Raw genomic sequence first — 115,343 nt, 5'->3', positions numbered from 1 at the left:
TCGGCAAGTAATTCCTTCGTCACCGCGCGGGCGCTGGCGTCTCCCATTGCTTGTAAGCTAATAAAACGCTTGAGTGTACCTTGCCAATCTTGTTGCAATTGCTCGGCAAACTGCGCCAAGACCGTGGCTGGCATCGCGCTGGCCCAATCGGCTTGTTGCATAAAGCACGGACTGGATGCGATGAGGCTCAAGGACTTCACTTTTTGCGGCTGACTCATCGCCCAAGCGGCCGCCACCGCGCCGCCCAAAGACCAGCCGATCACTTGCACCGGCCAAGGAAACGCCGCATCCACTGCAGCCACCATCGCTGGCAAGCTTAATGCCACTTCGGCCGGCGACGCACCATGGCCGGGTAAATCGACTAAATGCACGCAATAATCTTGCGCCAAAGCATCGGCTATCGAATTCCATACCGTGCTATTCATCGCCCATCCATGCAACAAAACCACATCAGGCCCTTGGCCCCGCGTTTCAATCCACATTCAATTATTCCAAGTCAATTAGGACTGACATATCACCCATAATTGGGTATATCTATGTAGTGCTTTAATTTTATAGCCTACAATCATATACCCATCCAACACTTCATTGCTTATGTAAATATTGCGCCAACGCTTGCTGCTGTTGCGGGCTTAAACGCTCACCGGCGAGGCATAGCGTGTGTTGCCCCAAAACTTGGTACAAGGGCCGGTACTGGCTTGGTAAAACCGCCAAGTGCTGCGCCACGGTCGCCGCATCGCCGCGAGCAATCGGCCCAGTCAGTGCTGCAGCAGGCCCAATGGCGACGATATTATTTAAAGTTTGCTGCATCAGCCCCAACACCAAGCGCTGCGCCATCTCTGGCGCTATACCCGCTTGATTAGCCGTTTGCAGTGACACCTCGGCCAAAGTCACCAGATAATTAGCAGCTATCGTTAACGCGGCGTGATACGCCGTTTTACCGCCAGCTTGTAGCGCAAAAGGCACCCCGCCCAAATCACTGACCCACGCTTGCAAGCGCTCAGACGCGAGCGCATCGCCTTCAATCGCGCACAGCGTGCCGGCAAAAGTCGCCACCGCTCGCGCTGGATCGGCAAAAGAAAACGCCGGATGCACGCTCGCCAGCGCCGCGCCTTGCGCGCGAAGTGGCGCCAGCTGCTGCGCGTCTAATGCGCCGCTGGCATGAAAAACGACATTGCCCGCAGCAATCACACCTGCCTGAGCCAGCTCACTGGCCACCGCAGCAATCGCCGAATCAGGTACGGCAATCAGCCATAAATCGGCGGCGGGCAAGGCCGATAGCGTGGCTACCGCCTGCCCTGCGCCGATAAAATCCAGCGCCTTTTGCGCTGCGGGCGTTCGCGCCAACACGCCAGCAATCTGATATTGCCCCGACAATTGCGCCAAGCGCGCCATAGCTTGCCCCAAACGACCAGGGCCGATGAGATTGAGTTTGAGCATAAAAACGCCTTAATCTATTGAACCCGCCGCAGGCGTTAAATCGGCCGCAGGCAACGCCGCCAAAATCAGCAACAACTGCTCACACAATGCAGCGACTTCTTCGTGCGTATGCGCAGCACTGAGCACCACCCGCAAACGCGGCGTGGCCACCGTTGGTGGGCGAATTGCCGCCACCCAAAATCCAGCGGTAAATAAAGCCGCAGACACTTGTACCGCAATTTCACTGCTTGGCAAAATAATCGGCTGAATCGCCGTGCTGGATGGCAATAAAGTACAAGCATTCGCCAGACGTTGGCGGAAATACGCAATATGCTGCTGCAAACGCTCACGCCGCGCCACATCGTGCTCAATCAAATCCAAACTGGCATGCATCGCCGCCGCGATTAAAGGCGGCGCAGCCGTGGTATAGATATACGGCTTGGCGGTATTGACCAGATAATCAATCACCACCTGCTCTGCCGCAATATACGCCCCAGCAACACCAGCAGCCTTACCCAAAGTCGCCATATAAATAATTCGTGGCGACGATAAACCCAACTCGGCTAAAGTACCGCGCCCATTCCCTAATACGCCAAAACCATGCGCGTCATCGACATACAGTAGCGCGTCGTATTGCTCGGCCAATTTAAGCATTTCGGCCAACGGCGCAATATCGCCATCCATACTAAATACCGCATCGACCACAATCATTTTGCGTGCAGCTTTGGATGCAGCTAGTTGCCGCGCTAAAGCGCTCAGATCGCCATGCGCAAAACGTTTTACGTCAGCGCGCGACAACACCATCGCATCATTGAGCGAGGCGTGATTGAGCTTATCGGCAAAAATCGCATCGCCACGCGACATCAAGCCAGTAATCACCGCCAAATTGGCCAGATAACCAGTCGACAAGGTGATCGCCGCCGGTTTATTCGCCCACGCCGCCAAGCGCTCTTCAAGCTGCTGCTCCACGGCAAAATGCCCGGCCACCAAATGCGAAGCGCCACTACCAACACCCCATCGCGTCGCGCCCACTTGGGCGGCAGCGATCAATTGCGGGTGGTTGGCCAAGCCTAAATAATCATTACTGCAAAAATTACACAACACTCGATCCGCCACCGTGACATGTGCGCCTTGTGGCGAAGTCAGCACCCGGCGCGATCGATATAAATGCGCTGATTTTCGCTCGGCGAGTTCGGCAGCAAGTTGTGAAAACCAGTGCAACTGCGACATAGCAGGTCCTTTTTTTGCGAATAGGGCATTCTAAATGATTTAGATTTGAAATTCTCTTTACATCCACCAAGCCAATTACTGACAAACGAAGAAATACCCAAGACAAAAACAATTAAATCTTGAAAGAAAAAAGTGTTACACAATGTCGCCTTTGGCAAAATCTTGCGTATTGTCATCATTGACACAAGCCAAAAACCCCTTTTACACGTTATCATTCGCCATTGAAAAATTTTACTCATCATTGAGCTGGCCTTAAAACCAGCTTAAGAATGGAACGATCTAATGAAGCGTGTTGATGATTTTCGTCTGAAATTTGGTAAAGAAGAGTATGTGCCGATTATGATCGGTGGCATGGGTGTGGATATCTCCACTGCCGATTTAGCACTAGAAGCCTGCCGTCTTGGCGGCATCGGGCATATCTCCGACGCGATGATTAATACCGTCACCGATCGTCGCTACAACACAAAATACGTCAAAGACAAACTCAAGCAATACAAGTTCAATGTAGCCAATAGCGACAAAGCCGTGGTGCAATTCGATTTAGAACAGTTGGCCAACGCCACCCGTTTGCACGTTGAAGCCACCATGGCGCGTAAGCAGGGCAATGGCATGATCTTCATCAACTGTATGGAAAAGTTGACGATGAACGGCCCAAAAGAAACCTTGCGCGTGCGAATGAATGCTGCGCTTGATGCCGGCATCGACGGCATTACCTTAGCCGCCGGTTTGCATTTAGGCTCTTTTGCGCTGATTGAAAACCATCCGCGCTTTCATACTGCCAAGCTGGGGATTATTGTTTCGTCGGTACGGGCACTGCAGCTGTTTATCAAAAAATCAGCACGTACCGGCCGTTTACCCGATTTTGTCGTGGTTGAAGGCCCATTAGCTGGAGGCCATTTAGGCTTTGGTATGGATTGGGCTGATTTTAAGCTTGAAGACATCGTCGCCGAAGTGCTCGCTTGGGTACAAAAAGAAGGCTACGAGAATATGCCGGTGATTCCAGCCGGTGGCATTTTCACCGGTTCCGACGCGGTTAAATTCTTAGAAATGGGTGCTGGCGGCGTACAAGTGGCAACGCGCTTTACCGTGACCAAAGAATGCGGCCTGCCGGACGATGTGAAGCAAGAATACTTTAAAGCCGACGAAGAACTGATCGAAGTGAATCAGATTTCACCAACAGGCTACCCAATGCGGATGTTGAAAAACACCCCCGCCATTGGTTCTGGTATTCGCCCAAATTGTGAAGCCTATGGTTATTTGCTCGATGCCAGCGGCAACTGCTCTTACATTCAAGCGTATAACAAAGTCATCGAAGAAAATCCAAACGCGAAAAAGATTTCTGAAATTCACGTTTATGAAAAAACTTGCTTATGCACGCACATGCGTAACTTTGATTGCTGGACTTGTGGGCACTTTACCTACCGCCTTAAAGACACCACCAATCAATTGGCCGATGGTCGTTATCAATTGCTCACTGCTGAGCACGTGTTTAAAGACTACCAATTTAGCACCGACAACCAAGTCGCCCTGCCCGAGTTGGATGAGTCTGCGGTCTAAGTTAAGCAGCAAGCACAAAAAAACCGCCCTTTTTGCTGGCGGTTTTTTTTATTACTATCGATGAATCGTTCGCGTTTAAGCCGCCGCCCATTGCAAATCCGCCGCCAATAAAGGCGCCAGCGAGGCTAAATCCTCGGCGCACAATGGCAAGCGCAATACATTACTGGCAATGCGCTGCTGATAATGCATTAAAGCTTTAGTCGGAATCGGGCTTGGCGCTACAAATAAGCTCTCCGCCGTCTCGCGCAATACCGCACCAATGGCTTCGCCCGCCAAGCCTTTCGCCACGATATCGGCCACTTGCTGCGGCCAAACATTACTGGCTACCGAGACTAAACCGGCCGCACCCAATAAGGCATGTTCGGCAAACCACACATCGTCACCCGAGTACCAGGCAATTTGCGGAAACGCCGATTTAAGCTCAGCAAAGCGCAGTGGATTGCCACCAGACTCTTTTACCGCCCAAAAATTCGGATGGCCAATTAAGGCCGCAATCGCAGCTTCGGCCAAAGCCACGCCCGAGCGCGATGGAATGTTATACAACATGCATGGTTTGCTCACCGCATCGAGTAAGGCTTTAAACCAGCGCTGCTGACCTTGAGCGCCGGGCTTGGCATAAATTGGCGTGACCAATAAATATGCCGACACCGGCTGCGTTTCGCAAAAAGCCAACCATTCCAATTGACTCGCCAAATCCAAACCACCTACGCCAACCATGAGCGGCACATTCAGTTGCAAACGAGCCGCATGCTCGATAATCGCTTGGCGCTCGGCCAAACTTAAATTCGCGCCTTCGCCGGTTGAGCCGAGCAGCGTAATGCCATTGCCGGCTGCAGCTTGCTCATGCAATAAGCGCGTTAACGCCGCAAAATCAACGCAGCCGTCGGCTTGCATCGGCGTAATCAGTGCGGTCCAAAGTGGGGTCTGGGTAACAGTCATGGTGATCTCCAATAAAAGACGATTGGAGAGAGGAAAAGTGCGGCAATGATGCGCTGGCAACGCGCCAGCTGACAATGAAATCATCACCAAGAGCACTCCAGCAATCGATGCTTTGATCACTGACAGTCCAGAGGATTCAGCCTCTGTAACCAGCAACTGAGGAGTCAAGTCCCCAATCGCTTCGGCCTTGCTCCCCCTAATACCACCGATGGTGCAGCGTGGTTCAATTGGGGTAAGCCAACTGCGCCTAGCGCACACAGAGCTTGATCTCTGCGGTAGTACGACCTGGGCAAGGCGCCTCTCTTGTCGTTCAAGAGCGTCTATTGCAACTCAAGCCTGTCAGATTGTCAACCACCTGACAGGCCCCACACTCGCCTTTTTAAGCTCAATCAGCAATACTCCTGCCTATGAGCTCATTTTCGCCACTACCGCATGCAGTTCGTGCTGATTTATTCAGCCAATTGGCCGTGCTCGAGCGCGCCGGCTTGCCGACGGACCATGCTTTAGCCAGCCTAAATCTAGCGCCGCGCTATCAGCCGCAGTTAGCCGCGATGCGTAAAGCCTTAGCACGTGGCAAAACCATTGCCCAAGCGGGCGTGCAGGCAGGTCTATTTAATCCACTGGACGCGGCACTCATCGCAGCGTCTTGCCATGCCGGCAGCCCTGCCCTGCTCTATAGCCGTCTAGCCGAGCAATCGGCACTCATCGCCCGTTTAACCCAACAAGTTCGCGCCAAATTAGCCATGCCCGCCCTCACCCTGTTGCTGGCGCTACTGATTAATCCACTACCCGCTTTGATAATGGGATCGCTCAGTTTATCCGGCTATGCTCTGGGGGTTATTACGCCGCTGCTGTTGATTTACTTGATGTATAGGCTTGGAAGATTGGTACTGCAATCGTTTGAGCGCAATACCTCAGCAACGCTGGTAAAAGCCCTGCTGCAAACACCGCTATTGGGCGCTTGGTATTTACGCAGCAAGCAACATGATTTTATCGCCAGTTTGGCGCTACTACTGCACGCTGGCGTGTCGATGTTTGCAGCCATACCCATTGCACAATCGACGCTGAACTGCGCGTATTTGCAACAGCAAACTCAGCCATTATTACGGCAATTAAAGCGCGGCCAAACGCTCACCGCGGCTTTAAGCGCCGTGCCATGGTTGGCCGATCCACGGTTGGTCGCGATGGTAGAAACCGGTGAAGCCAGCGGCACACTGCCCGACATGCTGCAACGCGTTGCCAATCAACAGAGTGCCGATCTAGCCCACAGCGCCACGCAATTAGCGGCCTGGCTGCCGCGCCTCATTTATGTGCTGATCGCCGGCTGGATGGCTTGGGGGATTTTGACCAGCGGCGCAATGCTGCCGCAAGTACCGGCGGATTTATAAATACGATGACTGCAATTTTTCAGATTAAGGCTTAATGGCGCACGCATCGAGCTGCGACTTAGCGCTATCCGCAAACGCAAACGCCTACGCCAACGCCAACGCCTACCCGTACGCCAACGCCAACGCCAACGCTAAAGTAATCGCAAGGCGTAATACACCGCCATACCCAGCACAATCCCCAACATGAGTTTTTTGCTGCGCCAGACGACCAAACCGGTGGCAATACATCCGCCCAATTGTGGGCTCAATGCTTGCCAATGCCCTTGAATCACAAAAATTTCTGGGGTAATAATCGCCGTTAATACCGCCACCGGCACATAGCTTGCCGCTTGGCGTAGCACCGGCGGAAAGCGCTCGCCGACGCCGGGTAGAAAAAAAGACACCCGCAATCCATAAGTGACCAAGGCCATGCCCAGCAGCAAACCGATTGTAGTGAGTATATCCATCAAGCCTTTTCCTTAAATCGCATTGCTGCCCATACCCCAAGCAATACTGCCAACAGCAGGCCTAATTTATACGGCAAACCATGCGCCAATAGCGCCGTCGTGCCAGCCACCACCGCGCACAGCACTTGCGCGCGCGACACCAACATCGGCACCACAATGCCGGTAAAAGTCGCCACCATTGCAAATTCAAGTCCCCAATATTGCAACTGCGGAATGTTGTTGCCCAGCACAATACCGATACCGGTAAATACAACCCACGTGCTGAAATTGACCAAACCTGAGCCCAGCATCACCGAATCCAGTGGCCGTATTTTGCGGCTGGCCGCGCTTTGCACTACGGCAAAAGTTTCGTCGGTTAAGAAATAAGCCAGCAGCGCTCGCCGCCAAAATGGCAGATGGGCAAATGGCAGTTGCAAGCTGGCGCTATACAGCGCATGGCGCAAATTGATAATCAGCGTGGTAAAAATAATCACCGGCAGCGCCGCGCCGACAGCCAGTAAGCTCAGCGCCAAAAACTGGCTAGATCCGGCATAAACCAGCACCGACATCGCCATGGTTGCCCATGGCGACAAACCGGCTGGCCCGGCCAAAGTGCCAAAAATGAGCGCAAACGGGGCCACGCCCATTTGTAAAGGCAAGGTATCGAGCACACCGATTTTGAAAGCTGGTTTTGAATTTTGCATCGCAACATATTATGACAATTTAATATTTCTGACAACAGCCATCAGCCCAATCCAAGCACTAAAACCGCCGATTGCGCGCCAGTAATGCACCTCGCCAATCTCGCTTAGAAATAAAAAACGCCCCATCGAAAACAATGGGGCGCAAACCTAATCCAAACCAGCCGAACCAGCCGAACTAGCCAATCAGCCAATCAGCCAATCAGCCAATCAGCAACAACGCTCAGCTAAATGGTTTGGCGTTTAAACTTCGGCGCAAGCTTTTGAGCAAAGTAAAATCCGCATCGTCTTGCGTGATTTCCCAAATCATCACTCCGCCGAGTTTTTTGTCTTTTACAAATTTGACCTTCTCGGCCAATGAAGTTGGATCGTCAAAAGTGATCAGCTCTTTTTTGTCAGCATGGTAGAGATACGGCGTTTGCCCTGATTCAGCATTGCGATGCACTTGCCAGCCTTGACTTGGCAACTGCGCCGCCTGCAATTGGCCCCATGTCATCACCCCGACTTCCGCCTGATCATTCAAACCCGGGCCCGACATACTTTGTGCCAAACCGTCGCCATTGGGGCCTGCGGCAACATTGCCTAAGCCACGGGCATAAAACGGTACGCCGAGCATTAATTGCGATGGCTTAGCGCCTTGCGCCAGATAATATTCAATCGCTTTACTGCTGGAGAAAACCCCACCATCTGGGTCGCTCGGCACGGCATGTAAACTCGCTTGCAAGGTCGCGGTTTTACTCCAGCCGCCTGCGCGATCATAGGCCATTAAAAACACCCAATCGAGCATCGGCAATGCGGCTTTTAAGTCATACCCTTGCATCACCCAACCGCCATTATTGCCGGGGGTGGCAACGCTTAACACGTAAGCTTTTTTATCTTTTTTACCCGCAGCATCTAAGCCTTGGCGCAAATCACGAATTAAACTCACCCAGTTTTGCGCATCCGCTGGTGATGCGTCTTTAGCGTAATCGCCACCGGTGACTGGATGCTCCCAGTCCAAATCCAAACCGCTGCATTGGTAATCGCGCATAATGCCAATCGCCGATTGCACCAGTTTTTCGCGTCCCGCTTCGGTTTGCGCAGTTTTGGCGATATTGCGCGATCCAGTCCAGCCACCAATAGCCCACATACAGTTAAATTTGGGATTGACCTTTTTGGCTTTAACCAACTCAGCACGCCATAAATCCGCCCCAGCTTTAGCCGCTGGCGAAAGAAACGCTTTGCCATCAGCGTCCACTTCGATAAATGACAAAATGCCATAATCGAGCACCGGCAGTTGCTGGCCCGCTTGGCTCACTACCTTGGCATCACGCCAAGTCGGCAAATAAGACACTAATTTTTCTGCGGCAAAACTTGGCGCAGTTAAAGCCAGCGCACTCAAAAATAACACCGGTAATTTCATCATGATGAAGCTCGAAGGGTTAACAAGGGGCATTACGATCAGCGATACAGCAATTTAAACTCTGCTCAGATCATACGGACTTGCTTACATGGATTAAATGTCTCAATCAACCGGCGATTTGTCTTAATCGCACGGCAGGTTCCAATCTACGCCCGATCTACGGTCAATGTACTGCAGTGGACAAATCCAGCGGCGCAATGCCAGCCCAACAGGCTAACTGGGCTTTTATGGCATAATGGCTCGGTTTTGATGAACCCCTTTTGTGCCCTATGCTGCATACCGCTTTTTGGCATACGCCCTTGGCCTTGGCGCCGTGGCCGTTGCGACCTTGGTTGAGCGAACGCGGCTCATTAACCCAACGTTTAATCGCGCATTTTCCGCAATTAACCGTGCGCGTTTTACAACAAGGCTTTCGCCGCCCACACCCAGATGAAACGCAAATTTTAAAGCTACCGCGCGCTAGCCACGTCGCGACACGCGAAGTCTTGCTCTGCAGCCAAGACCGCCCCTTGGTGTTCGCCCACAGCATTACCTGCCGCGACAATTTGCACGCGGGCTTTCATTTATTTGAGCGCTCCGGCAGCCGCCCTTTAGGCGCGCTATTGTTTGCCGACCCGTGCATTCGTCGCTCGACCCTCGCGTGGTGTCAGCTCAGCCCGCGCCATCCTTTATGGCAAAAAGCCCAAGCCGCCGTCGGCGGGCAAGCCGCGACTTTATGGGCGCGACGTTCGGTGTTTTATTCTGGCGCGGCGCAGCTTTTGGTCACCGAAGTTTTTTTAAGCGACTTTCTTTTGTCTTCACCTTGCGAACCCATTTAATGCCAACGCCCTATTTCAAACCGCAGCGCTGGTCGGCGTATATTCGTTTAGCCCGTATGGATAAGCCCATCGGCACTTTATTACTGCTCTGGCCCACACTCTGGGGCTTATGGATCGCCGCGCAAGGTCGGCCCGATTGGTCGTTATTATTGATTTTTTGCCTTGGCACTTGGCTGATGCGCTCAAGTGGCTGCGTGATGAATGATTGGGCTGATCGCGATTTTGATGGCCATGTTGAACGCACCCAAAATCGCCCTTTAGCCACAGGCGAAATCAAGCCCAAAGCCGCACTGTATTTTGCCGCTGGCCTCGCTTTACTGGCTTTATTGGTGGCGCTGCCACTAAATCATTTGGCTTTATTACTCACCATTCCTGCGGTTTTTTTGGCGGGATCTTACCCCTTTACCAAACGGTTTTTAGCCATCCCGCAAGCGTATTTAGGCATTGCGTTTAGTTTTGGCATTCCAATGGCGTTTGCCGCGCAAACGGGCAGCGTGCCCTTGATCGCTTGGGCGCTGGTCGCGGCCAATCTACTTTGGACTGTGGCTTACGATACCGAATACGCCATGGTCGATAAGCCGGATGATCTCAAAATCGGCATCAAAACCTCAGCCATTACCTTTGGCCGCTTTGACGTTGCAGCGGTAATGCTGTGCTTTGGCGCTTTTATTCTGTGTATGTTGGGTATTGGTTATGCCACTGGCCGTGGAGTGATTTATTTTGCCGGTTTAGCCATGGTGATGCTGGCCGTTATTGATCAATATCGGCGGATTCGTGGTCGGCAGCGCGACGCCTGCTTTGCGGCTTTTTTGGCCAATAATCGCATCGGTGCGCTGATTTTTGCCGCCTTAGTGCTCGATTACGCTTGGCCGATTGCACTATGAAAACCCCGCTGACGGCAGCAGAGCAAGGCGGTTTAATGCGGCGGATTTCAGATTTAGAATCGGGCTCAGCGCGGCAATGGTATTGGTTAGAAATCGCGCAAAATTACCCGCACGATGCAGCCAGCAAAAAAGAAAAAATCTTAGGTATTGCCCTGCAGGTTTTTGGCATTAATGCCTGCCAAGCGATACTGCAAAGATTAGGTCTAACAGGCTTGGCGCTCTACCAAGCCGCGAGCGATGCTTTTTGGCGCTTGTTGCAACACAAAACCAATGACGCGATCTTAATTATTGGCGGAGTATTGGCCCTGCTTATCGGCTTTAATCGGCTCCCTGCCAGCCAGCAATTGGCCGCGTGGTGCTTGGCCATCGGCGGCGCAATTTGGCAAATCATTCGTATTTATCGCAGCCCAGCACCAGCGCCAAGCAGCGAAGCACTCGGCGCGGAAGATAGCTTAGGTTTGCAAGGCCTACTCATCACTGCCGGCGTCACGCCGACGGTATCGAGCGCTTTAATCAAAGGGCTGATTCAAGCACCACAACAATTTTTAGCCCCGTTACTGATCAACCTGCCCGATCTCGCTCCAGCAACTGAGCCCAGCCGCGCGCAACAATACGCTTGCAGTGCCTTGCCGTGGCTAGTCATCGGTACGAGCAGTAGCGCCATCATCGGCGCATTGCCGCCGGTGTGGGGCGGCATCTGTGTGTTATTGCTGCTACTGATTGTGGCATGGTGCATGCACCGCGCAGTAAAACCACTGGCTTTATTGGCTTTGAGCTGGCTCAGCTGCGGCCTATTGGCGCAACTCACGCACTGGATTTAAGCATGTCGAACTCACCGATTTTGTATTCATTTCGCCGCTGCCCCTACGCAATGCGCGCCCGATGGGCGATTTGGCATTGCCAACTCAGCGTTGAAATCCGTGAAGTGGTATTGCGCGATAAGCCACAGGAATTGTGGGCGGTATCGCCCAAAGGCACAGTGCCGGCGCTCTGCCTGCCGGATGGCAAAGTCATGACCGAAAGCTTAGAGATTATGCTGTGGGCGCTGGGCCAAGATCATGCTTGGCATCCCAGCGACTTGGCTGCAGAGCAAATGGCTTTAATCTTGCAGCACGACAGCGAATTTAAGCCCTTGCTTGACGCCTACAAATACCCCGAGCGGCATCTGGCATTGAGCCACCAGCAGCATCAAGAAAATGCGATGTATTGGCTGGAAACCAATCTATGTAAAAGGCTAGCGGTACATACCTACTTAATTGACGCAGAGTTTCACCTGAGCGACGCCGCCATTGCGCCGTTTATTCGGCAATTTGCTGCGGTGGATCGAGCGTGGTTTGTAGAGCACGCCAATCCACTGCTACAGCAGTGGTTAGCGCGTGTATTGCAGGATGATTTTTTTGCCGCTGGGATGCAAAAATACCCGCGCTGGCAAGCCGGCGACACTCCAAGCTATTTTCCCGCTCAGCTGTAAGCGCCATTGGACTAAGCGCTGCGCTTATTTCGGCCATGCCAAGTATTGATTTTTATGCATTTCTGGTTTGGCAATATGCGCCGTTGGGTCGGTAGTCGCAGCACCAGCGGCACCGAGCGCGCCCCCCGTCGCCACAGAGCGATTAAGCGCAATCGGCGGCTTACACGAATTGGGGTTGCTGCGCCGAAATAAAGCCGCCGCCAGCAGGCCTTCGTTTAGATCGCCCAAAGGCCGGCTAAAATCATCATTGGCGCTGCATTGCGGCGCAAACCCTTCGGTAAAATCACTAAACCCTTTGGCATTACTGCCAATAAACTCAATCGGGAAATAAGAAATCCCGCAATTGGATTGACCAATAAAGCCGTACGGTTTGCCACAGGTGGTTTTACCAATGATTTGCACATCAACATCAATCCCACGCAAACCATTGATAATTGCTTCACTCGCTGAACAGGTGTTTTCTGTAGCTAAAATAAAAACCTGCTTTAAATTCAAATTGGGCAATAACTGCCCCGCCATTCCCGATTGTGTGGATTGTGCCGTGGCATAAAATGGGATGACATTTGACGCCGTTTGCGCGGGGCGTTGATCACTAAATTGCAAACGATCAAACACCCGATTTTGAATTTGATTTGGCCCGGCAATCATATACGCCAATTCACTGGCAATATATAAATAACCGCCGCTATTATAGCGTAAATCTAAAATTAACGATTGCACATTATTGTTTTTAAATAAATTAATCGCATCAATTAATGGTTTTTCAGCGCTGCTAATATGCGAATTAAACACCAAATACCCCACTGGCCCACTGGCGGTATTAATAATCTGTGCCGGCAAGACCGGCATGGTTTTAGTCGTATCGGCTACAACATTAAAACTCAATACATTCGCGCCGCGCTGAAATACCATCGTGTGTGAGCTCGCCGCTTTAGGGTACAACGCAGCATTCACCGCTGCTTGATTACTGGCCGTACCGTCGGCAGGCAAGCCATCAATGGTTTTTAATTGATCCCCCCGTAACACGCCCACTAGCGCGGCTTGCGAGCCGGGTGACACATACGCCACCGTCATTTGCCACGGCGCGCTGCTGCGACTGTAATGCCATTCAATACCGTAATTTAAAACGGCGCCACTTTCTAAAAAACCCTGCCAATCGCGAGTTAAAGCCGTAAAACTAAATTGATCTTTTTTTGCTCCCGACGCGGTTAAATTGGGCGATTTTAGCGCCTTGAAATAATTATCCAGCGATGCATATGGATTAGCTTCTTGGCTAAATTGCGCCAACGCCGGATTCACATTCGGTATTTCTAGATACCATAAATATTTTTCCTGCATATTGGCTTTTAGCCATGCTTTTTCGTCATTCAAAGTGCCGGTGGTGCTAAAAGCGGTATCGTCAAACCGATAGGGATTATTGGGGGAACATTTTTGCGCCATCGCCGTACCCGGACTTGGCGTTGGGCTCGGTGTTGCCGATGTTGAACCACCACCACCGCCGCCACAAGCAACCAGCAAGAAAGCCAGCCCGCAAGACGAAAACACACTTTTTAATTTCATTTAGCTTTCACCAATGGAAATACATACTCCATGCTAGTGGCCAAGCGACAAAAAACAAGCGACGTCAGTTTAAATCCCCCTAGGATCTGTTGACGTTGGGCTTACGCGGACTTTGGCCTGAGGCAAAGCAGAAAGCGCGCATAAAAAAAACGCCAAGACTTCACAGTCTTGGCGTTTTTTAGTATTGGCTAGCTTAACGAACAGTCCAATATTTATTGTTTTGCATTTCAGGCTTGATCACCAAGCCTTGCGAAGCACCCTGCCCGATTCGGGCCGTACCCGAATAAGCCATGGCTGCCGCGGGTTTACATAAATTTGGATTGGCTTGACGATAAATTGCGGCGGCAAGTAGACCTTCGCTGGTGTCGCCCAATGGTTTAGTAAAATCATCATTGGCGCTGCACTGCGGCGCAAAGCCATCGGTAAAATCACCCGTGCCTTTGTCATTTACGCCTTTAAATTCAATCGGGAAATAAGAAATACCGCAATTGGACTTAGCAATATAGCCATAAGGTTTTCCGCAGGTGGTATTGCCAATAATTTGGACATCAATATCAATACCGCGCAAGCCATTAATAATCGATTCACTCGCCGAGCAAGTATTGCCTGAAGCCAAAATATAAACCCGTTTTAGATTTAAAGTCGGTAAGAATTGGCTTTTACTAGTGGAATTATAAAACGGTATCACACCATTGGCGGTATCGACAGGGCGTTTATCATTGTATTGCAAATGCTCAAATACTTTATTTTGCGTTGCTCTTTCCCCTGCAATCATATAGGCCAATTCGCTGGCAATATATAAATAACCGCCGCCGTTATAGCGTAAATCCAAAATTAACTCGCTGACATTATTGTCTTTGAAATTTTGCACCGCATTAATTAAAGGCTGCTCTGCCGTTGAAATGTGGCTATTAAATATTAAATACCCGGTTTTTTTGCCGGCAACCTCAATGACTTTATTCATCGGCACCGGTGAAATCGTGATGTCAGTTGCAGCCAGCGTCGCCGTCTTAACGTTACCAGCGCGATCAAAAGTAAATTGATGCGCCGCGCTATTGCTTGGATATAACAAGGCATTCAAACCCGCAACGCTAAAATCGCCAGCTATGCCATCAACAGACTTTAAAATATCACCACGAACAATGCCTGCACGATCCGCTGGCGAATTGGGCTCAACATAAGCCACTCGAATCACCAACGGCGCTTTGTCACCGGTGGCATGCCATTGAATACCATATTCAAGCACCTTACCTGAGTCGACATAACCATTCCAAGCAAGCGTACTTGCAATAAAACTAAATTTGTCGACTTTAGCTCCTGAACTCGTCAGCAGCGGTGTTTTAAGAGCTTGAAAATAAGCGGATAAAGAGCCAAACACTTGGGATTCATTACTATATGCAGGTGCGGCAGCATCCACCGTTGGCATGTCTTTATACCAAAGGTAATTTTTGCTCATATTGTCTTTGAGCCAAGCTTTTTCATCATTCAAAGTGCCGCTAGTACTCAAAGGCGTATCGTCAAAACGGTAAGGATTATTCACTGAACATTTTTGCGCCACCACCGCCGTGCTTGGCGCAGGTGTGACTGCTGGCTTATTGCCCAAATCGGCTGATGGACCATCAAAAATCCCTGGGCCATCACCGCCACCACCACAAGCACTTAATAACGCCGTCAAACCCATTGCTGAACAACGCAACGCCCATTTTTGCCCCTGATTCATTCGCATCATATTCACTTTTAAATGTAATTTTGGAAGATGCTAGACATATAATTACAAAACATCAAGCTGACATGCAATGAAACAAATAAATAATAAAACGCTGATATATAAATTAAAACCCTAGTGCGTTAATTCAAAGGCAAATACCCACTTTGCGCGACTAAATGCCGACAACGGTTGGTAATTTCCAATACAGCATCGCTATATTCCGCGTCGTATAAAGACGACACTGCCACTTCCTCCAAGGCAATACAGCACCATAAACTCTGCGCCCAATCAAATGGCAAGCAATGACAGTCTGCGGATATTTTTTGCCATCGACGACCGTGCTAGAATATCGTCCTATCGACTCAATGAAAAATACAGGTGCAGCATGGCAGGTCATAGCAAGTGGGCAAATATTCAACACCGCAAGGGCCGTCAAGACGCCAAGCGCGGCCAAGTTTTCACCAAATTGATCAAAGAAATCACTGTGGCCGCCAAAATGGGCGGCGGCGATGTCTTGATGAATCCTCGTTTGCGTTTGGCGATTGATAAAGCCAAAGCGCAATCAATGCCAAAAGACAATATCGAAAACGCCGTCAAACGCGGCTCAGGTGCGCTCGACGGTGTGGACTATTTAGAGACACGCTACGAAGGCTACGGTTTGAATGGCGCGGCGGTGATGGTCGATTGTCTGACTGACAATAAAGTGCGCACCGTGGCTGACGTTCGTCATGCTTTTGCCAAATACGGCGGCAATATGGGTTCGGACGGCTGCGTATCGTTCCAATTTAAACATTGCGGTTATTTAATTTTCGCACCGGGTACGGATGAAGATGCGTTAATGGAAGCCGCGCTCGAAGCCGGTGCTGACGATGTAACGACCAATGATGACGGCTCAATCGAAGTGATCACCCCTCCTTACGATTTTGTTACCATCAAAGAAACCCTCGAAGCGGCTGGTTTTAAAGCCGAAATGGGCGAATCAACGATGAAGCCACAAGCTGAAACTGAGCTTGAAGGCGATGATGCGATCAAAATGCAAAAATTGATCGACGCACTCGAAAGCTTGGATGATGTGCAAGAGGTATATACAACAGCAGTGTTTGACGAAGAGTGATTTGAGTTTTGATTTTCAACTAAAAATACGCAGCATGTTAAAGCAAAAAAAACCGACCTATTTAGGGTCGGTTTTTTTTGCTTTATTATTTTGGTGCTGAGCTTGCATAAGCCAACTCATGGTCAACATTGGGCTTGGTACCTCTGTACTTGGCCCAAGGTAGCGAGGTTTAATCAATACCAGATACGAATGTAATTCTGTTGCTGATTTGGAAAAACCACAAATTCCTGAATCAATATACGAGCACCAGCAGTATCCGTCATTGAGTAAAACATTAAGCTGCGTTTACCTAAACCATCAGCAGTAAGCACATGACCACCATTTGCAAGCAATTGCATTTGGCTAGCGCTAATCACTTCTGGCGTGCTGCCACTTTGATTGCTATTTAATGTCACATTGCCTGAGGCATCAAATTGCATAACACTCAATGATGCTGAACACTGACTTGCGGTAAAATTTTTGGCTTGCAAAATTTGGTTTTTAAACTGGGCCAAGCTGTCTGAATACATCCTTCGTGCATCCGCATTCAGTAGAAAATATTGCTTACCCGGCGTGCATAGCGCAATAAAATCGCGTACCGCCGTTGCCTGAGTCGCCAAGCCGCCACCGATCAAACTTACCGATTTATCGTCTGGATAATCCACCGTGAATAATTTTTTTCCGTTGATTGCCTGCATCGCGCGCTCGATTTTGCTCGCGTCTTCCTGCCATGGTTGTCCGGCACTAAAGGCCAATTGGCCATCTGGCATTGCTGCGGCTTGGAAATTACGTCGAGTGCCATCAAGGTCAACGGCACCATCTGCAGTTGCAACAGATAACTGTGTGGTTCGACTGCCGGTTTCGGGCTGAGTAAGCATAAATTGGCTTGGACCAGTCCAAGCTTTTAATGGTGGCGCAGGGGTTGGCGTAGGATTAATCACCAAGTCGAGCCCTCCACCGCCACCACAAGCAGACAATAGCGCGACTAAGACCATACTGGCAGTGACACCTTGCCATTTAGAACAAGATAAGTTTTTCATCAATTTCAGCTTTATATTTAAAAAAAGTGATATGACTTACTGGAGATACCACCCAAGCAGGATGTTCAAACACCAGTAAGGCGTATAAAGCAGCCAAAACCGCCCTGAAAAACCAATCTTTTCTAAGGGGATACGGGCTTTAAAAGCCGCGCTAGCTGCCAATTAAACTCAACATCAAAGGCTAAATATGCCAATCAACAAGCCGAATTCTATCAAATGTGTACTTTTACACTTTCATACTTTTCACCAAATTTAATGCAACTATTTACTTCTATTTGTCATAACAATCGATGGCAAGCGCAAACTGTTACCTGAGTTCTAAGCGCCGATAGGTTTATGCGTAAGCGATATTCAGCTCAGGGGTTTGACAAAGAATTGCTCAATTTAAACCAAAAAAAACCACCTAAATTTGGGTGGTTTTTTGTATCAAGCGAAAATCTAGAATGGGTGAAGCGATATCATCCAATATCGGCAATGGGTATCGCTACACAACGCAGTTCAAACTATTTTATGGGTTTACTGTGAAGGCATGATTGACTCAGCATTAAAGCTCGCCAAATACTTTGCAAAATCAGGCCCCATCCAAAACTGTGGATTCGAATGGTCTACGTGCAGACCTCGCTCCCTGTCTTTCACATTTTTAACCGTATCTTGAAAAATCGAATACCAATCCACTGGAGCAGCAAAATCGCGACCATTGAGTAATTCATTACCAAAATAGGTATATTTTTGACCAAAATTACAGCCAAATGAAGAGTGCGTGGCATCTGCCGCTGTCATCACCATCGATTTACTGGTTTTTAAGGTGTCCATAAACACACCAGAATAGCAGGCCGAGATAAAGACGGCTTTCCACGGTGTCGCTGCTTCAAGTAAAGCAAGTTGCATCTGATAAGGAGAAAGCAAAACCAATGGCACGCCACTCTGCTTTAAGGCCACGCCATCTTGGCTACCATGCGATACGATGTAGACCACCAATAAATCTTCCTCGCCATTCATTTTTTGTGAAAATTTATCAATTGCCTTCTGCAATCGAAACGGCGTTACTTGCGATATTTGCTCGGCATCTTGTGTCGAATTACTCAGCAGCAAAGTCCGCGATTGCGCATTAAAAACCTTGCCCAACTGCTTGGCGGCCAACTTCATTTCATTGCTAAACACTGCAGGCTGATCAAACCCAGCGATCACCAATAAAAAGGCTTCTTTCTTACCTTCGACACCCGCTGGAATTTGCGTCAATTGCTGCTCAACCATCGCCTCCATTTGCAGATTCGATTGCGGCGGCACCGTGGTGCAAGCTGTAGCCATAAGGAGCGTGAAAAGTATCAGAAGTGATTTCAAGATGACGGCTCAATAAACAAAAATGCCATTATTTATTAAATTGTAAATATATGGCAAGCGAAACAATGAATTAGCGTTGATTAATATTGATATTTATTAGATATTAATTTACAAAATCTTAATTAAAAATTTCATTTTTACAACAAAAGCATTACAAACTACAGATAAAACTGCACAATATACAACTCTTAAGTCGCATTAGCCCTGTAGGGCAACTTAGTTTTATCAACCCGCGCTGATGATTATTTAATCCATTGAACATCTAGTGGCGGGTTACGCAGGCTAACCTGTCCTACACAACCACCCGATCAGCGAAACAAGAAATAATAAATCACATAAAACCAGCTCAAAAAGCCGTGAATAATCGCCCATAAAATGGAATGATTGGCGCTCCATGACAGCGCAACGGCGATGAGGGTGCCCAGACTAAATCCACCGACGACGTTTTTCATTTTGGCTCACTCCATTGATTGATGATCGTAAGCCATGATAGCCCAATCTAGTTCGCTGTCATACTGCGCCAAAATGCCCGCGATGCGTCAGCGCCCAGGCTACGCGCTGCGGTATACTGGTGCGCAATTTAATCTGTCATTAGGAAAAATCCCCATGCGCCCTTCACAACGCCAGCCCAATGAGCTGCGCACTGTCACTTTAACCCGCAATTACACCTGCCACGCTGAAGGCAGTGTATTGATTGAGTTTGGTAATACCAAAGTGCTGTGTACCGCCAGCGTTGAAGAAAAAGTACCGCCGTTTTTAAAAGGCAAAGGCGAAGGCTGGGTAACGGCGGAATACGGCATGTTGCCGCGCTCGACCGGTAGCCGGATGCGCCGTGAAGCCGCGAGTGGCAAGCAAAGTGGTCGAACTCAAGAAATCCAACGCCTGATCGGCCGTTCATTACGCGCTGTGGTCGACTTAAAAGCTTTGGGCGAGCGCCAAATTACGATTGATTGCGATGTAATTCAAGCCGATGGCGGCACACGCACGGCGAGTATTACCGGTGCATTTGTCGCGCTAACTGATGCGATCAATGGCTTAATAGCCGAGGGTAAACTGGCCTCAAGCCCGATCCGTGAATCGGTAGCAGCAATTTCAGTGGGGATCGTCGGTACGACGCCAGTACTGGATTTGGATTACATCGAAGATTCGGGCTGCGAGACCGACATGAATGTGGTGATGACGGCAGCAGGCCAGTTTATCGAAATCCAAGGCACAGCCGAAGGTGAGGCATTTAGTCGTGCAGAAATGAATGCATTACTGGATTTGGCTGAACTGGGCATCCAGCAATTAATCGAAAAACAAAACGCAGCGCTCGCAGTTTAAGTAGCAGCGCCAGCCTGTTGCAGGCCCTGCAACCGGCTGGCTCAGCATAAAATCATAACATTGAATATTGCGGTATTGTTGGCGCCGCATCGGCCAACACATCATCTTGAAAATTGAGCGCAATCTCGCTGAACTCATGGCTTAATTCAACTAAGGCCGCAACGCAATCGGCATCGAGTTGCCCTGCTTGTACCATCCGATTTAATTCATCACATGCTTTTTCCATTGACCATGCCACTTTATAAGGGCGCGGGCTAATTAAAGCGTCAAAAATATCCGCTACCGTGACAATACGCGCTTCAATTGGAATATCACTTGCAGTTAATTGCTGGGGATAGCCACTACCATCTAAAAATTCATGATGACATTGCACGATATTTAATAGTACTTGCGAATCAGATAGTTTCTGCAGACCAAAATCACCAATAATTTTTTGCACCACGGCAACGCCTTTTTGCACATGGCTTTGCATAATCAGCTTTTCTTCGCTAGTCAATTTTCCAGGCTTAAGTAAAACCTGATCAGGAATACCAATTTTGCCAATATCGTGCAGCGGTGCAAATATAAAAATATGCTCGATGGTTTCATCGCTTAATTGATGTTTTTCGGCAATTTTTTTGGCTATCATTCGCGAGAAACGCGCCATTCTTTCTAAATGTGCACCAGTTTCAAAATCACGTAGATTAGCAAAATCGCGCGCCATACGCGCCGATGCCAGTGTAATACGCACAATAGCCAGCTCATTTGAAATCAACATATTGATCAAATTACAATACAAGATTAAATCGCGCTGTACTGCCGTCGTAAATGCCGATGGCTGTAATGAATCAAAAAAGATAAACCCTAAAAAAACCCCTTCGTCATACATTGGTACGGTAAATGATGAACGATAACCCTGCTTTAATAGCCAATCAGAATGCGCGGTACCGGTACCAATTGTTTCGGATATTTCACTTAATGCCCGATATTCTGAATTTTTAGCGAGTAAATTTAATTCATAGCTGGTGGATAATTTACATTGATAATTATTAATGGCTTTGCCATTGCGGGTACTATTGATAAATGTTTTTAGTAGGTCTTCTTTTTCTTCATAAATAGCGCAGGCAATTCGATCGATATTGGGAATACGAACTAAAATTTGATCATGCAGCTGCACTAATTTTTGATTGAGCTTTTCGCTGTGCTCAAGCACTGGGTTATGATAATGATGATTGACTTGAGGCATGATGGCGCTGTGCTCCCAATGCTTAAGTGGTAAACCAACAAAACCTTCCAAAAAACTGACTCAGCAAGTTAAATAGAACTGTAGTCGAAAAAAAAACCTTTACCAATCAGCAAGCGATATTGCACTGCGCAATGGCGATTAGCGGCGTTTTTTTGCTTGCCTAATTTCGTGCAATTAGTAACTCAAGCACCCAACCTGAATACGCATGACAACAGTATAATCAGCAACACCACAGCCATTATGCGCTGGATGGTCATACCCTTATAAAGCCACCATGAATAGCCAAGACCAACAAATTAAAATACGGCAAGAAGACGGCCGAGTTTTTATCGATATGCCCGATAACAATACCCATGTTTGCGCCAGTTGCGGTGCGTGTTGCAATCATTTTCGGGTTTCGTTTTACGCCGGAGAAGTCGCAGGAAGTTTTACTGACAGTGAATTTGCCGTCCCCAGCGATAAAATCATTATGATCTCGCCAGTGTACGCAGCAATGAAAGGCACCAATCAGCAACAAGTAACGTGCATCAGCTTTAAAGGTGAGGTTGGAAAAAGCAGTCATTGCAGTATTTACAGCCAGCGCTCTAGTACTTGTCGTGAATTTTATGTGTATGACGAAGCCGGTCAACCTAATCCAGCCTGCCAAACCGCCAGAGCAGCGCATCAATTAATGCCATTACCTACGTTGCCAGTCGCACAAAAACAAACTGCCGAGGCTTAACTCGGCAGTTTTTTAGGCTTTTATGGATTGCTGTTTATTTCAGCAATTTACTTTGTAGGGCAGTAATTTCACTCGGTAATTGAATCGCTTCGCCTGCAGAAGCATGATTTTTCAATTGTCCATTCACAATTTGCCCTGCCGCTAGCTTGCGATTGGTGGTGTCAATCAGCAACCAAGTGGCTTGATCTGGCTTATCACTGAGTAAATACAATACTTTGTCTTCTTTGAGCACGGCACCGGCTAACGCCGCTTTAAACGCTGTCGCTTGTTCACCGAGCAAGGTATTTAACTGGGCATCAATCGGACTTACGGCGGTAAATAAGCCGATTTCATTGGGCGTTTTACCGGCTAATGCATTTAATCCGGTCCAATTCACATTCGACGGCATGGCTTGGCTAATTAAGCTACCGGCTTTATCTTTAATCGCGCCACTCACTTGGCTGGCATTGATACCAAATGGCGCCAATGCTTCACTGGCTTCACCCACGGTTTGGTCAATCACTGCATTGGCTTGATTTTTAATTTCTTGACCGACGATAGCGCCTACGGATGAAGCGGCTTGCTGCGCCAATTGCGCGCCTTGATCACAAGCACCTAAACCTAATACCAAAGCGACGGGAAGAACAAATTTGAACATAGCAACTCCAATGATTTCAAATGTCGACACGTCGCCGACACTGATTATTTAATTTCTAAAACTTCAACTTCAAAAATCAAGGTGGCATTGGCTGGAATCACGCCGGGAATGCCACGGCTACCGTAGGCCAATTGTGGCGGACAAACTAATTTAGCTTTGCCACCCATTTTGATTTTTTGTACGCCTTCAGTCCAGCAAGGAACGACACCACTTAAAGGAAACGTCGCTGGTTTGCCGCGTTTATACGAGCTATCAAATTCAGTGCCGTTTTCTAAAGTGCCTCGATAATGCACGCTCACGGTGTCACTGGCTTTAGGTGCTGGCCCAGTACCCACTTTTAAAGTGGTAATTTTAATCCCACTTGGGGTGGTTTCAACACTGGCTGGCGCCGTGGCCGCATTAACGCTTATAGCACTGCCAAGTAAGACCATCGCAGCGAGTAAATGTTTCATACTAAATCCTTTTTAATTGAAATTGAGCACATCAAGCAAAGCCCGATGCGCATCATAGCAGTTGTGTACCTTGGTACTCTTTTTATAGGCATTGCAGTAAATTCTCTTGCTCGATCAAAATCAACAAGCCCTGCGCTTGACGACGATGACCTTAAATCGCATGGTGACGACAAACCGATTATTTTTTCTTGCGTGCATCTTGCTGCTCTTGGCGCAATTGATTGAGCCTTGCTTCAATACCAGAGAGCAGGTAAAAATCATTGCCGGGCTGCTTTAGTGCCAATTCAAACTGTTCAAATGCCGCAGTATATTCTTGTAGCCTAACGTAGTATTCGCCTTGCGACTGATACTGCCGCATTAGATCACCTTGCTTGGCATACATCTTCGCCTGCCTTTGGTACAGCCAAGCATCTGAAGGATAAAATTCCAAAGCATCATTCAAACTCGATTTTGCTTCAGCAAATTGACCGCTGGCAATATAAGCATCAATCAAACCATAGAGTAATGCGCGGTTGGCCGGAAATGCCTGCACCGCATCACTCATGATTTGTACTGCTTGAGCATTTTTGCCTTGGCCCAATTTAATATTGCCGGCCAAAAAGGCCAACATTGGGTGATTTTTAGCTTTAGACAAACTGTCTTTGGCCGTTTGCAGTGACTGCCATGCCAAATCGTATTGCTGTAATAAATAATACGAATACGCCAAACCATAGTGCTGGGCAGTTTCATTGGCGTAACGTTTTTCTTGAATAATGCCTTGGTAATAAGGCACCCCATCACGCCCGCCCATTTGCATTGCCCGTGATTTTTCGCGAATGAATAAAAATTCGAGGCTATCGGGAACCGCTTTAAATTTAATTTCACCTAAGCGTGCTTGGGCATCAGAAATTCGCTTGAATGTAACGGGGTGAGTGCGCAAAAAATCAGGCGCATTGTTTTCATACAGCCGATTATGTTTTTGCAGCCGCTCAAAAAACACCACCATCGCACTCGGATCATAACCCGATTTTTTTAGGGTTTGCATGCCGATTCGATCGGCTTCTTGTTCAAACGAGTAGGTAAAATCAAGCTGTCTTTGCACGGCAACGCCCGTGCCCGCAGCAATTGCTGCCACAGCGGCATCGCCTCGTCCCGCTTGCGACGCCAATAAAGCCACTGCAATCGAGGCCAATGAAATCCACGGACTAGATTTTGTACCATCAATTAAACGCGCAATATGTCGCTGACTCACGTGGGCAATTTCATGCGCCAACACGCTGGCGACTTCAGACTCATGCTGTGCTTGCACCAATAAACCAGTATGTACGCCAACAAAACCACCGGGCATGGCAAACGCATTCACGCTGGCATCGAGTAAGGGGAAAAAAGTAAATTGGGGTTGGCTAATTTCTGCTGCGTCAGTCAAGCGGTAGCCGACTTGATTTAGATAGGCGACGATTTCAGGATCTTCGAGCATTGCACCGCTACGGCGAATTTGCCGCATCGCATTTTCACCGATTTCACGCTCTTGTTGCGTACTCAAACCTTGCTGCGAAATATCGCCAAAATCTGGCATCTCGCCGGCTTGAAGTGGTGTTATGCCGCAAGCAGCGATCAACAAAGCAATTATTTTTTGTTTCACTACGCCCTACTTCTTAATGACTGCCAGAGTCAACGATTTAAACTGAAAACCACTGCAGCATCAATGCATAAATGACTAAATAGCGCAGCACTTTACCCAAAATTAGGTAAAGCATGACTGGACGCCAAGGCCAACGCAACCAACCGGCAACACCACACAACACGTCGCCCATCAAGGGCACCCAAGACAATAACAAGCTGACTGGCCCTAAACGCTGTAAGCGCGGTAACCACTTCGCTTCGGGTGCTTTAGGCAAGCGGCGCCCCAAATACACCGTCAGCAAGCCACCCAGCACATTTCCCAACGAGGCTACTGCAACCGCTAGCCAACCTAAGTCGGGTCTAAAATGCAAAGCGGCCACTAATGCCGCCTCAGAATTACCCGGTAATATCGTTGCCGACAAAAAAGCCGTTGCAAATAATCCGGCCAACCATAAAGACAACTCAATCAAAAATGAAATGCCTCACCCGCATGCGCACTAATTGCAGCAGCAACATCACTGAATAATTCACCTTCACCACGCGTATTGCGCCATTGCCCATCGACTAAACGATAGTGATAGCCACCAGAGCGCGCTGCAAGCCAGATTTCTTGATTGGCCGCATGGCGATTAACGATGACCTTGCTGGCGTTTTCAAATTCAATTTCTAATACATTGCCAGTGCATAGCGTATCAACATCAAAATCCACTGCATCGAGAGCGATTTCAATTTGACGAAAAATGGCATCACTTACCGTTAAAAATTCTGATTCAGTCATTACTTATTCCTTCCACCATTCATGTCGCAGACAACCCTTGATTGCGGTTGAGCGTGCTAAAATAAGCATTCTACCACCGACAACCAAGCTACTATGCGCGCCCTCATTGCCTTTTTATTGACTGCTTTATTCCTCACCGCTTGTGGCTTTAAAGGTCCGCTTTATTTGCCTAAACCAACGGAAGCAACGTCAACCAGCAATAGCCAGACGTTGATTGCCAGCAGTCCAACGGCGTCGGCAGCCAGTGCAACTGCGCTGCAAAAATAATCGCTCCTTATTTAAAACATCGTGCATATTGATGCGGCTCAAACCAGAAAAATCAATGCTTTGATTCAAGCCATGGCGATCTTAATGCTGACTCAATGTATTTCAGGCATAAAAAAAGCGATCAGAAGATCGCCTTTTTTATGCCTGCATCTTGCGTTAAAAACGCTCAGGTAGCTTTTGAATAATAATGATTTTTTTGTTTTCTAAGCGAATATAACCACCAAAAACCAACTCTTTTAAAATCCGTGCAATCATTTCACGTGATGAGCCAACGCGATCAGCAATCGCTTGCTGGGTTAATGGCTGAGAAATCATTTCCTGTCCATCAACGGTTTCTAGCATGGATTCAAATAATGCCCGCACTCGGCCATACACATCAAGCAATGCTAAATTTTTCATCGTCGTCGATAAAATGCGCACCATGCGTGCCAAATTAAGGATCACAACATCTTTGACTTGCGGCTCACGATTGAGTGCATCGCGAAACTCTTGCTTAGAAAACATTAAAAACGTGCAGTTTTCTTCACACTGTACCGACCAGCCGCGTGGCTCATCATCAAGTAAAGAAATTTCACCCATCGCATCACCCGGCTCAGCAATCAAAAAGACAAACTCCTTGCCTTGATTATCGCTACTAAAATAGCGAGTCTGGCCTTCAAGTAACACATACATGCCTTCTGCAGGATCACCTTCGCGGAAAACAAAAGCCCCTTTGGGCATGCTACGTTTCACGCCAACTTGAACCATATATTCAAGTTGTTCCTCAGAAAAACCTTGTAACAACGGTACATTTTGTAAAATAGATAGCATAAAAGCCTTGTAAATGACGCGTATCGCGCCTTATCAAATCAGCATCAGTGTAAAAGAATTTCAGCCAGTTACTTTTTTTACTCAATGGCAAAAAATAATACAGTTAAAACGGGTTAAATCTGTTTAGCTACAAATACTTCAATTTTTATAAATTAAAATTGCTCTGGTAATTTTTTCAAAATCACCAATCGCTTACGTCCGGTCTCTACGTAACCGCCCGCTACCAGTTCTCGCATAATTTTAGCAATCATTTCACGCGAAGCGCCAACACGATCAGCGATATCTTGTTGACTCATCTGCTCATCAATCAACAAACCTTCTGCTGTAGGTTGTGCTAAACGCTCGAACAAAACTCGAATTCGTCCATAAACATCTTTGAGTGCAAAATCTCTCACCATATTGGTTAAAGAAAAGATAACCTTCATTGCACTATTAAGCATCTGATCTTTCAGTTCTGGGGTCATTACCAACAAACTCATAAAGTCTGTTTTATGAATACTCATCACCACGCAATCGGTTTCGGCTTCAGCACAAATTGAACGACGCTCATCACAAAACAAAGCCAACTCACCAAAAGAAATACCGGGCTCAGCAACGTGATAAACAAACTCTCGCCCACTGTCATTACTAGAGTAAAGCTTTAAACGCCCTTCCAATAAAACATACATGCATTCGACCACGTCGTTTTCATAAAATAAAATCGTGCCTTTTGCAATATTACGCAAAATACCTAAGGATTCAACCTGTGCAAGTTCTTCATCAGTTAAAGAACTAAATAATTGTGTTTGTGCCAATATTGAACGCATTCATCATCCATTAATGTTTTGCAGCTTTTTCAGTTGCTGATGCTTCAGCGGCCTGTGAGGCGGATATTGATGGATCAAGGTCGGCAATGGGCGACAATGAGCCAGTTTTTACATCCGGAGGTGGTGCGACCTCGTTAATTTTTTTTGCCTGCATGTATTCATTCATTTCCTTCCAGCCAGCAAAAATATCAGCTTTAGCCACTTTGCTATTACGCCGAAAACAATCCTCTAAAGAACGACCACTATGCCGACATGATGCACCAATCGCTTTACCGTTGGCTTTTTGTTTATTCAACATTTCTAGCATCTGATCACAGCCACTGAGCATCATCATCAATGGCAAAACCAGCGCTAGGGTTTTTACTGACTTCATAAGCAAGGACTCGTAATTTTCAGTCAAGCCAAATTGTATGTGAAAAAGCCCATCATGTCGCAAAGACATAACGGGCTGACCTACATAATTGAGCATTTTACGATAATTTGGGTGCTTACGCCTGCTGAATTCCAGCCAGCATCCACCGTGGATCACCATCAATCGGGCGAACAAAGTGCCAGATTTCACGGAATGCCACTGGTGCTGCATGCAAACTTTCGCTCACTGTGCCAGAGAACTCAACGCTGGCGATCATACGGCCGCCTTCGTTGACTGCTTCAAGTACTTGCAGATTTAATTCTGGGAATTCTGCAACATCTGCATTGCTGCCAATCTCATCTTTCAAGTCAGCAAACAATTCAGGCGTCATATAGCGGCGCATTTCTTCTGCTTGGGACGGTGAGTTCAGCGATTGCATGTGCATAAAACTTGCACGCGCTTGGCGCAAAAATGCTGCCACTTCAGTGCCATCAGGCAAGCGTGTGATTGGTGCTGCGCTTAATGGTGCTGCCCCACCCCATGCTGAGGTTGGTGCTGCAGCGCCTTCGCCAATCCGAAACACACGATCTTGCTCAACAGGCGCAGCGGGTGCGGCTGGCATTGGTGACATGCCGGCATAATTCATCGCGTTCGGACGTACAGCTTGCGCTTGAGCCTGTTGACGACGACGCATCCACATCACACCACCCGCAGTTAAAGCGCCGAGTAATAACAAAGTACCCCACGGAATACCGCCATCACCTTGAGCAGAACCCGATGCATTGCCGCTATTGCCAAACATATAACCCAATAATGAGCCCGCAGCCAATCCACCCAACACACCACCCATCATGCCCATACCGCCTGATTTTTGTTGGGCGGGTGCGGCCTGCTGCTGTCTTGGCGCTTGTTGCTGTTGCATATTATTACGCTGTGGCGCTGGTGCGGCTTGACGCTGCATACCACCAGAGCGGCCGCCGCCAACCCGTTTTGCTTCGGCCATATTGGCAGTAAACAAAGCCGTACTCATCATGACGACCATTAAAGTGTTCGCAAAACGCGCCATTTTAAAATCCTTGGTTAATTAGTAACTTTGATCAGTTAGTTGGGGCAAAGTGTAATAAGTTCAATCAATTTAAAAATATTAACTAAAAAAAACAAAGTCTATTGCCACAAAATCAAAGTGTTATCTTCAATGCTAGTTACTTTCAACTGCTCCACTTAAGCACGCTGCCCACGCTCAATCGTCACCCCAACACGAGCGACTTCTTGCAAAATCCCTAACTTAGTGACCGAAACTTTAATCCAAGGTGCACCAAAATCATTCAGTACAATATTGGCAATATGCTCGGCCAAAGCTTCGAGTAAAAGGAAGTGCTTTTCGGTTAAATCTTGCCGAATCTGCGTGACCACTTTGTCATAATCAATCGTGTCGTTCAAATGATCAGAAACACAGGCGCGCGCCGAAGGTAGGCCGATTTCTAAATCCAATTCGACGACTTGTGACTGTGTGCGTTCCCAGTCGTACCAACCCAATACCGTGCTGGCACGCACTTGCTGCAAATAAATAATATCCATGTAATCTGTTTACCGTCGGTGTACGTAACCGGTTTGAGGATGAAGCCGGTTTAGCTTAGAATCAAACCCCCCCAATTGTAGTGGAAATTTAGATGTCGCTGCCAATGTCATTGCTGATTATCGCCGCCTATTTACTCGGATCGCTGTCTTTTGCCGTGATTGTATCTAAAACCATGGGCTTAGCTGATCCACGCACCTATGGCTCAAACAATCCCGGTGCTACCAATGTTTTACGTTCAGGCAATAAAAAAGCGGCCGCGCTCACCTTACTTGGTGATGCATTAAAAGGTTGGATCGCCGTCTTTGCCGCCCAATGGATTGCCCCGCTCATCGGCCTTGGAGAGGCCGGCTCGCCCAGCTACACCCTCGCCATTGCCGCGGTCATGATTGCAGTAACCATTGGTCATATGTGGCCGATTTTCTTTAAATTTAAAGGGGGCAAAGGTGTTGCCACTGCGGCAGGCATTTTATTGGCACTCAACCTATGGCTTGGCTTGGCCACACTCGCAATTTGGGTCTTTGTGGCTAAAGTGCTCAAGATTTCATCGCTGTCGGCCTTAATCGCCGCTGCCGCAACGCCGTTGCTAACCGCTTTATTACTGCCCAATCAAACCGTTTATCTTGGCGCGGTCACAGTGATTGCGGTGTTACTCATTCAACGGCACAAACAAAACATCATCGGCCTAATGAAAGGCAAAGAAAGCAAAATCGGTGATAACAGTAAATCTTAAGTTTTCAGGGAACAAAAAAACAAAAAAGCCGAATAATAATTCGGCTTTTTTGTCGCTCAAAATCAATCAACCTTGTTTGGTCGCATCACGAACGATTCTGGCTTTTTCACGTACCCATTCACGATCTTTTTCTGCTTGGCGTTTATCATGTTGTTTTTTACCTTTAGCCAAACCAATCTCAACTTTGATAAAACCATTTTTAAGATGCATATTGATCGGCACCACGGTATAACCCGAGCGATCCACTTTCATCGCCAACTTATCGATTTCACGTTGTTTGAGCAATAATTTACGCGTACGAACCACATCGGGAACGACATGCGATGATGCATTAAGCAGCGGTGAAATATGGCAACCAAATAAATAAAAGTCACCATTTTTATGGATCACATAAGCTTCTTTGATTTGCACGCGGCCAGCTCGGATGGATTTAACTTCCCACCCCTCGAGCATAATGCCCGCTTCTAGCTTTTCTTCAATAAAGAAGTCGTGAAACGCTTTACGATTATCGACGATAACCATGATGCGTCTCCTGTACGGAAAAAAGAAAGGATTCTAGCATGCCAGCGCAGTACAAAGCACCTCAACGCATTCTTTGCCTCTATACCGGTGGCACCATAGGCTGCGCACCAAGCCCCTTAGGTTTAGCACCTAAAGCAGGGATTTTAAGCCCAGTGATTACCAATTTACTCGCACAAGAGCATAACCTCGGCATTGCACTTACTTTACGCGAATACCCTGAGGCACTCGATTCATCGAGCATGCAACCCTCAGATTGGCTAAGAATCGCTCAAGATATTGACGCGGCCTATCATCAATTTGATGGATTCATTATTTTACACGGCACAGACACCTTAGCCTGGACCGCGGCCGCACTACACTGGCAACTCAATCAAATCGATAAACCCGTCGTCATCACAGGTTCCCAGCGTCCATGGCTTGAATTGGGTAGCGATGCGCCGGCAAATTTTCAACTAGCACTTGATGCAGTACAAAGTCAACGCCACGCTGTGATGGTGGCATTTAATGGCCTGTTATTGCCGGGTTATGCCGTAAAAAAACTCGACGCTGATGCCGACGCTGCATTTGCAGCCCCAAATTGGCAAGGAGAATGGCCAAGTACTCAGCCAGGGAACTATCAGTTTTACCCACTCAACCCAAGCCTAAACATTCTCAGTATTAAACTTTATCCGGGCAGTGAGACTTGGCTAGCATCCAGTATTAATTCGCAGGTATTTGCTGCAATCGCTATAGAAACCTATGGTAGTGGCAATATACCCGACCATTTTTTATTAAAAAGCGCCCTAAAAAACGCAGTAAACGCTAAAAGTTTAATAATAAATTGTAGCCAGTGCATTCGAGGTCAAGTGCGCCAAGGACATTACGCGGCAGGTAGTTTTTTACAAGAAATCAATGCATTAGCAGCCGGGCGCTTAACTATAGAAGCAGCAACAACGTGGCTCTATACGGCACTCGCTAAAAAAACTGATCAGGATTCATTGCGTAAGGCATGGCAAACTGTGGCGCATATGGTATAGTTGCGCCCTATCGTTATTTTGCATGCCAAAATACTCGACGGCGGGCCTCCCCGCATAGCTAGAAGGTGAACTTGGTCAGGTCCGGAAGGAAGCAGCCACAGCTTTTGATGCTAGTGCCGGGGGTTGGGCTCGCCACCTCACCCATACGCTTATGCCAAATTAACAATCAAAGTCCTCGAGACTTTGATCGACATCAACGCACGTCTTTACGAAAAAAAACATAATGGGTTTCGCAAGCTGATGCTTCGTGTATCTCCAGTGGTATTTTAGCGCCATTCACCAAAATCGGTTGAATGGCGTTTTTTTCACCTTGAATCCCTGCCAACTCCCCTGCATAATCGCGCAAATCCATTTTGGGCGCACAGCATGAAATTTCTTTTTGATCTATTTCCTATCCTGTTGTTTTTCGGCGCTTATAGCTATACCAACGATATTTTCCTCGCTACAGGCGTCACCATTGTGGCCACTTTTGCACAAGTCGCCTACAGCTGGATTCGTCATCGACATGTCGACAAAATGCTGTGGATGAGTTTGGTATTGATTACCGTCATGGGCGGACTCACAATCGTCTTTCACAACAAACAATTTATTATGTGGAAGCCAACCGTTTTATATTGGCTATTTACTCTGGTACTCGTTGGCGCTTGGCATCTGAAGCAAAATAATTTAATTGAAAAACTCATGGGTGCACAAATGAATTTACCGCGCCCGATTTGGACTCGATTAATGTACGCTTGGGCCTTGTTTTTTTTGGCGATGGGCGCACTTAATATCTTCGTATTTCATAGCTTTGACGAAGCCATTTGGGTCAATTTTAAAGTGTTTGGCACCTTGGTACTCACGCTCGTTTTTGTCGTGGCACAAAGTGTTTATTTGTCCAAACATATTCAGCCCGAAGAAAAAGATTAATTAAACCATCGCAAGGGTTGTTTAAATGCCTTTATACGCCATCATCGGTACTGACAAAGCAGATTCACTCGCCGATCGACTTGCAGTTCGACCAGCACATTTAGCGCGCATGGAAGTACTGAAAGCTGAAGGACGTTTAGTCCTTGCCGGTCCATTCCCCGCTATTGACAGTGTGGATCCGGGACCTGCAGGTTTTAGTGGTAGCTTGATTGTTGCCGAATTTGATTCCCTGACAGCTGCAAAAGCATGGGTGTCAGCTGACCCCTATGTAACAAGTGGAATTTTTACCGACGTGTCAGTGAAACCCTTCCGACATGTACTACCCTAAGAGTCTGGTATGATAAGCATTACCGAAGAAATCCGCCTGCGTTTAGCTGTGCTAGAGCCCGAAAACATTGATATTTTCGACGATAGCTCAGCGCACGCAGGACATGCCGGAGCCGCCAATGGCGGCGGTCATTTTGAAGTGACCATCGTTTCACCTGTATTTGCGGGTAAGAAATCGCTACAGAGACACCGTATGGTGTACCAGTATTTAGCTGACTTAATTCCAACACAAATACATGCACTCAGTATTCGAGCGTTAACGCCGGATGAATTTTAAAATAGAATTAGCCGATTCATAGAGGAAACACTGCACATGTTTAAAGCAAACCGTTTGGTTTTGGCAATTGCCGCAGCCACTCTAACCACAAGCGTTTTCGCCGCACCTGCCGGCACTTTAGCCACAGTGAATGGCGTTGCCATTCCAAGTAGCAAAGCGGACCTATTCATCAAAGAATTAACCGCGCGTGGCCAAAAAGATACGCCTGAATTGCGTGCTCAAGTGAAAGATGAACTCATTAAAAATGAAGTAATCTATCAAAATGCATTGAAAAAAGATCTGGCTAAAAACCCAGAAGTTCAAATGCAAATGGATATGATGAAACAACGGATTTTGATCGGCGCTGATATCAACGCATTTGTAAAAGCTAATCCAATTACCGACTCTGAATTACGCAAAGAATACGACAAAATCAAAGTCAACTTTGCCAGCAAAGAATTCAAAGCACGCCACATTTTGGTTCCAACTGAAGCTGAAGCCAACGCCATCATTGCTGACCTGAAAAAAGGCAAAAAATTCGATGAATTGGCTAAAGCCAAATCAATTGATAAAGGCAGCGCAACCAATGGCGGCGATTTAGGCTGGGCGAACCCAAATAACTTCGTTAAAGAATTTGGCACTGCTTTAGCTGCTTTGCCAAAAGGCAAAATGACTGATAAACCAGTTAAAACCCAGTTTGGTTTCCACATCATCAAGCTTGATGATGTACGTGAAGCCAAAGGCCCAAGCTTTGAAGAAGCCAAAGGCGAATTAATGCAACAAATGCAAGCGCAAGAAGTGCAAAACTATGTGAACGAATTGGTTAAAAAAGCCAAAATCGATTAAGCATTGATAGGCAATAAAAAAACCGGATCAATGATCCGGTTTTTTTATTTATTGCGAAGTTATTTTTTAACTGGCGCACTGGCTTTCATTGGCGTACTGGCTTTCATGGATTTATCCATTTTAGCGGGGGCCGCAGGCGCTGCCATTTTGCCACCTACTGAAATCTCACCTTTGATTTTAGTATAAGTACCTTCTTTAATACCCGGTACTTTCATGATGTCTTCCGTAGTTTTGAAGGGACCATTTTTAGTACGGAAATCAATAATGTCTTTGGCTTTACTCGGACCAATACCCGTTAATGCCTCCAATTGCGCTTGGTTTGCCGTATTTAAGTCAACCGCCGCAAAAGCCATACTCATCAAGGCAAAACTGGCAAATACCGCAAGAAAAAGTTTTTTCAGCATAATCTAATCCCAATCAAGTTTGAAAAATAGCATCATTGCGTATCATTGGATACGTGTGGCAACTATAGCAGGCCATCTCAATAATTCCATATTTTGTCAGGCAGCAACAAGGAAAACGTATGAAAGGCATCACATCGCAGCACACAGTTGAGCATTATGAGAATTTCCCTGTGGGTTCTTTTTTGCTGCCAAAGCAATACCGCCCTGCGGTTGCGGTGGTTTATCACGTTGCTCGTTATGCTGATGATCTCGCCGACGAAGGCCATGCCAGTGCCAGTGAGCGCCTTGCTGCGCTTGACGAATGCAGTGCAGAATTACAGAGAATTGAACGTGGCGAGATGCCGCTGACGGCGCGATTTCAAGCGCTCGCGCCAGTCGCGCAACGCTACCAAATTCCACTACAACTGTTTGAAGATTTATTTTCTGCTTTTCGCCAAGATGTGGTTAAAAATCGCTACCAAAATTTTGGAGAAGTCATCGATTACTGCCGCCGCTCTGCCAATCCAGTGGGGCGCATCTTGCTGCATATTTTTGATCAAACTGATGCACGCCAATTGGCCTTATCCGATGGCATTTGTTCGGCACTGCAACTGGTCAATTTTTGGCAAGATGTAGCCATTGATTGGCAAAAAGATCGCGTTTATTTACCACAAGATGACTTACTTCGCTTTGTCGTGACTGAACAAGATTTAGCCAATGGCATTGCAACACCGGCTTTCAAACAATTAATGCACTTTCAATGCGATAGGACTCGCCGTATGCTGCGCGCCGGATCACCCTTGGGCGTACAATTGCCAGGTCGAGTCGGTTTAGAAATTCGCACTATCGTCCTCGCCGCAGATCGCGTTTTAAGTAAAATACACGCAGCACAGTACGATGTTTTTAATGCCAGACCCACCCTCAGTCGAGGCGATTGGCCGGCTATTTTATGGCAGGCGCTGAAAACAGGAGTTACGAAAAAAACCGCCAAATGAAACAAAAAAATCAACGCGCCTTAATCAATTTATTGACTGCTCGCTCATGGCCCGCACGCATTTCAGCCATCATCATTCTGAGCATTGCCGCCTTCACTTGGTGGAGTGAACGCAGCGTCTCGCCTGGGCAGCTCGCAAAAGGCAGCAGCATCGAAGGCCAAGTAGTTGCCGTTGCCGATGGCGATACCATCACACTACTGGATGCCAATAAGCAGCAATATAAATTACGCTTGGCCTATATCGATGCGCCCGAAAAGGCGATGCCTTTTGGCCAAGCCGCTAAAACACACTTATCTGACTTGGTATTTAAGCAAAATGTCAGTGCACACATTGATGATGTTGATCGCTATGGACGAGGTGTTGCCAGAATTAGTAAAAATCAACAAGATATTAATTTGGCACAAGTGAACTCAGGCTTTGCTTGGCACTACACGACCTACGCCAAAAAAGCTCAGCCAGCAGCCGACTTTGCTGACTACGCCAATGCTCAGCACGCAGCAAAATCCGCACGACTCGGTTTATGGCAAGACCCACAAGCAATGCCGCCATGGGACTGGCGTAAAGCCAAGCGTAGTGAATGAGGTATTGCCACCTAGCCAATATTAAATATCGATTTTAGAGCAATACCCATAGTGAAAAACGTGATGATGACAATCACACAATAAATCGCGACATCAGTATCTTGCTGCATCACAGAGAAGGAAAACACCCGAGCAAGCGACAGCTCGCAGCTTTAAAACGTCCATACACAATGACAAAGGCCGCTCAAATTTCGCAGTATTGTGAAATAAAACCTGTAACGTCGTTGTAGCTCAGTTCAGCAAGGCCAAATCACTAAATATTTGGTAGAATTGCGCCAAATTTATCGTTGGTCCTCACCGCTTGGAATCAAAATGTCTGTAGCTCGTATTACTTTCGCCGCTGTTTTTTCTGTAATGACCTGCATGGCCTATGCCGGTGAAGCAGAAGATCTGCAGCAACTCTTACGTGCACGACAATTTGCGCAAGCGGTAGAACGTGCGGATAAGTTTCTCGCCAAAACTCCGAAAGACGCGCAAGTTCGATTTTTACGCGCCATTGCATTAACCGAAATGGGTCGCAACGAAGATGCCATCAAGGCGTTTAATAAACTCTCTGAAGACTATCCGCATCTCCCTGAGCCTTACAATAATCTCGCAGTGCTTTATGCCAATACCAAGCAATTTGACAAAGCCCGTACCGCATTGCAAATGGCGATTCAAACTAATCCAAGTTATGCCATCGCTCATGAAAACATGGGTGATTTGTATGCCCGCCTCGCCTCGCAGGCATATGACAAAGCATTGCAAATCGAGAACAGCAATTCGCAGCTACAAACCAAACTCAAATTAGTTGGCACCCTATTCAATCCAAATCAAGCCCCGGCAACACGAATCGCTGCGGCGCAAACGACAACCATACCATTAGCCGCAAAAGTACTCCCTGCAGCCAACAAAACTCAAGTGAGTGCGTCGGCCAATATTGGCATTATTACGCCACAACCAACGCTACCTGCGATTGTGCCGAGTAAAACTACGGCGCCAAAAGCAACAGCCACGGTACTGGCCAGCATCAGCCCAACAGTAGCGCCAAAGAGCACCCCAACTGCAACGCCAAAGAGCACACCAACGACAACACCCAAGGCAACAAGCACGCCTAACGCAGACAAAGAACAGCAACAGCAAGTCATTGCCAGCGTAGAAGATTGGGCCAATGCGTGGAGCAAGCAAAATGTCGGCGCTTACGTTAATAGCTACGCCAAATCATTCAAAGCCCCTGGCGGACGTGCCGCGTGGGAAAAAGACCGTCAAAGCAAAATTGCCGGCCCTAAATCCATTGACGTCAAAGTCAGTAAATTTAAAGTCAGTATGATTGACGATAACAATGCCAAGGTCACACTACGTCAATCGTACAAATCAGATCGCTTATCCAGCAACACCACCAAAACACTCATCATGCAAAAAAGTGGCAATCGCTGGTTGATACTTGAAGAACGGATCGGCGGCTAAAAATCAGTATGCTACGTTTATCCCCTTGGACCAAGCGTCTACTTTGCTTGGCTGCGTTACTTTGCTTGGCGCCTGCCGCCACGCCGCGCTTTTTTGAATTTAGCGACGCTTCGTTCGAGCTGAGCAGCGAAGCGAAAGGCGTGGCGCATACCGGCAGTCATGAAGAACGAATCATCGCCGCACTAGATGCGATTCGTAGTGGCAATATGGCCGACGCTCGCGCCACGGTCGACGCGCTGATTGCCGAGCAACCCAATTATCGTCTCGCCCAATTATTACGTGCGGACCTTTACGCTATGCGTGTAATGCCGCTATCGACGATCGGCGGCGGCGTCGCCAGCGCACCCAGCAATGTACTCGATGATTTACGCAAAGAAGCCTTAGTGCGAATTGCGCACCGCAACGACAAGATTAATGCCGATCGCTTGCCGGCCAATATTGTGGCTTTTGCACCGCAGCAAAAATTCGCCATTTTGATCGATGCCGCAACATCGCGACTGTATGTCTTTGCCAATGACAACGGACGCCCCAAACGTATAAAAGATCATTACGTCACCGTGGGTTTATTGGGCGTTGATAAAAAAGTGGAGGGCGACCAACGCTCACCGCTTGGCGTTTACTTCGTCACCAGCCACCTTCCTCGCGAACAGCTGGATAAAACCTATGGTTCACTGGCTGATTTATATGGTGTTGGGGCTTGGCCGATTTCTTATCCGAATGAACTCGATCGTAGTCAAAGCCGCACCGGACACGGCATCTGGCTGCATGGCAGCCCTGCGGCCACGTATGCTCGAGCGCCACAAGCATCCAATGGCTGTGTTGTACTCACCAATGAAGAAATGCTGGATGTCGCCCAATACCTACAACCGGGCAACACGCCGGTGATCTCAGTGCCGGCCATCAAATGGGTCAATGCCGAGCAATGGCAACAACAACACAACGCCGGACTAGCCCTACTTGAGCAATGGAAAAGTAGCTGGGAAGCGCTCGATACCCAGCAATACTTGAACTTTTATTCGGCTGATTTTCGCAGTGGTGAGGGACAAAATATCAGCACTTGGCGCGAGCAAAAAGCGAGCGTCAACGCTGGAAAAACTTGGAGTAAAGTTCAGCTAAATGATCTATCCATTTTTGCGGCAGGTCCTCAAGCCAGCCAAATGGTGGCAACCTTTAATCAAAACTACCGCAGTAACAATTTGAATAATCAGATGAAAAAGCGCTTGTATTGGCAGCAAGATAACGCAGGCTGGAAAATCGTTTGGGAAGGCAATGCACTCAATTAATATGAAGTGCTGATTGAAGGTATTGAACCAAAGCGAACATCAACAATAGCTTACAGATATATACCCAATAAAAAACCCGCCATTGATAGCGGGATTTTTATTGGAAAAAGCAATATTTACAAGGTCAAACCACCGGTAACTTCAATTACCGCGCCATTGATATAGCTAGCTTCATCCGATGCTAAAAATGCGTATACATTGGCAATTTCAGCAGGCTGTGCAAGACGGCGCATTGGCACTTTTTCTTCCATCGCTTGAATGACTTTTTCTGGCATGTCATTCAAAATTGGCGTAGCAACAAAACCCGGACAAATCGCATTGGCACGAATGCCTTTTTTACCGAGTTCTTTCGCCCATGTTTTTACAAAACCAATGACGCCAAATTTAGATGCGGCATAATTGGTTTGGCCAAAATTACCGTAAATCCCCACCACTGAGGATGCGTTTAGAATCACGCCTGATTTTTGCTCAATCATGGTATCAACAACCGCTTTAGTGCAGTTGTAAACACCTTTTAAATTAATATCAATCACGCGATCAAACTGGTCTTCAGTCATTTTAAATAACTGCGCATCCATGACGATGCCCGCATTGTTCACTAAGACGTCAATTCGCTGATATTTGTCCTTCACGGCGGCCACCATCGCAGCAATGGTGTCAGTCTTCGTGACATCAACCACATAACCCACCGCATCAGCACCACCGGCTGTTAATGCGGCAACGACCGCAGCAACGCCCGCTGGATTAACATCACATACCACGACTTTTGCACCTTCGGCGGCGAATTTAATCGCCGTGGCTTCGCCGATACCGCTCGCAGAGCCCGTAATGATCGCTACTTTATCTTTCAATCTCATAACATACCCCTACACGCTGTCAGATACCCATACGGGTTACTTATGCAGCATAGAACAAATGCTGCGTCGCAACAACAGGATTTACGTCAATTGATTGTAAACATGTAGCGATCGCACGCATTCGCGTCAGAGATCACTCTCTTGGATCAGGGAACGACAATCGACCACTCGCAAATCATTGTCGCGGGCGAAAGTCATAATAAATTCAAAAACGCGCGGATCGATTTTTTCTAATTGTTTATCAACGGCAACACAACGCACGTTGTTATGCACCATCGGCCGAACAAATGGCGCGTAAGACAACTTTTGGTCGACACCAAAAGTAGACAGGATACCTGAGAGGCGCTCAGCCCAATCGCTAGGGCGAAATTCGCGCCCGTTACTGGTAATGCCTTGAATAATGATTTCGTAGGGATTGCAGATCATGTGGGCGAATGCTTTATTTAATTCGAGAACTGACATCAGTATAACACTCCACTTAGACTCCAGCTCATGAAAATGTAGCGCCATGCTGAATAAGTACACAGCCAACAGATCCCGCAAATGACTTGCCTTTATGGGGAAAAACATTGAATAATGTTCGTTTTTTCAGCCATTTGGTCACATGCTAAGTGCTAATCGACCAGGACAAAATCTGATGCGCCACTACCTCAAGTTCAGCGACTTTACTCTAGAAGAATATCAATACCTCTTTGAACGCACGGCCAAATTAAAAGCTCGTCTCAAATCAGGTGCGCTTTACCAGCCACTACCTGGCAAAGTCTTGGGAATGATTTTTGAGAAATCATCCACTCGAACACGCGTTTCTTTTGAAGCAGGTATGTATCAACTGGGCGGCCATGCGATGTTCTTGCAATCTAAAGACACGCAACTCGGGCGCGGCGAACCGATCGAAGATGTCGCTAAAGTCATGAGCCGAATGGTCGATATCGTCATGGTCCGAACTTTTGAGCAAAGCATTATTGATCGCTTTGCCGAAAACTCATTAGTACCAGTTATCAACGGCTTAACCAATGAATACCATCCTTGCCAAATCATGGCGGATATTTTCACTTATATCGAACATCATGGCTCGATTGAAGGGAAAACCGTTTGCTGGATTGGTGACAGTAATAATATCAGCCGCACTTGGCTACAAGCGGCAAAAATCTTTAACTTCAAACTCAATTTGGCCTGTCCACGCGGCTATGAAATGACCGTCCTTGATGGTGAAAGCTACAGTACTGACAACTTCGAAACCTTTAATGACCCTTATTTAGCTGCCATTGGTGCTGATATTGTGACCACCGACGTGTGTACATCGATGGGCTATGAGCGCGAAACCCTGCAGCGTAAAAAAGATTTTATTAATTACAAAGTTTCCGAAAGCTTAATGCAGCAAGCCAAGCCCAATGCGCTATTTATGCATTGTTTACCTGCGCATCGCGGCGAGGAAGTCGACCCCGAAGTGATTGACGGCCCGCAATCGGTGGTTTGGCAAGAAGCAGAAAATCGCATGCATACCCAAAAAGCCGTGATTGAATTTTTACTACTTGGCCGCGTGAACGACTAAATGTTAGGCATCACCGATCTTTGGGCGTATGTATTGGGAACGGTACTGATTATTTTAGTACCAGGCCCTAATTCATTATTTGCGCTCACCATGGCCAGTACCCGTGGTCGCAAAGCTGGCTTTGCGGCTGCTGCGGGCATTGTGGTGGGCGATTTAATTTTGATGCTGGCGGCGAGTTTAGGGGTGGCTTCTTTAATGAAAGCCAACCCCATTGCCTTTGATATCGTGCGTTATTTAGGCGCTGCCTATCTGACGTATATCGGTATACGCGCTTTATTTGCTAAGTCTCAGAAAGATACCCCTGAGGCTAGCCACCCTGAACACTCGGCAAAAAAAGCCTTTCGCTCTGCGCTGGGTATTTCACTCGTGAATGTAAAAGCCATTTTATTTTTTATGGCGTTTTTTCCGCAGTTTGTGAACCCGAATTACCCACACGTTTGGCATACTTTTGCCGCGCTCGGGCTCATCGTGCAATTGGTCAGCATCAGCTATTTGACCACTTTAATCTTGGTCGGTAGCAGCCTAGCACGCCGACTTTCAGCTAAAATCTGGCTGAAAACCTTGTTAAATAAATTAGTAGGCACTTTGTTTGTCAGCTTTGGCTTGCGCCTCGCACTGAACTGATTGAGCAATTATCTTTCTTGAACTAAAGACTAAGGCAATATGTATGTCCGATATTAATAAAGTAGTTCTCGCTTATTCCGGCGGCCTTGATACTTCTGTGATTTTGAAATGGCTGCAAGACACTTATCAATGTGAAGTCGTTACCTTTACTGCCGATCTCGGCCAAGGTGAAGAGCTAGAACCTGCCCGCCAAAAAGCGCTGCAATTTGGGATTAAGCCAGAAAATATTTTTATCGATGACTTACGCGAAGAATTTGTTCGTGACTTTGTTTTCCCAATGTTCCGTGCCAACACCGTGTACGAAGGTGAATACCTACTTGGCACATCGATTGCCCGTCCATTGATTGCCAAACGCCAAATTGAAATCGCCAATCAAACCAATGCCGATGCGGTATCGCATGGCGCAACAGGCAAAGGCAACGATCAAGTTCGTTTCGAATTGGGTTACTACGGCCTAAAACCCGACGTTAAAGTGATTGCGCCTTGGCGTGAATGGGATTTGTTGTCACGCGAAAAACTGCTGGCCTACGCAGAAAAAAACAATATCCCAGTAGATATGAAACACAAAAATGGCGGCGCGCCGTACTCGATGGACGCTAACTTGCTACACATCAGCTTTGAAGGCCGTCACCTCGAAAATCCATCAGCAGAAGCTGAAGAAACCATGTGGCGTTGGAGCGTGAGCCCAGAAGCCGCACCAGATGCGGCTGAATACCTCGATATTGAATTTGAAAAAGGTGATATCGTGGCACTCAATGGCGTTCGCATGTCACCAGCGACGGTGTTAACCAAACTGAATGAACTGGGCGGCAAACACGGTATTGGCCGTTTGGACTTGGTTGAAAACCGATACGTCGGTATGAAATCACGCGGTTGCTACGAAACACCTGGCGGCACCATCATTCTGAAAGCACATCGCGCGATTGAGTCGATCACGCTCGATCGCGAAGTGGCACATTTGAAAGACGATCTCATGCCGCGTTACGCCAGCATGATTTACAACGGTTTCTGGTGGGCCCCTGAGCGCAAAGTACTGCAAACATTGATCGACGCAACGCAAGCAACCGTTAATGGCTGGGTGCGTGTGAAATTGTATAAAGGCAATGTGATTGTGGTGAGTCGCGACTCAAAAACCAACTCACTATTTGATATGAATATCGCCACTTTTGATGATGACGGCGGCGCTTACAATCAAGTCGATGCCGGTGGCTTTATTAAATTGAACGCCTTACGGATGCGAATTGCCGGCCGTTTAAATCAAAAATAATGGTTGTCGACTACGCCGATCTTTCTTCAAACGGAGTACGGCGTAGATGCAATAAGTAGTACAACAAGGTAACACAATTACTTATCGACTTAACGGCTCGGAAAATTCTGAGCCGTTTGCATTCCCCTAATCGAGATAACAAATGCTAGATGCCTTCTTAGCAATGGATGAAGAACAATTCACCACGCTTTCGGTGACCATTTTATGCAGTGCTTTAATCATCTATATGGGTTTTATCATTTACAATCTTGCCAAAGAATCAAAAGCAGGCAAATACGGCACCATTGTGCTGTTCTTTGTGCTTGGCTTTGGCATGCTCGGTTTTATTGCCAAAGAAATTCTATCGAAAGTATTACTCAAATAAACTGCTTACCAAGGAAGTCACTATGAGCCAATTTGATCAAGTTTCTGTTTTAAAGCAAGGCAATGTCTATTTTGATGGCAAATGTGTCAGCCATACTGTTTTGTTTGCCGATGGCAGCAAAAAAACCATCGGTGTTATTCAACCGTCCGCACTGACTTTTAATACCGGCGCAGCTGAAATCATGGAAATTGTTGCTGGGGTATGCTCAGTTAAACTAGCGAACGAAAGCACTGCAACAACATACTCTGCTGGTCAATCTTTCAGCGTTCCAGCGAACTCAAGCTTTGATATTGAAACCATCGAAACGCTGCATTACGTTTGTCATTTCGCCTAATTCATTGCATGTTTCAAGTGAATCAAGACTTGATTCACTTGAATTTAAAACCTATTTTATTTATTCATCATCCTGCGAGCCTTAATATGCCTTCTTTCGACATTACCTCTGCCACCGATATGGTCGCGCTAAAAAATGCGATTGATGTGGCGGCAAAAACCATTATTAATCGTTACGACTTTAAAGGCACCAGTGCCAAAGTTGAACTGAACGAGAAAGATAAACTCATCACTTTACACGGTGATTCAGATTTTCAACTCGATCAAATTAAAGATATTGTTTTCCCAGCCCTAGAGAAAAAAGAAGCCGATAGCAGCAAACGCCTAGAACAAGGCGATGTGCAAAAAGTATCGGGTAATAAAGTCAAACAAACGCTAACCATCAAAGATGGTATTGACCAAGAATTAGCCAAAAAAATCATTCGCATCATTAAAGATTCAAAACTGAAAGTGCAAGCGGCGATTCAAGGCGATGAAGTCCGCATCACCGGTAAAGATCGCGATGCCCTGCAAGGTGTTATTGCTTTAATGCGCCAATCGATCAGCGATTTTCCTTTGCAATACCAAAATTTCCGTGACTAATTTGCCAAGTAAGTTGTGGTAAAAATTGTGGCTTGTCGAGAAAATCCAATCAAAACAAGCCACATTTGACCCTTATCAACATCAATGACAAGACAATAAGATTAGATAGTGTTCATCACTAGGAGAACACTATGGAAAATACCCCGCTTGCCAATATCCTAACTTCAACCATCGGTATATTGAGCCTTTTTACTATCGGCTTTATCATTGCCATGGCGATTTATCTCTATATTTATGTGCAGCGCCATATCAATGCTGAAATTGCCGAACAAAATTCCAAACAAGATCAAGTTTAAATTGCTCGATTTTTGTCACCCCAATCAATAATGCCGAGTTAAATTAGAACTCGGCATTATTTTATTCTGCAGAATGCAAAGACAAATCAGCGCGAGTAAAGCGAAAAAACCTCGCGATGTTCACCCAAGCGATGTCCGGTCCAAATAAAATCTTTAGCATTCTGTTTGGCTTCATTTTGTAGCAATGTAAATGAACAATGATTCCCCGCCCTCGCATCAAACTGAAGATCAGTAAAATAAACCATCGCCGCGATCGGATCTTTTGATAGCTGAGAAACATCAATGCAAGCCTGTGGATAAGGCTTCATAGCTTTAACCAAACCTGCAGCAACTGGACGATACGACTTACCAGCATCGATCCACGTCTGAAACAAGCCAACCATCAAACCAATTACCAGCGTTAAGCCACAAGTCCAATTGACTAAGGCACGCCGACCAATTGGCCGCTTACGAAACAACATGCGCCCCCATAGCAGGGTGACAACGATAGCAAATACCAAACCCAAGCCTAATGCAGGCATTGGCGCCGAGCTGTATTTTTGCAAGTAGTCGCCCAAGCCCACAGGAAATCCAGTCGCTAAAGCCAGCCAAGCCATCCACACGAAGATTGCCGCCAGACCCAAAGTGAGCAAGCTAAACCAATTTAATGCTGCTGCTGCCCCTCGCCTTAGCTCATCAACACCAGCACTTGCAATCAAAGCCAAGGTCACCAAAAGCGGCAAGATCAATGCTTCACTAGTCTTACCCGACAAAACAATAAATCCAAGCTGGGCAATCAACATGGTTAATAATAATTGCCAGCGCGGCTGCAGCATTTCATGTCGAAATAAGTAAATCGACCATGCCGCAAGTGGCAATGCAGGCCAAGCAAACCACACTAAAACTGCAGGTAAAAAACCAAATTCATGTCCAATTGCAAATGAGCGCGCGCCACCAAAAACACCCCACGCATAATAACGCCACCAAGTTTGAAATAATTCACCGGAGATATTTTGCAGCGAATAGCCCCACAACGCAGCAAAAGGCAATGCAATAATGAGCGCAGTAACCAGCGTTACCAGATAACTCATTTTTCGCCACTGCGAAAACAGCAATAAAAGCGATGAGATGCAGACTGCTAATAATGCATCGGCCCAACTAGCGCCAGTCAACAACACTAAAAACACCAACGCCAAGATCACACCAGCGCGCAATGGGCGCTTCATCGCCAAGGTCAAGGCATAGGCCAGCCAAGCAAATGCAGCCAACACCACGACCGCAGGTGACACATGATGCCCCCACAAAGGTAAGCCCAAGCAACCCAATAAAATAATAACGGCCATACGGCCAAAGCGTCGACCAAACAAGTCACGAGCAGCCAAGCCCGTTCCCCACATACCCAGCCCCATCCATAAGCCAGTACTTAATCGAGCAGCATCGTGGGCGGCAATACCAAACCAAGACAAAGCATTGGCCAATAGCGTGGCCACCCAATAATAAAGTGGCGCTTGGCTAAATTGTGGAATCTCAGCAATCGACGCAATAGTCCAATTGGAATGGCGCATAAAATAGGCCACAATGGCCATACTGGTATTTTCATCAGGCTTCCAAGGGTCATGCCCAACGAGCCCGGGGATAAGCCAGAACAAACAAAGTAACAACAAAAGCCAAGGTTTATCTTGAGTTTGCCCTGCTTGGGGTGCCGATTTTAGATTCGCTTGATAGGTCAGCATGTCATATTCAATCAATTTATTCGAAATAATTTTGGCATAAACCAATAAAAAAAGGCAGCTGAAAAGCTGCCTTTTTTTATTTCTAAATCTAAATTAGCGCGTGAAACGAGCAAATTTAGAATTGAATTTCTCAATACGGCCTGCCGTATCAACGATTTTTTGCTTGCCAGTGTAGAATGGATGGCATTCAGCACAAACCTCAACGTGCAAGTCTTTGCATAAAGTAGACTCAGTTTTAAATGCATTGCCGCAAGAGCAAGTCACGTTGATTTCTTCGTAATTAGGGTGGATACCAGCTTTCATGATTTTTTCCTTAGGTTATCGGGCGCCGGGGTTTTGCCGACGCTGCAAAGCATGGGATTATCGCAAAACAATCCCCAATCTGCAAGAATTAACGACGCATCGAGTCAAAAAAATCTAAATTCGTTTTTGTCGACTTGAGTTTATCCATCAAAAACTCCATCGCTTCCAGATCGTCCATCGGGTAAAGTAATTTACGTAACACCCAAATACGCTGCAACTGCTCTGGCTTGATCAGGAGTTCTTCACGGCGCGTGCTTGATTTATTGATATTAATCGAAGGGAAAATTCGCTTTTCTGCCATTCGGCGATCAAGTTGAATCTCGTTATTACCCGTACCTTTAAATTCTTCGTAGATCACATCGTCCATACGACTACCGGTATCTACCAAAGCCGTCGCGATAATGGTTAAACTACCACCTTCTTCAATATTTCGAGCGGCACCAAAGAAACGTTTTGGTCGCTGTAAAGCATTGGCATCAACCCCGCCGGTTAACACCTTGCCTGATGACGGAACGACCGTATTATACGCACGCGCTAACCGGGTAATCGAATCAAGCAAAATCACCACGTCTTTTTTGTGCTCTACCAAACGTTTCGCTTTTTCAATCACCATCTCAGCGACTTGCACATGGCGTGTCGCTGGCTCATCAAACGTCGACGAAACTACTTCGCCTTTCACTGAGCGCAACATCTCGGTCACTTCTTCAGGACGCTCGTCAATCAGCAATACAATCATCACGACTTCGGGGTGATTGGCAGTAATTGCATGTGCAATATGTTGCAGCATGACTGTTTTACCGGTTTTAGGCGGCGCCACCAGTAAGGCGCGCTGTCCTTTACCAATCGGAGCCATCAAATCGATAACACGACCAGTGATATTTTCTTCCGCTTTAATATCGCGTTCTAATTTCAAACGTTCAGTCGGAAATAAAGGGGTTAGATTTTCAAACAGAATTTTATGCTTAGAGGCTTCTGGTGCATCGCTATTGACGCGATCAACCTTAACCAAAGCAAAATAACGTTCGCCGTCTTTAGGAATTCGAATTTCGCCTTCAATCGAATCACCAGTATGCAAATTAAAGCGACGAATCTGGCTTGGGCTGACATAAATATCATCAGGACCCGCCAAGTAAGACGTATCTGGACTGCGCAAGAAGCCAAACCCATCCGGCAGCACTTCGAGCGTACCTTCACCGAAGATACTCTCCCCTTTTTTTGCACGATTTTTAAGTAAAGCAAAAATCAAATCTTGCTTACGCATGCGGTTGGCACCGTCAATTTCAAAACTAATCGCCATTTCGACTAATTCAGTGACGTGCAGATGTTTTAGGTCAGACAAATGCATAAATAATTACGCTTAAAATAATATAAAAGGGGAGGTATTACGGAAGTTCTAGAAGGGGTAAACAGTGATGTGATCACATTTAACACATCACTGCTACTTTTTTGAAGCGTATATGTATTTAACTGCAGTGTCAAATATTACTATCAATAAATGCAGTCAACTGCGATTTCGACAACGCGCCAACCTTCGTCGATTTCACTTCCCCGCCAACAAAAAGCATCAACGTTGGAATACCGCGAATACCAAACTTAGGTGGTGTTGCTTGATTTTCATCGATATTTAATTTTGCCACTTTCAACTTCCCAGCGTACTCAAGCGCGATGTCATCCAAAATTGGCGCAATCATTTTGCACGGACCACACCATTCTGCCCAGTAATCAACCAGTACCGGCTCTTGAGCTTGCAGCACTTCAACATCAAAACTTGCATCAGTAACGTGTAGGATATTTTCACTCATTAGGATTCTCCAATCTCATAAAAGCAATTAAGCTAAGCAAAATAGTAACAAATAACAGCAATTGATTCTTTAGTTAATGCGGTCAAAAGTCATTATTTCAAGCATTTTTATCAAAAAGCAGCAGCAACCGCCTCATCCAAGCGCTCGACAGAAATCACCGTCATTCCGTCAATGGGCTGCCGAGGTCGATTGGCTTTAGGCACAATCGCATGCGTAAAACCCAATTTAGCTGCCTCTTTCAGGCGTTCTTGACCACGCTGCACAGGACGCACTTCACCTGCCAAGCCAACCTCACCAAAAACGACCATTTTTGCAGGCAAGGGCTTATTTTTTAATGACGAAACAATGGCGAGCAGCATTGCTAAATCGGCTGCAGGCTCTGAAATTCGCACCCCACCAACGGCATTAATAAACACGTCTTGATCAAAGGCGACAATACCAGCATGGCGATGCAATACAGCCAACAATAAAGCCAATCGATTTTGCTCAACGCCAACCGCCAAACGCTTTACCTGCGGAGAATGGGCATCATCCACCAAAGCCTGCACCTCTACCAACATCGGCCGAGTTCCTTCTTGCGTGACCATAACACAAGATCCAGCCACGGGCTCCGCGTGCTGACTTAAAAACATCGCAGATGGGTTGGAAACTTCGCGCAAACCTTTATCAGTCATGGCAAAAACGCCCAACTCATTCACTGCGCCAAATCGATTTTTAATCGCTCGAATCAAACGAAAACTCGAATGCGTATCGCCTTCAAAATACAAAACCGCATCGACAATATGCTCAAGCACGCGTGGCCCAGCAATGGCACCGTCTTTGGTCACATGGCCAACGAGGAGTACTGAAGTGCCATGCCGCTTGGCAAAACGAGTCAGCTGCGATGAACATTCTCTAACTTGTGCCACACTACCCGGTGCACTGCTTAGTGCTTCAGTAAACATGGTTTGAATCGAATCTATCACCACGACTTTAGGCACTTCGGCAGTCAGGGCTAATAATATTTTTTCCAAACTGATCTCAGGATAAAGCCGCACCTTCGCCGTTGGCACCCCCAAACGACGTGCCCTCAATGCAATTTGCTGTGCTGATTCCTCACCACTAACATACAAGACAGCCTGAGTTTCAGAGAGTTTGGCTAAAGCTTGCAATAACAGCGTTGATTTACCAATACCTGGATCACCACCAATTAACACCACACCGCCGGGCACTAAACCGCCACCCAAAACCCGATCGAGCTCTTCCATTTGGGTTGGAATTCGCGGCACTTCTTCGGCGTTCACTTCCGAAAGATTTTTAATCGCGCCATCGGCAGCTAATGATTGAAAACGCCCTGTTGCCGCTTTGTTTTCAACCACACTTTCTTCCAGCGTATTCCAGTCGCCACATTGCGGGCATTGCCCTTGCCACTTTGGCGATGTACCGCCACACACACGGCAAACAAAAGTCGTTTTTACTTTACTCATACAATCCAAATCAAAACGGCTCGCACTGCGAGCCGTTTAAAAACCCACAAAAAAATTACTAAATATATTTAAACAAGCTTAAGTCTTGCACCTGAGCAAAACTTTTACGCGTGGCATCAAGCACCATCTGATTCTCGGCAAAATCACTGATGGCCGCGGCATAATCGAGCCCCTCGAGCGCCGTACGCGTCTTAGTGTATTGCAATTTCATGTCTTCAGTGGTGTCTTTTACTGAATCAGTTTCATTCATTCGAGCGCCAAGATAGGCCTGACTCGTCACCACACTACCCAGTGAATTCGATAAATTCGATAAGGCGGTATTCAATTGATTTTGAAATGCAGCCTGCCCTGTTGGACCGGATTGATAGGTATTTAAAGCACTTGATAAGGCGCCCAAGGTAGCAAACAAATCCACATTGGTGCTGGTTTTAACGCTAAAGCTATCGTTCGTGGTGGCCGTCGCGGCTGGCACACCTTTCACATTGGTTTTAATTCCATAATCCCATGCTGGCACGACAGGGATGGCAACCGGATCGGTGGCTAATTGTTTGAACTCAATATCTCCACCTTCAGCATAAGCTCGCGGAAATGCCGTGCCCGCAGCACGTGGTACAGTGGCACCGTCAATCAAAGACACGCCTGTGGTGTTATTGACCAAATCATACGTGGTTATATTTTTAGAGGTATTAACAGGATCAGGTAAAACTTGAAAGCGAATACTAAAATCACGTGGCGCAGGCGCCAACGCCCATTTATTAGGATCAGTCACTTCACCGGGCCCCACAATCCCAGAACCGGTATTACTCGCGTTATAAGCTGTTACAAACGTCCCATTGCCATTTTTAATTTTTTGAAAAATATCGCTACCGGCTTCAGAAATCGGTAATTGTCGACCATCCGAAATTTGCACCAAGCGTTTCCCATCATCCCCTTGGTAAGTGACTTGTCCAAAAGATGTTTCAGTAAATGGTTTAATGTCACCCTTAAAGCCCGAAAATAGATAATTTCCCTGCCCATCCGTGGTATTGGCCAAGCCCAATAACTCTTGATATCGACCTTGCAACTCAGCATCCAGTGTTTTCTTTTCGCTAGCCGTTAACGCTGGATTACCAGCTCGCACAGCAAGCTCTTGAACGTTTTGTATCGTTGACGTCACTTGCTGCAACGTCGACTCACTCAAACGCATAAATGAATCCGCGGTTGCACTATTGGTGCCATATTGGCCATTAATGGACTGCGCTTGCGCCAAATCCAAAATCCGCGCCGACGCAATCGGATCATCCGCAGGGGTTAAGACACGCCGATTGGCTGACAGCTGCGCCTGTAATTTAGCTTGATCACTTTGATGCATTTGCAATGCATTGCTGCCAAGGCTAAATATGGTCGTTGTTGCGATGCGCATAGTGTGGACTCCTCTTAAGCGATTTTATCGGCCTAAATTAACGATTTCATCAAAGGCTTTTTGAGCGATTTGAATGACTTTACTTGAGGCCTGATAAGCCTGCTGATAGCGCAATAAATTAGCCGCCTCTTCATCTAAATTGACTGCTGAAACTGAATTGCGATTATTTTCGGCACTAATTAACAACTTACCTTGCGCCTTGCCCATAATGGTCGCCTCACTGGTTTGCGTCCCCACTGTTGCCACCATACGGCCATACGACTCTTGATACGTCGCCGTATTGCCATCCAATACTCGGGTGGTTTGTAATTTCCCTAGCGCCAAAGCATTGCGGTTATCTGAGCTAGCTGTTACCGCATTTTTTTGCACCGTGACACTATCGCCACTGGCCGGTTTGCCATCGAGTTTCATCGTCCAACCGTTGTAACTCACCTCGTTACCGGCTTTGTACTCCTGATTGCCAACCACTACTGGCACTGCCCCAGTCACGGTATAAGCCATCCCCGAGGGGAACGACGCATCAGGTACAAACGTCAAGGTCACGGGTGTAAATAAATTCGGGTCTATCGAGGTATCGGTCGTTACCGCAGTCTGGGGCTTCACGTCAGGCTGATACACCTTTAAAGTCCCCGTATTCACTGCAGCAGGCGCTTTGGGCTCAACGGCGGCAATAGGACCAGCCGCGGCAATTTCCCGTGGATCGCTCACATTGACCTTCGCCTGATCAATAAAGCCTTTTAACGGCATGATGGTAAAGCGATCCCCGGCAGCGGGAGTCGCACTGAGTGACAAAGACAAACCTGTAGAGCTCGTAAATCCCGCAGGGGTAGTTAACGCGGCAGCCTCGGCGGCAGTCAATGTGTATTTAGTACCATCACTCATATTGCCCAAAGCGTAATTCGTGCCGTCATAACTGAGCTCATAATTGCTGGTCGTTAGCTTCGAGATATCTTGAATATACCCCGTTAATGCCGCTGTCGCAGGCACGCTATTATTGGTGTTGGGTCGAATCAAGCCGATCTTCGGGGCGTCAATGCCAGGCCCTAAATTGGTCGTTGAAAAAGACCAAAATGCTTTGCCCATATTGCCGTTTAAATCTTGGCCAGCCTGATGCTGCTGATTGAACGTACTTAACAAACCCAATGCGGTGCGCTCTAAACTATTTTGTGCCAAATCCAGCGATTGATTGCGGTAATCCAATAAAGCGCCCAACTGCCCACCCGTCACTAAACTATCAGGTAGTAAAATTGAATTGCCATTTTGCTCATAACTAATTGACAGACTTTCTGGATTACCAGGATTGGGGACGGCACCTAAAGTATAGGTTTGTGAGCCCACCACTAAGCCTTGGCCATTACCAACAAATAAATTAATCGAACCATCGCTTAACGGCAGCGACGTGGTTTTAATCATTTTATTTAAATCTTTCACCAGCAAATCGCGCTGATCCAGCAAATCATTGGGCGGCTGACCACTACTTTGCGCGACGACAATTTTACTGTTCAAATCAGCAACTTGTGCGGCATAGGCATTAATCGTTCCCACCGTATTAGAGATCTCACCATTGAGCGAAGCACGCTGCTCATTTAAGCGCTGAGAAAAAACCTGAAAGCGATTCAGTAAAGTTTGTGCGCTTGACAGCATCGATTGACGCGACGGTGGATTACTTGGATTGGTCGCCACATTTTGTACTGAGGCAAAAAATTCTTGCAGTGCCGGAGACACGCCTGCAGTTGGATCGGCAACAATATTATTAACTTCTGCCAAATGAGCCAAACGAGTTTGCTGGTAGCTCGACTGGGTTTGCGCAATATCGACGGCACGCGTCAAAAACTGATCATAAACACGCTTAATCGAGTCGACCTGCACGCCCAAACCATTAAAACCATTGCCGGTCAGCAAAGGATAAGGCGCGCTTTGCTTAATCGTTTGCCGAGAATAGCCATCGGTGTTGACGTTGGCAATATTATGCCCAGTGGTCGTTAAACCTAAATTAGCGGCATTTAAGCCCGAGACGCCAATACCAAATACCGATGAGGCCATGATGAAACTCCTATACTTATTCTATCGGCGTTAAGCGCCCAATCTTGAATTTTGAGCACCTAAGCGCGCCACCACGCTGTCGGCAACACGAGCGAATTTTTGTGCATATTGCGGATCGGTCGCATAGCCCTCTTTGGCCAATGCCTTACCAAAACCCAGCGCATTGCTGCCTTGCTCTAAAGCATCGCCAAAGCGCCGCTTCATTACACTGGCATAGTCAGCAAATGCGTCTTGATATGAATCGTAAGCCCGAAATTTTTCCACCCGCTTTTGTGCCGCACCATCGACAAACTCTGTCGTCAATACATCAACGGTTTTTCCTTTCCAGCTACTTCCCGCCTTAATGCCAAATAAATTGAACGAATCATTACCGGCTGCGTCGTTGAGCGTTTTTTTACCCCAACCGGTTTCTAGTGCGGCATGCGCCAGCAATAAATGCGGCGCCACGCCCAATACACTGGCGGTACTTTGCGCCGCTGCGCTGATTTTATTAATAAAGTCAGCTGCGCCAGACCTTGCGCCATCGGCAAGATCAGTCGGTACAACGGCAGTTTTTGCCGCAACGATGGGGGCAGAAACCGTTTTCACATTACGGTAATCCAAGCCCTGATCAATCAATGGATTGACGCCACGATGCAGTGGCTGCTGCAATAGAGCAGGATTTTGTTGCACTTGAATCTGGCGCATAATCACATCCGCCAAACCTAAGCCGCCTTGATTGGCCCACATTTGCGTGAGTTGCTGATCGTGCATACCGCGAAACATCTCAACGCTGCTGCTTTCATTCATGCTATCGGTCGGTGCAGCTGTTCGCATCGATGACAGCATTTGCTGCATCAAGAGCGCCTCAAATTGCTGGGCGATCGCTTTGGCCCCTGCTGCGGTGTCGGCGCGATTAGTCACCCGCAATTGATTCATGGCTTTAGGATCAATGGCGAGGGTGTTTTGAATGGCATTACTGGCTGAATTCACAGTCGGCTCCGAACACATCAATAGCTTAATTGTTAAGCTATAAGCAAAGAGTATGCCGAGTTGTATTGAGGACTGATTTTGTAGGGAAAAAGAAATAAAGCATCAAAAACGACGAGATCACGTTGCCTTCATTTTTCGTGCTTTTCAGAATTAGACTTTTATCACTGGGGAGGTGATTTTAATAGCAACGCTTAAAATAAAATTGGGTATATGTGCACAAGCTTTACATATAAATGCCAGTACACATATACCCAGATAATATACCCAGATACAAATCACAGATTCATACCGCGATAGACTAAATCACTTCAATGACTGCTTTTAGTGCACCTGCCGCTTTCATTGCCTGCAAAATAGCCAACAAATCTTGCGGCGTTGCGCCAACGGCATTTAGCGCCCTAACCACTTGATTGAGTGAAGTCGACTTTGGCACTCGCACCATTGGACCTTTGCCGGTTTCAATTTGAATCTCGGCGTTTTCAACTCGTTTGGTCGCGCCCCCCGCCAGCGCATTGGGTTGCGCCACGGCATTTTCCGCCAAAATCGTCACCGTTAAATTGCCATGGGCAATCGCACACGCATCGACGGTTACAGCTTGATTCATCACAATCGAGCCGGTCCTGGCATTAATAATGACTTTAGGGTTGCTTGGCGCTGGCGTAACATCGAGCGTTTCTAGCCGTGCCAAAAAAGCCACGCGCTGATTGGGGTCTTGCGGCGCGCGCACTTGAATCACTCGGCCATCGAGCGCAGTCGCCACCGCGCCGATTTGGCCATTAATGGCGTTCACCACACGACTTGCTGTTGAAAAATCAGTTTGCAATAGCTCTAATTGAACAAATTCACCATTACCTAACGTCGTCGGTACGGCTCGCTCAACCGTTGCACCTGCTGGCACCAAGCCTGTTGCCAATTGATTTACTTGCACACTGGTCCCTGCAGCGGCAGCACCAGCACCAGCGACAATTAAATTGCCCTGCGCCATGGCATAAATTTGCCCGTCAGCACCTTTGAGCGGTGCCATTAATAAAGTGCCGCCGCGCAAACTTTTGGCATTACCAATCGAAGAAACCACCACATCCAAAGGCTGACCTGGCCGCGCAAACGGCGGCAAAGTGGCGGTCACCATCACGGTGGCGACGTTCTTTAACTGTAAATTACCGCCCGTGGGCACTTGCACGCCAAGATTGGTGAGCATGTTTAGGATCGATTGCACTGTAAACGGCGTTTGCGTGGTTTGATCGCCTGTACCGTCCAAGCCAACGACAAGGCCATACCCCACCAATTGATTGTTTCGTACGCCGGCAAAGCTAGCGAGCTGTTTTAAAGGCTCAGCCATACTCAACATCGACGTACAACACAGCAAAACCAGTAATAAGTGGCGCATTATTTTCCTTTAAACCGGCTTAAAATGGCCAAATCGACATAAAAGCACGTTGCATCCAACCCATGGTGTTGGCATCAGCAATCGCGCCCTGCCCAACTTGCTCAATACGCGCATCAGCGACTCGAGTCGATGAAATTGTATTCCCTGCTCGTATATCGTTTGGATTAACCACGCCTGAAAAACGAATCAAGCTGGTTTGCCCATTCACAGCAATCTGTTTTTCACCGCCCAAGACTAAATTACCATTGGCCAATACATCAACCACGGTGACTGCGATCGTACCTTTAAAAGTGTTACTACTATTGGTTTGGCCTTTGCCAGCAAAGGTGTTTTCAGAGGTAATATCGGCCGTACCGGACAATAGTTTTTCAATCGCCCCAGGCATATACGGCAAACTCGTCGACCCACCCAATGACAAAGTTCCTGAGCGATTGGCGCCACTATTAGCGGAGTTCACTGCGGATAGATTTTCTTCGATGGTAATAATTAAAATATCACCAATACGCCGCGCCACCGGCTCTTCAAACAGCAATTTGGCCGTGCCCGACTGAAAAATTGCGCCATTATTGCTTTGTGTGAGTACATTTTGCTGCGGACGAGCGCTGATCGGTTGCGTCACAATCGATTGGGGCGCCACACAAGCCGCTAAATTTAATAACAGAAATCCAGCAAATAAACTGCGAAGCTGAATCAACTTAAACAATGTCATCACGTTACAAAGTACCTAGTTTTTGCAGCATTTCATCCGACGTTCGCACCGAACGAGAATTCATTTCATACGCCCGCTGAGCTTGAATCATATTAATTAATTCTTCAGTCACATTCACATTCGATGCTTCAACATAACCTTGATTGAGCGCACCGAGGCTATTGGTACCGGGGGTGCCTACCGTTGGCGCGCCACTGGCCGCCGTTTCTAGATATAAATTACCGCCAACCGCCTGCAAACCCGGCGGATTAATAAAAGTGGCTAGCTGAATATTGCCCAATTGAGCTGGCGCAGCAGCATCATTATTAATGATTGCCGTTACTGTACCATCTTTGGCAATCGTCACCTTGGTCGTCCCTAGCGGAACTTGCAGCGCCGGTTCTAAAGGATAACCATTGGAGGTCACCACCGTACCTTGGTTATCGACTTGAAAACTACCGTCGCGGGTATATGCCGTTTTACCATCGGGCATCGCAATTTGAAAAAAACCAGCGCCATTAATCGCCATATCCAATGGCCCATCGGTCAACTGCAGATTACCTTGCATAAAAATACGCGCAGTGGCGACTGGACTCACCCCTGTACCCACATCTAAACCGGTTGGCAATTGAGTTGATTGGCTGGTGGCAGAACCGGGCTGACGTAAATTTTGATAAAGTAAATCTTGAAAAACCGGACGCTCTCGCTTAAAGCCCGTGGTACTCACATTGGCTAAGTTATTCGAGATCACATCCACATTAAACTGCATGGCATCCATGCCGGTTTTTGCGGTCAATAATGAGCGAAACATGAGGCTTTATTCCTTATCGAATACTTAACCGTTCAACGATAAAATCGAAGCGGCAGAACGTGAGTTCTGCTCGGCGGTTTGTAATAATTTAATTTGCATATCGTAATGGCGCTGCGTGGCAATCATGGTCACCAATTGATCGACCGCATTCACATTACTCCCCTCGATACCGCCCACAGCCAAGCGCACGTTGGGATCGGGCTGTCCTGCCTCGCCATTACGGCGGCGAAATAAACCATCAAGGCCTTTTTCCATTTCTGCTGCGGCGGGATTGACTAACTTTAAGCGGCCAATTTCCACCGCTTGCGCCGGATTGGCCAAATCAATTGCCGATACGGTGCCATCGGCTGCAATTGATGCTTGGGTGTTTTCTGGAATGGTTAACGGGCCACTATCCCCCTCAACGATCAAACCGGTATAGGTTTTGAGCATACCACTGGCATCAACCACAAAATTGCCATTGCGGGTATACGCTTCGCCAGAAGCACTTTGTACTGCAAACCAGCCATCGCCGTTAATTGCCACATCCAGCTCGCGGCCGGTTTGTTGAAACGATCCTTGGCTTAAATCAGAGCCCGCGCCTTGCTCAACAGCAAATGCGCGAGTGGCCAAACCGGGACCGCCAATCACCGGAACCGCGCGAAACGCCGCTAAATCCGCCCGAAAACCGGTGGTATTGGCATTGGCCAAATTATTCGCAACGGTCGATTGGCGATATTCAGTCTGCTTGGCGCCCGTCATTGCCACATAAATTAAACGATCCATATTTCTCTATTAACGCAAGTTAACGATGGTTTGCAAAATGGTATCTTGCGCTTTAATCGTTTGTGAGTTGGCTTGATAATTGCGCTGCGCAGTAATTAGATTCACCAATTCACTGGTTAAATCGACATTCGAATCCTCAACAGATGCCGATTGCAGCAAGCCAGTACTACCTGAACCCGGCGCATTAGTGAGTGGCTGACCTGAGGCCGACGATTCCGCCCAGCGGTTATCACCCAAGGGCTGCATACCCTGCACATTGGTAAATGAAGACAGCACAATCTGCGCCACATTACGCGTTTGGCCATTGGAATAACGACCTTGCACCATCCCGTCTTTATTAACTGAAATACCAGTTAAAATACCATCGGTATAGCCATCTTGCGTCAGCGTACTCACCGAATATGGGCTACCAAACTGAGTGGATTTATCAAAGTACATTTGAAAATTCAAGCCGTTTGAACCGTTATTGAGCCCCGCAGCAGTCACGGTAAAATTCGTGCCGCCAACCGGCATACCTATTGGGCGGCCATTGGCATCAAAGGTAATTGAGCTCGATGAATACAGCGCAGAATTTGCAGCTTGTGCCGCCGCCAATACCGAAGCTGGCGTTGCCCCTGCCGCAGCGGCTGCCGTTGCTGCTGCGGTCGCCACGGCGGTCGCACCGGCAGTATTGTCTGTTGCCACAGCAGCTTGAATTGCTGTAAGCACCGACGCTGCCGTTGCGGGAGGTACGGTCACCGCCGCAGCTGTAGTTGCAGCTTTCATGGTCGCTGCCGCTTGCGCACCCAAAGTGCCATCCACATTGACGTCTTTGCCATCTAATGCGTAATGCACTTGCCAAGTACTCGTTGGTGGTACGGTCGGCGTAGCTGGCGGTACATTTTTACGGAAATAAAACGTTTGCGTGTGGGTGCCGCCCAAAGAGTCGTAAACCGTTGCTGACGTTGAGTAATTGTAAGTGGTGGGATCAGTCGATGAAAAAGCAGTTGTCGCTGGTATTACTTTATCGTTGGCGTTGAGATTTAAACCCAAATTCAAACCAGCACCGGTCACGCCAGAGCCGCCGGTTTGGCGCGCGCCGATATTCGAAAACTGCAACTGAATCGGTTGCGGAGTCGAGCCCGCCAATACTTGACCCGTTCCACGATCCACCGGCCAACCGGTTAATAACTGCGCGTTATTGACAATAAAGCCATTTTTATCCAATTGAAACTGACCATTACGGGCATAACTAATCGTGCCAGTTGGATCTTGCATCCGGAAAAAACCATTGCCCGTAATCGCAATATCCAGAGGGTTATTGGTTGAAGTGGTGTTACCTTGCCCAAATTGCTGTGCAATGGTCTGATTCTTAGCACCAATACCGGCAATATTGGACGAGGAACCAAAGGTGCTGGCATAAATGTCTGCAAATTCAGCGCGGGCGCCTTTAAAACCAACGGTATTGGCATTGGCCACGTTATTGCCGATCACATCCAAGCTTTTTGCCGATGCGCCCAAACCACTTAAACCTTGTTGAAAACCCATGATAATTCCCCTACTTTTATGCGTTAGTGCTGCTGCCAGCGGCGCGAATTTGAATCACATCACCAAAACCTGTTTTATTGCCATTGGCCAAATACACACCAACGCCAGCACTACCGAATTCAACTGATTTAGCGACTTGCCAAGTTACCGTGTCTAAAGCAATTTCCTTGCCATCTCTTTGCCCTTTAGCGGCGACGGTGTATTCACCGGCTGGCAATAAGGTGCCATCGGCCTTTTTGCCATCCCACTCCACCTTTGCCAAGCCCGGCGTGGTGCTACTTGAAGGGATTTTTGCGACCTCAACCCCGTCTTTATTAAACACACTGAGTACAGCGCCCGTGGTGCCTTCTGGGATATTCATCCGCAAGTCAGCCTTGTTGGTACCGTCAAAATGGAAGCCTTTGCCGGGGCTAAGGACTTCTTTGCCGATCAAATTTGCCGCTTGCATCACTTGCGTACCGGCATACAGCGATTGCATTTGCATCATGGTTTCATTGAGCTTGCCAATCCCGGTGACCGTATTAATCTGCGCCATTTGACTGGTAGTTTGCGCGTTATCCATTGGATTCATCGGATCTTGCGTTTGCAATTGCTTCACCAGCAATTTCATAAAGCTATCTTGCTGCTCTTCAGCCGCGGTTTTGACTTTATTGTTTTTGGTATTTAAAGAGGTGTAATCAAAATTATTATTAATAGGTGCCGTTGCCATCATGATTCTCCTTAAGCTTGACCGATCGACAAAGTGCGCATCAGCAAGGTTTTTGCTGTATTCATTACATCAACATTGGTTTGGTACGAACGTGACGCTGAAATCATATTGGTCATCTCTTCAATCACACTGACATTAGGCATCGCGATGTAGCCATTGGCATCGGCAAAAGGACTCTTTGGATCGTAAACCAAACGCGGTGGTGATTGATCTTCGATCACCCCAGCAACCTTCACCCCTACCGACGCAGCATTATGGGTATTGCTCTGCACGGCTTGAAATACAACCTGCTTAGCCCGATACGGCTGCCCATCAGAGCTGGTCGCCGAATTGACATTAGCCAAATTACTCGCCACCACATTCAAGCGCGCCGACTGCGCATTCATTGCCGATGATGCAACATCAAAAACACGAAACAGAGACATTAATGCATTCCTTATTGGCCAGTTAACGCGGTTTTCATCGATTCAATCCGGCGCGTTAGAAACGTCACCGCAGCCTGATAGCGAATCGCGTTATCGGTAAATTCTTTCATTTCGGTATTCATATCAACGGTATTGCCATCAATCGATGGTTGCTGCTCATTGCGATACAGTCGCTCGGGGGCAAATAAATCAATTGTTTTGCTCGGTTGCAAATGACGACTATCGCTGGTTTTCAATGGGGCAGTATGCGTATTTGACGAGGTTCGCGCCGCCTCAAAAGCCGCTTTAAAGTTAATATCTCGCGCTTTGTAATTGGGCGTATCGGCATTGGCGATATTGGAGCCCAAAATTTCTTGGCGGTAACTGCGTAATTTCAGTGCGGTTTCTTGATTGCGAAAATAATCGTCGAGACGGCCTAGCATATACAAACTCCATGAAGATGGAATAAGCATAAGCAGGAAGTGTGCCAATAAAAAAAGCCAAGCAAACGCTTGGCTTAATTAAAAATAGACTGCGGATTGAATTAAAAATTAACCTCATCCGCGATAAAGCACGCCGGACGCCCAAACATAGACAATAGCTCAATGGGCACGGCAAAAAATGTAAGCGGCATCGGCAAGTGTTGCCGAACGCAAATTAATGAAACTGAGATTGAATTTGCTGACGTGCGAGGGCTGCGGCACCTTGCAACACCGAATGCACGGTGGCACGTTGTGCTAACGGCGCAGGCTGCCAATCGGTAACGGGTTTACGCGCATTGCCATGGCAAATTACAATTTGAAACCAACCTTCCATCTCGGCAGAACGAGTGGATGGACGAGCTTCTACATCAAAATCAAACATACGATTAGTCATTTATGGAATCCAAACTATGGGGCTCGGCTAACCTTGTTGACGGTTGCTAAGCCAATTTCCGCCCAAAAGCCGGACGGTAAAGCACCAATAGAAGAGCACCACGTTTCGAGGAAACTTTGCAGATAAGCTGAGGAGGCTTGCTGGGGAGGAACTACTAAACACTTGGCGATCATCACTTCGAGGTGAAGTCGCATTCAATGTGCTCAATCAAATTAGTGCCTCAAATATACGGCACCCAAAATCAAAAGTCAAAGCAAATGTCAAGAAAACGACAAAAAAAAGCAACAAGCTTTTGAATTTGCAAGTTTTTTCAACAAAAAATCCCGCCATAAGGCAGTTAAATCACGTCCTCCAAGTGCTTCACCACCCACTTCAAGCTATCGTCCTCCGCATGGCGGGTAATACTAAAGCCCATATGCTTCATAAAGGTGAGCATGGTTTTATTACTACTTAACACCTCGCCTTCAATCACCGACAAACCCATATCGCGGGCGGCGATAAACAAGGCATTCATCAAGCGCCCACCCAAGCCCATCCCTTGCCATTGATCACTAATCACCACTGCAAACTCGCAACTATCTCGATCTGGATTGGCATTAAAACGGGCAACGCCAATGATTTCAGTACCGATCCCTGTTTCAACCGTCGCCACAATCGCCATTTCTCGGGTGTAATCGAGCTGGGTAAAACGCGCCAGCATTGCTTGTGGCAATGATTTTAAAGTGCTCATAAAGCGGTTATAGCGACTTTCATCGGACAACTTACTCACAAACAAGGCAATCAAATCGGCATCTTCAGGACGAATTGGCCGTAATACCAGCGGCAGACCATTTTTCAAATGTGTAACTTGCGCCAAATGCGCCGGATAAGGGTGAATCGCCATATGGCTATAACGACGTGCATGCTCGGCTAATGGCGCCAACACAATCCGCGCATCCACAGCAATAACGCCATTTTCATCGGCAATCAGCGGATTAATGTCCAGCTGCTGAATTTGTGGAAACTCACACACCATCTCCGAAACCCGCATTAACACGGCCTTCACCGCTGCCATATCCACGCCGGGCAAATTGCGAAATGGCGCGAGCATTTTTTTGACTCGCGTGCGACTAATTAGATTTTCAGCGAGGTATTCATTGAGCGGCGGCAACGACACTGCGATGTCATTAAATACCTCAACAGTAACCCCACCATAACCAAACGTAATCACCGGACCAAACGCGCGATCACGGCCAACCCCCACCATCAGCTCGCGGCCGGATTTTTTGCCATGCATTGGTTGAATCACCAAGCCACGCACATTCTCGGCGCCAAGCCGCTCTTGCGCGCGCGACAACATTTTGCTGGCTTCGGTTGCCACCTGCACCAAGCTATTAAGGTTAAGCACCACGCCATCGATATCGGTTTTATGCAATATACCTTTGGCGTCGATCTTCATCGCCACCGGCAAACCCAAACCCATTGCCGCCGATACGGCCTCGTCGACCGATTGCGCTCGAATGGTGAGCGTAACGGGGATATGAAACGCGCGCAAAATCGCTTTTGATTCCACTTCATCCAGTACTTCGCGGCCACTGGCCAACACGGTGCTAATAATCATTTGCGCGGTTTCGAGATCTGGCGCTTCCATTTCGCCCAAAGGACTTGGCGTTTGTAGCAGCAATTGCTGATTGTATTGCCATGCAGCCAGCGAATAAAACACTTCAACCGCGCTTTCTGGCGCATTAAAAAACGCCATTTGCGATTTGCCGAGTAATTTTCGGCTGGCATCGATTTTCTTGCCACCCACCCACGCCAATAGCAAAGGCTTATCGGTGGTTTTTTTCAGCGCAATCATCGCCTCGGCCGTCGCCATATCGTCAGTGCCAACTTGCGGGGTAAACACCACCAACACGCCATCGATATTTGGATCTTTAATCACCAACTCAGTGGCGAGTTTAAAGCGCTCGGCATTGGCATCACCCAAAACGTCTACCGGATTGTGAACACTGCTTTGCAGCGGCAATAGTCCGCGCAACTGGGTAATGGTGGCCTCGGTCAATTGCGGCAATGCAATATGTAAATCGTTGGCACGATCGACCGCCATTAAACCTGCGCCAATACCGTTGGTAATAATCGCCAGACGACGACCTTTGGTACGATAAGAGCCGTCCATCACTCGAATCGCGGTGAACAATTGATTGATCGAGCGTAAACGCAATACCCCTGCGCGTTTCAGTGCCACATCAAACACATCATTGTGATTAATTAGGCGCTCGGAATGCGTGCGGCCAACTTTAATTTCTTGCTCATAACGCCCGACTTTTAACGCCAAAACCGCTTTAGAGCGTGATGCAGCGCGTAGCGCCGACATGAATAAGCGAGCGTCTTTTAATTCTTCGATATACAGCAAAATGGATTTGGTTTTCGGGTCAGCAACCAAATAATCCAGCACATCGCCCACGTCGATATCGGATGCGGTACCTAAAGAAACCACTGAAGAAAAACCAACGTCGTGCAACTCAGCCCAGTCTAAAATCGCCGTGGTGACTGAAGACGATTGCGAGACCACAGCCAAGCTGCCACTTTTTATTTTGCCACTAAAATTGGCCGCCAATAATTTACTCGAGACGCGGCAATAGCCAAATACCGACGGCCCTAAAATACGAATATTGAGCGATTTAGCCAGCTGTAAAATTTTATTTAGCAGTTTTTGGCTGGCTTTATCTTGGCCAACAAAATCGCAAGACATAATCATCACGTGGCGAATATTTTGCTGAGCACACGCTTCGATTAACTTCAGTAGCGTACGACTGGGGGTCGTCAGAATCGCCAAATCGACCGGATTGGTGATCTTGCTGAGCGTTTTTACCGCCGGTAAACCCTGCACCGTTTTATGCTTTAGATTCACCGCATACAGCGCGCCAGCATAGCCACCATCCAGAATGTTTTTCGTGACTGAATACCCAACCGAGCCAACCGTATCCGATGCGCCCACCACCGCAATTGAAGAGGGATCAAACAAAGGGGCAAGATAGTGGGGTTTCATCGCGAGCAACCTCAAGGAGTAATGATTAATTGTATACTGTGCAGCAGTATGCCATGCCCTTATTGCAGTGCAATATTTGTACTTTCCCTACATTTTCCGTTCAGCAAACTATCAAGAGCCACAAGGGATAGATATAATCGAGGGGTTTATATCCAATGCAAACTTGAAAACCCACCGTCAACGCTGGTTATGCTAGCGTAATATTGGCGACCAATTGGGGGTTTTCTTTCGCTTTATCTACTCAGGACAATCCACCATGGACATCAGCAAGATCCCAGCCGGCAAAAACCTGCCAGAAGACTTTAACGTTATCATCGAAATCCCTGCTAATGCACCGCCTGTTAAATATGAATTTGACAAAGAATCTGGCGCGATCATCGTTGACCGTTTCGTAGGTACCTCAATGTCATACCCAATGAACTACGGTTTTGTGCCACACACTTTATCGCTCGATGGCGATCCTGTTGACGTTTTGGTACACACGCCATTCCCACTCGCGCCTGGCATGGTCATCAAATGCCGCGCCATCGGTGTTTTGGGCATGGAAGATGAGTCCGGCTTTGACGCGAAAATCATTGCTTTGCCAGTTGAAAAAGTATGTGCCATGTATGCCCATATCCAAACTTTAGCTGACTTGCCAGAATTGCTCTTGGCACAAGTAAAACACTATTTCGAGCACTATAAAGATCTCGAAAAAGGCAAATGGGTTAAGGTTCAAGATTGGGGCGACAAAGCCGCTGCTGAAGCTGAGATAATGACTAGCTTTGAACGCGCGCAACAAAAATAAGCACGTCACAAGCATGAAAAAAGCCGATCATTGATCGGCTTTTTTTATATCAACAACGACAATAGTTTGGGCTTACCAGCAATGTCCTCTCAGCTTAACACAAGGGTATATACATCAAGATCTTGCAAATAAAAATCTAGCGCCATATACCCATAAGCAAAACTTAATTAGTTACTTTTTTATAACACACAAAAGCATATTCAATCCCCTTGCTCGACACCCCCGGTTCCCGACTTTGCTCTTGCCACTGTTGCAAAGAAAACTCAGGAAAGAATGCGTCTCCTGCCGGGCTTAATGCCACTTCGGTCAAATAAAGGGTATCGGCTAGCGCCAAGCTTTGTTGATAAATCTCACCGCCACCAATCACAAACACCCGCTCATGCCCCGCCGCTTTTGCTGCATCAATGGCATCATTGAGCCCTGCAAATACCGTTGCCCCCTCAGCAGACCATTGTGGGTTACGGCTAATCACCCAATGCGCTCGGCCGGGTAATAAGCCGGGTAAAGACTCAAATGTTTTACGCCCCATGAGCATCACGCTCCCCATGGTTAGCGCTTTAAAATGCTTTAAATCCTCTGGCAAGCGCCAAGGCAATTGATTATTAATGCCAATCACACGGTTGAGGCCAACCGCCGAAATCACTGCTACTTGCATTTCGTACCCCAATACTCAGAAACACGCTGCCTTAAATTGACCAGCGATCTTTAATCTAAATGAAATTTTTTATCGTTTTATACGAGCGAAAACTGGGCATTAACGACTCGGCAGCGCACTCACCGGATTGATGGTTTTGCCTTTATACCGCACTTCAAAGTGCAACTTCACACTATCCGTTCCGGTTTTGCCCATCGTCGCAATGGCTTGCCCCTGCTTCACTTGCGCGCCCTCTTTCACCAGCAATTTTTGAGTATGGGCATAAGCCGTTAAATACCCTTGCGCATGCTGAATAATCAGCAACAAACCATAACCACGAATCCCATCGCCGGAATACAGCACTTTACCATCGGCAACCGCGACAATCGACGCGCCTAAATTGCCACCAATGCCAATGCCTTTAACGCGCGGCGGCGCATAGCTATACAATAATGGCCCCTGAGCCGGCCAAATCATCTCAATGCCGACATTAGTCGGCGGATTAACCACCGGTAAACTCGGTCGAGCTGACTGCGTCGGTCTTGGCTTAGCCGTCGCCGCACTCCCCGCTGGCGGCGTTAGTCGCAATAATTGCCCCACCTGAATATCATCGCTTTTTGATAAGCGATTCCAACGCTGCAGCTCAGCAACGCTTTGATCATTATTTTTGGCAATTCGATACAAGGTATCGCCTGATTTCACCCGATAAAAACCAGCAGGTGTCGGCCCAGAAACCGAAGCCGGATTACTGCCGCAGGCGGCCAAGCAAAGACTAAAAATAACAATCCAAATCCGCATTATTGACCGCTGGCTTTTAAGCCCAAGGCCAACCAGCCGGCAAGACCGATTTTTTCCAAGGTGGCGATATTACGTTCAAAAATGACATCGGGATTTGGGAACGCGGCCACCGCTTTCGCAATACTATCCTCACGAATCAAATGCAAAATAGGATACGGCGCACGGTTGGTGTAGTTACTGATATCGCTAGGCTCAGTATCGGCAAACTGAAAATCGGGGTGAAAACTCGCTACCTGCAAGATCCCGTCGAGTTCGTGCTCGACGACGATGTCTTCTGCCAGAGCTTGCACGTCATTAAAAATCGCAAAATCTGGAAATAAACTCGGATGAATCAATAAAGTGGTGTCCACCTCATCGGCCAGTGTGTGTTGCAAAAAATCCAGCTCACGATCCAAATCATCCAAAAAACCATCTAAATGCTTTGCATCGCTCACCACGTAGCGAATTTGATTTTTGACATAGACCGATTTTGCAAAAGGGCACAAATTCAAACCAATCACCGCTTGCTCGAGCCAATGCTGTGTTGTTTGAATGATTTCGGCGTGGGACATGATGTTTCCTCAAATGAAGCGGCAATTTTACCTGTCTGCGCTCATTTTGGCTTGTTACAAACACCATTGATGATTTAAGCCATTAAAAAGGGCCGATTCAGATCGGCCCTTTTTGTCGTAAGCGATAACAAACTCATTATGACTAAATCTTGCAATCTCATACTCTGTAGTGGCACACTCAACGCTGCAAACTTGATATACAAATATTAAGGTATAGACCCACGACTATTAAAATCTATTACCCGCATTCAAATACCCCAGTTATCGCAACAAACTCAGCACTTGCCCCGCACTCGCCCGCGCCTGAACTTGCATCGCCAAATTCGCGTTATTACGCACCTTATCTTGTGTCCATTGCGATGTTGTTGCTGCGTAATCGGTATCCGCAACACGACTTTTGGCAGCAGATAAATTTAAAGCACTGGTTTGCAAATTTTGAATACCACTATCAATTCGATTTTGAAAAGCGCCAAGTTGCCCCCGCTGCCCAGAAATCAGCTCAGCATCACGATCCAGCAAAGAGAGGCTGCTATTGGCTGCACTAGCGCTTGATAAATCGAGCAATCCGGCGGCACTTGCCAAGCCATTCGTGCCATTTAAGGTTGGATTATTCAAGCTAAGTAAATCATTGGCATTGGGCCCGGCTTGAAAGTTAAATGCGCCACCTTGCAACAGCGCCTGACCATTAAATTGCGCGTTTTTAACAATATCCGCATTACTTTGCGACAATGCATCGGCCTCAGCCTGCATCGCCTGCCGATCACTCACCGATAAAGTACCGTTGCCCGCGGCCACAGTTAACACACGTAGTCGATCCGTATTGTCCGAAATCGAACTCAAGGCCCCATCGGCGGTTTGCGCCAAAGAAATACCATCGTTCAGGTTTCTCACCGCCTGATTACTACCGGCAATTTGTGCCGCAAATTGCGCAATTAAAGCACTACCCGCCGCATCATCTTTAGCGCTATTGATTCGCGAGCCACTCGATAAACTTTGCATGGCCTTTGTTGAAGACGATTGAGATACCGCATCTCGACTTTGCATCCCTAAGGCCATTACATTCGAATTGATCATCATGATCTTCTCCCGCCATTCAATCTGGATACTTTAAGACTATGCTCATTACAAATATAGGCAAACTCTAATATGACTGGCGGCATGCCGCCAGCTTAAAAAAAGCGCTCATTCAAAGACTATTGATGCGCCTTGATATAACTCTCGGATTGATCGGCTTTCGGCGGATGCACAATATAGGCATCATAAACGCCATATAAAGTCCCCTCCCCAATCACCTTACCTTCCATGGCTGTGAGTAACTCATTATAAAAATACCCAGGTTTTAAATTTAAAGGGCGATTCAAAGCAAATACTTTAATGGTGTACTTATGCGCAAAACCCACTGGCACCATCCCGCCATACGCTGCAGCTTGCGCAGCGGGCACATCAAAGCCTTTCATTGACGGCATATTGAGCATCACACCATCAGAATAACTATTCACGCCCTGCACCATATTATTGGCGTGAGAACGACTAGCATTGGCTGGTAACGAGGTCATGGTGGCAGGAACAACCGTCAACCAATGAATCCACGGAAAGCCAATAATGGGGGACGTATCATAATCAACAATCGTGATTGCATAGGCTGCAGTTGATTTTGGCCCTTTGGACCACTGCAATGGAATCGACTCTAAAGGCATTGCACCAAGCTTATCTTTCGATGCTGCACCATATTGAGCATCAATAATGCCATTCTTAATACCAGAAGAAGACAGATTAAGCTGAACGATGGGCAGATAATGTGGTTTTTTATCGACTTTATCTGTGCTAGCCATCACAGGTACAAACAAAGACAGTTGTAAAGCAATAATAGAAATACCTTGAGCGATTTTCATCAATCAGTATCCTTATTTGAATAAAAAAAATTTTCACTTTGAAAGCTCAAAAACCGCATGCTTTCAGCTCATAACCTTAGTTCGCAACAACTTGCAATTCAATTGAATTGCCTCGAATAAAATGATGAAAGTAATTTTCTTTATTATTTCTTAACACCTCATGATGGGATTTCATTACAGCCAACCACACAAAAAGCCGCTATGCTGCAAGCCACCTTTATTTCTTGACTCGCTATGCCACAAAAACACCTATCACACACCTTAATTGACGACTTACAAGGCATGCTCACTGGCGTTGTCTTTGTCGCGCTAGCCATCCAGCTTTTTAAGCATGCCGGACTGATTACAGGGGGTACTACTGGGCTTACCTTTATTTTATTTTATTTGAGCGATATACCCTATGGCCTCATCTTATTTGTGCTGAATGTGCCGTTTTATATTTTTGCTTACAAAGTATTCGGCAAAGAATTCACCCTAAAGACTTTTGCCTGTGTGGCAAGCCTGGCTTTAATTACCGAATGGATGCCGCACTGGGTTAGTTTTGGCAATCTAAACCCTATTTTTGCGGGCTTAATGGGAGGACTCATGGCGGGCGTGGGGATATTAATGTTAATTCGGCATAAAGCCAGCTTAGCTGGGGTAACGGTATTAGCGTTATATCTGCAAAAAACCAAAGGCTGGCGCGCTGGCAATATTCAATTAGTTATCGATTTAGCTATTTTAGCCGTAGGTGCAGCCATTGTAAGTTGGCAACAATTGATTATTTCAATCATTGGCGCTTTTGCACTTAATTTAGTCATTACCAGCAATCATAAAACTGGGCGTTATATGGGAATGTAAGCCAATAACTGAATATTCAAATACGGTTTAAACAGTATGAGTCGAATGCAATTTTGTATTCGACTCGCCCACTCTCCAACAAGTCAGCACATAAAGCCAACAAAAACTTACAAAAAACAAGCAAATATTGATAGATAAAAACACCTGAAGTAATATACCAAAAACCACCGCCCACCCCCATTCGCTATGTCATCACTGAACGCCTTCATTCGTCAGTTAATCCAAATTCGATATACTGCAATATTTTTTATATTCATTCCTACGATGTTTATCGTCGGCTATTTTTTTATTCGCTTATTTCTAGAAGATGCATTCTATTTTAAGACCCTATTGCCACAGCTTCATCTGGCTATTTTTCTTATTATTAGCTTATGCTACTTTTCAATCTTGTTATTTCTTTTTCTTAACAAAGAAGATAAACCCAATCATTTATCTCGACATCGCACTCAAATCAAAGATACCACTACACAATTTAAAAAAATAACCCGCTCTGCAATCAGCCAATTTCTTGAACGCCCAACGTGGAAAATTGGCATAATTCAAAATCTAAATGAACAACAATTTAAGCAATTATGCATTGCCTACTACCAAGTTAAAGGCATAAAATATTCATTATTTACTATGGGTATCAATAATAGTCTTGATATCTTAATTTGGAAAAATGAAGTAATTAGTAAAGTGATTCATTGCAGCACACTACCGATAATTGACCTCGTCGAAATTCGCCATTTTCTTGGTGTTATGGTGCACGAGAGAGCGACTGAAGGTTTGATCTTGCACCGCGGTAATGTCAGTGAGGCAGCTAGTTTATTTGCCAATAGCCATCGAATTCAATTACGCAGTGAGTTTGCATTATTAACACAAATAGAATTACTTTCTGAGAAAAAACAGCGGCGGCTATGGGCCCTATTACGGCGAATTAAAGGCACGGAGCTAAACCCAGAAAGCGCAAAAACCTGATCGCAGCACACATTACAATCAATCGTTCCATCAATTGAATAAAAAAGTCATCGACATATTCGTGTGGATGACTTTTTTTGAATACATCAATATTTAATCGAGATTGACTTCGATATTATCAATCAGTCGTGTATTGCCAATCCGAGCGGCAATTAATATCACCAACTTGTGATCGGTACTTGACGCGGGTTTTAACGTTTCAGCATTGCGTGTATCGACATAATCAATATCATGCCAACCGCGCACGCGCAAATCAGTGACCGCTTGCACCGCGAGTTTGGAATAATCCCGATCCCCCGCTTTAATTGCCGCTTTCATCCGCGATAAATGATGATATAAACGCGGCGCCTCATTGCGCTGATCAGCGCTTAAAAACGCATTGCGTGATGACAAAGCCAAACCATCTTCAGCACGGCCGGTATCAACGGGCAAGATTTGAATATTCATATTCAGATCTTTCACCATGCTCTGAATGACAAATAATTGCTGGAAATCTTTTTTACCAAAACACGCAATATCGGCTTCAACGATATTGAATAATTTAGTCACCACCGTGGCAACGCCACGGAAATGCCCCGGACGGAATGCACCGCACAGCTCTTCAGCAATCGCCGGTGGTGTGACTTGATATTGCTGAATCACATTCGGATAAAGCTCTTTCTCGTCCGGCGCAAAAATCACATCCACGCCGCCTTGCTCGGCAATCAGCGCCGCGTCGTTTTCTAGCGTGCGCGGATAGCGATCAAAGTCTTCGCCTTGACCGAACTGCAAGCGATTCACAAAAATACTAACGACGGTATGTTCCGCTGCAGCTTTTGCAGCATGGATGAGCGACATATGCCCCGCATGCAAGCTGCCCATTGTCGGCACAAAAGCCACCGTGCCCACTGTTTTGCGCCAAGCGCGAAGTTCTGCAATCGTATGGATGATTTTCATGGTGTGTGATGACTGAAATTTGAAGGTAGATAACAACGGCTGGAATACCAAAGCAACGAAACCCGAGCGCGACAGTAAAAACACTAGAGAGACAGAGCAATTGACCAATTAAACGACAACTTAAGCTTTAATTCGGTCGTTTTCGTCCTATTCGTAATCCAGTTCTTAATTAAAAAGAATGCTCTTCGGCGGGGAAAGTTAAGCCCTTCACCGCTTTCACATACGCTTCAACCGCGCCTTGAATACTATGGCTGCCACTCATAAAGTTTTTCACGAAACGAGCTTTCTTACCGGGATAAACGCCGAGCATGTCGTACAGCACCAGCACCTGGCCGTCGACATCAACGCCAGCACCAATACCAATCGTGGGGACAGACAATGATTCGGTAATGGTTTTGGCAACCGACGCTGGCACCATTTCCATCAACACCATACTGGCGCCTGCGGCTTGCAATGCCAACGCATCGCGTAACAGCACTTCAGCTTCTAATTCCGTTTTGCCTTGTACTTTATATCCACCATACACATGCACCGATTGCGGCTGCAAACCAATGTGTGCGCAAACTGGAATACCGCGTTGCACCAAAAATTGAACGGTATCGACCATGACTGCACCGCCTTCAATTTTTACCATTTCAGCACCAGCAGCCATCAATCGTGCGGCGTTTTCATAGGCTTGGGCGTGTGAAATTTGATAACTACCAAAGGGTAGATCAGCCAAAACTAGACCTGTTTGCGTGCCGCGAGCCACCGCCTGTGTGTGGTAATGCATATCATCCATGGTCACCGGCAAGGTTGAGCGATGCCCTTGGATTACATTGCCAAGTGAATCGCCGACCAAAAAAATATCCACGCCTGCGGCATCCAATAGCGTCGCAAAGCTGGCATCGTAGCAAGTCAACATGGCTATTTTTTGGCCATCTTGTTTCATTTTTTGTAATGTAGTCAGAGTCGTCTTCATGGTTCGGTATCCATGCAGTTTAAAAGATCAGCACTTTTGGTGCTGCTGTTGGCGCTGCGATGACGGCAAATGGAGCCGTCCCCGCAAAGTGCACCAATCCTAATGGAGATAGATCAGAAAATCGATACATTTAAGCCGCAAGCGTGGCTTTCTGAGGAATGCGCGTCAATACTTGCTCGGCTACAGTAGCAAGAAAGTGCTTTGCTGGACCGAGTTGTGGAATTTCAATTTCTGGCGCGATTTCAAGCAAAGGTTGCAAAACAAAAGCACGCTGGTGCATCCGTGGATGTGGCACTTGTAAGTTGGCTAAATCGTATTGCGCTTGACCATACAAAATCAAATCCAAATCTAAAGTGCGGGGTGAGTTTTTAAATTCACGAGCACGGCCATTTTGGGTCTCAATTGAGAGTAAAGCCGCCAAGACCTCAAGCGCAGTCAACTCGGTGTCGATTTCGCAAACCGCATTCACAAAATCAGGTTGCTGGGTATAACCCACTGCAGCGCTGCGATAAAAAGACGAGCTGCGTACCAGTGTCATTTTTGGCCAAGCGGCTAAGCTGGCCAATGCTGTATTAAGTTGAGCGATTGGATCGCCCAAATTAGCGCCTAAAGCGACAAAAATTTTCATCGCTTTAGTTTCCAGATTGCTTTAGAGCCGCAGGCTTACGCTGACGACTACGTTTACGGCGCTTGGCAGGTGCATCACCTGATTGACCATTTTTGGCCGCCAAATCAATCATCGCCGTTCGCTCTGTTTCATCACTGACTTGAAATTGCGTCCACCAATCGGCCAAAGATTTTTCCACTAAGCCGCAATCGGCACGCAAGAGTAAGAAATCATACGCCGCTCGAAACCGCGCTTGCTCTAATAGTCGGAACGGGCGCAGACCAACCCGTTGCTCAAATCGCGGCTGCAACAACCAAATTTCTTTCATTGCCGCACTGTAGCGATTGGGAACTGCTAAACGTTTACTGACTTTACTTTCAACCTCATTCATCGCGTCGATCAAGGCGGTGATTTTGGTTTCACCGGCAGCAAGGCGCTTTTGCCAAAGCGCTTCAACTTCGTGCCAGAGTAAAGCGGCAAACAAAAATCCAGCCGAGACTGGCTTATCATCGGCTAAGCGCTGATCGGTGTTTTCAAGTGCTTTTTGTAAAAACTTGGCGGTTTCTGGCTGAGACAGTAGCTTGTCCAATAATGGAAACAAAGGTTGATGTAGACCATGCGCACGCAACGCTTGCATACAATCCCATGCCTTGCCCGACAGCAATAACTTCATCATTTCATCGAATAATCGCGCTGACGGAATATTCTCCAGTAAAGCGGCGTGATCACGTATTGGCTTGCGAGTATCAGGCGCAATCGCCAAACCCAATTTGGCCGATAAGCGTGCGGCACGCAGCATCCGCACTGGATCTTCGTGGTAGCGTTTAACGGGATCACCAATCATCACCAGCTGCTGCTTTTCTAAATCCTCGATGCCGTGATGAAAATCGATGATTTCTTCGGTATTTGGATCGTAATACAAGGCATTAACCGTAAAGTCGCGGCGATCAGCATCTTCAGCAATCGTGCCGTACACATTGTCACGAATAATTCGCCCGCTGGCATCGGTGGGTGATTCTGCACTACCACGGAAGGTCGTAACTTCAATGATTTCTTCACCACCGCGGTCATAAAATGGCACATGCACAATCCGAAAACGGCGGCCAATAATGCGCGAACGGTTAAAGATATGCCGCACCTGCTCCGGCGTAGCGCTAGTTGCAACGTCAAAATCTTTGGGTAACTTGCCGAGCAATAAATCACGCACCGCGCCGCCCACGATATAGGCCTCGTATCCCGCCGCTTGCAGACGATCACAGACTTTCAACGCACCAGAGTGCAGTTGATCACGGCGAATACCATAGTGCTTGGCGTGCACAACACGCCGTCCTGGGCGCCGTAGCACCTTGCCGATAAATTTACGAATCATGGGGTAATTTTGCAGCTGCAAAGAGGCGAAACCCAATATTATACAAGCGCAGAGCTGCATACAGTGGATGATTTATACGCTGCGTGATGATTCCAGAAAAAAAGTGGACTAATCACACTCATTGATCAATCTAAAAAAAACTTAAATTTTGTAGGTATAGCTATGCAGGCTATTTATTTAATTGATTACAAGAATATACCTTAGGAAAAAGAATGAAAAAGATACAATATCAGCTCGTCAATGTTTTTACGACCGAACACTTGTTTTCGGGTAACCCGCTAGCGGTTTTCCCCAACGCGAGCGATATCACAGCAGCAGAAATGGCCGCGCTAGGCCAGCAAATGAACCTTTCTGAAATCACCTTTGTCACACCGAGTGATCAAGCTGACGCTGCGGTGCGTATTTTTACGCCCAGTTATGAAATGCCATTTGCGGGCCACCCCACGCTTGGCACTGCCTTTGTGATCGCTCAAGGCCGTCCACAACTCACGCTGCAAATGAAAGCCGGATTAATCCCCGTGCAAATCGACGGCCATCAAGTCACACTCACCGCCAACCCACCCAGCTATCGCGATGGCCCCGAGCGGGCTGAACTTGCTAGTGCCCTTGGTATTAGCTGTAGTCATATTGTTGAACAGCCGCAATTTGTTAATTGCGGCACAGAACAATTGATTATCCAATTAGATTGCGCTGACAGCGTCGCCGCTTGCCAACCTAACTCGGAACAGTTCATGCAAGTGGCTATCAATTTAGTAGGACGTGCGGGTGCATTGGTCTGGGCTTACGATGGAGAAACAGTCATCGCGCGTTATTTTTGGAATCAAAATGGCGTATCTGCTGAAGATTTTGGCACCGGCTCAGCCTGCGCCAACTTAGGTGGCTATTTGCTCGCACAACATAAACCAACGCCATTTAGCCTTGTCATGGAACAAGGCCACGGTATCCAGCGTATTGCGCGCTTGCAACTGGATGTAGATACCACGATTAAAGTCAGTGGCAAAGTAAGCCCGATCGGCCAAGGTGAGTTTTGGATTTAACTCGCCCTAGCTCTCCCCAATTGCGCTCAGACCGGCCTCGCTGAGCGCAAAAAAGCGTGATGCACTCGCTGAATCAACACCCACCACTCACAAAGCTGACAAAAATACACCAAAACTTACAAAACAAAAACAAACAAATAAGCGCAATGTAAAAAATACCAACCCCAGTCTCATCACTCCCAAAAACCCAAAAAAGATACATCAAGCAATTGTTTTTAAAATAAAAAAACACACCCCACCCTTATACCGACCACCAGCACAACCACTGCGCTTCTTACTAAATATCCATTTTTTTCTGAATAAAACAACAAGCAGTTAATCGTCATTTATTTAGGGTATCAATACAAAACCCTTTAAAAACAATGTTTACATAGATATACCCAAAAAAATAACCACCACATCCACTGACTGAGTGAAAAATAAATAACCAATACCACTTACATATAAAATTTTTAATTCTACGTACAATGAAAGCATCAAAAATAACCATGTAAGCATTCAATTCCACTACGTAGAATTGAATACAGACTTGAATTTCTGATCTATAAATAAGCGCTAAATCCATTTTAACTGACAGTTAGCTAGCCATAAGCTACGACTCATCACCTAGAGGATAAAAAATGCTACATGAAAAAAACGCAGTACGAGGCGATTTACTTGATGAGGTATTTGCCTCTAACGATTTATCGATTGCTTTACCAAAATATAAAATGCCCGCACAAGAGCACGAAGCTCGCCATGTACTTCAAGTAGTTACCGATGAGTTAATGCTTGATGGCAATTCACGACAAAATTTAGCTACATTCTGCCAAACATGGGCAGAGCCTGAAGTCCATCAAATCATGGATATGACGATCGATAAGAATATGATCGATAAAGACGAATATCCACAAACCGCAGAAATAGAGGCTCGCTGTGTTCATATGATCGCGGATCTATGGAACTCTCCCGATGCCAGCAATACCCTGGGCACCTCAACAACCGGCTCCAGCGAAGCGGCGATGCTTGGTGGACTAGCACTTTTATGGCAATGGCGTGCTAGACAAAAAGCGGCAGGCAAACCTTATGACAAACCTAATTTAATCACTGGTCCAGTACAAATTTGTTGGCATAAATTTGTTCGCTACTGGGACATTGAAATCCGTGAAATCCCAATGGATAACGGCCGTATTGTGATGAATGCGGCAGAAGTACTTAAGCGTTGTGATGAAAATACCATCGGTGTGGTTCCCACACTGGGAATTACCTTTACCGGCCAATATGAGCCTGTAAAAGAAATCAGCGATGCTTTAGATCAGTTACAAAAAGATAAGGGCCTGAATATCTCAATGCACATTGACGGTGCTAGTGGTGGTTTCCTTGCCCCATTTACTTATCCAGAGCTCGTTTGGGATTTCCGTTTACCACGAGTGAAATCAATTAATGCATCTGGCCATAAATTTGGTTTAGCACCACTCGGTGTAGGTTGGGTTGTTTGGCGCGACAAAACCGATTTACCCCAAGATTTGATTTTCAATGTGAATTATCTTGGCGGCCAAATGCCAACATTTGCCTTGAATTTCTCTCGTCCAGGCGGACAAATTGTTGCGCAATACTATACGTTATTGCGTCTTGGTAAAGAAGGCTACCGCAAAATTCACCAAGCTTGCTATGACACGGCAATGTTCTTATCCGATGAAATTAGCAAAATGGGGCCATTTGAAATCATTTATAACGGCGACCCAAAAAAAGGGATTCCAGCGCTCACTTGGAAACTTAAAGATGGTGTTGATCATGGCTTTAGTTTATTTGATCTCGCAGATCGTCTGCGCATGCGCGGCTGGTTAGTACCCGCTTATACCTTGCCGGCTCATTTAGAAAACATCCCAGTACAACGCATTTTAGTTCGTCATGGTTTTAGCCGTGATCTCGCTAGCTTATTGCTGAAAGATTATAAAGAAGCCGTTGCGCATCTAAGCAAACATCCTGTTACCGTGCCGCTATCAGAAGAAGAAGCAAGTGGTTTTAAACATTAAATGAAAATTATGATTTAAAGAACCATCAGCAGTTGTTAAGTATGAATTTATTCATCTTGGCACTGCTGATGAATTACTTTGAAATCTAGCCGATTGATTTTGCAGCATCCTTATCAATTAGGGGAAGATTATGCGAACATATCGTAATCATTATGCCATTAAAATTGCGAGTGGAATTGGTGGAATTGCTTTAATTAGTGCGGCTCAAATTGCATCGGCTCAAAATGATGCGTTAAGCAACGAGTCTTCAGATGTTAGCGAAGTGCAAAAAATTAGTCGCATCCAAGATAATATTAATCGTGCAACAGCAAGGCATTATTTATATAAGGATGCAAGTGATTTCTATGGCGAGTATTCAGCATTTAAAATAAAAACGGCAAAAGACGACGGTATATCATGGTCAATGGATCTAAGCTATTTACAGCAATGGGGGCGCCCAAATGGTGGCAGTCCTGCAGGACAATGGCTAGCTACCCCATCTCTAGATTGGACGTTATTTCAAAACGATTCTATTGGTACGGGCTCATTACAATTTGCCTACACTTGGGTTCGATACAGCACGAATCAAAATGGTGCAGACATCCAAAACAATTTAGGATTAGTAACGCCCAATAACGATTTTGGTAGACGACAAAATACATTTTCCCAATTGACTTACACTCAAGCATTACCTAGCAATCAAGCCTTGATTTCTGTAGGGCAATATTCCTTTGCTAATTTTGATGGCAATCAGTATTTAGGGAACCAACAGCAAAACTTTAATAATGATATTTTAAGTCAAAACGGCACATCAACCTATGCCGTTGCTGGTTTGGGCGCATATCTACAAATTAATCCAAGCAAGAGCCTACAATTTGCAACTGGCTTTCAAAGTGCGGACAACATCAGCGGATCTACATTATCAACCAAGCACTTTGGGGATGGGGGCTATTCATGGTTTGCCTATGCTCAATGGACTCCGAAATTTGAAGGCCTTGGCTCCGCTCAATACTCAATGACTTATTACCAAGTGCCTAGCGTTCAATTGCAATCACCCAAGAGTCATGGTTGGTCATTTAATGCGGTGCAAAACTTAAATGATTCATGGGCGATATTTGGCAGGGCGAATCGGGCTACTGGCTATACCACAGCGATCAAAAGCTCTTATGCATTAGGTGCTGCACTCAACAATCCACTTCAACGCAGCCCTACTGATCAAATAGGACTAGCGTTTGGCTATAGCGATCCAGCAAAAAATACATCAAACCAAAATCAATTACGAAATGAAAAATTAATTGAATTGTATTGGAATTGGACTATTGCGAAGGGTTTACTCATTACACCCGATGTGCAATATGTTCATAACCCTGGTGCGGACCCTACTAGAAATAGTGCTTGGACACTTTCATTACGTTCAACACTGATGTTTTAAATTTTCAAATGTAATTCAAAAAAAATTTTGCTTTCTAAGTTCAAATAGAAACAATAATTGGAGAAACCTATGACTACCGCAGCTCCTGCTAAAAGTAGCACCTTACGTAAAGCCACGCTTGGTGTAATGACACTAGCAATTATGAACATCACGGCGGTTGTGAGTCTTCGCGGACTTCCAGCTGAAGCAGAGTATGGATTAACTTCGATTTTTTATTACATCTTTGCTGCAGTTTTCTTTTTGATCCCAGTTTCAATTGTTGCAGCAGAATTAGCAACTGCTTGGCCACAAAAAGGCGGTGTTTTTCGCTGGGTAGGCGAAGCATTCGGCCCTCGCTGGGGCTTTGTTGCTATCTTTTTATTATGGGTTGAATCAACGATTTGGTTCCCAACCGTCCTTACCTTTGCTTGGGTCTCACTCGCTTTTGTTGGGCCGAATCAGAAATGGGATGTGGCCCTATCTGCGAATATGGTTTACACCATCATTGCCGTTTTGGTTGTTTATTGGGGCGCAACATTAGTCACGTTACGTGGCATAAAATCATCCTCAGCCATTAGCAAATGGGGGGGCTGATCGGTACCATCATTCCTGCGGCAATTTTGATTTTATTGGGTGCCATTTACTTAATTGAAGGCCGCCCAATTCATATTGAATTAGGTTGGGACAAGCTGATTCCAGATTTTTCTAAATTTGATAATTTGGTTTTAGCTGCGGGTATTTTTCTTTTTTATGCTGGTATGGAAATGAATGCCATCCACGTTAAAGAAATTGATAACCCAAGTCGAAACTACCCATTAGCGATTTTAATTTCATCATTAGCGACTGTGGCTATTTTTGTGCTCGGAACACTAGCCATTGGCCTCGTCGTACCACAAAGTGAAATTAATTTGACGCAAAGTCTGCTAGTTGCTTACAACGACTTTTTCCACTTTTATGGCATCCCATGGGCAGGTTCTATTGTTGCGTTGGCACTATTTGCCGGTGTTATCGGCGGCGTAACTGTTTGGGTGTCAGGTCCATCAGCTGCCATTGCTGTTGTTGGCCGTGCTGGTTATTTACCTCCATTTTTCCAAAAGCTCAATAAAAATGGCGTGGCATCAAATCTTTTGATCTGCCAAGGCTTAGTCGTTACTTTCTTGGCCGTTATGTTTGTCATTTTGCCATCGGTACAAGCTGCGTATCAAATCTTAAGCCAATTAACTGTAACCCTTTACTTGATTATGTATTTCTTAATGTTTGCTGCCGCAATCCATCTACGCCACACCGAACCAATCACCAAACGTCCATATGTTGTGCCATTTGGCAGTGCTGGTATGTGGATTTTTGCCGGCGCTGGTTTAGTGGGCGCAATGGTCGCATTTATTTTGTCATTCGTACCACCATCACAAATTTCAGTAGGTAGCCCAAGTACCTATATCGGTATTCTGATCGCTGGCAATGTCATTTTTGTCGCAATACCACTGTTAATTTATGCCAACCGTAAACCACATTGGAAAACAACCGAAGGTGCGAGTGACTTTGAAGCATTTGGTTGGGAATTAGAAGGCCGTAATCCAAGTGAAGTTCAAACCAAAGTTGTTGTCTTAGACGAAAATAAAGGAGTGGCACAATGAGCTTGGATCACGCAAAAATAGCCGCAGTAGTTAAAGAGGCTTACGATAAATTTTCACAAGCAGCGGGAGGTGAAAATGCGAGTTACATTCCCTACCTCGCATCAGTACCTTCTTCGCTAGCGGGTGTGACGGTTGTTACCAAAGATGGCAAGGTTTTTGAATGCGGCGATTCAAATTATGAATTTGCTTTAGAGTCGATCTCCAAAGTATTTTCATTGGCACTCGCACTTGAAGACGTTGGTGCTGAGGAAGTACATAACAAAATTGGCGCAGATCCAACAGGTCTACCTTTCAACTCCATAATGGCGCTTGAGTTACATGGTGGAAAACCACTTTCACCACTGGTGAATGCTGGTGCGATGGCGACAGTGAGTTTGATCAAAGCAAGTAACCCTGAAGAGCGTTGGTCTCGTATTTTGGGGATGCAAAGCCAACTAGCAGGACGGCAGATCGCACTTAGCGAAGAAATTAATCGTTCAGAACAAACGACTAACTTCCATAATCGCGCGATTGCTTGGCTGCTTTATTCGGCGGGTGCCATGTATTCAGACCCAATGGAAGCCTGCGATGTCTACACACGACAATGCTCGACTTTAATCTCAGCGAAAGATTTGGCAGTGATGGGCGCTACATTGGCGGCAGGCGGTATCAACCCTTTAAATAATCAAAGGGTACTCAAAACTGAAAATGTTCCTCGTATTTTAGCCGAAATGACAATGGAAGGCCTTTACGATAGTTCTGGAGATTGGGCCTATACCGTTGGATTGCCCGGAAAAAGTGGCGTCGGCGGCGGTATTTTAGCCGTTGCTCCTGGGCAATTAGCCATCGCCGGATTCTCCCCTCCCCTTGATCCAATTGGCAATAGTGTTCGTGGTCAGTTAATGGTTGCTTACATTGCAAAAGAATTAGGTTTAAACCTATATGCCGTCAATTAAATTCAAATAATAAAAAGGCAATGACCTCTTTTAAAAAGAGGTCATGTCTAACAATTTAGTAATACAGAGAAATTTTAAAGTTTTGATAAGAGTGCAATAAACAGTCTAATTAAAGCTGCTTCACTCAATATATATCGGAGAGAAATATGAACTGCATGACTCAGCGCAACACTCATGCAAGATGGTATAGCAGCTTTTTTATTGCAACCCTCATTACTTTAACTGGCTGTGACAACAAATCTGAGAAACCAAATATCCCAGTAACCACAGTAACTGCAATCACGATTGCGCCTCAAGATATACCGGTTGACTTTCCTTTTGTGGCACGTGTCGAAAGCTCGCAAAATGTTGACATTCACGCTCGAGTCTCTGGTTACCTTGATAGTAAAAATTATACCGAGGGTGGCAAAGTCAGCAAAAATCAAGTTTTATTTAAACTTGATCAACGACCATTTCAAGCGGCATTAGATGCAGCTCGAGCTCAGCTGGCCAATAATCAAGCCGCTCTAAATACAGCACAACTAACTTTAAACCGATATAACGAATTAACCCCACGCGGCGCAGCCTCCCAGGCGGATCTTGATAACGCCATAGGCACTTTTCAGCAAGCCAAAGCAAGTGTAAGCCAAGCAAAAGCCAATGTGACACAAGCCGAATTAAATTTAAGCTACACCGTGATTACTTCGCCAGTTGATGGCATCAGCGGCATGGCAATCCCTTCAGTTGGCACTTATATCGATGCTAGCAATAGCAAAATGACCACCGTCGCCACTCTCTCGCCAATGTGGATTAATTTTAGCGTTTCCGAGAATCAACGCCAAAGCCAAACAGAAGCGATTAAAAAAGGTTTGCTACGTGCACCTGCAAACGGAATATATGAAGCAGAAATATTACTTGGAAACAATCAAGTGTATGCGCAAAGAGGCAAGCTCACTTTTGCATCGCCTTTTTATAATAGTAATACTGGTACTTTCATGGTCAGAGCCTCAGTAGACAACCCAAATGGCGCCTTATTACCCAATCAATATGTCAATGTAGTCTTAAAAGGTGCAGTGCGTCCAAACGCCATTTTGTTACCGCAACGAGCAGTACAGCAAGGCGCAGGAACCAATTATGTTTGGGTTGTCGGTAAAAATTCACAAGCGGAATATCGCCCAGTTACAACCGGACAATGGCGAGGATTAGGCTGGTTTGTCAATAGTGGTTTAAATGCTGGCGAACAAGTCATCGTTGATGGCGTGACCACCTTGCGCCCAGAAGCACCACTCAAAGTGACTCCGTTAAGTGCAGCAGAAATGAATAAATCCCTTGGTCTAACTCAGACTAACGACGCCCCTTCTGCGGCAAAAAAATAAACGAGGCCGACTATGTTTTCTCGATTTTTTATTGAACGGCCAATTTTTGCCGCAGTCATTTCCATTGTCATTTCAATTGTGGGTGCGTTGGCGCTATATAGCCTGCCAGTCGAGCAATATCCGGTTATTGCTCCAGTTCAAATACAAATCACCGCCAATTATCCCGGTGCAGATGCACAAACTGTTGCACAAACTGTCGCCGCTCCTATCGAGCAACAAATTATTGGGGTTGATAATTTACTGTATATGAAATCAAGCAGCTCTTCGAGCGGCACCATTACCATTACGGCTTACTTTAATCTAGAAACAGACCCGGATATCGCTCAAGTTCAAGTACAAAATCGAGTAGATCGGGCATTACCGCAATTACCAGCCATTGTTTCTCAAAATGGAGTCTCTGTAGAAAAACAATCATCGAGTATTTTAATGGTGATTGCTGTTTATGATAAATCGGGGAAAATGTCTTCAGCCCAGCTCGATAATTACACCAACATCAATATTATGGATGCAATTAAACGAGTTCCTGGCGCTGGACAAGCCACTTTATTTGGCTCGCCAGACCAAGCAATTCGTGTTTGGTTAAACCCTCGCAATATGGCCTCTTTAGGCGTAACAACCAGTGATATTAAATCTGCTATTGCCAGTCAAAATGCACTGGTTGGTGCAGGACAAATAGGACAAGCGCCCAATGAAGGTCAGGTTGAAATGACCTTCCCTGTCGTGACCGATGGTGCTTTTTCCGACCCGAGCATTTACGAAAATATGATTATTAAAGCGTCCCAAAATGGCAATGCGATTGTTCATTTAAAAGACGTAGCAAAAGTCGAATTTGGCCGACAATATTATTCAGGTGAAAATGTATTTAACAATCGCCCAACTTCTGCGATTGGTGTTTATCTGCAAGCAGGAGCAAATAGTATCGATGTTTCGAACGCCATTCGGAAGACACTCAGTACCGCCAAAGCTGATTTTCCAAGTGGTTTAGATTACACCATTGCATTAGATACAACTGATTTTGTACGTGACTCGATTAAAGAAGTTGTTATTACATTATTAGAAGCACTAGTGCTCGTTATTTTTGTGATGTACTTATTTTTGCAAAACCTTCGAGCCACTGTCATTGCTACGATTGCAATTATTGTTTCCCTGCTAGGAGCATTTATTGGCTTAGCGGCAATGGGGTTTTCAGTTAATTTATTAACATTGTTTGGTTTGGTACTCGCAATTGGTTTAGTGGTCGATGATGCGATCGTCGTTATTGAGCACGTAGAACACACCATGCATGAACACCCTGAAATGTCAGTAAAAGACGCCGCAATTCTTTCAATGGACGAGGTTTCTGGGGCGGTTTTAAGTATGACGCTCGTTCTTTCAGCCGTTTTCATCCCAGCACTGTTTGTATCAGGCACTACAGGTCAGCTCTACAAACAATTTGCCACGACCATTGCAAGTGGCGTATTGATATCGGGTGTAACCGCACTCACACTCACACCAACACTTTGTGCCATCTTGCTCAAACGCACCTCTCCACCAACTAAAGGCTTTTTTGCTTGGTTTAATAATTGGTTTGCTCGACTTACAAAATCATATGGTGTTATTTCACATACGATTATTCGTCGCTCTGCGCTTTCTGTTTTGCTTTTAGCCGTTATGGTGATCGGCTTGTGGCAGCTATTCAGAATTGTACCAACCAGCTTTGTGCCGCAAGAAGATCAAGGCTATATGCTTGCGGCTTTAATGATGCCTGAAGCAGCCAGTTTACAAAGGACCATTAGCGCTGGCGAACAACTCAATAAAATCATTCGCGACAATCCTGCCGTCAGCTACAACACCATGATTAATGGTTTTAGTATGCTCGACGGGCAAGTTAAAACCAATGCAGCAACTGCATTTATTGGTTTAAAACCATTTGATGAAAGAAAATCGGCATCAGAATCTGTTTTTGCCGTTACCCAACAAATCGCTAAAGAAACCAGGGGTATGACCAGCGGAGCTGTTATTCCATTAGTTCCTCCTCCTATACCAGGTATCGGTACGTCTGGTGGCTTTGAGATTTGGTTGCAAAATAAAGGCACAGATACACCAGAACAAATGCAGCAAGTGCTACAAAAATTTGTTGCTGCTGCCAGTAAACGACCTGAATTAGGTGGGCTCACCAGTACCTTTAATGCCAACAGTCAACAATTGAAAGTAACGATTAATCGTGAGCAAAGCAATCTGATCGGCGTTCCCATTTCTGACGTTCTATCAGCCCTACAAGCCCAATTTGGTTCTTTAAGGGTGAGTCAATTTAATCAGTACAGCCGCGTTTGGGATGTCACCATGCAAGCTGAGGCACGTTACCGGCAAAAACCAGAAGACATTGACCAAATCTATACCCGTTCACAAAGTGGCGACATGGTGCCTTTATCTGCTGTTGTGAATATGAGCTTTGTTAATGGCCCAACGATTATGTCGCACTTTAACGGATTTCCGGCGGTCAACATTATTGGCTCGCCCAACCCAGGTTACAGCTCAGGCCAAGCAATATCAGCCTTAAAAGAAGTCGCTGCAGCAACATTGCCAAGCAGTTACAGCTACGCATGGGCGGGCTTATCCTATTCAGAAACGACTTCGGGTAATGATTCGATTTATATTTTCTTACTTGGCATTTTAATGGTCTTTCTGATCTTAGCCGCGCTATTTGAATCATGGTCACTCCCTGCCGCCGTCATCTGTGCCGTGCCATTTGGTTTACTCGGCGCTTTAATGTTTACTTGGCTACGTGGGCTAGATAATGATGTTTATATGCAAATTGGCTTATTGGTTTTAGTGGGTTTAGCGGCTAAAAATGCCATTTTGATCGTTGAATTTGCCATCAAGCAGCATCAAGCTGGTCATAGTTTGCTCGAATCAGCAGTTGAAGCGGGTGAGTTACGTTTACGCGCCATTATCATGACTTCGCTTGCATTTATGTTAGGCACATTACCTTTGGCGCTCGCATCAGGCAGCGGCGCCAATGCACGCCACTCGATTGGCACCGGCATTATTGGTGGGATGGTGTTACTTTCTTCACTGGCATTAATTTATGTGCCTTTGTTTTATTATCACTTTGAAAGTTGGCGTGAAAAAAACAAAAATAAATCAGCTCAGGCAGCAACAGAGCCAAAATCTGATGCAAGTCCTACTGAGGAGCTGCAACAATGAAATATTTAACTCCTTTACTTGGTATCACTTTGCTTTCTGCCTGTGCTGTTGGCCCAGATTACCAACGGCCTGCTGTAGATATCCCAGCCAGCTTTCAATATGCAGCAAATAAAGTGCAGCAAGATGCACTAGATACTGAATGGTGGCGGCAATTTAATGACCCCGTACTTGACCAATATGTACAAGAAGCAGTGCAACACAACCGAAATCTGGCTATTGCGCTCGCCAATATCAATGCTGCGGCAGGGCAACTCACCGTTGCTCGCTCGGCCCTTTACCCATCTATTGGCTATCAAGCTGGTGCCACGCGTGGCTTATCTAGCGGCGAGCGTCTAGCTGGTAGCCAGCGAGTTAGCAATAGCTACCAAGTGGCTGCGAATGTGAACTGGGAAATCGATCTATGGGGCGGTTTACGCCGACAAAGTGAATCGGCTAACGCGCAATTGGAAGCGAGTAAACAAGCGCGGCGAGGTGTATTACTCAGCGTGGCTGGAGCAACAGTACAAACGTATTTACAATTACGTGGCCTAGACCAACAACTGAACATCGCCAAAGATACGGTCAATAGTTATCAACGAACCGTTGAATTATTTGAACTGCAATTCAAATACGGCGTTATTGCTCGAATTACACTCGAGCAAGTCAAAAGCCAATATCAAGAAGCACAATCGAATATTCCACCGATAGAAAAAGCCATTGTCAGTACCGAGAATGCACTCTCTATTTTAATGGGTCGTAATCCAGGGCCAATTACCCGAGGTAAAGCACTTGATGCCTTAACAACGCCTGTGATTCCTAGCGCCTTACCTTCTAGCTTATTAAGTAATCGTCCTGATATCTTAGAAGCAGAAAGACAGCTTGAAGCTGCTAATGCGCAAATTGGCGTGGCCCGTGCACAGTATTTCCCGCAAATATCGCTAACCAGTTTAGCTGGCGGCGTTAGCGAGCAATTGAGTAATTTACTCAAAGCCGGTAGCTCGATTTGGAGTTTAGCCGCACAAGCCAGTGGTAGCGTATTTTCAGGCGGGTCAACACAAGGACAAGTAAAAAGCGCGGAGGCACAAACTCAAGCGGCAGAGCAGCGATACCTACAAACGATACAACAGTCTTTTGCTGATGTAGAGAATGCGTTATCGAGCTACCAAGCAGATGGAAAAACCCTAAAATCGCTAACGCAACTGGTCAATACCAATCTGGAATATTCAACGCTGGCATCACTGCAATACAACGGCGGTTTGGCTCCTTATTTAACCGTTCTCGATGCACAGCGCCAAGCTTATTCAGCTCAGCAATCGGCGACATCTGCACGAGTAGCCTACCTGAGTAGTGCCGCCAATTTATATCTCAGCCTAGGTGGCGATTGGATTAATCAACTCGATCAGCAATCAAGCAATAAACCCTCTCAACATTAAAAACCAGCTGCTGTGTTGCTTTATACATAAAACAACACAGCAGTTTAGTTACACCTTAAACTGCCCAACGACCCGATTGAGTTGAATTGCTACTTGCTCCACTTGGCTCGCATTTTCTGCCGTTTGTGCGATCGCGCTACTGGTTTTCTCCACCATTTGTGAAATATCCTCAACACGCATCGCAATACTATTACTGGCCAAACTTTGCTCACGCGTTGCCGAAGCAACCTCATGCAAGTGCGTGAGCGTCGCTTCTGCGCCCTCTTGAATTGTAAGGGCTTAGCCGTTCCACCTCAATTATCGTTTTAATTCAGGCATGCTGCGCTTTTGATTTTTGGGAGCGCAGCATGGGACGGTGGATTGATGCTTTGCAATGGGTGCAACGTTGGCAGGCTAGCGGTTTAACTCAAGCCGAGTTTGTCCGAGTGCACCAGCTTAAACGCACTACTTTTTCCAGTTGGCTGCGCCGTAGCCGCCTCGAATCTGCCGACGCATCTTCAGCTGCAATCACCGAACCGCAGATCGCCCCGAAACCATCGGCGTCAAGCATCGTGCCCGCACAATGGCCCGCACCCGTTGCGGCGCAGTTGCAGTTGAATTTCCCCTCCGGCGTGACCCTGACTTTGCCAGCGGCGACCGATCCGGCTTGGGTCGCAGCTTTATTGCGCGCTTTGACATGATGCCGCCACTCACTTCGCTGCAATTGGTCGTCGAACCGGTCGATATGCGCCTTGGTATCGAGGGTTTGTCGGCCAAGATTCATGCCCGTTTGCAGCGTTCCCCCATCGAAGGTGTGGCGTATGCGTTTCGCAATCAGCGCAGTAATCGCTTGAAGGTGTTGCTGTGGGATCGCACCGGTGTGTGGTTGGCACAGCGGCGTTTGCATCAAGGTCGGTTTGTTTGGCCGCAAGCGGGCGATGTGATCTTTACGCTGGATGCGGCGCAGTGGCAATGGTTGGTGAGTGGGGTCGATTGGCAACGACTCGCGCCGCCACCGCTACCAGAATACGCCTACTAATTCACGATGAGGATGGATAAAATAGTTGTCGCAGTATTGCGCTATACAGCATGTAATATATAATTCTTATGGCAATACCCTGTAAAATCAACACATGGATCTCGCTCAAGAACTCGCCAATTTAGACCTACCCGCCGCAGTCCGCGCGGCGATTTTGGCGCAGTCGGTACTCCTTGCTCAGCATACTGAATTAGTCACTCAGCAAGATCAACAACTCAAACAATACGTCTCCGACATCCAAAATAAAACGCAAACCATCGAAGCGCTAACGATGGAATTGGCCTATCTGCGCCGCATGCGTTATGGCGCTAAGACCGAAGTGATGAATCGCGAGCAGCGAGATTTGTTTGAAGAAGCCCTCGATGCCGATATGGCGGCGCTGGAAGCCAAACTCGCCGCCGAGCAAGCCAACAACACCCCCGAGGTCAGCGATAAAAAGCCGCGCATTCGTGCAGGTCGCCAAGCCTTACCGGCGCATTTGCCGCGTACCGATATGGTTCACGAGCCTGAATCATGCAGTTGCGGCCAATGTGGTCAGGGTTTAGTTAAAGTCGGCGAAGACATTAGCGAGCAACTGCATGTGCAACCGGCGGTGTTTAGCGTGTTGCGCCACATTCGCCCGCAATACGCTTGCCGCAGCTGTCAAACGATGAGCGCCGCGCCGATTCCGCCGGCGATCATCAATGGCGGTTTACCCACTGCGGCCACTTTGGCGTGGGTGATGGTCAGCAAATACATTGATCATTTACCGCTGTATCGGCTACGGCAAATCGCCGAACGCAGCGGCGTGCCGTTAGCAGAAAGCACGCTGGCCAGTTGGGTCGGCACAGTCGGCTGGTGGTTGCAGCCGTTGGCGGATCGATTGCGTGAACGATTGAAAGGCGAAACGGTGCTGCATGCCGATGAAACGCCAGTCAAACAGCTTGATCCGGGCAAAGGCAAAACCAAAACCGCGTATTTATGGGGGTATCGCAACACGCCTTTGAGTGGCAGTGCGCCGATCATTTTGTTCGACTACCAAGGCGGTCGCTCGGGTCAACACGTCCGCGATTTCTTGGCCGATTGGCAAGGTCAATTGATGGTCGATGACTATGGCGGCTACAAAGCGCTGTTCAAAACCGGCGTGATTGAGCTGGGCTGCTGGGCGCACGCACGGCGCAAATTCTTCGAATTGCATCAAGCCAACGGCAGCCCGATTGCCGCAGAGGCGCTGCGCCGTATTGGCGAACTGTATGCACTAGAAGCGCAGGCCAAAGATTTAAACCCCGAACAACGCCGAGCGCTACGGCAGCAACAAGCGCAACCTAAACTGCTCGAATTCAAAATTTGGCTGGATGAAACCGGTAGCAAAGTTGCGCCCAATAGCGCACTCGCTAAAGCGATCATTTACAGCCAACGGCGTTGGACGGCGCTTGAACGCTACGCCCAAAGCGGCATTGCGCCAATCGATAACAATCCGGTCGAAAACAGCATTCGGCCGATTGCGATTGGCAAAAAGAACTGGTTATTTGCGGGGAGCGAGCGCGCCGGTCAACGCGCTGCCGCAATTCAAACGCTACTGGGCACCGCCAAACTCAACGACCTAGACCCGATGGCCTGGCTCACCGACACCCTAGAAAAGCTCCCCACTTGGCCGAACAGCCGCATCGACGAATTATTACCGCTAAGAGCGCTAGCAGAAACTTAAGCGTCAAGGCGGTGGAGCGGCTGAGCGCTTACCTTGAATTTGGCTCAGTGATTGCTTAACTTGTTGCGCCAGCGCCACCCCACGAACCACCTGTGGAATCGCTTCATCCATTACCGCCACCACGTTGACAGTTTCACCTTGAATCGCATTGAGCATGGTTTCAATATTCACCGTGGCGCTAGCGGTTCTTTCAGCTAATTTTCGAACTTCATCTGCGACCACCGCAAAACCACGCCCTTGCTCACCGGCGCGTGCCGCCTCAATCGCAGCATTTAAAGCTAATAAATTCGTTTGTCCCGCAATATCTTTAATGACTGCAGCAATCCCAGAAATCTCTCTCGCCTGAGTGTCTAACGCCCGAATTTGCCCACTCGCTTGCGTCACACTCGCAGCGATATGCTCCATAGTCGTCGTTGCCATTGCCACTTGCTCAACCCCATCACGCGACAAAGCTGTCGCTTGCCGCGATGCAGCCTCAGTCAGACTCGAGCTATCCGAAATATGACTAATGCTAACGGTCAGCTCTTCCATGGCTGCGGCCATTGCACTGGTCGCATCGGTTTGCTGATTGGCAGCCAAGGCAATGGATTGACTTGATTGAGCGATTTGTGTGGCTTGTTGACTCAAAACATCTGCGTCATTTTTTACATCCAGCATAACTTTGCGCAAACTGGCTGCCATTTCTGCTAAAGAAGCAAACATACTACCCACTGGCGCCTGCTGCATTTTTAACTGCAAATCACCTTGCGCCAACTGCTGCATCAATCTGATTCCCTCGCTTGGCTCGCCCCCCAATTGGCGCAAAATACTGGATGTAATGAGCCATGCCAGTAAACTCACCAAAATCGCCAAAATAGCTAATTCAATCAATCCCCAAATCAATACATTTTTCATTTCGGCGTCAATATCATCAATATAAACACCGGTGCCGACCACCCAATTCCACTCAGGAACTAATGCCGCATAGGAGAGTTTTGGCAAAGCTTCAGCACTACCTAGTTTGCTAAAATAATAATCAACATAACCGCCACCTTGTTGTGCGGCACGGGTTAAATCCTGCAATAAGAATTTGCCATTTTTATCCTGCAATGTACTTTTATTTTGCCCTTCAAATTCAGGTTTATTCGGTGATAATTTATATACTTGCTGCGTATCAGTAATAAAAAAAGATTCTCCATTACCATAACGAACATGACGCATTGCAGCAATTGCTGATTTTTGCGCTTCCTCGACGCTCATGACCCCACTACGATTTAAATCCTGATAATGCTTAATAATAGAAACTGCCGTTTCAACTTGGCTTTTAATAGCAAATTTTCGCTCGTCCAATGTGACCTGCTTTTGATTATAAAGGCCAATCGCCATAATGATGGCCATACCAGACAAAGCTAAAATACTCAATAACAACAAGCGAGTACGAATTTTAAAAGACATTAACATGATTATTTCCATTTAATTATTATATTCAGAAACCCCTCCCGCTAGAATACCCAATTTAAAATGACATGGGTATAGCAAATTCGATATAGATTTAGTACATTTAAGGCAATGCCTTAAAAAACAAACCTGCCACACCCGCTTTATCTCAAGTTGCTTCAAGCACAAATCCAGGCATCTAGCAAACTTAATCCAATCATCTGTAGCAATTAAAACAAATCAACATCAACACGAATAGTTATCAATAAATTAACTCAATCAGAATTATTCAGAATTACATAATTTTACGAAATAAGGTTATTCAAGTCGATTTTGAATCTGCTTTAAAAGTAAATCCCATTGCGAATAAATTTTATCTTGTTGCCCAAACTCAACGCGCCAACAATCATAAGCTAGAGATTGTTGATCTAATCGAGCGGATAAATAATCTAAGGCGTGTTCTAAATACGCCGAAACAAGCGTTGCATTACTTGACCAGCGCAACAAATAAGTCAGCACTTCTGGGTTCACTCCCCACAAAATCAGCAATAAAGCACTACGGCGACAATGCTCGGCGAATGGTAAATTTTCGAGCGGAGTCGCAAGACGATGAAAATAAGCCGCCCAAACCATAAGCCCATGCTCAACATCCAGTGTAGCAAATGCGCAATCCTCAAGCACCGCCCGCGAAAAATGGGACACCAACAATGCACGTTGGTACTGCTCTTGCCCTAAAGATTGTGGAACGCCCCGCGAAGAACATAATAGATTTCGGTAGGTATAGGGCTCCAAGCTATATTCAAACTTGGCAAACTCATGCATACCCTTTTTAAAATCTATTTCTAACAGATTTAACTCGACCAATAATAAAGCGGTATGTTTTGGATTATCTAGCCAATACGGCGCCAATTTCGACAACACCACCAACTCTTGATCCAAAGCCGCATCCAGTCGCTCTGAATGGCATTCAGCAAAAGACCACGCCTCTGCCACATGCCACTTTGCACTTGCTCGACTTGGAAAAGATCGTTTCAACTCGCGACGAAATTGGCTTGGCGACCAAGTAAACCACAAACCAAAAGCACGCTCAAAAGTACTCCTTTCGGCAAAACCCAAGGAGTGAGCAAGATCTTCAAGACGAACCTTGGGATCCAATAATGCATGAATTGCTCGATTGCGCTTCATTTGCACACTAATTTGGCGAAAGCTCGTCCCCTCTAAACTCAGTTGCCGACGAAATGAAGCGCTACTTAAACCCAAAGCATGCGCAGTATTGGCTAAATCAGCCCAAGCCAATTGCTGCCCTCTGGCTAAATGCTGCCAAGTGCGCCACAGCAAAGTATGTTGCGCTTGAAAATGCTGCAGTCGTTGATTGAACATGGCCTGCAAAGTGGAATGCAAACTCGCGCTAAACCCAGGGAGTTTGCTCTGCAAATACGAGCTAGGCCATGCCACACTAAAACACTCCGCCTGATAAGCAATTGGCGCAGCGCAAATCGTCTCCAACTCAGTCGAATCCATTTTGCTCGTCATGACTTGCACCGACAGTGGACGAATATCTGCCCCCAAAATACAACTCACCGCCCGGATAAGCCACACGACAATCGCCTCATAGCGCAGCAAGCCGCCCAAACGATCAAACTGCGGCAATGGTGATAATTGAATTTGCCATTGCTCCGCCTCAGTCACGACACGCATATCGCCATCGGGAAACAACATCGCTGCAAATCGCGACAGCTCAGCAATCGCCATCTCTAAAGTATTCGCGCTGCGTAAGTAATAAATAAAACCATCGCCAGCGGCCAAATCAATCTGACTGGCCACCCAGCTCATAGCATGAGGGTCGCCCATAGCGTGTAAGTATTCGTTCAATTGCAAAGCCGATTCGGCGGCGATTTCTGACAAATTATCAGACGCAACTGGGCGCAATCCAAACAAATATTCGAGTTCACTTAATAAAGCAGGACGATCACGGTAGCGTACATATAAGCCCTGCAAATAACGGAGTTGCACCGTTTGATGTTGCCGTGCTGACAAACTTCCCCCAAGACAATGAACATAAATGTCATAAAAATAGTACGAAACAGCATATCAGAATATGCTTACATTCAATATGATGAAAGAAAAACACTGACAAATGCCCAACAGCAGCGGCATTGCTTTTACTTATTTCAATACTTAGAGCTTGATCATGAATCCAAAATATGTCGGCAGCGCCGCACTCTTACTGATGTTAACAGCATGCGGTGGCGGCACAGAAGTTAGCCTGCCCTCCATTGGCGGAGGTGGCGGCAATACAGGAATCGGGCCAAGCTCTGCGCCAGGCGTTACTCCAACCCCAGAAGCCACAACCCAACCTACGCCAGCTCCAACCATAGAGCCGATACCCGACCCAATCGAAGTCGCACTAAAAACCGGCAGCGTCCAAGGACTGAACCGCAGTGATATGCCAACATTACTGCGTTTATCACAACAAACTGCAGGCCAGTACCAACAGCGGCAAACTGCTGCACTCGTTGATATTTATGGCGATAGCAAATTAAATCTAGCGCTTAATCACACAACTAATAGCATTGAGATTAACCGCTCCATTTCCACCATGGCGAGTCCCCTTATTGTTGCCGACGACGGTAGCGGCATGGCCGCCATCTCGCAATATGGCAAAGGGCGTGGCTTAGCTTATGGCGTAGATATGCTCAAATGGATGGCCGATCAATCCAGAGAAACCCAGCACTTGCCACTATTTACCCGAGCATTCAATTGGGTTGTTACCGGCAAAGCCGCAGGCCCATTACCCAATACGCTTAAATTTGCCGCCGCGGGCTATGACGCACCAACAGTAAGTCGCTTCATCACTTTACTCGGTAAAAAACCCGAAGCTGTTCCGTGTGATTTAACGCTCAGCAACAATACCTGCTGGCAAAACGCCGATGTTTTGGTATTTGGTGCTGGTGTTAGAGATGATGCCAACTTAGCTCAGCTGGTACGCCAATACCAAGCCAGCGGCAAAGCCATTATCTATATGCACCCCAACTGGGTTGACTCAGGAGGCGGGCGCAAAGTGGCCAAAGCCATGGGAATGAACCTCGGTGGCTACCCAGGCAATTACTTTGCCGATACTGCTGGCGTATCAGTGAACGCCAACCGCACTATCGCTGATACCTTACAACGTAACGACCAAATGGGCGGACTCAATAAAGCGCTAGAACAAATGAGCGTTGATAATCTCAACGTCGACTTAGCGGCAGATACTCGCTCAACATCGGCCATCAGCCAAATTCACAATGAAATCGCCACACTACAAAGTGGCGGCATTGACCTATTTGCCGAACCAGCAACCGATTTACATCGCTTACTCATTCTTTGGGCCGACCTTTATCGTCCAAGCATTCAATACGGTAAAATCAATCGCACCACCAATCCTGATGAATTTTTACGCACTTACGCTTCGGACTCTTGGCTGGCTTATAACCGCAGCTACACCACCTTTGCCGCAGCTGGCCAAGGTGATTTTATGCCTGTTGCTGCGCAAAGCATCCCCGTCAGCCAAAGCGATGAAATTATCGACGTCACCATTGCCCAAAGCGGAGGCACCACTGCTATTGGCCGTGCCTCTATTCCAGGCAAACCGGTTTACATCGAAGTGCTCGAAAAAGGCGATGCCAATCTCAGCATTCAAACCAACCATGTGCGCGCCTTTGGTAACCCACTCACCGACAATGTGGCCGAAGCTTATAAACGCCCACGCCGTCCACAGTCATTTGCGATTCCACTCAATACGACGAAAGCCACCGTCTTTGTGTCACCTTTTGGTGGTCCGCTCTACCTCAACTACGGCGGCGCAGCGTCAGGGCAAACCGTCACGCTAAAAATTCGTGGCGCAGCCAAATATGCGCATTTTGATTTTACCAAGCCGCAAAGCGACGCCGAAATCAACGAAGCCGTTGCCGCACTCAAACGCAAAGACTTTGGCTGGCAAACGGCGAAATTTGTCGGTGGAGAAATCCAACAAACCATCAATTATGCCAATCAGGCCATGGGCAATATCGACCCTAAGGTCTATATCCTTGATCAAGTCAAAGGCAGCTTATTTGATAGCAATCACCTCGCCAATGGCTATAGCAATATGCCGATGTCGGCCAATGTATCGCAGCTTTGTACTCAATTTGGTTGGCAGTGTGATGGGCCAATTCATCGCGCTCCGGGCGTGCAGCACTTTGTTGGTTGGATCGCTCAATGTGGATTTCTTTGCTCGGGCAATCCATCCGATGGCTTTGCCGGTATCAGTGGCACTGGCTGGGGACACGCGCACGAGCTCGGTCACAACACGGTGCAGCGCGTTATGACAATAGCGTTTAATGGCCAAGGGTGTGTTACAGAATGCAATAACAACATCCTCGCCAGCGCGCAAATGATGCGGCAATTTAAAACGCTCGGCGTCGATACGGGGCATACCACCAACCACCCAACCTTGTATCAACACATCAAAAACAACCGTGATACCAACAAAGTCGGAGAAGATAAAATCCTCGACATGCAAAAACGACTTTGGACCATGGCGGACCCAAATTCAATGCGCGCCGTGCACTTTCAATTGGCGTTTTTATTTAGCAAATATCGCGTCAACGAAGCGAAACCGAGTATGGAAGCGAGTCTGGATTATTTCACGTTACTAACCAAGGGTGATCGCTTGGTGAGCCGCGCGTGGGATGCCAATAATAAAGGCAAATATGCGATGGGCAGCTATGCCGATAATAAGATTAATAACCCTGATTTGCTCTATGTTTTAAGCTCAAAAATCATCGGCAAAGACTTAAAAAACATCTTTGCCATGTATGGCATCACACTCACCCCCACCGCTATCAGCTCGGTCGCGGCCTTAGGACTTGAAGTCTTACCGGAAACTTTTTACGCACTCGCAACCAGCAAGTACAACCAAGTCAGTACCGGTATTTGGCTCGATCTTTCAACTCAAACCCCAAATTATCCGTTTTAAACTTGAATCACAGCGCACGGCGACCTTAGTCCAAGGTAGTCGAGCGCTGTTTTTTCATTCTGATGTGAAATTAACTCGCAGCACCAGGGCCACTCACCCACTTTGGACAAGACTCCACTTCGCCCTGACGATTCACAATCACCGTGCTTGGGCCTATCTTGCACCAGCGAAAGCTACCAAAATCAAAAACATGATCAATATCTGCTTGCTTACCGCTAAAGGTGCCGGCCGCTAGCGTGTAGATGCCATGCTCACCGTCCCAAACTGCAACAGGCAAAATACTATAATTAATCACTTTGCCATTCAACGGCCAAGGCCAAATCATTGCCAACACGGGCTGCAGTACAAAAAAAGACAACACAAACAAATAGCGCATCAGCAACTCCTTGAATCAGAGCCGCATTTTCGCAAAGCCAAGCGCAATCACCCGTGACCAATTGCCCAAAAAATGAGGTATTTTGTCGCAATGAATTCAAGCTTATTGTGAATGTAAATTTTCAACGCAGCAAAAGGCATTCAATCACAGTTTTCGCGGCACTAAACGCCGTATAATCTGTCCTTTGTGCTCCGACTCACTTTTAAATAGCCATGAATTCGATGAAAACCCGCCTGATTGCCGCCCTAATCGCCCTACCTAGCCTTGCCCACGCTTTTGTGCCGCCGGTTCCCGAAATTGCGGCCAAGTCGTATTACCTCTACGACAAGCAAAGCGGCCAAGTATTGGCTGCACGTGATCCGGACATGAAAATCGAGCCAGCATCGCTCACTAAAATGATGACAGCCTATATCACCTTTAAAATGGTGAAAGAAGGCAAACTCAAACTCGACCAAACCCTCTTGGTGTCGGATAAAGGCTGGCGCACCGAAGGTTCGCGCATGTATCTAGACCCTAAAGTCCCTGCGACCGTGGACGACCTAATCAAAGGCATGATCGTGCAAAGCGGTAACGACGCTTGCGTGACCTTGGCCGAAGCCATTGCCGGTAGCGAAGAAATATTTGCGCAATTGATGAACAAAGAAGCCAAACGCCTCGGTCTGCACAATTCATTCTTTACCAATAGCACCGGTTTACCCGACCCGGCCTTATTGGTGACGACCAGCGATTTAGGCCGTTTAGCCACTGCAATAATCAATGATTTCCCAGAGTACTATCCGATTTACGGTATTAAAGAATTCAAGTACAACAATATCAGCCAGCCTAATCGCAATTTATTGCTCTACCGCGACCCTTTTGTTGATGGCATGAAAACCGGCCACACCAACTCAGCAGGCTACAATCTTGTCGCATCCAGTAAACGCGATGGCCGCCGCTTGATTTCTGTCGTTGTTGGCACCACCAGCCCCGAAGTTCGCGCCACCGAGTCGTCAAAATTACTCAACTGGGGCGCACAATTTTTTGAAACGCCACGCCTTTACACCGCTAAACAAGCCGTACAGCAAGTGCCGGTATGGAAAGGGAAAGCTGACACCGTTGGCGTTGGCTTTATGCAAGACCAATACATCACCGTACCCAAAGGCGATGCAGCAAAACTTAAAATTGATTTAGTCAGCCAACAGCCTTTAATGGCGCCGATCAAAGAAGGTCAAGTGGTAGGCACGATGAAAATCAGCTTAGACGGCAAAGTGCTCTCTGAACGCAAAGTAGTGGCGATTGCTTCAGTTGAACAAGCCAATATTTTTGGCCGTGCATGGGATACGATTCGTTTGTGGTGGAAAGGTTTATTTAACTAATTCAATTTACCGCCCGAGCGATGATGAGCCCAACGAGCAGTTGGGCTTTTTTATTGATTCAATATTAATAATGGGTATATGCCGCTAGCAGTCATACTATAAGTCATAGCGAAAGATACCTATTAATTACGAATGAATCTCAGATTATGTGTTAATGGTTTTAAGTGCCTGCGGCACGGCTGTTTACAGTCACAGTCAGTGGCGCCCCCCCTCTTTCTTTGACTCGCCAAAAAAGAGGGGGAAAGAAAGGCGCTTTTGAGCGCGCATCGGTCCCCGATGCCCTCGATCGATCGTGAGCCAAACGGTAAAGCTGTTTGTCTCGCTCCTCACTCGGTGCGCTTGAACGGGTGATTAAGCCCCAGACCAACAAGCGCGGCACAGCATCAACCCCCAATCTGAACAACGTTCAATAATGATCTAAATGGGTTAAAGATAATCCCAATCGAGGACCGCAGTATGTACAACCAAGACCCGCAGCATGGCATTACCTTAGAAAAAATGCTCACCGACCTAGTTGATCATTTTGGTTGGGAAGAACTCGCCCGGCGTATTCCGATCAAGTGTTTTTCCAATGACCCGTCGATCAAATCGAGCCTCACTTTTTTACGCCGCACGCCATGGGCGCGCGCGCAAGTCGAGCAACTTGACGCGCGCATGCGGCGCTAAGCGCAGCTGCCAGCAGAAATAACTCACTGCGGCCAAACCACCCTATTTTTGCCATTTAATTTAATAAGCCAAGCCAACGATGAACGACTCAAGTAGCAATCCAGAAATCGATACTTTCACCGCGTCCAGCGCGCTGGTGGCCATAGCCCAGCAACATTTAAGCGATGTACTGCGCATTGCTTTTGAGCATAGCGCGGCAGAAAAAGCGGTGGTGGTATTTGATAGCCGCAGTGAATTGGCCGTCACCCTTACTGCCGCTTACCGCCATTGCCTACCGCACGCTCATTTTATTGATTTTGACCACAGCACGCCCGAGCAAGTGCTGGCCGAATTTGCCGAGCTTGCCGCCAAAGACTTAGTGGTGTTGGTGCAGTCAACACACTTTCGCCTTGAAGCCTTTCGGATTCGCGTTGAGCTATTTAAACGCAGCCTCAAAGTCATTGAGCATCCCCACTTGGGTCGCATGCCCGGCGCAGAAGTCGCCTACTACATCGATTCATTGGCGTACGACCCAAGCTATTATCGCGACGTTGGCCATGCGCTCAAAGCCAAAATCGATGCTGCACCGCATGGCATGATCGATAGTGGCGCAGGTAATCAACTGATTTTTGCTACGCCGTTTGAATCGGCCAAACTCAATATTGGCGACTACCGTCAGATGAATAACACCGGCGGGCAATTTCCATTGGGTGAAGTGTTTACCGAAGCGGCTGATTTAGATTTAGTGAATGGCCGAGTGCGGATTTTTATTTTTGGCGACACCACCTTTCGCGTTAACCGCCCCGCTACGCCAATCACTTTAGTCATTGAAAAAAGCCAAGTGACTGACGTCATCGATTCCACCCCTGAATTTGACGCCATGATGGCGAAGATTCGCGCCGATGAAGGTGGTGTGGTTTGGGTAAGAGAATTGGGTTTAGGCATGAACCGTGCCTTTAGCTTTGAGCGCACCGTCAGTGATATTGGCACCTATGAGCGAATGTGCGGCATTCATTTATCACTGGGCATGAAGCACGGCATTTACGCCAAACCACATATCAAACGTGGCGAAGGCAAATACCATATCGACGTGTTTGCCATTACCGAATCCGTCCAGTTTGGTGACGACGTCGTGTATCGTGACGGTCAGTGGGTGGTATAAGCCCCAAAACAAAACGCCCGATTTGAGTCGGGCGTTTTTTATTTCGGTGCAATCACTGCGCCAGCATCAAAACTTATAACGCCCGTGGGTCCGGATAAATCACGGGTGCCATTTGGCTGGCTTTTTTCAGTGACGGCGGTGGCGTAATCCCCATCGACACATAAATACTGGTCAGTTTATCCACGCCAATATTGGCTGGGCGTATCCATTCCTTGGGGATATACAACAAACCACCGCCAATCGGCACTGGTGCGGTCGGCACTAAAATCGCTTGATACTCGCGGCCATCAATCTCAATCGGCACAGGATTGGGCATCAAGGCCAAGACCGCCACGCCATCCCCGCCAAACAAACACCAAACTGGGCTCATCGCGCCAATATCAGCGTCTTGCTTTTGATCGAGCAAACCCACAAAACGATCGGCCATATTATAAAAACTACCAATCACCGGAATACGCCGCACCGTACTATCGACCAGTGCCGCTAATGGTTTTTTTAATCGAGAGCGCACCAAAATACCCAAAGGATAAATCGCCCCCAGCAACATCACCCAACCAATTAAATACCCAAATACCGGATGATCCACCACCGGCTGACCAATAATCGAAAACAACTGCCCCACTAAGCTTTTTGGCCCTAAATAATCATTGAGTAAATTCACCACCCACGCCAACAGCGAAATAGTGAGTAAAAAAGGTAGCAAAGCCAATAGACCCGACAACCAAGTGGTCAACACACTTTTTAAACCACGCTGTAACAGCATCACAACTCCATTGATGACGACGACAAATCTCAGAACTGCATTCTACAGTGGCAAAGCGCTTGCGCGGCATCGATCTATTAAAATTAAAGCGAGAGCAGTGCTTTTATCAATTAAGCAACTCTCCTTAAGTAATTAAATGGCATATTTAATTACTTAAGGCCTTATATTATTAATGGTCGGAATGGCAATAAAAATTCATTTAATGAATCAATTTTACAACAACTGATTTTTGATATATGTAATTCAAACAAACTAATTTATTACCTCAAATTATCTTTTTATTTCCAATTTCTGACAATCATCGAAACATTAAACAAATTCGCAAAACACCCCAGAAATTGTAATAAATACCATTTACCTGCCAAATATAAGCGAATTATGATCGACGTAATGGCACTGCCATTTCACTTTCTACTTTATTCGAGAATTTAAATCATGAAGATTAAATACCTTGTCGCTCTGGCTTGCAGCGCAATTGCCATTCAAGCGCACGCAACGAGCATCGATTTCCGTGGCGGCTACAAAACGGGTAGCGAAAAATACGAATCACGCATCTTATTGAGCCACGAAATGGCCAATGGTTTTGGTGGTGGTGTTGAGTACTCTATGAGCAATACCAGCCTGCCAGGTGAAGGGATTGATCAAATGAACTGGACCGATACTGAATTTGAACTGTATTACAAACACAAACTCAATGCTGCTGTGACTTTGCAACCTGGTTTCTTGGTGCAAACGGTTAAAAACAAAGGCGAAGCTTACAAAGCCTACATCCGTGCTAACTGGGAGTTTGCCCCAACTTGGCGCTTTGACAGCCGTTTGCGTTACGACTTTAAAGGCTGGTCAGAAAAAGACTTGAACGGCAAGTTTGAACACGACGAAGTGGTTCGTGCTGACTTCTGGTTGCAAAAATCATTCAACGAAAAAACCAGCGGTTACTACAACTTCCGTGTAGATCACAAACTCAATGACTTTGAATACGTGAACAACAGCAGCAACTACTACGAACACAATATTGGTTTGGGTTACAAGCTCACGCCTTCAGTTCGCGTTTACACCGAAGTCGGTTACTTGGGCGAAACCGCTAACAAACAGCACGATGCTGAATGGCGCGTTCGTTTTGGTAGCACTTACAGCTTCTAATCGATCTGCCTGTTGATCAGATTTGAAGTAAACCCAGCCTCGGCTGTAATGCCGCTCACTTAAGCCAAGTGAGCGGCATTTTTTTGCTCGATTTCATTGCTGCGATCGCTTTTGATGCAGAGAAAATCAATCGAAAAGCCCTAAATTTCCTCTGCGCCTCTGCGTCAGATTTTCAAGGTTTTGCGTTAAGTGAACTGTGTTTAGATCGCTGCTTTATAAATTCTTGAGTAATAACACGCCAATCGACAGCGGCGCTAGCACGCGGCAACTCCACTTTAAGCCCCAGAGCGCCCCGCCCGTTAAGCCACAGAGCTGCGCCACATGTGGCCAAACTCGCCAGCCAGCAAACAGCGCTACGGCAATTCCGCCGATGGGCATCATTAAATTGGCCACGCTGTAATCCATCAGCTCAAAGATGTTTTTTCCCCACCAAGTCACACCAGACCATGTCCCAAACGACAACGATGCCGGAATACCACACAAAAACACCACCAGCGACAACACTAAAATCACAGGCCGACGCGGTAATTTAAATTCATCCAAAAACAGCGTCGCGATTAATTCGAGCATCGATACCGAAGACGTCAGCGCGGCCAGCGTCAGTAAAGCAAAAAAGACCATCGCCCACAGTTGGCCAAACGGCAAGCTGGCAAACACCACTGGCATGGTCATAAAGGTTAAACCCGGCCCCGCCGCAGGATCGAGCCCAAACACATGTAGCGCTGGAAAAATCATCAAGCCCGCCAAAACCGCCACCGCGCACGACAAACCCACCACCCACGCTGCAGAATGCAAGACCGGCGTTTGCTGCTTCAGGTAAGAGCCATACGCAATCATGCCGCCGGTCCCTAAAGACAAAGAGAAAAACGCCAAGCCCAAAGCATCCATCGCCATCGTCGGCGTGAGCTTAGTCAAGTCAGGCGTAAAAAACAGCTTCACCCCTTCCCATGCCCCGGGCAAGGTTAACACTCGACCAATCAAGATCAACATCATCAAAAACAACGCCGGCATCAAACATTTACTGGCGCGCTCAATGCCTTTTTCTACCCCGCCAATCACAATGCCAAGCGTGGCTAAAACAAAAGCGGCATGCGCCAAAATCGGCCAATAGGGATGCGACACAAAGCCAGTAAAAATAGACTTTAGCTCTTGGGTATTGCTAGTAACCACACTACCGTCAATCGCTAGCGCCAGATACCCAATCGTCCAGCCACCAATCACACTGTAAAAACTATATAAAACAAACCCAGCAAAAATCCCCATTAAGCCAATCAGCGGCCACGCCTTGCCCGCCAATTGGCGAAACATGCCCACCGGCCCCGTTTGCGCGCTGCGGCCCAGCGTCAATTCGACGATCATCTGCGCCAAACCGAGGGTAAAACTAAATAACAGGAATAATAAAATAAACACGCCGCCGCCATTCATCGCGGTGACATAGGGGAATTTCCAAATCGCGCCCAAGCCAATGGCCGAGCCAGCGGCCGCCAAAATAAAACCCAGCTTAGAGCCCCAAGTCGAACGAGTTGTCATCATGATCCTTTGTCGTAAACCAACAATGCAGATCCAGACAGACGTTTTTGGGCGGCACAAATGCAACAAGGCCGCCCATCACGGCGGCCTTGGATCATTCATTTGGTGTAATTTAAATGAACGCGACCCATCGGGCTGCCGGTTGGCGAGCCAGATAATAATAAGAAAAATACACGGGGGTCGAATTCAGTAACATGACGCTATGTTCAAGCGTATCCCCATCGGGTGTCAAGCCAGCCCTAGCGCCAGATTGGGCTGCGAGCAATCCGGCCAACTCAAGGGAAATTCAAGGGCAATACAAATTAAATCCAGTCAAACACCAATAAAACAGGCCACTACAAGCACTTTAGCGGCAGATTGATGCAAAAAAACCACAGCTTCAATTTCACATCCCCATTGGATTAATGGGTAATATCACCAAAAAAACGCCCCTTTCGCCGCAAAAAATCCCGCCATTTGCTCAATATCGGATCAATATCCGGTCAATTTCAGCTCAATAGCACACCCAAAGCGCGGCGCGACCCCAATACCGGCGCAATGTTCAGCTTTGTATCAGCCAGTCTGACAATAATTAAATCGAATTATTGCCTCACCTTGGCCACGCAAACCGCTCTAATTTCACTCAGGCTACCCGTTTCACTTGCGGCGCATTGCCGATAGCGATCGGCATATTGCTGAAAGCTCGCCTGCGCAGCAGCTGGATCAAGCGTGATTAACTGCTCAATGAACGCGCGGCTCCCAATCTCAAAATGCTGATAATCAATTGGCGAATCCCAATCCCCACCCCAAGTCATAAACCCATATTGCGCAAATAAATGCGCCACCGCCTCATTCACCATCCCGCTACGGCGCGGTTTACCGGCGCGAAACTCAGCGCGATTTAAAAAGGCCTTGGCACTGGCTGCCGGCAAAATCAGCGCCGTACCATCGTCAGCAAAACTCACATACGGATTTTGCAAAGGGTTCACATCAATCGCCACGCCATACGCATGTTTGGACCAATTTTGGCCTGCTGTCACCGCGCGACCATTCAACGCACTGCTGTTATTGGCATTCATCGACAACACATCATTGCCCTTAAATTGCGTCAATGGCAGCGCTGATTGCAGCGGAAACTTTGCCGCGCGCAATGCCAACATCAAAGCCGCGACTTGCGGCGCCACCGCATCGAGCACGATCAACTGCCCTGTGCTTAACTGCCCCTGCAAATCAAGATGCGAAAAACTCACCCGCTGCAATCGCTCGCACGGCACTGGATTGGCAGCACTCAATACGCCATTGTCGAGTAAATCAGCACAATCAGCCGCCGTTAAAGGCTGTATCGCCGCCCATGTCGTGGCAGACAATAGCCCGAAAAACAGCCCAGCTCTTAATCGCGGCATTCAAACCCCTTCAAGCCATTTTTTGCACAATAAAAAAACCTAGAGCGCTTATTTGGCGGCAGTGACCAGCATCGCCAAAGCTTGCGTGTAAGTACCTTTGATTTGATCGCCTTTTTTGATCAATTTCAATTGCGCAGGATCACGCACTTTTAAAGTCACGGTGCGATTCACGCCTTGCACGCGAACCGTATGTTTTTTAGCATCGACACCAATCACATTGCCCACCACAGTCACCTGCTCGCCAACAAAACCACCTGCTTTGGCTGCTGGCGCTGAAGCTTTACTGGTTTCAGTAATCCGTTCACGCACGTTCGAGCCTGGGCCAAGCAATTCCAAAGTCAGCACTTGCATATATTCAGCTTTTACTTTGTCGCCGACTTTGAGCTTATCAAAGTTTTTAACCCCTTCACCGGCCATCACGCTCATCGTTTGGCCAGCTTCATTTTTTAACGTCACTTTACGCGTTGCCGCATCAATGGCCGCAATCGTGCCATTGGCCTTTACCGCCTCAAGCAAAGTCACCGCGCCCGGCGCCGAAGCCGCCACCAACTCTTCAGCGCTTGACGCAAAAACCGGCAAAGACAAAGCAAGCAACAAAGCACCCGTGCAAATTAAACCTTTTTTCATTCGTCTTACTCCAAAAAGTGAACAATCAAATCTAACCGCACCATCATAGGCCAGCAGCACCACAAAGCCAACACCATAAGTAAGATTAAAGTCAAATTAATGCGGGGATTGGGGATTGGGGATAGCATAACGATCAATCACACCTTGCCACCATGCTTTTATCGCAACGTAGAGCGACAATGAGTGCAGCGAATTGCTGCCGTATCAGCCGCAAACAAGCATTGCAACTGCGATTCATGCGTAAACCGCCAATCCAACACCAGCAACACCAGCAACACCAGCACCAGCACCAGCACCAGCACCAGCACCAGCAACACCAATCATAAGCATAGGGTATAACCATCTAAATCATATAAATCAACATCAGCAGAGCTATACCCAAATGGTAGTGAAAATCCCGCAGAGATTTGCGCTGCAAAGCAAAGCCTTGCCCCCCCTTGGCTACCCGCAGCAAAAATAAAACCAGCGCAATAAAAAAACCACGCAATTGGTGGCTTGAGCAACATACCCGTAGCGATTAACGTTGCCGGCGGCGCGCGGCGAATAAAGCAACGAGTCCCAAACCCATTAAAGCATACGTTTCTGGCTCTGGCACCGGCGCTAAAACTAAATTATCGACACTCATATGGTTGCTGGTATTGAGTAAATTCAGTCGCGAAATATTATTCCAGCCATTAAAACTCAACGTGCCTGCGCTTGGCCCAATCACACTAGAAAACAATAATTCATTCGATAGACCATACGCAGTTAAGGTGCCCGCCGCGCCAGGCACCGAATAGCTCACATCAAGGCTTTTTAGGCTGAACAAGCCTTGGGTAAACGTGAAGTCAACGGAATTACCCGCATAACCTTCCGCATCTAAATGCAACTGTCCAGCAACTGGCCAGCCCCATATTTTTCCTGCCAGCGGCGTGGTGACAATACCGTCTTCAACATAACTAGTTTGATTAACAATCATGTCCGTTACGCCACTAAATGTGCTGATATTGGCCTGTGCGGCAGTCGCCGAAAAAAGCATAGCGGCACACAAACTCGATAATTGAAGGAGCTTCATTGGACGGTTCCTAGTTGGTTTACGCACAAACATTACACTTAATGTAATCTATGTTCCGTTGCGAACACATGCAAACAGCGATCACTTATATGCTAGCGAAACATTCAAACAAAACACATAAACACATGATTTAAAACAACAAAATAAAAACATAGGCGTTTTTACTCAAAAATAAACACCTAAGCCACAAGCGGCTCAGCCCATCTCGCATCAATAAATACCAATTCCTTCAACACACGGCATCGGCGTCATTGAATGCAGCAGCGCAACAAATTAAATCTTACTGGCGTTTTACGGATAAAATATACCACCTGTATTTTTTAGCCCCCCGTATGACTGCAAAGCATTTCTTTTTTTCGCTCGTCGCCTTAAGCCTCATCGGTGTGGCAATGGCTTTTTTAATCCTCAAAGAAAAAGAGCACGATGGTCATTGGCCGTGGCCGCTCAATGGTCGAGTGATCAATCACAGCCCAAAACCAGTCCAAGTGTGGGATGACAATAGCCAATTTTACTTCGTCGCCGCCGGACAAAGCAGCAGCAACAGTCTAGACATCGACCACGCACAAGAGCCCAGCAGCCAACGCTGGTGCAAAATCGACGCCCATACTTTAGTCGTCAATCCCAACGGCACATTCGCCAACTGCCCCTGCTACGCCCTAGCTGCAGGCCGCCCGTGCATTAAGTTCTAAACCCACAACGCCAGCACATAAAAAAACCGCCGGAATAATCCAGCGGTTTTGTTTAAATCATATTCGCGGTAAACGCTGGGCTTGATCAGTTCCGTAGCCCCGATAGAGCAAAGCGAAATCGGGGGAATGGACACATGCGTACGATTACGCTTCGCTAATCGTACCTACAGTGCTTAGACGGGATCTCAAGCCCCAGACCAACGATCAAGACAATAGTAGATGTATTGCCAGCAATGCATTGATATTCAATCCCTAGCAGTAAATACTCCTATAGGGTGTGATAATCCCGCAGGGATTTGCGCACCAAACCCTCGATTGAGCAGCGATGTAATAAACATCGCATCCGCGTGCGCAAATCAAAGATTTGCACACCCTCCGGCGAGCCCAGCACCAGCACCAGCACGAAACCAAGCACACCCATGGTGGACTCATGGTTTTCTATCCCCTTTATCCAGCCGAGTGAGGAACAAGCGGGGCGGGGTTTTTGCGTTCATTGTTTGAGGCCGCAGAACCGTAGCTCCGATAGAGCAAAGCGAAATCGGAGGAATGGACACATGCGTACGATTACGCTTCGCTAATCGTACCTACAGTGCTTTGCAGATGACGGGGTTCCCGCAAAGTTGCAAACTTTGTGGGGTGTGAGGCAAATCCCCTAACCTGCCCTCGCGGCAGAACGCGCACCAAAACCACGCGGCGCAGCCGCATAAACAACAAAACCGCCGGAATAATCCAGCGGTTTTGTTTAAATCATATTCGCGGTAAACGTTGGGCTTTATCAGTTCCGTAGCCCCGATAGAGCAAAGCGAAATCGGGGGAATGGACACATGCGTAGCTACTTAAGTAATTTCATTTTTTTTCATTCTCAATTGAATTTAATATATCCATAAAATGGCTAGCCGTTTTAGTATCTCCAGCCTCTAAGGCTGATACAATTTCTTTTTTAACCCTTTCCAGCTCTACTTCATTTGCTGCATTCATAGACTCTCTTACTGAGTGCCGAATGGCCTCATCTTCAGCAATGCGGCGTACTCTTCTATTATCTAAGCTATCAACTGATTTTATTGCAATAGATTTAGTTGCAGGTAGCGCAATTTTTTTGACAAAAACAATTACAACAAATATAAATATCCCTAAAAAAATATAAATCATAACTCTTTGGTTAACCGCTTCACGAAGGAAAGTATCATGCTCGCTAGAAATCAATTCAAAGTATTTTTTTGATTCAGACTTGAACCCTTCCAGAACGAACTCCTTCTTACTATCTTTTTCAGAAGAAACTTCCAGCTTTGTTTTTTCGATTGTAATCACAGGAGATTCTTCATTAAGAAAAGCATCGATAATTCTGGGGTCCTGCGCCAAGTCAGTTATCTCATCCAATGAAAAGTTAGAGTAACTCATTTTAGACCCCCTGCTTATGGAGCCATCGCCATTTTCTACTCTTTGAAATCTAATGGTTTTATCGCAATATTTTTCAGGAATAAATTTATCAAGTGCAATTCTACAAACATAATCTGTAGATATGGACATTCCATCTACAATCCACTCTGGCCGCTGAGCATCATATTTATTTGGAGATTTACTAACAACAACTGGTTTTGCAAAGCACCCAGCAGAAAGAACTAGCAATATACTAATCAACGCCTTCATTCACTTAGTCCTTATTTATAAATTTCATGTGTGGTATCCCCATTGTCAATAAAATAACTCACACCACATACTTCCCCATCAACCGCACATAATGCGCTGCCGAATAAGAAAAATGCTTAATTTCATCTTCCGTTAATTCCCGCACTTCTTTCACCGGTCGGCCCATATATAAATAGCCCGAGCGTAATACTTTATTCGGTGGCACTAAGGATCCGGCACCGATCATCACGTGGTCTTCGATGATGGCGCGGTCGAGCACGATGGTGCCCATGCCGATCAGGCATTCATTGCCGATGGTGCAGCCGTGCAGCATCACGCCATGGCCGATGGTGACGCGCTCGCCGATAACCAGTGGCGCGCCGAGCGGATCATCGGGGCGTTTGTGGGTGGTGTGTAGCACGCTGTTGTCTTGCACATTGCTGTCTTTGCCAACGTGGATATGGTTCACATCGCCGCGCAGCACCGCGCCCGGCCAGATAGAGACGTTGTCACCGAGTTTCACTTCGCCAATGACACTCGCTTGCGCGTGCACCCAAGCGCCACTTCCAATTTCTGGTTGTATCCCATCAAAAGACTCAATCGACATTGCGAGAACTCCTTGAATTCGGGCAAAAAAAGCCCATTTAGTATTTATTGAACATTAAAAAATTCCATCCGTAGGAGCGGGCTTGCCCGCGAATGCACGGCTTTTGAGATCGCCTTCGCGGGCAAGCCCGCTCCTACGCTTACTTATTGCTTAAATTCTATATTCCACCATTCTACCCGAGACCGACCATGACCCAAGCTAATCCCCTTCTCGATTTTGCCGATTTACCGCGCTATAGCGAAGTCAAACCTGAACACGTGAATCCGGCGCTGGATATTTTGCTCGCAACGGCGGCGGAGGCGATTGCCCAAGCCGAGCAAATTACGAATGCATCTTGGGATAGTTTGAGTGTTTTAGAGGCGCCGCTGGAAAACCTAGGCCGCGCCTGGGGCGTGGTGGCGCATTTGGAATCGGTGGTCAATTCACCCGAATTGCGCGAAGTGTATAACGCCAATATTCCACGGATTTCAAACTTTTTTACTGAAATCGGCCAAAACGAAAAACTATTCGCTTTATATAAAGCAGTCAAAGAGCGCGAATACGACGGCTTAAATCCAACGCGCAAAACGGTGATTGATGATGCGATTCGCGGCTTTGTGTTGTCGGGTGCAGAGTTGCCAACTGCGCAAAAAGATCGCTTTAAAGACATCGAAGAAAAACTCTCTGAGTTGACGACTAAATTCTCACAAAACGTACTCGATGCCACCGATGATTTTGCGCTGTATGTCACTGCGGAAGAGCTCGCGGGTTTGCCTGCCGATAACCTCTCGGCTGCGGCAGCAGCAGCCAAGGCGGACGGTAAAGACGGCTACAAAATCACGCTAAAAATGCCGTCGTATATGCCGGTGATGCAATACGTGCAAAATCGTGAGTTACGTGAGCAACTGTATAAAGCGTATTCCACCCGCGCTTCTGAATTTGGCAAAGCCGAATGGGATAACGGCAAGTTAATCCCAGAAATCTTGGCGCTACGCCAAGAGGCGGCGACATTATTGGGCTTTAAGAATTTTGGCGAAGAATCACTCGTCACAAAAATGGCCGATAGCCCACAGCAAGTCATCGACTTTTTAAGCGATTTGGCGCAACGCGCCAAGCCATTTATGCTGGCTGATCGCGCCGAGCTCGAATGCTTTGCCCAGTCTGAATTTGGCATTGAAAAGCTGCAAGCGTGGGATGTGGCCTTGGTGTCTGAGCGCCTGCGCGAAGAAAAATACTCGTTTAGCGAACAAGAAGTAAAACAATACTTCACCGAGCCAACAGTGCTAACTGGCTTATTTAAATTGATTTCCGAGCTGTATGGCCTGCAGTTCGTTGCTAGCCAAGCCCCAGTGTGGCATACCGATGTACGGTATTTTGATCTCAAAAACAACGACGGCAGTTTGGTCGGTGGCCTCTATATGGATTTGCATGCCCGCGAAGGCAAGCAAGGCGGCGCGTGGATGAATGATGTACGCGGCCGTAAATTGCAGGCGGACGGTACCGTGCAAACGCCAGTGGCGCTGATTGTGTGTAATTTCGCCAGCGGCGTCGATGGCAAAGACGCGATGTTGCCGCACGATGATGTGATTACCTTGTTCCATGAAATGGGCCATGCGCTGCATCATTTGCTGACTGAAGTGGACGAGCTGGAAGTATCAGGCATTAGCGGCGTGGAATGGGATGCGGTGGAATTGCCAAGCCAGTTTATGGAAAACTTCTGCTGGGAATGGCAGGTATTGCCAGCGCTGACGCATCACACCGATACCGGCGAAGCGATACCTCGCCCACTCTTTGATAAAATGTTGGCGGCGAAAAACTTCCATAGCGGCTCTGGCTTGCAACGCCAATTGTATTTCTCGATTTTTGATATGGCTTTGCACCAAAAATCCGAAGCCGTTTCTGCTGGTGATTTAAGCGCCTTTGCGCAAGCGGTGCAGCAAGAATTGGCGCTGCCTTTGCCGCCGGAATATAACCGCTTCCCGCAATCATTTAGTCATATTTTTGCTGGCGGCTATGCCGCAGGCTATTACAGCTATAAGTGGGCGGAAGTACTCAGCGCCGATGCGTACGCGGCATTTGAAGAAGCGGCCGATCAAACGGGCGCTAGTGTGGTCAACGCTGAAGTCGGCGCACGATTCCGTAAAGAAATTTTAGCCGTCGGCGGCTCGCGCCCTGCGGCAGAATCCTTTGCCGCCTTCCGCGGCCGCGCACCAGCGATTGATGCACTGCTACGCCACAATGGTTTGACGGAATAAATCGATCAAGCGACCTCGCGCTTGCTGCTACGAGGTGGCCTGATACTCGGCGGAAAGATGGTGCAAACAAAAAAAGCGAAACTTCGGTTTCGCTTTTTTATTGGGTATTGCGCTATAAGCATTACTATAAAAGAGCTACAGAGCAACACCAAATCCTTAAGGCTTTTTTTGTTTAAGTGCCTGCGGCACATTATTTTACAGTCGCAGTCCGCGACGGGGACTCACTTTTCTTGCTTCGCCAAGAAAAGTAAGCAAAAGAAGGCGACCCGAGCGCGCCCAGCTCCGCTGTACCCTCGATCGATCGTGAGCCAAACGATAAAACTGTTTGTCTCACTCCTCACTCGGTGCGCTTAGACGGGATTTTTAAGCCCCAGCTCGACGAGCGCGGCACAGCATCAACACCAAATCTTAACATTGCCTTTTTTAAGACATGTCCAGATTACATATTGAAGTACCACGCCTATCAGACATAAAACCCCGTTCACCCGCGCCGAATGCCGCAAGAAACCCAAGTTAAATCGTTTGGCGCGTGGCCATCGACGCGGAGCGATGAATTTGATGCGCATCATAAAATCAGAGATTATTCAAATGGCATTTGTAAGTCTCACATATACTGCCGACTATGCGTGGCATTCTCTATCTCCTTTTCTTTATCTCCATTGCGTTTCAAGGCTGGGCCAATGCTCGCCCGCAAGATTCGCACTGCATGATGAAAACGATGAGTTCGCCGGTTCAAGCGCATTCAACACACCAAGCGCAGCAAATGCAGCAAATGCAAGACTGCGATCAAGCAATGCCAGCATGTTGCGATGCGCAGCACACGGCGCAAACATCCCCATCGAGCTGTCAACACAATGTCGACTGCCAATCGAGCCAATTTGGCGTACTCGATTTAGCACTGGCCAAGCCGCAGCTATTTTTTACTGCAATCTACACCCCTACGCTACACGCCGTTCCGGCGTCGTTTGATCCATCCAATGTTTGGCGTCCGCCACAGCACAGCTAATTCCATCTAAATAAGGTTCTCTTGCTCGGTACTGCTTCAGACCGGCACGAGAGTTTGTGCTCGCTGCTTGATTGCAGCCAGCAAATTGATTTGGAGTTAGAACATGAGACTTTTCTCGTGCCAGCACCTTGCAAGCAAAATGTGCTTAGCAGGTCTGATGAGCTGTATTCCTGTTAGCGCTATTGCCGTAACGTTTGAATCCGCCCAACAACTGGCTCTGGCCAATGCGCCGCAACTTCGCGCCAGCCATGCGCAAGTCACTGCGGCGCAGCAATTGGCGATTCCAGCCGGCGAATTGCCCGACCCAAAAATCAAATTGGCGGTTGATAATCTACCCGTCTCGGGTCCCGATCGGTTTAACCCCAGCTTTAATGGCATGGCGATGCAAACTGTCGCACTGATGCAGGAGTTTCCCAATCGCGATAAACGCAATGCCCGAATTCAAGCGGCCAATGCGCGCATCGCCATCAGCGAAATGGACAATAAAATCACCCAGCAAAATGTGGCGCGAGAAACCGCCCAAGCTTGGATTGCGCAATACAGCGTTGAGCAACAGCTAAGTTTGATTGATGCTCTCGAAGCCGAAAACCAACTTTTTAGCCAAGTGATTCAAGCGCAATTGGCCTCAGGCAAAGGCAGCATTAGCGATACGATTTTGCCCAAACAAGAGCGCGCTCGACTCAGCGAAATACGCGATGAACTCAGCGCACGCCGCGCACAAGCGATGGCGCAACTCAAGCGTTGGGTGGGTGCCGCCGCAGATGAAGGCGTAACGGGGCTGATGCCAACGTTTCAGATTGATGCGCAGGCTTTACAAAATCACCTCGCCAATCGCCCTGAATTAGCCGCGTTTGACCCTAAAGGCAATGTGCTCAACGCCGAGATTGCCGAAGCGCGCGCCGGCAAAACGCCCGATTGGGGTGTTGAGCTCAAATATCAGCGCAATCCACATGATGACGACTCAGTGATGTTGGAATTTTCCTTTGATTTACCGATTTTTTCGGGCCAACGACAAGACCCAATGATTGCCGCCAAAGTGGCAGAAAAAACCGCGCTCGACGCCGAACGCGAAGCGTCGCTGCGGGAACGCAGTGCTGAATTAGCCAACGACATCGCCGATTTACAGCGCTTGCAACAAGCCAATCAACGCTATCAAGCCACGCTGATTCCCTTGGCAACAGAAAAAATCAGCCTGACTTTAAGCGCGTGGAAAAGTGGCAAAGCCGCACTCAGTGAAGTGATTGCTGCGCGGCGAGATCGGCTCGACACCCAGCTCAAAGCCATCGCGGTAAGGGGCGAGCTGCAGCAACTGCAAGCGCGTTTGCACTTCACCTACAACAACGCCATCGCCAGTATCGCCGCCAACACCGCAGGAGCCGCACAATGAATACCAAAAAAACCATCATCGCCCTCGCCATCGGCGCGGCCTTGCTCGGCCTTGGGGTCGTTGGCGGCAGAATGAGCGCCTCGCCCCATCAAATGGAGCCCGTATCAGCCCAACCAGAAAAAAAAGTACTGTATTGGTACGACCCAATGAAACCCGATATGCAGTTTGATAAACCGGGTAAATCGCCATTTATGGATATGGATTTGGTGCCGAAATACGCTGGCGACAGTAGCGACAGCGCTGGCGTAAAAATCGACGCGCAAACGCTACAAAACACTGGGATGCGCGCCGCCGTGGTTGAGCGCGTATCAGTTGCTCAGCACATCGATACCACCGGGATGCTGGCGTTTAATGAGCGCGACATCGCCATTGAGCAAGCGCGCAGCGCGGGGTTTGTTGAGCGCGTTTGGCCTTTAGCGCCGGGCGACATGATTGCCATTGGCCAACCACTGGCCGAAGTTCTGATGCCCGAATGGACTGCCGCGCAGCATGAGTTTCTGGCCATTCGCAGCAGTAATGACGCCAGCTTAATCAGTGCCGCGCGCGAGCGTTTGCGCTTAACCGGCATGCCGGCGAGTTTGATTGCGAACGTTGAAAAAACCGGCAAAATCAGCGCCCGCCAAACGCTACGCAGCAGCCAAGCTGGCGTGATTCAAGAGCTCGCAGTCCGCAGTGGCATGACGCTAGCAGCTGGGCAAACACTGGCCACGATCAACGGCATTAGCTCGGTGTGGCTGGATGTGGCCGTTCCC

Annotated in this window: 114 protein-coding genes, 1 other RNA gene, 3 pseudogenes and 1 riboswitch (2 of these 119 running past the window's edge); of the genes and pseudogenes, 52 read left to right on the top strand and 66 right to left on the bottom strand. The window is 47.1% G+C overall.

Annotation, left to right across the window (positions count from 1 at the left end; translation table 11 throughout):
- The 3 genes from bioH to bioF form a co-directional block, all read right to left on the bottom strand.
- Window positions 1–482, bottom strand: the 5' portion of a protein-coding gene (bioH, locus tag K4H25_RS06235; protein WP_221022483.1) for a pimeloyl-ACP methyl ester esterase BioH. It extends 280 nt beyond the left edge of the window; 482 of the gene's 762 nt are visible here — the first part of the coding sequence; its start codon is at window positions 480–482; the stop codon falls past the left edge of the window.
- A 103-nt stretch (window positions 483–585) separates the two neighbouring features.
- Window positions 586–1,440 (bottom strand): Rossmann-like and DUF2520 domain-containing protein, encoded by an 855-nt coding sequence (locus tag K4H25_RS06230; RefSeq protein ID WP_221022482.1) that lies wholly within the window; start codon window positions 1,438–1,440, stop codon window positions 586–588.
- Window positions 1,441–1,449: 9 nt separating this feature from the next.
- Window positions 1,450–2,649: an 8-amino-7-oxononanoate synthase gene (gene bioF / locus K4H25_RS06225; protein ID WP_221022481.1), complete on the bottom strand. Its 1,200-nt coding sequence runs from the start codon at window positions 2,647–2,649 to the stop codon at window positions 1,450–1,452.
- Between the two features lie 282 nt (window positions 2,650–2,931).
- Here bioF and K4H25_RS06220 point away from each other — a divergent pair, with 282 nt between their 5' ends.
- A complete protein-coding gene (locus K4H25_RS06220; RefSeq protein WP_221022480.1) occupies window positions 2,932–4,206 on the top strand; it encodes a nitronate monooxygenase in 1,275 nt (424 codons plus the stop codon).
- Between the two features lie 75 nt (window positions 4,207–4,281).
- Here K4H25_RS06220 and dapA read toward each other — a convergent pair whose 3' ends face one another.
- Window positions 4,282–5,145, bottom strand: a complete 864-nt coding sequence (gene dapA / locus K4H25_RS06215; RefSeq protein ID WP_221022479.1) for a 4-hydroxy-tetrahydrodipicolinate synthase — start codon at window positions 5,143–5,145, stop codon at window positions 4,282–4,284.
- An 82-nt stretch (window positions 5,146–5,227) separates the two neighbouring features.
- A riboswitch (Lysine riboswitch) is annotated at window positions 5,228–5,456 on the bottom strand.
- A gap of 96 nt (window positions 5,457–5,552) precedes the next feature.
- Between dapA and K4H25_RS06210 the strand changes: the two genes are divergently transcribed.
- Entirely contained in the window at window positions 5,553–6,533 is a 981-nt protein-coding gene (locus K4H25_RS06210; protein ID WP_221022478.1) for a type II secretion system F family protein, read from the top strand.
- A gap of 131 nt (window positions 6,534–6,664) precedes the next feature.
- On the opposite strand, the gene K4H25_RS06205 is transcribed toward K4H25_RS06210, so the two are convergent.
- The 3 genes from K4H25_RS06205 to K4H25_RS06195 form a co-directional block, all read right to left on the bottom strand.
- A complete protein-coding gene (locus tag K4H25_RS06205; protein ID WP_221022477.1) occupies window positions 6,665–6,979 on the bottom strand; it encodes an AzlD domain-containing protein in 315 nt (104 codons plus the stop codon).
- A complete protein-coding gene (locus tag K4H25_RS06200) occupies window positions 6,979–7,662 on the bottom strand; it encodes an AzlC family ABC transporter permease (protein WP_221022476.1) in 684 nt (227 codons plus the stop codon). The genes K4H25_RS06205 and K4H25_RS06200 overlap by 1 nt, the downstream gene beginning before the upstream one ends.
- 220 nt (window positions 7,663–7,882) lie before the next feature.
- Window positions 7,883–9,064, bottom strand: a complete 1,182-nt coding sequence (locus tag K4H25_RS06195) for a glycoside hydrolase family 18 protein (protein WP_221022475.1) — start codon at window positions 9,062–9,064, stop codon at window positions 7,883–7,885.
- Between the two features lie 266 nt (window positions 9,065–9,330).
- Here K4H25_RS06195 and K4H25_RS06190 point away from each other — a divergent pair, with 266 nt between their 5' ends.
- The 4 genes from K4H25_RS06190 to K4H25_RS06175 are packed head-to-tail and all read left to right on the top strand — an operon-like array spanning window position 9,331 to window position 12,234.
- Entirely contained in the window at window positions 9,331–9,879 is a 549-nt protein-coding gene (locus K4H25_RS06190) for a chorismate--pyruvate lyase family protein (protein ID WP_221022474.1), read from the top strand.
- Window positions 9,879–10,763 carry a 4-hydroxybenzoate octaprenyltransferase gene (gene ubiA / locus K4H25_RS06185; protein WP_221022473.1) on the top strand — a complete coding sequence of 295 codons (885 nt, stop codon included), beginning with the start codon at window positions 9,879–9,881 and terminating at the stop codon, window positions 10,761–10,763. Before K4H25_RS06190 ends, ubiA begins: the two co-directional genes overlap by 1 nt.
- Window positions 10,760–11,584 (top strand): hypothetical protein, encoded by an 825-nt coding sequence (locus K4H25_RS06180; RefSeq protein WP_221022472.1) that lies wholly within the window; start codon window positions 10,760–10,762, stop codon window positions 11,582–11,584. Before ubiA ends, K4H25_RS06180 begins: the two co-directional genes overlap by 4 nt.
- A gap of 2 nt (window positions 11,585–11,586) precedes the next feature.
- Complete coding sequence (locus K4H25_RS06175) at window positions 11,587–12,234, top strand: glutathione S-transferase N-terminal domain-containing protein (protein WP_221022471.1); 648 nt, start codon at window positions 11,587–11,589, stop codon at window positions 12,232–12,234.
- Between the two features lie 24 nt (window positions 12,235–12,258).
- On the opposite strand, the gene K4H25_RS06170 is transcribed toward K4H25_RS06175, so the two are convergent.
- Together K4H25_RS06170 and K4H25_RS06165 are read right to left on the bottom strand one after the other, a co-directional pair.
- Window positions 12,259–13,794: a S41 family peptidase gene (locus tag K4H25_RS06170; protein WP_221022470.1), complete on the bottom strand. Its 1,536-nt coding sequence runs from the start codon at window positions 13,792–13,794 to the stop codon at window positions 12,259–12,261.
- A 193-nt stretch (window positions 13,795–13,987) separates the two neighbouring features.
- The gene (locus tag K4H25_RS06165; protein WP_221022469.1) at window positions 13,988–15,523 is read right to left on the bottom strand and encodes a S41 family peptidase; all 1,536 of its coding nucleotides are present in this window, start codon (window positions 15,521–15,523) and stop codon (window positions 13,988–13,990) included.
- Between the two features lie 364 nt (window positions 15,524–15,887).
- On the opposite strand from K4H25_RS06165, the gene K4H25_RS06160 reads away from it, so the two are divergent.
- Complete coding sequence (locus K4H25_RS06160; RefSeq protein ID WP_221022468.1) at window positions 15,888–16,616, top strand: YebC/PmpR family DNA-binding transcriptional regulator; 729 nt, start codon at window positions 15,888–15,890, stop codon at window positions 16,614–16,616.
- Window positions 16,617–16,789: 173 nt separating this feature from the next.
- On the opposite strand, the gene K4H25_RS06155 is transcribed toward K4H25_RS06160, so the two are convergent.
- From K4H25_RS06155 to K4H25_RS06145, 3 genes are all read right to left on the bottom strand, one after another.
- Window positions 16,790–17,635: a hypothetical protein gene (locus tag K4H25_RS06155; RefSeq protein WP_221022467.1), complete on the bottom strand. Its 846-nt coding sequence runs from the start codon at window positions 17,633–17,635 to the stop codon at window positions 16,790–16,792.
- A 516-nt stretch (window positions 17,636–18,151) separates the two neighbouring features.
- Window positions 18,152–18,943: a C13 family peptidase gene (locus K4H25_RS06150; protein WP_221022466.1), complete on the bottom strand. Its 792-nt coding sequence runs from the start codon at window positions 18,941–18,943 to the stop codon at window positions 18,152–18,154.
- Between the two features lie 341 nt (window positions 18,944–19,284).
- On the bottom strand, window positions 19,285–19,428 hold the full coding sequence (locus K4H25_RS06145; RefSeq protein WP_221022465.1) for a hypothetical protein: 144 nt from the start codon (window positions 19,426–19,428) through the stop codon (window positions 19,285–19,287).
- Between the two features lie 154 nt (window positions 19,429–19,582).
- Between K4H25_RS06145 and rph the strand changes: the two genes are divergently transcribed.
- Window positions 19,583–20,299 (top strand): ribonuclease PH, encoded by a 717-nt coding sequence (rph, locus tag K4H25_RS06140; protein WP_221022464.1) that lies wholly within the window; start codon window positions 19,583–19,585, stop codon window positions 20,297–20,299.
- A gap of 52 nt (window positions 20,300–20,351) precedes the next feature.
- Here the strand turns inward: rph and K4H25_RS06135 are convergent, their stop codons facing one another.
- Entirely contained in the window at window positions 20,352–21,575 is a 1,224-nt protein-coding gene (locus tag K4H25_RS06135; protein ID WP_221022463.1) for an HD domain-containing phosphohydrolase, read from the bottom strand.
- A 223-nt stretch (window positions 21,576–21,798) separates the two neighbouring features.
- On the opposite strand from K4H25_RS06135, the gene K4H25_RS06130 reads away from it, so the two are divergent.
- A complete protein-coding gene (locus K4H25_RS06130; protein WP_221022462.1) occupies window positions 21,799–22,245 on the top strand; it encodes a YkgJ family cysteine cluster protein in 447 nt (148 codons plus the stop codon).
- Window positions 22,246–22,279: 34 nt separating this feature from the next.
- On the opposite strand, the gene K4H25_RS06125 is transcribed toward K4H25_RS06130, so the two are convergent.
- From K4H25_RS06125 to cyaY, 5 genes are all read right to left on the bottom strand, one after another.
- Window positions 22,280–22,882 (bottom strand): hypothetical protein, encoded by a 603-nt coding sequence (locus K4H25_RS06125; protein WP_221022461.1) that lies wholly within the window; start codon window positions 22,880–22,882, stop codon window positions 22,280–22,282.
- Window positions 22,883–22,926: 44 nt separating this feature from the next.
- A complete protein-coding gene (locus K4H25_RS06120; protein ID WP_221022460.1) occupies window positions 22,927–23,334 on the bottom strand; it encodes an FKBP-type peptidyl-prolyl cis-trans isomerase in 408 nt (135 codons plus the stop codon).
- 178 nt (window positions 23,335–23,512) lie between these two features.
- A complete protein-coding gene (locus K4H25_RS06115) occupies window positions 23,513–24,955 on the bottom strand; it encodes a beta-barrel assembly-enhancing protease (RefSeq protein WP_221022459.1) in 1,443 nt (480 codons plus the stop codon).
- A 37-nt stretch (window positions 24,956–24,992) separates the two neighbouring features.
- Window positions 24,993–25,406: a YqaA family protein gene (locus K4H25_RS06110; protein ID WP_308443247.1), complete on the bottom strand. Its 414-nt coding sequence runs from the start codon at window positions 25,404–25,406 to the stop codon at window positions 24,993–24,995.
- Complete coding sequence (gene cyaY, locus K4H25_RS06105) at window positions 25,403–25,714, bottom strand: iron donor protein CyaY (RefSeq protein ID WP_221022458.1); 312 nt, start codon at window positions 25,712–25,714, stop codon at window positions 25,403–25,405. The genes K4H25_RS06110 and cyaY overlap by 4 nt, the downstream gene beginning before the upstream one ends.
- Window positions 25,715–25,807: 93 nt before the next feature.
- Between cyaY and lptM the strand changes: the two genes are divergently transcribed.
- Window positions 25,808–25,981, top strand: coding sequence for an LPS translocon maturation chaperone LptM (gene lptM / locus K4H25_RS06100; RefSeq protein ID WP_221022457.1), 174 nt, complete (start codon window positions 25,808–25,810; stop codon window positions 25,979–25,981).
- A 156-nt stretch (window positions 25,982–26,137) separates the two neighbouring features.
- On the opposite strand, the gene K4H25_RS06095 is transcribed toward lptM, so the two are convergent.
- The 5 genes from K4H25_RS06095 to K4H25_RS06075 all read right to left on the bottom strand — a co-directional run bounded on the left by K4H25_RS06095 (window position 26,138) and on the right by K4H25_RS06075 (window position 29,527).
- Window positions 26,138–26,791 carry a Crp/Fnr family transcriptional regulator gene (locus K4H25_RS06095; RefSeq protein ID WP_221022456.1) on the bottom strand — a complete coding sequence of 218 codons (654 nt, stop codon included), beginning with the start codon at window positions 26,789–26,791 and terminating at the stop codon, window positions 26,138–26,140.
- Between the two features lie 152 nt (window positions 26,792–26,943).
- On the bottom strand, window positions 26,944–27,597 hold the full coding sequence (locus K4H25_RS06090) for a Crp/Fnr family transcriptional regulator (RefSeq protein WP_221022455.1): 654 nt from the start codon (window positions 27,595–27,597) through the stop codon (window positions 26,944–26,946).
- A gap of 10 nt (window positions 27,598–27,607) precedes the next feature.
- Window positions 27,608–27,970, bottom strand: a complete 363-nt coding sequence (locus K4H25_RS06085; RefSeq protein ID WP_221022454.1) for a hypothetical protein — start codon at window positions 27,968–27,970, stop codon at window positions 27,608–27,610.
- A gap of 115 nt (window positions 27,971–28,085) precedes the next feature.
- The gene (locus K4H25_RS06080) at window positions 28,086–29,015 is read right to left on the bottom strand and encodes a Tim44 domain-containing protein (RefSeq protein ID WP_221022453.1); all 930 of its coding nucleotides are present in this window, start codon (window positions 29,013–29,015) and stop codon (window positions 28,086–28,088) included.
- Between the two features lie 155 nt (window positions 29,016–29,170).
- Window positions 29,171–29,527 (bottom strand): dihydroneopterin aldolase, encoded by a 357-nt coding sequence (locus tag K4H25_RS06075; RefSeq protein ID WP_182076633.1) that lies wholly within the window; start codon window positions 29,525–29,527, stop codon window positions 29,171–29,173.
- Between the two features lie 92 nt (window positions 29,528–29,619).
- On the opposite strand from K4H25_RS06075, the gene plsY reads away from it, so the two are divergent.
- Complete coding sequence (plsY, locus tag K4H25_RS06070) at window positions 29,620–30,258, top strand: glycerol-3-phosphate 1-O-acyltransferase PlsY (RefSeq protein ID WP_221022452.1); 639 nt, start codon at window positions 29,620–29,622, stop codon at window positions 30,256–30,258.
- A gap of 66 nt (window positions 30,259–30,324) precedes the next feature.
- Here plsY and smpB read toward each other — a convergent pair whose 3' ends face one another.
- On the bottom strand, window positions 30,325–30,780 hold the full coding sequence (gene smpB, locus K4H25_RS06065) for an SsrA-binding protein SmpB (RefSeq protein ID WP_221022451.1): 456 nt from the start codon (window positions 30,778–30,780) through the stop codon (window positions 30,325–30,327).
- Window positions 30,781–30,818: 38 nt separating this feature from the next.
- On the opposite strand from smpB, the gene K4H25_RS06060 reads away from it, so the two are divergent.
- Complete coding sequence (locus tag K4H25_RS06060) at window positions 30,819–31,796, top strand: asparaginase (RefSeq protein ID WP_221022450.1); 978 nt, start codon at window positions 30,819–30,821, stop codon at window positions 31,794–31,796.
- Between the two features lie 39 nt (window positions 31,797–31,835).
- Window positions 31,836–31,933: signal recognition particle sRNA small type (ffs, locus tag K4H25_RS06055), an RNA gene on the top strand.
- Between the two features lie 56 nt (window positions 31,934–31,989).
- Here the strand turns inward: ffs and K4H25_RS06050 are convergent.
- Complete coding sequence (locus K4H25_RS06050; RefSeq protein WP_221022449.1) at window positions 31,990–32,148, bottom strand: hypothetical protein; 159 nt, start codon at window positions 32,146–32,148, stop codon at window positions 31,990–31,992.
- A 14-nt stretch (window positions 32,149–32,162) separates the two neighbouring features.
- Here K4H25_RS06050 and K4H25_RS06045 point away from each other — a divergent pair, with 14 nt between their 5' ends.
- Genes K4H25_RS06045 through K4H25_RS06030 form a run of 4 tightly spaced genes read left to right on the top strand, consistent with a single transcriptional unit; the run spans window position 32,163 to window position 34,134 of the window.
- A complete protein-coding gene (locus tag K4H25_RS06045) occupies window positions 32,163–32,705 on the top strand; it encodes a septation protein A (RefSeq protein ID WP_221022448.1) in 543 nt (180 codons plus the stop codon).
- Window positions 32,706–32,730: 25 nt separating this feature from the next.
- Window positions 32,731–33,033 (top strand): YciI family protein, encoded by a 303-nt coding sequence (locus tag K4H25_RS06040; protein ID WP_221022447.1) that lies wholly within the window; start codon window positions 32,731–32,733, stop codon window positions 33,031–33,033.
- A 9-nt stretch (window positions 33,034–33,042) separates the two neighbouring features.
- Window positions 33,043–33,309, top strand: a complete 267-nt coding sequence (locus K4H25_RS06035; RefSeq protein WP_173533514.1) for a BolA family protein — start codon at window positions 33,043–33,045, stop codon at window positions 33,307–33,309.
- A 36-nt stretch (window positions 33,310–33,345) separates the two neighbouring features.
- Window positions 33,346–34,134: a peptidylprolyl isomerase gene (locus tag K4H25_RS06030; protein WP_221022446.1), complete on the top strand. Its 789-nt coding sequence runs from the start codon at window positions 33,346–33,348 to the stop codon at window positions 34,132–34,134.
- A 59-nt stretch (window positions 34,135–34,193) separates the two neighbouring features.
- Here K4H25_RS06030 and K4H25_RS06025 read toward each other — a convergent pair whose 3' ends face one another.
- Window positions 34,194–34,538, bottom strand: coding sequence for a ComEA family DNA-binding protein (locus tag K4H25_RS06025; protein WP_221022445.1), 345 nt, complete (start codon window positions 34,536–34,538; stop codon window positions 34,194–34,196).
- 119 nt (window positions 34,539–34,657) lie between these two features.
- Between K4H25_RS06025 and hpnC the strand changes: the two genes are divergently transcribed.
- From hpnC to K4H25_RS06005, 4 genes are all read left to right on the top strand, one after another.
- A complete protein-coding gene (gene hpnC / locus K4H25_RS06020) occupies window positions 34,658–35,512 on the top strand; it encodes a squalene synthase HpnC (protein ID WP_221022444.1) in 855 nt (284 codons plus the stop codon).
- On the top strand, window positions 35,509–36,093 hold the full coding sequence (locus K4H25_RS06015) for a thermonuclease family protein (protein ID WP_221022443.1): 585 nt from the start codon (window positions 35,509–35,511) through the stop codon (window positions 36,091–36,093). Before hpnC ends, K4H25_RS06015 begins: the two co-directional genes overlap by 4 nt.
- Window positions 36,094–36,405: 312 nt before the next feature.
- Window positions 36,406–37,539: a tetratricopeptide repeat protein gene (locus tag K4H25_RS06010; RefSeq protein WP_221022442.1), complete on the top strand. Its 1,134-nt coding sequence runs from the start codon at window positions 36,406–36,408 to the stop codon at window positions 37,537–37,539.
- An 8-nt stretch (window positions 37,540–37,547) separates the two neighbouring features.
- Window positions 37,548–38,822 (top strand): L,D-transpeptidase family protein, encoded by a 1,275-nt coding sequence (locus K4H25_RS06005; RefSeq protein ID WP_221022441.1) that lies wholly within the window; start codon window positions 37,548–37,550, stop codon window positions 38,820–38,822.
- A 116-nt stretch (window positions 38,823–38,938) separates the two neighbouring features.
- Here K4H25_RS06005 and K4H25_RS06000 read toward each other — a convergent pair whose 3' ends face one another.
- Together K4H25_RS06000 and K4H25_RS05995 are read right to left on the bottom strand one after the other, a co-directional pair.
- Entirely contained in the window at window positions 38,939–39,679 is a 741-nt protein-coding gene (locus K4H25_RS06000) for a beta-ketoacyl-ACP reductase (RefSeq protein ID WP_173533507.1), read from the bottom strand.
- 132 nt (window positions 39,680–39,811) lie between these two features.
- Window positions 39,812–40,105 (bottom strand): annotated as a pseudogene (locus tag K4H25_RS05995) (DUF3579 domain-containing protein); the annotation flags it as partial.
- Window positions 40,106–40,316: 211 nt separating this feature from the next.
- On the opposite strand from K4H25_RS05995, the gene argF reads away from it, so the two are divergent.
- From argF to K4H25_RS05960, 7 genes are all read left to right on the top strand, one after another.
- Window positions 40,317–41,231, top strand: coding sequence for an ornithine carbamoyltransferase (gene argF, locus K4H25_RS05990; protein WP_173533505.1), 915 nt, complete (start codon window positions 40,317–40,319; stop codon window positions 41,229–41,231).
- On the top strand, window positions 41,232–41,855 hold the full coding sequence (leuE, locus tag K4H25_RS05985; protein ID WP_221022440.1) for a leucine efflux protein LeuE: 624 nt from the start codon (window positions 41,232–41,234) through the stop codon (window positions 41,853–41,855).
- A gap of 43 nt (window positions 41,856–41,898) precedes the next feature.
- The gene (locus K4H25_RS05980; protein ID WP_221022439.1) at window positions 41,899–43,122 is read left to right on the top strand and encodes an argininosuccinate synthase; all 1,224 of its coding nucleotides are present in this window, start codon (window positions 41,899–41,901) and stop codon (window positions 43,120–43,122) included.
- 163 nt (window positions 43,123–43,285) lie between these two features.
- Window positions 43,286–43,486, top strand: a complete 201-nt coding sequence (locus K4H25_RS05975; RefSeq protein ID WP_173534676.1) for a DUF2788 domain-containing protein — start codon at window positions 43,286–43,288, stop codon at window positions 43,484–43,486.
- A gap of 22 nt (window positions 43,487–43,508) precedes the next feature.
- On the top strand, window positions 43,509–43,820 hold the full coding sequence (gene ppnP / locus K4H25_RS05970) for a pyrimidine/purine nucleoside phosphorylase (RefSeq protein WP_221022438.1): 312 nt from the start codon (window positions 43,509–43,511) through the stop codon (window positions 43,818–43,820).
- 17 nt (window positions 43,821–43,837) lie between these two features.
- Window positions 43,838–44,401 carry a YajQ family cyclic di-GMP-binding protein gene (locus K4H25_RS05965; RefSeq protein ID WP_308443245.1) on the top strand — a complete coding sequence of 188 codons (564 nt, stop codon included), beginning with the start codon at window positions 43,838–43,840 and terminating at the stop codon, window positions 44,399–44,401.
- Between the two features lie 131 nt (window positions 44,402–44,532).
- Window positions 44,533–44,697, top strand: a complete 165-nt coding sequence (locus K4H25_RS05960) for a DUF3149 domain-containing protein (protein WP_173533500.1) — start codon at window positions 44,533–44,535, stop codon at window positions 44,695–44,697.
- Window positions 44,698–44,783: 86 nt separating this feature from the next.
- On the opposite strand, the gene K4H25_RS05955 is transcribed toward K4H25_RS05960, so the two are convergent.
- The 18 genes from K4H25_RS05955 to K4H25_RS05870 form a co-directional block, all read right to left on the bottom strand.
- Window positions 44,784–46,409, bottom strand: coding sequence for an ArnT family glycosyltransferase (locus K4H25_RS05955; RefSeq protein WP_221022437.1), 1,626 nt, complete (start codon window positions 46,407–46,409; stop codon window positions 44,784–44,786).
- Between the two features lie 93 nt (window positions 46,410–46,502).
- Window positions 46,503–46,712, bottom strand: a complete 210-nt coding sequence (gene rpmE / locus K4H25_RS05950) for a 50S ribosomal protein L31 (protein ID WP_173533498.1) — start codon at window positions 46,710–46,712, stop codon at window positions 46,503–46,505.
- Between the two features lie 88 nt (window positions 46,713–46,800).
- Entirely contained in the window at window positions 46,801–48,057 is a 1,257-nt protein-coding gene (gene rho / locus K4H25_RS05945; RefSeq protein WP_173533497.1) for a transcription termination factor Rho, read from the bottom strand.
- Between the two features lie 130 nt (window positions 48,058–48,187).
- Window positions 48,188–48,514, bottom strand: coding sequence for a thioredoxin TrxA (gene trxA / locus K4H25_RS05940; protein ID WP_173533496.1), 327 nt, complete (start codon window positions 48,512–48,514; stop codon window positions 48,188–48,190).
- 110 nt (window positions 48,515–48,624) lie between these two features.
- Window positions 48,625–49,980, bottom strand: a complete 1,356-nt coding sequence (radA, locus tag K4H25_RS05935; protein WP_221022436.1) for a DNA repair protein RadA — start codon at window positions 49,978–49,980, stop codon at window positions 48,625–48,627.
- Between the two features lie 58 nt (window positions 49,981–50,038).
- The gene (gene flgL / locus K4H25_RS05930) at window positions 50,039–51,382 is read right to left on the bottom strand and encodes a flagellar hook-associated protein FlgL (protein ID WP_221022435.1); all 1,344 of its coding nucleotides are present in this window, start codon (window positions 51,380–51,382) and stop codon (window positions 50,039–50,041) included.
- Between the two features lie 24 nt (window positions 51,383–51,406).
- Window positions 51,407–53,425 (bottom strand): flagellar hook-associated protein FlgK, encoded by a 2,019-nt coding sequence (flgK, locus tag K4H25_RS05925; protein WP_221022434.1) that lies wholly within the window; start codon window positions 53,423–53,425, stop codon window positions 51,407–51,409.
- 30 nt (window positions 53,426–53,455) lie between these two features.
- Window positions 53,456–54,397 carry a flagellar assembly peptidoglycan hydrolase FlgJ gene (gene flgJ, locus K4H25_RS05920; protein ID WP_221022433.1) on the bottom strand — a complete coding sequence of 314 codons (942 nt, stop codon included), beginning with the start codon at window positions 54,395–54,397 and terminating at the stop codon, window positions 53,456–53,458.
- Between the two features lie 298 nt (window positions 54,398–54,695).
- Window positions 54,696–55,784 (bottom strand): flagellar basal body P-ring protein FlgI, encoded by a 1,089-nt coding sequence (locus K4H25_RS05915; RefSeq protein WP_308443244.1) that lies wholly within the window; start codon window positions 55,782–55,784, stop codon window positions 54,696–54,698.
- A gap of 19 nt (window positions 55,785–55,803) precedes the next feature.
- Entirely contained in the window at window positions 55,804–56,493 is a 690-nt protein-coding gene (locus K4H25_RS05910) for a flagellar basal body L-ring protein FlgH (RefSeq protein WP_221022879.1), read from the bottom strand.
- Window positions 56,494–56,497: 4 nt separating this feature from the next.
- Window positions 56,498–57,283: a flagellar basal-body rod protein FlgG gene (flgG, locus tag K4H25_RS05905; protein WP_221022432.1), complete on the bottom strand. Its 786-nt coding sequence runs from the start codon at window positions 57,281–57,283 to the stop codon at window positions 56,498–56,500.
- A gap of 24 nt (window positions 57,284–57,307) precedes the next feature.
- The gene (gene flgF / locus K4H25_RS05900) at window positions 57,308–58,048 is read right to left on the bottom strand and encodes a flagellar basal-body rod protein FlgF (RefSeq protein WP_221022431.1); all 741 of its coding nucleotides are present in this window, start codon (window positions 58,046–58,048) and stop codon (window positions 57,308–57,310) included.
- Window positions 58,049–58,057: 9 nt separating this feature from the next.
- On the bottom strand, window positions 58,058–59,575 hold the full coding sequence (locus K4H25_RS05895; RefSeq protein WP_221022430.1) for a flagellar hook protein FlgE: 1,518 nt from the start codon (window positions 59,573–59,575) through the stop codon (window positions 58,058–58,060).
- Window positions 59,576–59,591: 16 nt separating this feature from the next.
- A complete protein-coding gene (locus tag K4H25_RS05890; RefSeq protein WP_221022429.1) occupies window positions 59,592–60,287 on the bottom strand; it encodes a flagellar hook assembly protein FlgD in 696 nt (231 codons plus the stop codon).
- A gap of 8 nt (window positions 60,288–60,295) precedes the next feature.
- Window positions 60,296–60,709: a flagellar basal body rod protein FlgC gene (gene flgC / locus K4H25_RS05885; protein ID WP_221022428.1), complete on the bottom strand. Its 414-nt coding sequence runs from the start codon at window positions 60,707–60,709 to the stop codon at window positions 60,296–60,298.
- An 11-nt stretch (window positions 60,710–60,720) separates the two neighbouring features.
- Window positions 60,721–61,131, bottom strand: a complete 411-nt coding sequence (flgB, locus tag K4H25_RS05880; protein ID WP_221022427.1) for a flagellar basal body rod protein FlgB — start codon at window positions 61,129–61,131, stop codon at window positions 60,721–60,723.
- A 214-nt stretch (window positions 61,132–61,345) separates the two neighbouring features.
- The gene (locus K4H25_RS05875; protein WP_221022426.1) at window positions 61,346–61,564 is read right to left on the bottom strand and encodes a hypothetical protein; all 219 of its coding nucleotides are present in this window, start codon (window positions 61,562–61,564) and stop codon (window positions 61,346–61,348) included.
- A 337-nt stretch (window positions 61,565–61,901) separates the two neighbouring features.
- Entirely contained in the window at window positions 61,902–64,592 is a 2,691-nt protein-coding gene (locus tag K4H25_RS05870; protein ID WP_221022425.1) for a bifunctional acetate--CoA ligase family protein/GNAT family N-acetyltransferase, read from the bottom strand.
- 256 nt (window positions 64,593–64,848) lie between these two features.
- Here K4H25_RS05870 and ppa point away from each other — a divergent pair, with 256 nt between their 5' ends.
- Window positions 64,849–65,379, top strand: a complete 531-nt coding sequence (gene ppa, locus K4H25_RS05865; protein ID WP_173533482.1) for an inorganic diphosphatase — start codon at window positions 64,849–64,851, stop codon at window positions 65,377–65,379.
- Between the two features lie 163 nt (window positions 65,380–65,542).
- Here ppa and K4H25_RS05860 read toward each other — a convergent pair whose 3' ends face one another.
- The 5 genes from K4H25_RS05860 to K4H25_RS05840 all read right to left on the bottom strand — a co-directional run bounded on the left by K4H25_RS05860 (window position 65,543) and on the right by K4H25_RS05840 (window position 69,254).
- On the bottom strand, window positions 65,543–66,034 hold the full coding sequence (locus tag K4H25_RS05860) for a dihydrofolate reductase (RefSeq protein WP_221022424.1): 492 nt from the start codon (window positions 66,032–66,034) through the stop codon (window positions 65,543–65,545).
- 99 nt (window positions 66,035–66,133) lie between these two features.
- A complete protein-coding gene (locus K4H25_RS05855; RefSeq protein ID WP_221022423.1) occupies window positions 66,134–66,811 on the bottom strand; it encodes a peptidoglycan DD-metalloendopeptidase family protein in 678 nt (225 codons plus the stop codon).
- A complete protein-coding gene (locus K4H25_RS05850) occupies window positions 66,811–67,362 on the bottom strand; it encodes a DUF1415 domain-containing protein (RefSeq protein ID WP_221022422.1) in 552 nt (183 codons plus the stop codon). The genes K4H25_RS05855 and K4H25_RS05850 overlap by 1 nt, the downstream gene beginning before the upstream one ends.
- Before the next feature lie 261 nt (window positions 67,363–67,623).
- Entirely contained in the window at window positions 67,624–68,439 is an 816-nt protein-coding gene (locus tag K4H25_RS05845; RefSeq protein WP_221022421.1) for a flagellin N-terminal helical domain-containing protein, read from the bottom strand.
- 116 nt (window positions 68,440–68,555) lie between these two features.
- Entirely contained in the window at window positions 68,556–69,254 is a 699-nt protein-coding gene (locus tag K4H25_RS05840; protein ID WP_221022420.1) for a YbhB/YbcL family Raf kinase inhibitor-like protein, read from the bottom strand.
- A 234-nt stretch (window positions 69,255–69,488) separates the two neighbouring features.
- Between K4H25_RS05840 and K4H25_RS05835 the strand changes: the two genes are divergently transcribed.
- Window positions 69,489–70,094: a YitT family protein gene (locus K4H25_RS05835; protein ID WP_221022419.1), complete on the top strand. Its 606-nt coding sequence runs from the start codon at window positions 69,489–69,491 to the stop codon at window positions 70,092–70,094.
- Between the two features lie 264 nt (window positions 70,095–70,358).
- On the top strand, window positions 70,359–71,054 hold the full coding sequence (locus tag K4H25_RS05830; RefSeq protein WP_221022418.1) for a restriction endonuclease: 696 nt from the start codon (window positions 70,359–70,361) through the stop codon (window positions 71,052–71,054).
- Between the two features lie 93 nt (window positions 71,055–71,147).
- On the opposite strand, the gene panC is transcribed toward K4H25_RS05830, so the two are convergent.
- The 4 genes from panC to pcnB all read right to left on the bottom strand — a co-directional run bounded on the left by panC (window position 71,148) and on the right by pcnB (window position 74,927).
- Window positions 71,148–71,990, bottom strand: coding sequence for a pantoate--beta-alanine ligase (panC, locus tag K4H25_RS05825; RefSeq protein WP_221022417.1), 843 nt, complete (start codon window positions 71,988–71,990; stop codon window positions 71,148–71,150).
- A gap of 169 nt (window positions 71,991–72,159) precedes the next feature.
- Entirely contained in the window at window positions 72,160–72,951 is a 792-nt protein-coding gene (panB, locus tag K4H25_RS05820; RefSeq protein ID WP_221022416.1) for a 3-methyl-2-oxobutanoate hydroxymethyltransferase, read from the bottom strand.
- Between the two features lie 130 nt (window positions 72,952–73,081).
- Entirely contained in the window at window positions 73,082–73,579 is a 498-nt protein-coding gene (gene folK, locus K4H25_RS05815; RefSeq protein ID WP_221022415.1) for a 2-amino-4-hydroxy-6-hydroxymethyldihydropteridine diphosphokinase, read from the bottom strand.
- A gap of 4 nt (window positions 73,580–73,583) precedes the next feature.
- Window positions 73,584–74,927 (bottom strand): polynucleotide adenylyltransferase PcnB, encoded by a 1,344-nt coding sequence (gene pcnB, locus K4H25_RS05810; protein WP_221022414.1) that lies wholly within the window; start codon window positions 74,925–74,927, stop codon window positions 73,584–73,586.
- A gap of 212 nt (window positions 74,928–75,139) precedes the next feature.
- Here pcnB and K4H25_RS05805 point away from each other — a divergent pair, with 212 nt between their 5' ends.
- The 8 genes and pseudogenes from K4H25_RS05805 (at window position 75,140) to K4H25_RS05765 (ending at window position 87,891) form a co-directional block, all read left to right on the top strand.
- Window positions 75,140–75,964: a PhzF family phenazine biosynthesis protein gene (locus K4H25_RS05805; RefSeq protein WP_221022413.1), complete on the top strand. Its 825-nt coding sequence runs from the start codon at window positions 75,140–75,142 to the stop codon at window positions 75,962–75,964.
- A 620-nt stretch (window positions 75,965–76,584) separates the two neighbouring features.
- A complete protein-coding gene (gene gad, locus K4H25_RS05800) occupies window positions 76,585–77,979 on the top strand; it encodes a glutamate decarboxylase (protein WP_221022412.1) in 1,395 nt (464 codons plus the stop codon).
- Between the two features lie 130 nt (window positions 77,980–78,109).
- Window positions 78,110–79,390 (top strand): carbohydrate porin, encoded by a 1,281-nt coding sequence (locus K4H25_RS05795; protein ID WP_221022411.1) that lies wholly within the window; start codon window positions 78,110–78,112, stop codon window positions 79,388–79,390.
- 69 nt (window positions 79,391–79,459) lie between these two features.
- Window positions 79,460–81,003: pseudogene (gadC, locus tag K4H25_RS05785) on the top strand (glutamine/gamma-aminobutyrate antiporter GadC).
- 2 nt (window positions 81,004–81,005) lie between these two features.
- Window positions 81,006–81,938 (top strand): glutaminase A, encoded by a 933-nt coding sequence (gene glsA / locus K4H25_RS05780; protein WP_221022408.1) that lies wholly within the window; start codon window positions 81,006–81,008, stop codon window positions 81,936–81,938.
- Window positions 81,939–82,084: 146 nt separating this feature from the next.
- Window positions 82,085–83,293, top strand: coding sequence for an efflux RND transporter periplasmic adaptor subunit (locus K4H25_RS05775; RefSeq protein WP_221022407.1), 1,209 nt, complete (start codon window positions 82,085–82,087; stop codon window positions 83,291–83,293).
- Window positions 83,294–83,305: 12 nt separating this feature from the next.
- Window positions 83,306–86,479 carry an efflux RND transporter permease subunit gene (locus K4H25_RS05770; RefSeq protein ID WP_221022406.1) on the top strand — a complete coding sequence of 1,058 codons (3,174 nt, stop codon included), beginning with the start codon at window positions 83,306–83,308 and terminating at the stop codon, window positions 86,477–86,479.
- Window positions 86,476–87,891, top strand: a complete 1,416-nt coding sequence (locus K4H25_RS05765) for an efflux transporter outer membrane subunit (protein ID WP_221022405.1) — start codon at window positions 86,476–86,478, stop codon at window positions 87,889–87,891. The genes K4H25_RS05770 and K4H25_RS05765 overlap by 4 nt, the downstream gene beginning before the upstream one ends.
- Window positions 87,892–87,939: 48 nt before the next feature.
- Here the strand turns inward: K4H25_RS05765 and K4H25_RS05760 are convergent, their stop codons facing one another.
- Entirely contained in the window at window positions 87,940–88,128 is a 189-nt protein-coding gene (locus K4H25_RS05760) for a hypothetical protein (protein ID WP_221022404.1), read from the bottom strand.
- Between the two features lie 110 nt (window positions 88,129–88,238).
- Here K4H25_RS05760 and tnpA point away from each other — a divergent pair, with 110 nt between their 5' ends.
- The 3 genes from tnpA to tnpC all read left to right on the top strand — a co-directional run bounded on the left by tnpA (window position 88,239) and on the right by tnpC (window position 90,596).
- Window positions 88,239–88,571: an IS66 family insertion sequence element accessory protein TnpA gene (tnpA, locus tag K4H25_RS05755; RefSeq protein ID WP_221020870.1), complete on the top strand. Its 333-nt coding sequence runs from the start codon at window positions 88,239–88,241 to the stop codon at window positions 88,569–88,571.
- Complete coding sequence (gene tnpB, locus K4H25_RS05750) at window positions 88,568–88,909, top strand: IS66 family insertion sequence element accessory protein TnpB (RefSeq protein WP_221020869.1); 342 nt, start codon at window positions 88,568–88,570, stop codon at window positions 88,907–88,909. Before tnpA ends, tnpB begins: the two co-directional genes overlap by 4 nt.
- A 94-nt stretch (window positions 88,910–89,003) precedes the next feature.
- Entirely contained in the window at window positions 89,004–90,596 is a 1,593-nt protein-coding gene (gene tnpC, locus K4H25_RS05745) for an IS66 family transposase (protein ID WP_221020868.1), read from the top strand.
- 3 nt (window positions 90,597–90,599) lie between these two features.
- Here the strand turns inward: tnpC and K4H25_RS05740 are convergent, their stop codons facing one another.
- A complete protein-coding gene (locus tag K4H25_RS05740) occupies window positions 90,600–92,036 on the bottom strand; it encodes a methyl-accepting chemotaxis protein (protein ID WP_221022403.1) in 1,437 nt (478 codons plus the stop codon).
- Window positions 92,037–92,330: 294 nt separating this feature from the next.
- Window positions 92,331–94,049, bottom strand: coding sequence for a helix-turn-helix domain-containing protein (locus K4H25_RS05735; RefSeq protein ID WP_221022402.1), 1,719 nt, complete (start codon window positions 94,047–94,049; stop codon window positions 92,331–92,333).
- A gap of 154 nt (window positions 94,050–94,203) precedes the next feature.
- On the opposite strand from K4H25_RS05735, the gene K4H25_RS05730 reads away from it, so the two are divergent.
- A complete protein-coding gene (locus K4H25_RS05730; protein ID WP_221022401.1) occupies window positions 94,204–97,008 on the top strand; it encodes an ImpA family metalloprotease in 2,805 nt (934 codons plus the stop codon).
- A 70-nt stretch (window positions 97,009–97,078) separates the two neighbouring features.
- On the opposite strand, the gene K4H25_RS05725 is transcribed toward K4H25_RS05730, so the two are convergent.
- Entirely contained in the window at window positions 97,079–97,384 is a 306-nt protein-coding gene (locus K4H25_RS05725) for a hypothetical protein (RefSeq protein WP_221022400.1), read from the bottom strand.
- A gap of 221 nt (window positions 97,385–97,605) precedes the next feature.
- Between K4H25_RS05725 and K4H25_RS05720 the strand changes: the two genes are divergently transcribed.
- From K4H25_RS05720 to K4H25_RS05710, 3 genes are all read left to right on the top strand, one after another.
- Window positions 97,606–98,739 carry a D-alanyl-D-alanine carboxypeptidase family protein gene (locus K4H25_RS05720; protein ID WP_221022399.1) on the top strand — a complete coding sequence of 378 codons (1,134 nt, stop codon included), beginning with the start codon at window positions 97,606–97,608 and terminating at the stop codon, window positions 98,737–98,739.
- Between the two features lie 456 nt (window positions 98,740–99,195).
- Window positions 99,196–99,405, top strand: a complete 210-nt coding sequence (locus tag K4H25_RS05715; RefSeq protein WP_173533460.1) for a VF530 family protein — start codon at window positions 99,196–99,198, stop codon at window positions 99,403–99,405.
- Between the two features lie 79 nt (window positions 99,406–99,484).
- Window positions 99,485–100,546, top strand: a complete 1,062-nt coding sequence (locus tag K4H25_RS05710) for a M29 family metallopeptidase (protein ID WP_221022398.1) — start codon at window positions 99,485–99,487, stop codon at window positions 100,544–100,546.
- A 73-nt stretch (window positions 100,547–100,619) separates the two neighbouring features.
- On the opposite strand, the gene K4H25_RS05705 is transcribed toward K4H25_RS05710, so the two are convergent.
- Window positions 100,620–101,309, bottom strand: a complete 690-nt coding sequence (locus K4H25_RS05705; protein WP_217390095.1) for a DUF502 domain-containing protein — start codon at window positions 101,307–101,309, stop codon at window positions 100,620–100,622.
- A gap of 435 nt (window positions 101,310–101,744) precedes the next feature.
- Between K4H25_RS05705 and K4H25_RS05700 the strand changes: the two genes are divergently transcribed.
- Entirely contained in the window at window positions 101,745–102,449 is a 705-nt protein-coding gene (locus tag K4H25_RS05700; protein WP_221022397.1) for an oligogalacturonate-specific porin KdgM family protein, read from the top strand.
- A 213-nt stretch (window positions 102,450–102,662) separates the two neighbouring features.
- On the opposite strand, the gene K4H25_RS05695 is transcribed toward K4H25_RS05700, so the two are convergent.
- From K4H25_RS05695 to K4H25_RS17115, 4 genes and pseudogenes are all read right to left on the bottom strand, one after another.
- Window positions 102,663–103,982 carry a sodium-dependent transporter gene (locus K4H25_RS05695; RefSeq protein ID WP_221022396.1) on the bottom strand — a complete coding sequence of 440 codons (1,320 nt, stop codon included), beginning with the start codon at window positions 103,980–103,982 and terminating at the stop codon, window positions 102,663–102,665.
- 578 nt (window positions 103,983–104,560) lie between these two features.
- Window positions 104,561–105,361, bottom strand: coding sequence for a M15 family metallopeptidase (locus tag K4H25_RS05690; protein WP_221022395.1), 801 nt, complete (start codon window positions 105,359–105,361; stop codon window positions 104,561–104,563).
- A gap of 48 nt (window positions 105,362–105,409) precedes the next feature.
- The gene (locus K4H25_RS05685) at window positions 105,410–105,988 is read right to left on the bottom strand and encodes a copper-binding protein (RefSeq protein ID WP_221022394.1); all 579 of its coding nucleotides are present in this window, start codon (window positions 105,986–105,988) and stop codon (window positions 105,410–105,412) included.
- A 517-nt stretch (window positions 105,989–106,505) separates the two neighbouring features.
- Window positions 106,506–106,592: pseudogene (locus K4H25_RS17115) on the bottom strand (PEP-CTERM sorting domain-containing protein); the annotation flags it as partial.
- Between the two features lie 839 nt (window positions 106,593–107,431).
- Here K4H25_RS17115 and K4H25_RS05675 point away from each other — a divergent pair.
- Window positions 107,432–107,731 carry a hypothetical protein gene (locus K4H25_RS05675; RefSeq protein ID WP_221022392.1) on the top strand — a complete coding sequence of 100 codons (300 nt, stop codon included), beginning with the start codon at window positions 107,432–107,434 and terminating at the stop codon, window positions 107,729–107,731.
- 846 nt (window positions 107,732–108,577) lie between these two features.
- On the opposite strand, the gene K4H25_RS05670 is transcribed toward K4H25_RS05675, so the two are convergent.
- Both K4H25_RS05670 and K4H25_RS05665 read right to left on the bottom strand, forming a co-directional pair.
- Window positions 108,578–109,378 carry a hypothetical protein gene (locus K4H25_RS05670; protein ID WP_221022391.1) on the bottom strand — a complete coding sequence of 267 codons (801 nt, stop codon included), beginning with the start codon at window positions 109,376–109,378 and terminating at the stop codon, window positions 108,578–108,580.
- Window positions 109,379–109,436: 58 nt separating this feature from the next.
- Entirely contained in the window at window positions 109,437–109,964 is a 528-nt protein-coding gene (locus tag K4H25_RS05665) for a gamma carbonic anhydrase family protein (protein ID WP_221022390.1), read from the bottom strand.
- A gap of 188 nt (window positions 109,965–110,152) precedes the next feature.
- On the opposite strand from K4H25_RS05665, the gene K4H25_RS05660 reads away from it, so the two are divergent.
- From K4H25_RS05660 to K4H25_RS05645, 4 genes are all read left to right on the top strand, one after another.
- Window positions 110,153–112,198 carry a M3 family metallopeptidase gene (locus tag K4H25_RS05660; RefSeq protein ID WP_221022389.1) on the top strand — a complete coding sequence of 682 codons (2,046 nt, stop codon included), beginning with the start codon at window positions 110,153–110,155 and terminating at the stop codon, window positions 112,196–112,198.
- Window positions 112,199–112,916: 718 nt separating this feature from the next.
- A complete protein-coding gene (locus tag K4H25_RS05655) occupies window positions 112,917–113,204 on the top strand; it encodes a hypothetical protein (RefSeq protein ID WP_221022388.1) in 288 nt (95 codons plus the stop codon).
- A gap of 157 nt (window positions 113,205–113,361) precedes the next feature.
- Window positions 113,362–114,591: a TolC family protein gene (locus K4H25_RS05650; RefSeq protein WP_221022387.1), complete on the top strand. Its 1,230-nt coding sequence runs from the start codon at window positions 113,362–113,364 to the stop codon at window positions 114,589–114,591.
- On the top strand, window positions 114,588–115,343 hold the 5' portion of the coding sequence (locus K4H25_RS05645; RefSeq protein ID WP_221022386.1) for an efflux RND transporter periplasmic adaptor subunit. Its footprint extends 720 nt past the window's final position; the window shows 756 of its 1,476 coding nt (coding positions 1–756); it begins with the start codon at window positions 114,588–114,590; the stop codon falls past the right edge of the window. Before K4H25_RS05650 ends, K4H25_RS05645 begins: the two co-directional genes overlap by 4 nt.

The sequence above is a fragment of the Deefgea piscis genome (assembly GCF_019665785.1).
Lineage (GTDB): Bacteria > Pseudomonadota > Gammaproteobacteria > Burkholderiales > Chitinibacteraceae > Deefgea.
This window is presented reverse-complemented; position numbering and strand designations above follow the sequence as displayed.

What these genes read in the sequence shown, in the direction of transcription:
- cyaY (WP_221022458.1), bottom strand. Translation starts at nt 25,714, where the DNA reads ATGACTGAATCAGAATTTTTAACGGTAAGTGATGCCATTTTTCGTCAA.
- K4H25_RS06005 (WP_221022441.1), top strand. Translation starts at nt 37,548, where the DNA reads ATGCTACGTTTATCCCCTTGGACCAAGCGTCTACTTTGCTTGGCTGCG.
- leuE (WP_221022440.1), top strand. Translation starts at nt 41,232, where the DNA reads ATGTTAGGCATCACCGATCTTTGGGCGTATGTATTGGGAACGGTACTG.
- dapA (WP_221022479.1), bottom strand. Translation starts at nt 5,145, where the DNA reads ATGACTGTTACCCAGACCCCACTTTGGACCGCACTGATTACGCCGATG.
- K4H25_RS05660 (WP_221022389.1), top strand. Translation starts at nt 110,153, where the DNA reads ATGACCCAAGCTAATCCCCTTCTCGATTTTGCCGATTTACCGCGCTAT.
- K4H25_RS05720 (WP_221022399.1), top strand. Translation starts at nt 97,606, where the DNA reads ATGAAAACCCGCCTGATTGCCGCCCTAATCGCCCTACCTAGCCTTGCC.
- K4H25_RS06080 (WP_221022453.1), bottom strand. Translation starts at nt 29,015, where the DNA reads ATGGCGCGTTTTGCGAACACTTTAATGGTCGTCATGATGAGTACGGCT.
- K4H25_RS05805 (WP_221022413.1), top strand. Translation starts at nt 75,140, where the DNA reads ATGAAAAAGATACAATATCAGCTCGTCAATGTTTTTACGACCGAACAC.
- K4H25_RS06025 (WP_221022445.1), bottom strand. Translation starts at nt 34,538, where the DNA reads ATGCTGAAAAAACTTTTTCTTGCGGTATTTGCCAGTTTTGCCTTGATG.
- K4H25_RS06145 (WP_221022465.1), bottom strand. Translation starts at nt 19,428, where the DNA reads ATGAAAAACGTCGTCGGTGGATTTAGTCTGGGCACCCTCATCGCCGTT.
- tnpC (WP_221020868.1), top strand. Translation starts at nt 89,004, where the DNA reads ATGGATCTCGCTCAAGAACTCGCCAATTTAGACCTACCCGCCGCAGTC.
- plsY (WP_221022452.1), top strand. Translation starts at nt 29,620, where the DNA reads ATGTCGCTGCCAATGTCATTGCTGATTATCGCCGCCTATTTACTCGGA.
- flgL (WP_221022435.1), bottom strand. Translation starts at nt 51,382, where the DNA reads ATGCGCATCGCAACAACGACCATATTTAGCCTTGGCAGCAATGCATTG.
- tnpA (WP_221020870.1), top strand. Translation starts at nt 88,239, where the DNA reads ATGGGACGGTGGATTGATGCTTTGCAATGGGTGCAACGTTGGCAGGCT.
- gad (WP_221022412.1), top strand. Translation starts at nt 76,585, where the DNA reads ATGCTACATGAAAAAAACGCAGTACGAGGCGATTTACTTGATGAGGTA.
- K4H25_RS05740 (WP_221022403.1), bottom strand. Translation starts at nt 92,036, where the DNA reads ATGTTAATGTCTTTTAAAATTCGTACTCGCTTGTTGTTATTGAGTATT.
- K4H25_RS05795 (WP_221022411.1), top strand. Translation starts at nt 78,110, where the DNA reads ATGCGAACATATCGTAATCATTATGCCATTAAAATTGCGAGTGGAATT.
- K4H25_RS06010 (WP_221022442.1), top strand. Translation starts at nt 36,406, where the DNA reads ATGTCTGTAGCTCGTATTACTTTCGCCGCTGTTTTTTCTGTAATGACC.
- trxA (WP_173533496.1), bottom strand. Translation starts at nt 48,514, where the DNA reads ATGAGTGAAAATATCCTACACGTTACTGATGCAAGTTTTGATGTTGAA.
- K4H25_RS05830 (WP_221022418.1), top strand. Translation starts at nt 70,359, where the DNA reads ATGTTTATCGTCGGCTATTTTTTTATTCGCTTATTTCTAGAAGATGCA.
- K4H25_RS06180 (WP_221022472.1), top strand. Translation starts at nt 10,760, where the DNA reads ATGAAAACCCCGCTGACGGCAGCAGAGCAAGGCGGTTTAATGCGGCGG.
- K4H25_RS05875 (WP_221022426.1), bottom strand. Translation starts at nt 61,564, where the DNA reads ATGACTAATCGTATGTTTGATTTTGATGTAGAAGCTCGTCCATCCACT.
- K4H25_RS05730 (WP_221022401.1), top strand. Translation starts at nt 94,204, where the DNA reads ATGAATCCAAAATATGTCGGCAGCGCCGCACTCTTACTGATGTTAACA.
- K4H25_RS05695 (WP_221022396.1), bottom strand. Translation starts at nt 103,982, where the DNA reads ATGATGACAACTCGTTCGACTTGGGGCTCTAAGCTGGGTTTTATTTTG.
- K4H25_RS05855 (WP_221022423.1), bottom strand. Translation starts at nt 66,811, where the DNA reads ATGCGGATTTGGATTGTTATTTTTAGTCTTTGCTTGGCCGCCTGCGGC.
- K4H25_RS05980 (WP_221022439.1), top strand. Translation starts at nt 41,899, where the DNA reads ATGTCCGATATTAATAAAGTAGTTCTCGCTTATTCCGGCGGCCTTGAT.
- lptM (WP_221022457.1), top strand. Translation starts at nt 25,808, where the DNA reads ATGCGCGCCCTCATTGCCTTTTTATTGACTGCTTTATTCCTCACCGCT.
- K4H25_RS06090 (WP_221022455.1), bottom strand. Translation starts at nt 27,597, where the DNA reads ATGCGTTCAATATTGGCACAAACACAATTATTTAGTTCTTTAACTGAT.
- flgK (WP_221022434.1), bottom strand. Translation starts at nt 53,425, where the DNA reads ATGGCCTCATCGGTATTTGGTATTGGCGTCTCGGGCTTAAATGCCGCT.
- K4H25_RS05670 (WP_221022391.1), bottom strand. Translation starts at nt 109,378, where the DNA reads ATGAAGGCGTTGATTAGTATATTGCTAGTTCTTTCTGCTGGGTGCTTT.
- K4H25_RS05960 (WP_173533500.1), top strand. Translation starts at nt 44,533, where the DNA reads ATGGAAAATACCCCGCTTGCCAATATCCTAACTTCAACCATCGGTATA.
- K4H25_RS06230 (WP_221022482.1), bottom strand. Translation starts at nt 1,440, where the DNA reads ATGCTCAAACTCAATCTCATCGGCCCTGGTCGTTTGGGGCAAGCTATG.
- K4H25_RS05955 (WP_221022437.1), bottom strand. Translation starts at nt 46,409, where the DNA reads ATGCTGACCTATCAAGCGAATCTAAAATCGGCACCCCAAGCAGGGCAA.
- K4H25_RS05655 (WP_221022388.1), top strand. Translation starts at nt 112,917, where the DNA reads ATGAGTTCGCCGGTTCAAGCGCATTCAACACACCAAGCGCAGCAAATG.
- K4H25_RS05675 (WP_221022392.1), top strand. Translation starts at nt 107,432, where the DNA reads ATGGCTTTTTTAATCCTCAAAGAAAAAGAGCACGATGGTCATTGGCCG.
- K4H25_RS06040 (WP_221022447.1), top strand. Translation starts at nt 32,731, where the DNA reads ATGCCTTTATACGCCATCATCGGTACTGACAAAGCAGATTCACTCGCC.
- K4H25_RS06045 (WP_221022448.1), top strand. Translation starts at nt 32,163, where the DNA reads ATGAAATTTCTTTTTGATCTATTTCCTATCCTGTTGTTTTTCGGCGCT.
- flgF (WP_221022431.1), bottom strand. Translation starts at nt 58,048, where the DNA reads ATGGATCGTTTAATTTATGTGGCAATGACGGGCGCCAAGCAGACTGAA.
- radA (WP_221022436.1), bottom strand. Translation starts at nt 49,980, where the DNA reads ATGAGTAAAGTAAAAACGACTTTTGTTTGCCGTGTGTGTGGCGGTACA.
- K4H25_RS06120 (WP_221022460.1), bottom strand. Translation starts at nt 23,334, where the DNA reads ATGAAACATTTACTCGCTGCGATGGTCTTACTTGGCAGTGCTATAAGC.
- tnpB (WP_221020869.1), top strand. Translation starts at nt 88,568, where the DNA reads ATGATGCCGCCACTCACTTCGCTGCAATTGGTCGTCGAACCGGTCGAT.
- K4H25_RS06220 (WP_221022480.1), top strand. Translation starts at nt 2,932, where the DNA reads ATGAAGCGTGTTGATGATTTTCGTCTGAAATTTGGTAAAGAAGAGTAT.
- flgG (WP_221022432.1), bottom strand. Translation starts at nt 57,283, where the DNA reads ATGTTTCGCTCATTATTGACCGCAAAAACCGGCATGGATGCCATGCAG.
- K4H25_RS05860 (WP_221022424.1), bottom strand. Translation starts at nt 66,034, where the DNA reads ATGCAAGTAGCAGTGATTTCGGCGGTTGGCCTCAACCGTGTGATTGGC.
- pcnB (WP_221022414.1), bottom strand. Translation starts at nt 74,927, where the DNA reads ATGATTCGTAAATTTATCGGCAAGGTGCTACGGCGCCCAGGACGGCGT.
- K4H25_RS05705 (WP_217390095.1), bottom strand. Translation starts at nt 101,309, where the DNA reads ATGCTGTTACAGCGTGGTTTAAAAAGTGTGTTGACCACTTGGTTGTCG.
- smpB (WP_221022451.1), bottom strand. Translation starts at nt 30,780, where the DNA reads ATGGTTATCGTCGATAATCGTAAAGCGTTTCACGACTTCTTTATTGAA.
- hpnC (WP_221022444.1), top strand. Translation starts at nt 34,658, where the DNA reads ATGAAAGGCATCACATCGCAGCACACAGTTGAGCATTATGAGAATTTC.
- K4H25_RS05685 (WP_221022394.1), bottom strand. Translation starts at nt 105,988, where the DNA reads ATGAAAAAAGGTTTAATTTGCACGGGTGCTTTGTTGCTTGCTTTGTCT.
- flgB (WP_221022427.1), bottom strand. Translation starts at nt 61,131, where the DNA reads ATGCTAGGCCGTCTCGACGATTATTTTCGCAATCAAGAAACCGCACTG.
- K4H25_RS06000 (WP_173533507.1), bottom strand. Translation starts at nt 39,679, where the DNA reads ATGAGATTGAAAGATAAAGTAGCGATCATTACGGGCTCTGCGAGCGGT.
- K4H25_RS06155 (WP_221022467.1), bottom strand. Translation starts at nt 17,635, where the DNA reads ATGAAAAACTTATCTTGTTCTAAATGGCAAGGTGTCACTGCCAGTATG.
- flgC (WP_221022428.1), bottom strand. Translation starts at nt 60,709, where the DNA reads ATGTCTCTGTTTCGTGTTTTTGATGTTGCATCATCGGCAATGAATGCG.
- K4H25_RS05770 (WP_221022406.1), top strand. Translation starts at nt 83,306, where the DNA reads ATGTTTTCTCGATTTTTTATTGAACGGCCAATTTTTGCCGCAGTCATT.
- K4H25_RS06095 (WP_221022456.1), bottom strand. Translation starts at nt 26,791, where the DNA reads ATGCTATCTATTTTACAAAATGTACCGTTGTTACAAGGTTTTTCTGAG.
- K4H25_RS06075 (WP_182076633.1), bottom strand. Translation starts at nt 29,527, where the DNA reads ATGGATATTATTTATTTGCAGCAAGTGCGTGCCAGCACGGTATTGGGT.
- rho (WP_173533497.1), bottom strand. Translation starts at nt 48,057, where the DNA reads ATGCATTTGTCTGACCTAAAACATCTGCACGTCACTGAATTAGTCGAA.
- K4H25_RS05690 (WP_221022395.1), bottom strand. Translation starts at nt 105,361, where the DNA reads ATGCCGCGATTAAGAGCTGGGCTGTTTTTCGGGCTATTGTCTGCCACG.
- K4H25_RS06175 (WP_221022471.1), top strand. Translation starts at nt 11,587, where the DNA reads ATGTCGAACTCACCGATTTTGTATTCATTTCGCCGCTGCCCCTACGCA.
- panC (WP_221022417.1), bottom strand. Translation starts at nt 71,990, where the DNA reads ATGAAAATCATCCATACGATTGCAGAACTTCGCGCTTGGCGCAAAACA.
- K4H25_RS05850 (WP_221022422.1), bottom strand. Translation starts at nt 67,362, where the DNA reads ATGTCCCACGCCGAAATCATTCAAACAACACAGCATTGGCTCGAGCAA.
- K4H25_RS05840 (WP_221022420.1), bottom strand. Translation starts at nt 69,254, where the DNA reads ATGAAAATCGCTCAAGGTATTTCTATTATTGCTTTACAACTGTCTTTG.
- K4H25_RS06050 (WP_221022449.1), bottom strand. Translation starts at nt 32,148, where the DNA reads ATGGATTTGCGCGATTATGCAGGGGAGTTGGCAGGGATTCAAGGTGAA.
- K4H25_RS06150 (WP_221022466.1), bottom strand. Translation starts at nt 18,943, where the DNA reads ATGGCTACAGCTTGCACCACGGTGCCGCCGCAATCGAATCTGCAAATG.
- K4H25_RS06190 (WP_221022474.1), top strand. Translation starts at nt 9,331, where the DNA reads ATGCTGCATACCGCTTTTTGGCATACGCCCTTGGCCTTGGCGCCGTGG.
- K4H25_RS06015 (WP_221022443.1), top strand. Translation starts at nt 35,509, where the DNA reads ATGAAACAAAAAAATCAACGCGCCTTAATCAATTTATTGACTGCTCGC.
- K4H25_RS06085 (WP_221022454.1), bottom strand. Translation starts at nt 27,970, where the DNA reads ATGAAGTCAGTAAAAACCCTAGCGCTGGTTTTGCCATTGATGATGATG.
- K4H25_RS06205 (WP_221022477.1), bottom strand. Translation starts at nt 6,979, where the DNA reads ATGGATATACTCACTACAATCGGTTTGCTGCTGGGCATGGCCTTGGTC.
- K4H25_RS06130 (WP_221022462.1), top strand. Translation starts at nt 21,799, where the DNA reads ATGAATAGCCAAGACCAACAAATTAAAATACGGCAAGAAGACGGCCGA.
- folK (WP_221022415.1), bottom strand. Translation starts at nt 73,579, where the DNA reads ATGAAAATTTTTGTCGCTTTAGGCGCTAATTTGGGCGATCCAATCGCT.
- K4H25_RS06035 (WP_173533514.1), top strand. Translation starts at nt 33,043, where the DNA reads ATGATAAGCATTACCGAAGAAATCCGCCTGCGTTTAGCTGTGCTAGAG.
- K4H25_RS06060 (WP_221022450.1), top strand. Translation starts at nt 30,819, where the DNA reads ATGCCAGCGCAGTACAAAGCACCTCAACGCATTCTTTGCCTCTATACC.
- bioF (WP_221022481.1), bottom strand. Translation starts at nt 2,649, where the DNA reads ATGTCGCAGTTGCACTGGTTTTCACAACTTGCTGCCGAACTCGCCGAG.
- K4H25_RS05910 (WP_221022879.1), bottom strand. Translation starts at nt 56,493, where the DNA reads ATGACATTGTTTAAGTTGATTCAGCTTCGCAGTTTATTTGCTGGATTT.
- K4H25_RS06160 (WP_221022468.1), top strand. Translation starts at nt 15,888, where the DNA reads ATGGCAGGTCATAGCAAGTGGGCAAATATTCAACACCGCAAGGGCCGT.
- K4H25_RS05725 (WP_221022400.1), bottom strand. Translation starts at nt 97,384, where the DNA reads ATGCGCTATTTGTTTGTGTTGTCTTTTTTTGTACTGCAGCCCGTGTTG.
- rph (WP_221022464.1), top strand. Translation starts at nt 19,583, where the DNA reads ATGCGCCCTTCACAACGCCAGCCCAATGAGCTGCGCACTGTCACTTTA.
- rpmE (WP_173533498.1), bottom strand. Translation starts at nt 46,712, where the DNA reads ATGAAAGCTGGTATCCACCCTAATTACGAAGAAATCAACGTGACTTGC.
- K4H25_RS05975 (WP_173534676.1), top strand. Translation starts at nt 43,286, where the DNA reads ATGGATGAAGAACAATTCACCACGCTTTCGGTGACCATTTTATGCAGT.
- K4H25_RS05715 (WP_173533460.1), top strand. Translation starts at nt 99,196, where the DNA reads ATGTACAACCAAGACCCGCAGCATGGCATTACCTTAGAAAAAATGCTC.
- K4H25_RS06195 (WP_221022475.1), bottom strand. Translation starts at nt 9,064, where the DNA reads ATGATGAAATTACCGGTGTTATTTTTGAGTGCGCTGGCTTTAACTGCG.
- K4H25_RS05710 (WP_221022398.1), top strand. Translation starts at nt 99,485, where the DNA reads ATGAACGACTCAAGTAGCAATCCAGAAATCGATACTTTCACCGCGTCC.
- ubiA (WP_221022473.1), top strand. Translation starts at nt 9,879, where the DNA reads ATGCCAACGCCCTATTTCAAACCGCAGCGCTGGTCGGCGTATATTCGT.
- K4H25_RS05835 (WP_221022419.1), top strand. Translation starts at nt 69,489, where the DNA reads ATGCCACAAAAACACCTATCACACACCTTAATTGACGACTTACAAGGC.
- K4H25_RS05775 (WP_221022407.1), top strand. Translation starts at nt 82,085, where the DNA reads ATGAACTGCATGACTCAGCGCAACACTCATGCAAGATGGTATAGCAGC.
- K4H25_RS05665 (WP_221022390.1), bottom strand. Translation starts at nt 109,964, where the DNA reads ATGTCGATTGAGTCTTTTGATGGGATACAACCAGAAATTGGAAGTGGC.
- K4H25_RS05915 (WP_308443244.1), bottom strand. Translation starts at nt 55,784, where the DNA reads ATGCGCCACTTATTACTGGTTTTGCTGTGTTGTACGTCGATGTTGAGT.
- K4H25_RS05650 (WP_221022387.1), top strand. Translation starts at nt 113,362, where the DNA reads ATGAGCTGTATTCCTGTTAGCGCTATTGCCGTAACGTTTGAATCCGCC.
- K4H25_RS05700 (WP_221022397.1), top strand. Translation starts at nt 101,745, where the DNA reads ATGAAGATTAAATACCTTGTCGCTCTGGCTTGCAGCGCAATTGCCATT.
- K4H25_RS05890 (WP_221022429.1), bottom strand. Translation starts at nt 60,287, where the DNA reads ATGATGGCAACGGCACCTATTAATAATAATTTTGATTACACCTCTTTA.
- ppa (WP_173533482.1), top strand. Translation starts at nt 64,849, where the DNA reads ATGGACATCAGCAAGATCCCAGCCGGCAAAAACCTGCCAGAAGACTTT.
- K4H25_RS05895 (WP_221022430.1), bottom strand. Translation starts at nt 59,575, where the DNA reads ATGGGTTTTCAACAAGGTTTAAGTGGTTTGGGCGCATCGGCAAAAAGC.
- K4H25_RS06200 (WP_221022476.1), bottom strand. Translation starts at nt 7,662, where the DNA reads ATGCAAAATTCAAAACCAGCTTTCAAAATCGGTGTGCTCGATACCTTG.
- K4H25_RS06165 (WP_221022469.1), bottom strand. Translation starts at nt 15,523, where the DNA reads ATGATGCGAATGAATCAGGGGCAAAAATGGGCGTTGCGTTGTTCAGCA.
- K4H25_RS05870 (WP_221022425.1), bottom strand. Translation starts at nt 64,592, where the DNA reads ATGAAACCCCACTATCTTGCCCCTTTGTTTGATCCCTCTTCAATTGCG.
- argF (WP_173533505.1), top strand. Translation starts at nt 40,317, where the DNA reads ATGCGCCACTACCTCAAGTTCAGCGACTTTACTCTAGAAGAATATCAA.
- K4H25_RS06125 (WP_221022461.1), bottom strand. Translation starts at nt 22,882, where the DNA reads ATGTTCAAATTTGTTCTTCCCGTCGCTTTGGTATTAGGTTTAGGTGCT.
- ppnP (WP_221022438.1), top strand. Translation starts at nt 43,509, where the DNA reads ATGAGCCAATTTGATCAAGTTTCTGTTTTAAAGCAAGGCAATGTCTAT.
- K4H25_RS06170 (WP_221022470.1), bottom strand. Translation starts at nt 13,794, where the DNA reads ATGAAATTAAAAAGTGTGTTTTCGTCTTGCGGGCTGGCTTTCTTGCTG.
- K4H25_RS05765 (WP_221022405.1), top strand. Translation starts at nt 86,476, where the DNA reads ATGAAATATTTAACTCCTTTACTTGGTATCACTTTGCTTTCTGCCTGT.
- K4H25_RS06030 (WP_221022446.1), top strand. Translation starts at nt 33,346, where the DNA reads ATGTTTAAAGCAAACCGTTTGGTTTTGGCAATTGCCGCAGCCACTCTA.
- panB (WP_221022416.1), bottom strand. Translation starts at nt 72,951, where the DNA reads ATGAAGACGACTCTGACTACATTACAAAAAATGAAACAAGATGGCCAA.
- K4H25_RS05845 (WP_221022421.1), bottom strand. Translation starts at nt 68,439, where the DNA reads ATGATGATCAATTCGAATGTAATGGCCTTAGGGATGCAAAGTCGAGAT.
- K4H25_RS06210 (WP_221022478.1), top strand. Translation starts at nt 5,553, where the DNA reads ATGAGCTCATTTTCGCCACTACCGCATGCAGTTCGTGCTGATTTATTC.